The organism is Pseudomonas sp. BN411 (genome assembly GCF_029871235.1).
GTDB lineage: Bacteria > Pseudomonadota > Gammaproteobacteria > Pseudomonadales > Pseudomonadaceae > Metapseudomonas.
Genome location: NZ_SSOM01000074.1, coordinates 1 through 112195, shown reverse-complemented (window position 1 = coordinate 112195; position 112195 = coordinate 1). Strand labels below are relative to the sequence as shown.

Genomic DNA, 112195 nt, shown 5'->3' with positions numbered 1-112195 from the left:
AAGCCCGAACGAAGGCATGGCGGGCGTTACAAAAGGGGACGGAAATGGCCACCTCGCTGCTACCGGAAGAACGCGCACTCACCACCCTGCATACCATCGCCCTGGCCGTGGCGACCCTGGCCAGCAGCGGCATCGACCGCAAGCTGCTCCTGGAAGGCAGCGGCGTGTCCTGCAACGACCTCGACACCCCCGACAAACTGATCACCCACGCCCAGGAGTTGCGCGTCTTCGCCAATGCCCTGGCCAACACCCGCGATCCGGCGCTGGGCTTGTCCCTCGGCCTGCGCATGCACGTGTCCGCCTACGGCATGCTCGGCTACACCATGCTCGCCAGCCGCACCCTGCGCGATGCCCTGACCATCGCACTCGACCGTCCGGCACTGCTGGGCACATATTTCAAGCTGAGCCTGGAAGACGACGGCGAGGAGGCGCACCTCGTCGCAGTGGGCTATCGCTACGCACCGGAGCTGACGGTGTTCAACAGCGAGCTGTGCCTGACCTCGCTGCTCACCGTGCTGCAGGACCTGCTCGGCACCAGCATCCGCCCGCAGCGGGTTTGCCTGTCGTATCGGCCGCCGCTGCATGCCGCCACCTACGAACAGATGCTCGGCTGCCCTGTGGAGTTCGGCGCCTCACGCAATGCGCTGTGCTTCGACGCTGCGCTGCTCGACCGGACGCTGCCGCTGGCCGACCCGGTCACTTGCCATTACGGGCTGCAACAATGCCTGAAGCTCGACGCCCAGCTCGACAGCCGCCATGACGTGCTCGACCAGATTCGCCACCACCTGGCCGGCAACCTGCGCGACGCCTGCGACCTGGACAGCGTGGCGCGCCAGCTGCACCGTTCCGAGCGCACCCTGCGCCGCCACCTCCAGCAGTTGAACACCAGCTTCCAGCGCCTGCTGGACGAGGTGCGCTACGACAAGGCGCGGCAGTTACTGGTGCAGACCGACCTGCCCATCTACCTGATCGCCGAACAGCTCGGCTACAGCGAAACCGCCAGCTTCCGCCATGCCTTCCAGCGCTGGAGCGGACAATCCCCGAGCCTGTATCGGCGCTAGGCCTGCCAGGGGCCATTGTGGGGGCGAATTCATTCGCCAAGCAGACCGCAGGTCTGCCCTGCGACCTCTGGGGCAGCGCCGCCGCCCTTAGCGAATGAATTCGCCCCCACAGGCTCCTTCTCGCCTCTTCGCAACCTGAATCGCCACTCACAACTTGGCCGAAAATATCCCCTTTTGACCTGATCTATCGTTCAGCACCTACTAGGCTGCTGACAGAATCGCGACAAACAAGGGCCGCTTCACCAGCAGAAAAAGAAAAGCCCAATAAGAACAAATCCTTAGAGCTTGTGATCAGCATGACTAGCGCGATCAGCGTCGAACGTGTGTGCATGGAGTTCGGTGATCCGGGGCAGGGCGTGAAGGCCCTCGACGATGTTTCCCTGGAAATCCGCGCCAACGAGTTCTTCACCCTCCTCGGCCCGTCCGGCTGCGGCAAGACCACTCTCTTGCGGCTCATCGCCGGTTTCGAGCAACCCAGCTCCGGCGCCATCCGCCTCTACGGCGAGCCGATGCAGGGCCTCCCGCCCTTCCGCCGACCGGTCAATACCGTTTTCCAGAGCTACGCCCTGTTCCCCCACATGACGGTGGCGCAGAACATCGCCTTCGGCCTGGAAATGCGCGGGCTCTCCCGCAGCGATATCGAGCAGACGGTGCAGCGCATGCTGGACCTGGTGAAGCTTCCAGACGTGGGCAAACGCCGCGCCGACCAGCTTTCCGGCGGCCAGCAGCAGCGCATCGCCCTGGCCCGCGCCCTGGCCAACAAGCCCAAGGTGCTGCTGCTGGACGAATCGCTCTCGGCGCTGGACCAGAAGCTGCGCAAGGACATGCAGATCGAGCTCAAGCGCCTGCAGCACGAGACCGGCATCACCTTCATCTTCGTCACCCACGACCAGGAAGAAGCCCTGACCATGTCCGACCGCATCGCGGTGATGAGCAAGGGCCGCATTCTCCAGGTCGGCACCCCGACGGAAATCTACGAAGCACCGCTGAACCGCACGGTGGCGGACTTCATCGGTGAAACCAACTTCCTCGAAGGCGAAGCGCTGGAACGTGGTGTCCTGCTGCCCGATGGCCAACTGCTCAGCGCCTACAGCCCCCGCCGTGGCGCCGTCACCCTGGCGATCCGCCCGGAGCGCACCTGCCTCGACGAACAGGGCAACCTGGCCGGCGAGATCGAGAACGTGGTCTACGTCGGCACCGACACCGTGTACCACCTCAACATCGCCGGACAGAGCGGCTTCCGCGTACGCCAGCAGAACCGCAACGGCGCACTGAACGCCTACGCGACCGGCGAGAAAGTGCGAGTGCAGGTACCCAGCGAAGCCATCCGGGTGCTGGTCGAATGAGCACCCTGCGCGCCCAGGCGGAACGCCGCCAGTTGCGCCGGCGCCTGGCACTGACCAGCCCGGCAATGATCGCCCTGCTGGTGTTCCTGGTCCTGCCGCTGGGGATCATGTTCCTGGTGTCGATCCTGGCACCCGGCGACTACGGCGGCGTGAAGTGGGACCAGTATTCGCTGGAGGCCTACATCAACTTCCTCTACGAGCGCGATCTGGACGACAGCCTGGTGTTCAACACCGACTACCTGCAGATCTTCCAGCGCTCCTTCTGGCTCTCGGTGCTGACCACCGTCGGCTGCCTGCTGATCGGTTTCCCCACTGCGCTCTACCTGGCGCTGCAGAGCGAGCGCAAGCGCAACCTGCTGCTGTTCCTGGTCACCGTCCCCTTCTGGACCAACCTGCTGGTGCGGGTCTACGCGTGGATCCTGCTGCTGCGCAACGGCGGCCTGGTGGACAGCGGCCTCGGCGTGTTCGGCTTGTCCGACGGTGCGCTCGGCCTGCTCTACACCGACGTCGCGGTGGTGATCGGCCTGCTCTACACCTTCCTGCCGTTCATGGTGCTGCCCATCTACACCAGCCTCGAAAAGCTCGACTGGCGACTGGTAGAAGCCGCCTTCGACCTCGGCGCCAACCGTTTCCAGGCCCTGCGCCGGATCATCGTGCCGCTGGCCATGCCGGGGATCGTCGCCGGCGCGATCCTGGTGTTCATTCCCTCGCTGGGCAACTACATCATTCCCGAGCTGCTGGGGGGCGGTAAGTCGCTGATGATCGGCAACCTGATCCAGCTGCAGTTCGGCGCATCCCACAACTGGCCGCTGGGCGCGGCGCTGTCCTTCGCCCTGCTCGGTTTCGTGCTGCTGGCGATGCTGCTCTACAGCCTGCGCTTCAAGCAAGCCACCGGGGGAGGCCATCCATGAACATGCAGAACCCGCTCTGGCGCTTCACCGGGGTAAGGCCGACCGCCTGGCTGTTCTTCGCCTTCCTCTATGTGCCGATCCTGGTACTGGTGGCGCTGAGCTTCAACGGCGGACAGTCGGCGACCATCTGGGAGAGTTTCAGCCTGAAGTGGTACTCGGTGGTGGCCAACGACCCGGAGATCGTCCGGGCGGCGAAGAACTCGCTGATCGTCGCCACCTTCGCCACCCTGATCGCCACCTCACTGGCCACCCTCGCCGCGCTGGGCATGCGCGGCCGCGCCTTCCGGGGGCAGACGCTGATGAGCGGGGTACTCGGCCTGCCGCTGCTGGTGCCGGAGATCGTCACGGCCGTGGCCACCCTGATGTTCTTCGCCTTCATCGGGCTCAAGCTCTCGCTCTTCACCATCCTCATCGCCCACGTGGTGTTCTGCATCCCCTTCGCCTACCTGCCGATCCGCGCGCGCCTGGAAGGCATGGACCCGCGTCTGGCCGAAGCCGCCGCGGACCTCTACGCCTCGCCCTGGAAAGCCTTCTGGAAGGTGACCTTCCCGCTGCTGATGCCCGGCATCCTTTCCGGCGCGATGCTCGCCTTCATCATTTCCATGGACGACTTCGTCATCACCTACTTCGTCGCCGGGGCGGGAGCCACCACCCTGCCGGTGTACATCTTCAGTTCGATACGGATGGGCATTTCGCCGAAGATCAATGCGATCTCCTCGATCATCCTCGTGATTTCCATAGCTTTCGTTGCATTGTCCTACTACGTCGGGCAGCGCAAGCGCTGACCCGCTTCCGACCAGCAAGGAGCTTGACCATGACCCGTCGTACACCGCTCGCGCTCGCCATACTGCTCGCCTCCGGCCTCGCCGGTTCCGCGCAGGCCGCAGCGACCCTGCACTTCGCCAACTGGTCGGACTACTACCCGCCGGAGCTGCTGCAGAAGTTCGAGAAGGACACGGGCATCAAGGCCACCCTGGACGCCTACGACAGCAACGAAACCCTGCTGGCCAAGCTGAAGGCCGGCGGCGGCGCCTACGACGTGGTGGTCCCGTCCGACAGCTTCATCCAGATCATGGTGCAGGACGGCCTGCTGCAGAAATTCGACAAGAGCAAGCTGACCAACCTGAAGAACCTCAAGACCAACTTCCAGACCCTCGGCTTCGACCCGGGCCACGACTACAGCGTGCCCTACCTCTGGGGCACCACGGGCTACAGCTATGACAGCAAGCAGGTGCCCGGCGGCAAGCTGGATGAGAGCTGGAAGCCCTTCTTCGAGCCGCCGGCCGAGCTGAAGGGCAAGGTCGTGGCGCTGAACTCGATCGAAGACCTGTACATCGCCGCCTCTCACTACCTGTCCATCGACCAGTGCACCGAGGACCCGAAGGACGCGAAGAAGATCCAGGACCTGCTGCTGGCACAGAAACCGCTGCTGGCCATGTACAACAGCGACGGCACCATTGAGCGCATGGCCGCCGGTGAAGTGGCCATGCACATGCAGTGGAACGGCGCCTTCCACCGCGCCCATGCCCAGCGCGACAGCCTGGTGTACGTCTATCCGAAAGAAGGCATCCACGTCTTCATCGACAACCTGGTGATTCCCAAGGACGCGGTGAACGTCGAGGAGGCCCACGCCTTCATCAACTGGATGATGCTGCCGGAGAACATCGCCGCCGCCTCCAACTTCGCCAAGTACAACAACGCCATCGAGGGCTCGGACAAGTTCATGGAGAAGGAACTGTTCGACGACCCGGCCATCAACACCCCGCAGGACAAGCTCGACCGCCTGCGCACCTTCAAGCTCTGCTCGCCCAAGGCCCTGAGCCTGCGCAGCAAGGTGTGGACCAAGCTGAAGAAGTAAGCCGGAAAAACGCCATCCTACGAACGCTTTTTAGTAGGTTGGTCCGAGCGCAGCGAGGCCCAACGTTTTGCCGGTAATTCCGCGTGTTGGGCTTCGCGTAGCTCAGACCAACCTACATCAGTGCGTAGATACAAGGGTGGATGTCGCTTTTCACATCCACCAATGGCGAATCCGAAAGCCATCACCCCGGCCAACCACATTGGCCACTTCGATCCCTTTTTGACCCTTTGCGGGGTTCTGCCCCCGGTATTCCACTGACAGAATCGAAGCGCATGCAACTAGCGGGCGCCCCACAGACGGGTGCCGATCCAACAAGAACAATGGCTAGAGAGATATGAAGATGTCCCGTGCGCTGTCGCTTCACACCGCCCTTCCTCCGTCCCTCCAGCGGACACCCCGTCTCCACCCTTACTGACTGCCCGCGCACAGCCGGATGCGCAACGGACCCGGCCTCGCACGCGCAAGGATGGCTCGCATCGCGACCCAGGCGCCGCCCAGCGGCGCGCAGTAAACCGGAGAGAAGAATAATGTCCACCCCGTCCGCCAGCCTCGACAACAGCGGCAGCCTGCCCAACGAATTCACCCACAGCGCCCAGGGCACGGCCCTGCGCCGGATACTCGGGCTGCCCGCCCTGGTGTTCTTCGGCCTCGTCTACATGGTGCCGCTGACCATCTTCACCACCTACGGCGTGGTCACCGAAATGACCGGCGGCCGTACCGCCCTGGCCTACGTGGTGACCCTGCTGGCGATGATCTTCACCGCCCTGTCGTACAGCTTCATGGTCCGCCGCTACCCCATCGCGGGCTCAGCCTATTCGTACACCAGCCTGAGCTTCGGCCCCGGCGTGGGCTTCCTCGCCGGCTGGTCGCTGCTGCTGGATTACCTGTTCCTGCCGATGATCAACTACCTGGTGATTGGCCTGTTCCTCAACATCGCCTTCCCCGAGGTGCCGGCCTGGGTCTTCGTCGTCAGCACCATCGCCCTGGTGACCGTGCTGAACATCCTCGGCATCAGCTCGGTATCCGGCATGAGCAACCTGATCGTGATCGCGCAGGTGGTCTTCGTCCTGGTGTTCCTGGCGATGGCTGGCCGGAGCCTGTTCGACGCCCCCATCGACTTCACCACGCCCTTCCTCGGCGACGGCACCCAGCCGGGCCTGGCGCCCCTGATGGCCGGCGCGGCGGTGCTCTGCCTGTCGTTCCTCGGCTTCGATGCGGTCTCCACCCTGGCCGAAGAGGCCCACGACCCGAAACGCGACATTCCCCGCGCCATCATCATCACCACCCTCTGCGCCGGCGTGCTGTTCTTCGTCCTGTCGCTGGTGGCTCAACTGGTGTTCCCCGGCAGCGTCTTCCAGGACGTGGATGCCGCCGCCAACGAGGTAATGCTGAAGGCCGGCGGCCAGTTCCTCGCCGCCTTCTTCACCGCCACCTACGTGGCCGGCGCCGCCGGCTCGGCGCTGGCGTCCCAGGCTTCGGTTTCGCGCATCCTCTACAGCATGGGCCGCGACGGAATCCTCCCGCGTCGCCTGTTCGGCACCCTGTCCGAGCGCTTCCACACCCCGACCGTGGCCATCCTCATCGTGTCGCTGGTGTCGCTGCTGGCAGTGGTCATCGACCTTGCCACCCTGGCGTCGATGATCAGCTTCGGTGCGCTAGTCGCGTTCTCCGCAGTGAACCTGGCGGTGATCCGTACCCACCTGTTCGACGGCCGTCCGCGCCAACCGGGTGATCTCGTTCGTTATGGCCTGGTCCCGGCGATCGGTTTTGCCCTGATCGCCTGGCTCTGGACCAGCCTGTCGGGGCTGACCCTGGCCATCGGCCTTGGCTGGTTCGCTATCGGCCTGGCTTACCTGGCGATTCAGACCGGTGGCTTCCGCCGCAAGGCGCCGCAAGTGCAATTCTCTGAATTCGAATGATCCCCAAGACCTGCTAGCCGAAAGGAGACGCTGATGCTGACGATCTATTCCGACGACCACCACCTGCACCACGGCAAGCACGAGCTGATCGGTGGCCAGTTCACCCCCTGCTTCGAGAAACCGAGCCGGGCCGACATGGTGCTGGACCGCGCCAAGGCGGTGAAACTCGGCGCCATCCAGACACCGACCGACTTCGGCCTGTCGCCCATCCTGCGGGTGCACAGCGAAGGCTTCGTGAACTTCCTGAAGAACGCTTGGAGCGACTGGCAGGCCAAGGGCCGCAGCCACGACATGCTGCCCATCGCCTGGCCAACCCGGCGCCTGCGCCAGGTGGAGCCCACCGACATCGACGGACGCCTGGGCTACTACTCCTTCGACGCTGGCGCGCCCATCACCGCCGGCACCTGGCAGGCCATCACCAGCTCGGCCAACGTCGCCCTCAGCGAGCAAGCCGAACTGCGCAAGGGCGCCCGCGGCATCTTCTCCCTGTGCCGCCCACCGGGCCACCACGCCGCCGCCGACTACATGGGCGGCTACTGCTACCTGAACAACGCAGCCATCGCCGTGCAGGCCATGCTGGATGCCGGGGCAAAGCGGGTCGCGGTGCTGGACGTGGACTATCACCACGGCAACGGTACCCAGGACATTTTCTACGACCGCGCCGACGTGCTGTTCACCTCGATCCACGGTGACCCGCGCTTCGAGTATCCCTACTACCTGGGCTTTGCCGACGAGAAAGGCGTGGGTGCAGGGGAAGGCTTCAACTTCAACTACCCGCTGGCTTCGGGCATCGACTGGTCCGTCTGGAGTCTGGCACTCGCCGACGCTTGCCGGCAGATCGCCGCATACGCGCCGGACGCCCTGGTGGTGTCGCTGGGCGTGGATACCTTCAAGGAAGACCCGATTTCGCAGTTCAAGCTGGACAGCCCGGATTACCTGCGCATGGGCGAGATCATCGGCAAGCTCGGCCTGCAGACGCTGTTCGTGATGGAAGGGGGTTATGCGGTGGAGGAGATCGGCATCAACGCGATCAATGTGTTGCAGGGGTTCGATAGCGTGGCGTGAGGTATTCAGGGAAATGGCATTTGTGGGGGCGAATTCATTCGCTATGCAGACCGAAGGTTTGCCCTTCGGATCATTCCGGGGGCAGCTGCGCTGCCCTTAGCGAATGAATTCGCCCCCACAAGGTTTTGTCAGTTCACCCGCTCAACGAACTCCACATCCACCTCGCGGCCCGTCAGGTCGCGATCCACTTCGCCGGTCAGCTTGACGGTGTCTTTCTCGCCGATGGACATCGGCGGCCAGTCTTCGTCGTCGATTTCCACCTTCATGGCGCCGGTAGCGTCCTTGAACTCGTAGATATCGCCCTTGATGCGGCGGACGATCTGTCCCTTCAGTACCACCGGAGCGTCGTCGGCAGCCTCCAGGGCGGCGGCGACGGTGTTGATCTGGGCAGTGGCACCCGGACCGGTGTAGCTGCTGGCCATAACGGCGGTAGAGAACAGCGGAACGGCCAGCAGGGCGAGGTATTTGGCTTTCATGGAAGTGATCCCGTGTGTTTGTAGATGACGGGATCAAGCTAGGGCGACTGGCTGAAACGAGGCTTAAAAGCGCCTTAAGCGAAGCTTAACGGGGACGGACCATTCAGCCCTTGTCGGCGCTGACGACAAGTTCCTTGCGGAACACGTAGAACAGGTTCGGCTCGCTGACGACGTAGATGTCGCCGCTCTCGTCCATGGCCACGCCTTCGGCTCGGGGAATACGGCTGTCCAGTCCGTTCATGCCGCCGAGCAGACTGATGAAGCTGACGGGGTCACCCTGTTCGTTCAGCTCCAGCAACAGGTTGGATTGGGCCGAGAGCACCAGCAGATGGCCGGTGCGCGGGTCGATGCTCAACGCCGACAGGTTGCGCATGCCCAGGCCGTAGCTGGGCAACGGGCGCAGCGCTTCGCCAAGGGTCTCGTTGCCATCGCTGCCGAGGCTGAACAGGGCGACGGGGCCACGCTCCTTGCCGAGGATCAACTGCCCGTTGAGCGGGTCCCAGGCGATGCCTTCGAAGCCCTTGTTGCCCGAGTCCGGGAAGCCCAGATCGAACTCGTTCGTCACGTCGGCGCTCAGTTCGCGGGTTTCCGGGTCCAGCTCGAAGATCGACAGGGTACGACGGCGCTCATCGGTCACCGCCACATGGCCACCTTCCAGCACGGCCACGCCTTCGGGGTTGGAGAAGCCCTTCAGCGGGATCTTGCGCAGCACCTCACCCTCACGGCTCAACTCCACCAGAGTCGGCGATTTGCCGGTCACGGTGAACAGGGTTCCGGTGACGGGGTTGTAGGCCAGATCGGAGGTTTCGTCGTTTTCCAGGCCTGCCAGGGGCTTGCCCTGCAGCACGGCCTTGTAGCCCGGCAGCCAGATGCTGTCGGCCCGCTGCTCGTCGGTCAGCTGCTGCTCGGCCAGCCAGACCAGGGCGCGGTCGTCCCAGTGCATGTAGCGCGTGAGGGCGGTGGCACCAGCGAGGGCGGCGACCAATCCCAACATCAGCCGGCGGCGGCGAATGAACGGCGGGAAACGGAACGTCATCGGGGACTACTCAACGATGGGGTCGGCAAGAGATAGCCATATGCCAGTGAAAGTTCCGTGAAATGGTCTGCCGCCGGTCGGCCCGACTAAAGGACGCGGCTTTCGAAGCTGCTGTGGCCCACCAGCTCCAGCACCAGCGCATCGCCCTGATTCAACGGGCCGACGCCCACCGGAGTGCCGGTGAGGATGACGTCGCCCGGTTGCAGGCTGAAATGACCGGCCATGTGCTGGATCAGCGGCAGGATCGGATTGAGCATGTCGCGGCTGTTGCCGTCCTGGCGGACCTCGCCGTTGATGGTCAGGCGGATGCCGATATCGTCCAGGCCCTCCGGGGCATCGCCCGGCACGAAGGGCGCCAGCACACAGGCGCCGTCGAAGCTCTTGGCGATTTCCCAGGGCAGGCCCTTCTCCTTGAGCTTGGCCTGCACGTCGCGCAGGGTCAGGTCCAGGGCCGGTGCGAAGCCGGAGATGGCGTCGCGCACTTCTTCCGCATCGGGATGGCGGGACAGCGGCTTGCCGATCAGCACGGCGATTTCCGCTTCGTAATGTACTGCGCCACGGTCCTGGGGAATGCTGAAGCCGCCGGCCAGCGGCACCGTGCAGGAGCCCGGCTTGATGAACAGCAGCGGTTCGGTCGGCACGGGGTTGTTCAGTTCCTTGGCGTGCTCGGCGTAATTGCGGCCGACGCAGACCACCTTGCCCAGGGAGAAGTGGATCGGAGTGCCATCGACATACTGGTGCTGGTAGCTCATTTACCGACTCCTGTTGAACGCAACGCTGAAAGCGTCACGAGCGAAGGCCAGGCAAGGCGAGATCAGGCGAGGAAGCGGAGTTTACTGTTGTAAATGAGCATTCCGAGCCTGAGCTCAACGCAGCATGGCCGAGCGCAGTAGCTTTCAGTTGAAAATCTTGCCGGGGTTCATGATGCCGTTGGGATCGAACACCGCCTTGATCGCCTTCATCACGGCGATTTCCGGCTCCGAACGGCTATAGCCGAGGTAATCGCGCTTGGTCATGCCCACGCCGTGCTCGGCGGAGATCGAGCCGTTGTACTTCTGCACGGTCTCGAATACCCACTTGTTCACGGTGGCGCACTTGGCGAAGAACTCGTCCTTGGACAGGTTGTCCGGCTTGAGGATGTTCAGGTGCAGGTTGCCGTCGCCGATATGGCCGAACCAGACCACTTCGAAGTCCGGGTAGTTGGCTTCGACGATGGCGTCGATGTCGTGCAGGAAGGCCGGCACCTTGGAAACGGTGACCGAGATGTCGTTCTTGTACGGGGTCCAGTGAGAGATGGTCTCGGAGATGTACTCACGCAGCTTCCACAGGTTCTGCAGCTGTTGCTCGCTCTGGCTCATCACGCCATCCAGCACCCAGCCCTGCTCGACGCAATGCTCGAAGGTGGCCAGGGCGTCGTTGGCGATTTCTTCACTGGCGGCTTCGAACTCCAGCAGCGCATAGAAGGGGCACTCGGTCTCGAAGGGCGCCGGCACGTCGCCACGGGCCAGGACCTTGGCCATGGCCTTGTCGGAGAAGAACTCGAAGGCGGTGAGGTCCAGCTTGCTCTGGAAGGCGTGGAGCACCGGCATGATGGAATCCAGGTCCGGCGAACCCAGCACCATGGCGGTGAGGTTCTTCGGCGCGCGATCCAGGCGCATGGTGGCTTCCACCACGAAGCCCAGGGTGCCTTCGGCGCCGATGAACAGCTGGCGCATGTCGTAGCCGGTGGCGTTCTTGATCAGGTCCTTGTTCAGTTCCAGCAGGTCGCCAGCGCCGGTGACTACCTTCAGGCCGGCTACCCAGTTACGGGTCATGCCGTAGCGAATCACCTTGATCCCGCCGGCATTGGTGCCGATGTTGCCACCAAGCTGGCTGGAACCGGCGGAAGCGAAGTCCACCGGGTAGTACAGGCCCTTTTCCTCGGCAAAGTTCTGCAGCTGCTCGGTGATCACGCCCGGCTGGCAGACCACGGTGCGGTCGAACTCGTTGAATTCGAGGATCTGATTCATGTAATCGAAGGCGACGACCACTTCGCCGTTAGCCGCCACAGCCGCAGCGGACAGACCGGTACGGCCGCCGGACGGCACCAGCGCGACCTTGTGCTGGTTGGCCCAACGCACGATGGCCTGCACCTGCTCGATGGTCTTGGGGAAGACGATGGCGCTGGGCGCGGGGGCGAAATGCTTGGTCCAGTCCTTGCCGTAAGCGTCCAGGGACGGGGCATCGGTCAATACCTTGCCGGGTTCAACCAGGGTCTTCAGCTCTTCGATCAGGGCAGCGTTGGTCATCAGCGAAACTCTCAAATCATTCATGGTCGCCCTGAGAACGTTTCAGGTCGCAACCGAGCAAGGAAAAAGGAGATCATGCTAGCATACGCACCCCGTGAATCGTGCGCTCCAGCCGATATTCCGGGTAGCAGCCCGCGCTCCCCCACGGCCCGCTTCTGACATTTTTACCGGGATACATAGGTACGCAGATGAGCAAGACCTCTCTCGAAAAGAGCAAGATCAAGTTCCTTCTCCTCGAAGGCGTCCACCAGAACGCCGTGGACACCCTGAAGGCCGCCGGTTACACCAACATCGAGTACCTCAAGGGCGCACTCTCGGGTGACGAACTGAAGGAAAAGATCGCCGACGTGCATTTCATCGGCATTCGCTCGCGCACCCAGCTCACCGATGAGGTGTTCGATTGCGCCAAGAAGCTCATCGCCGTCGGCTGCTTCTGCATCGGCACCAACCAGGTCAACCTGAATGCCGCCCGCGAGCGTGGCATCGCCGTGTTCAACGCCCCTTACTCCAACACCCGTTCGGTCGCCGAGCTGGTGCTGGCCCAGGCCATCCTGTTGCTGCGCGGCATTCCGGAGAAGAACGCCTCCTGCCACCGCGGCGGCTGGATCAAGTCCGCAGCCAACTCCTTCGAAATCCGCGGCAAGAAGCTGGGGATCATCGGCTACGGTTCCATCGGCACCCAGCTCTCCGTGCTGGCCGAGGCCCTGGGCATGCAGGTGTTCTTCTATGACACCGTGACCAAGCTGCCGCTGGGTAACGCCACCCAGGTGGGCAACCTGCACGAGCTGCTGGGCATGTCCGACATCGTCTCCCTGCACGTGCCCGAGCTGCCGTCCACCCAGTGGATGATCGGCGAGAAGGAAATCCGCGCCATCAAGAAGGGCGGCATCCTGATCAACGCCGCCCGTGGCACCGTGGTCGAGCTGGATCACCTGGCCGCCGCCATCAAGGACGAGCACCTGATCGGCGCCGCCATCGACGTGTTCCCGGTCGAACCCAAGTCCAACGACGAAGAGTTCGAGAGCCCGCTGCGTGGCCTGGACCGCGTGATCCTGACCCCGCACATCGGCGGTTCCACCGCCGAGGCCCAGGCCAACATCGGTCTGGAAGTGGCCGAGAAGCTGGTGAAGTACAGCGACAACGGTACCTCGGTATCGTCCGTGAACTTCCCGGAAGTGGCCCTGCCGTCCCACCCGGGCAAGCACCGTCTGCTGCACATCCACGAGAACGTGCCGGGCGTGATGAGCGAGATCAACAAGGTGTTCGCCGACAACGGCATCAACATCTCCGGCCAGTACCTGCAGACCGACGACAAGGTCGGCTACGTGGTGATCGACGTCGATGCCGAGTACTCGGACCTCGCCCTCGAGAAGCTGCAGCACGTGAACGGTACGATCCGCAGCCGCGTCCTCTTCTAAGACAGGGGCTGCTGCGCGTCGGCGATACTGCGTTGGAAAGAGCCTCGGAGATGCTCATTTACAGTCGTAAACTCCGCTCTCCTCGGCCCTTTCCGCCTTGTCTCGCTCTAGCTCGCGAGCCCCTGACGGAAGTGTGCAGGACATGAAAAAGGGAGGCCTCGGCCTCCCTTTTTCGTTCCCAGCGTCTTTACTTCACCGTCACGGTGATGGATTGCGAGATCACCGGCGGCTCAAGCGGTACGTGGTTCTTGTCCCCCACCAGCAGCTGCAGGGTGTGCTTGCCGGGCGGCAGGGTGACCTGGGTTTCGGTCTGGCCCTTGCCGAAGTGGCGGATGCTGTCGGTCATGGGCAGCGGCTTGTCCATCTCCGGCTGTTCGGCGAGGCCGATCAACAGGTGGTGGTGACCGGTTGCGGGCACATCCACGCCAGCCGGCGCGACGCCCATGCCCTTGAGACCGAACTTCACCGTAAAGGTCTGACCAACAGTGGCACCGTTAGCCGGCTCGATGAAGTACACCTGCGCACCTTCAGGTGCCGGGGTACGTGGGACAGCCGCCAGGGTGGCGGTGGCGGCGCCGAGGAGCAGGGCGCCCAGGCTCAGAAAAGACAAAGTCCTCATTACACATCTCCATGTTTTTGTGAGCGAGACACCAGACTCCATGCAACCGAATAGGTTCACTTGCTGTCCGAGCAAGGCGTTGCACCCACGCCAGCCGAAAAAACATAACGAAACGAGGAAGTCCCCCATGCGTCTGCTGTACTGCCTGCCCGCCCTGTTCGCCCTGCTGAGCCCCCTGGCCCAGGCCGAACTGCTCGATGACGTCTGGGAACGCGGCAGCCTGCGCATCGCCCTCGAAGACAACAATCCGCCCTACAGCTACCGCGAAGACGGCAAGCTGACCGGCTTCGGCGTGGAGCTGGGCCGGGCCCTGGCGGCGGAATTGAACGTGGACGCGGAATTCGTGGTAGACGACGACGGCAAGATGCTCGAAGGCCTGCAAAGCGGCCGCTACGACATCGCCCTGGATCAACTCGCAGAATCGGAACAGGGCCAGGCCACCCTGGAATTCAGCGAGCCCTACGTCTTTCCCCTGGCCGAGGCCGAAGGCGACAGTGGCGCGGAACAACCCATGGCGATTCACTTCCAGAAGGGCAACCCGGCATTTCGCGACACCCTCAACCGGGCACTGGTCAAGCTGCGCGGTGAAGGCAAGCTGGGCGAACTCTCGGAGCAGTGGCTGGGCAAGGATCTCAGTCAGCCCGCTGCAACCAGCTCGCGCTGAGACTCAGGCCTCGTCCAGTTCGGCCAGGCGTGCGGCCGCCTCGGCCAGCTCCTCCTCGCTGAACACCTCGACACCGGCGCGGCGCAGGGCCGCGGCGGTCACGCCCTCACCCGCGACGCGAACGCCGCTGAACGTGCCGTCGTAGTTTTCGCGGTTGCCGCAGGATGGACTGCGCGACTTGAGCAGCGCGATGCGGATGCCGTGGGCCGCAACCAGGTCCAGGGCAATGTGCGCCCCGGCAACGAATTCGGCGGTCACGTCCTGGCCATCGTCGGTCAGCACCGGTAATTCACCGTCCAGCACCGCAGCACCGCGTCCGCCGGCAATCTCCGCCGGAGCACGCGGGGTGGGCAGGCCGCCCGCCACTTCCGGACAGAGCGGCACGATGCGCCCCTCCGCCTGCCAACGCTCCAGCAGGCCGAAAGGCCCATGGGCGCCACCGTCGTAACGCACGCGCTGCCCGAGCAGGCAGCGACTGACCAGAATCTTCTGCATCGTCTTCTCCAGAAGGGCGCCTTGATGGTCACCCCGGGTAACACCGGTGGCACCGGCGCGAACCGGGCCCTGATCGAAGGTATTGCCTTGGCCGGGCAACTGCCAAGCCGGTCACAGGGGCAGGCGACGAACTTCCCCATCCTTAGGCGGGAAGCGCCCGGCGCCACTGGCTGCCACCCGCTCGGCGCTCCAGACTCTGCGCGCCAACCGCACAGGAGCGTGCCATGCCCAGAACAACAAAGAACCTTAGCCTTGCCCTGGCCTGTGGCACCGCCCTGCTCAGCGGCACCGGCCAGGCCGCACTCGAATCCCTGGACAACCAGGCCCTCAGCGAGATCAGCGGCCAGGCCGGGATCAACCTGCGCCTGGACGTGATGGCACGCATCGACCGCATCAGCTGGAACGACGACGGCGGCAGCCTGTCGCTGCGCAACGTCCGTATCGACAACGGCTGCCTCAAGCCCGGCGACTGTCCGAACGGCGCCGGCGGCAGCTTCCCCCTTGGGGCGGCACAGCTCGGCCTCACCCTGCCCATCTTCGGCGTCGACCAGCCGACCCTGAAAGTCGATGTGGTGAAGAACGCCGCCGGCACCCAGCAGGTCCGCCTGGAGCTGCCGGACCTCACCACCATCAACGATCAGCTCCAGGGCAGCGGCATCCCCGCCCAGCGCATTCGCGTGCGCGTCGCCGCCGACATGCACATCGGCGAGAGCCGCCTGGGCAGCCTGGAGATTCGCGACATCACCGACCTGCGGGGAAATTTCCGCGTCTGGGGGCACTGAACCCGGCAGGGCTAGAGCGGGCCACCTCGCCGGCGGAACCAGCCGGCGATAGACATGCGTTCGCGGTTCGCCGGCAAGACCTCGTGGGGCAGCTCGGCGGACAGGAACACCACCAGGCTGCCGCCTTCGGGGAGAACGTCCCGCTCGCCCTCGGCCAGGTACAGGCGCAGGGCGCCGCCCTGCTCCGCCTGCCAGTCGGCGTTCAGATATGCCACTACCGACACCGTGCGACGGTCATCGTCACGAAAGCGGTCCAGGTGCTTCTGGTAGAAGGCACCGGGCGGATAGAGGGCGAAGTGGCACTCGAAGTCTTCCAGTCCGAGGTAAAGCTCCAGGTTGAGGCGCAGGCGCAGTTCGTCCATCAGCGCCAGGTAGGCGTCGCTGGCGGCCGACTGGCCAGGCTCCAGCCAGTGGATACGGTCACCCCGCACACCCTCGCGAACCTGCTGTCCCTCGCCACGCCCCACGGATGCCGGCGCAAGGTTCCCGTCGGCGGAGCGCACGCGACACTCTTCGGCGAGGTTGGCGGTCAGTTCGGCGGGAAGTGCCAGGCGCTGATGGGACCAGCCCTGGTTGGCCAGGTCGTCGACGATCAGGGCGGTCAGCGGGGATTCGGGAGATGGAGTCATGATGGCGGCATTCTACCAGCGGCCAGGAAATCGCCTACATGACTTACGGCAGTTTCCGACACCTCGACAATAACGCCCGAGTCCGCTGAGAATAGCCGCACGCTCAACCCCGCACTGCCCGCCCGCCGCCACCGCCTTCCCCGCCGAACCGATGCCGTTAGCGTGGGTCCGATACGAACTGCGGACTGCGTCATCAAGGAGACTCCATGCGCCTGCTCTTCGCCGTCACCCTCCTCCTCTTCGGTTTGCCCGCCCTGGCCGACGACCACACCAATCTCTACCAGGCAGCCGGCTGGCCGGAACAGCGCGCGCACTTCAACGAAGCCCTCACGGCGGCCCAGCAGCGCTACCAGAAAACCCTGCCGCCGGCGGTCTACCAGGCCCTGGTGGACAACAGCAATCGCCGCTTCCAGCCCCAGGCCATCGACCAGCGCGCCCAGGTTGCGCTGCGCCACCAGCTTCAGGACCCGCGTCCGGCACTGACCTTCTTCCAGTCACCGCTGGGCAAGAAGATCATCGCCGCTGAAACCCTTGCCACCCGCCGCGACCAGTTGGCCAAGCACGCCAGCGGACTGCCGCGCATCGAGGCTGAAGCCACCCGACGTCTGCTGATCGGTCACCTGACCCAGGCCTTGCCGGCCCGTGAAGCCGGCGCCGAAGTCAGCCTGGCGCTGGCCGGTGTCGCGGCCGACAGCCTGAGCCAAATGCTGCCCGGCCTGCTCGGCGGCGGCCAGGCACAAGGGATGATCGACGGCCAGCGTCAGCGGCTGATGGAGCAGATCGGCAACGATCTGGATAACACCCTGCTCTACGTCTACCGCGACCTGTCCGATCCGGAACTGGAAGAGTTCGTCACCTTTGCCGAATCCGCGGACGGCAAGGCCTATTACCAGGCCGCCCTGGCCGCCGTGCGCGCAGGCCTCGCCGTGGGCCAGGACGCCTCGGCCCAGCAGGGGCTCTGAACCACCTCGCAGAGTGAGCGCCGCGTAGAGCCTGCGATACCCAGCGAAAGACAGCATGGGTATCGCTCCGCTCGCGGAGCGCCGCCCGACCCATCCTACGTGGCTGCGGCGTCAGCCCAGGCGCTCGCGCAAGAAGCCAAAGTACCGCTCCCGATAGGCCGGCGCCTCGTTCACCAGATGGTGGCCGGCCCCTTCGAGCATCAGCACCTCCGGCTGGTCGAACTTCTCCGCCAGCACCCTGAGGTTGTGCCGCCAGTCCACCGTCATGTCGCCGTCGCCCTGGATCACCAGCGGTCGGCGCGAACTGCGCTGCGCCCGCTCGATGCGCGGCACCCAACGCGCCAGCGCGCCAACCCAGGCGGTGGGCAGGGTCTGCGGCTGCAGCGGGTCCTTGTGGTGGACGAACTCGATGAACTCGGCGTCGCTGGAGTTGACGCTGAAGCGCCGTGGAATGCTTTCGACGAAGTGCCGCATCAACTGGTAGCTGAACTTCGACCAGCCCCAGGCGCGCGGACGCACCAGCGGAGCGAACAGCAGGGTCTCGCCCAGTTCCGGGCGCGGCGTGCCGGTCAGCAGGTAATCCAGCAGGATGGCGCCGCCAGTGCTCTGCCCGGCCAGGTGCCAGGGTTGCGGCAGGTTCAGGGCCGCCGCCTCGCCCAGCAGCGCCAGGAGCGTGGCCTGGTATTCGGCGAAGTCGCCGATGCTGGCCCGCGCGCCACTGGACAGCCCATGGCCGGGCAGGTCACAGGCAATCACCGCGAACCCCATGCCCAGCGCCCACTCCACCAGGTGGCCATAAAGACCCATGTGGTCGTAGTAGCCGTGCAGCATCACCAGGCTTGCGCGCGGTTCGGGGGGCAGCCAGAGCTGGGTGACCAGCGAATACCCGGCCGCCTCGACGCAGCCCAGGCGCGCCTGCACGCCCGGAAGGCGAGAGGCGAAGTCCAGCCGGTAGAACGCGCGATAGCTCTGGCTCTGGCGCAGGTCGGCGGCACCTGCGGCCAAGGGTCGCAACAGCGGACGCAGGAGATCGGGCTGGAACGGGTCTGACATCGGGCTTTCCCTGAATGAAGCAACGCTATCCACAGGACCGCCTGGGGTCCTGGCCGGCTGCCGATATTCTGCTGCCCGGCGCAACGTGGCAAGCTACGCGCCCCCGCACAGGCCCATATCCATGCGTGCATTCAAGCCCAAGACCCTGATCACCAGCCTCGCCCTCCTCGCCTGCGTCGGCGCCATCCTGCTGGCCCTGCGCTGGTACGAGTCGCGCTACGTCCGGCCCTTCAACACCCAGGCAACGGTGTTCTCCGGCGAACAGTTGCGCCTGCCGGCCGAACTCGCCGGGCCGGGGCCGATCCGCCTGGTGCATTTCTGGGACCCGGCGTGCCCCTGCAACGCCGGCAACCAGCAGCACCTGGCCGAACTGATCCAGCGCTTCGCGCCCCAGGGCGTGACCTTCCACGCCTTGCAAAAGCCGGGAAGCAAGGGTCAATTGCCGCCAGGCCTGGAAGCCCTGCAGCCACTGGCCGAGGTGCCGGGAGCCGATCAGTTGCCGGCGGTGCCCGCGGTGGGCATCTGGGACCGCGACGGCCGCCTGGCCTACTTCGGCCCTTATAGCGAGGGCGCGGTGTGCAATTCGGCCAACAGCTTCATCGAACCCATCCTCGAAGCCCTGATCGACAACCGCCCGGTGCGCGCCAGCAGCACCCTGGCAGCTGGCTGCTTCTGCGCCTGGCGCGAGCCGTCCTAGACAGCGTTCAGGCGCGCCCGATAGGCCTCCGGCGGCATGCCGTACCACCGGCGAAAGGCCCGGTAGAACGGCGACAGTTCGGAGAATCCGCAGGTTCGCGCCACCTCGCGCATCGCCATGCCCTCCCGCAGCAACTCCACCGCACGCTGCTGCTGCACCGACTCACGCACCCTGCGCAGGTTGCTGCCCTGCTCCGCCAGGGCGCGCTGCAAGCCGCCCGCGCCAAGGCCCAGCTCCGCCGCGCAGGCTTCCAGCGAGCAGTCCGCCTGGCCGAGGCGAACCCCCAGCAGGTAGCGCAGGCGGTTGAGCAGGTCATTGCCCGCCAGCGCCTCCAGTTGCACCTCGGCGTGGCGCCAGAGCAACTGGTGCAGCTCGGGATTGGCGGTACGCGAGGGGCGTTTCAGCAGGGACGCCGGGAACAACAGCGCGTCGTGCTCGCAGCCGAACTCCGGCAACAGGCCGAACAGCCGCTGATGCTCACTGACCCGCGCCGGCCGGGAATGACGGAACTGCACGCCCTCCAGGCGGAATTCGCCATCGGTGATGAAGCCCAGCAGTTTGACGAACAGCAGCGCCAGGCACTCCATCTGCTGGCGCAGGGACGAGAACCCCAGGTAGTTGAGGTCGATCACCAGCCGGGCCTGCGCGCCTTCGGTCCGTAGCTGGGCAACAAAGCCGCCGGAGAGGATGTGCTGGAAGCGCAGGAAGCTTACCAACGCCTCGTCCAGATCACGGCTGGCCAGCAGCAGGTAGCCCACCACATCGAGCAAGCGCGGCTTCATGACCTCGCCCAGATGCAGTCCGATATCGGGGTCGCCAACCAGTGAGTCGGCGGCCAGCCAGAACTGTGGCGCATCGTCGTGCCGCAGGCGTCCGTCCACCGGAGGCGGCCCCGGGCGACGGTGCTGGTTCACGCCCAGGTAGACCCGCCCCGGATTGAGACCCAGCTCGGCCAGCGCTTCATAGAGCAGGCGACGCAGGGTGGCCGAATGAGTCAGCGGGGCGAAGCTGGAGGCATCGGGGTCAACGGTGGACATGGCGGCTCCTCGAAATTGACCGAAGACTTTCAGCTCGCACGCCTTTGGTCAATGCCCGCCAGGTTCCGCTTGGGGAGAATGCCGCGACCATAACAACAAGGAATTTCGTGCATGAAACGCACCCTGACTGTCCTGGCCGTCGTCATCGCCGCGGCCGCCGGCGGCGCCACCTGGTACAGCGAGAGCAAGAAGCCCGTGCGCGACGGCGAGCTTTCCCTGGCCCATCTCCAGGCCCCAGTGACCGTCGACTACGACGAGCGCGGCGTGCCGCACATCCAGGCCGCCAACGAAACCGACCTGTACCGCGCCCTGGGCTTCGTCCATGCCCAGGACCGCCTGTTCCAGATGGAAATGCTGCGCCGCCTGGCCCGTGGCGAACTGGCCGAAGTCCTCGGCGCCCGCCTGGTGGACACCGACCGCCTGTTCCGCACCCTGGGGATTCGCGCCCACGCCGACGAATACGCCCGCAAGATGGACCAGGACAGCCCGGCGACCAAAGCCCTGCAGGCCTACCTCGACGGCATCAACCAGTACCAGGACAGCCGCCCGGCGCCGGTGGAGTTCGACCTGCTGGGCATCGAGAAACGCCCCTTCACAGTCGCCGACACCCTCTCCGTCGCCGGCTACATGGCCTACAGCTTCGCCGCCGCATTCCGCACCGAACCGGCCATCACCTACGTGCGCGTCGAACTGGGCGCCGATTACCTGAAGGCCTTTGACCTCGACTGGCACCCCGAAGGTGTGATCGGCCAGCCGCTGGCCAAGGGCGATTGGCAGGACCTCAACAGCCTCGCGCATCTCAGCCAGCAAGCCCTGGTCGAAGCCGGCCTGCCGCAATTCGAGGGCAGCAACGCCTGGGCCGTGTCCGGCAGCCGCACCGCCAGCGGCAAGCCGTTGCTGGCCGGCGACCCGCATATCCGCTTCGCCGTGCCGGCGGTGTGGTACGAGGCGCAGCTGAGCTACCCGGGCTTCGAACTCTACGGCCACCACCAGGCCCTGAACCCGGTTGCCTCCCTCGGGCACAACCGCCAGTTCGCCTGGAGCCTGACCATGTTCCAGAACGACGATCTCGACCTGATCGCCGAGAAGAGCAACCCGGACAATCCGAACCAGGTCTGGTACCAGGGCCAATGGGTGAACCTGGAAAGCCGCGAGGAAACCATCCAGGTCAAGGACGGCGAGCCAGTGAAACTGACCCTGCGCCGCTCGCCCCACGGTCCGATCATCAACGACGCGCTCGGCGCGGCGGCCGGCAAGACGCCGATCGCCATGTGGTGGGCCTTCCTGGAAACCGAGAACCCGATCCTCGACGCCTTCTACCAGCTCAACCGCGCCGACAGCCTGGACAAGGCCCGCGCCGCCGCCGAGAAGATCCACTCGCCCGGCCTCAACGTCATCTGGGCCAGCGCCAGCGGTGACATCGGCTGGTGGGCGTCGGCGAAACTGCCGCAACGCCCGGACGGCGTGAATCCATATTTCATCCTCGACGGCAGCACCAGCGAAGCCGACAAGCCCGGTTACCTGCCCTTCAGCGCCAACCCCCACGAGGAAAACCCCGAGCGCGGTTTCATCGTCTCGGCCAACTACCAGCCGCTGTCACCCACGGGCGTCGCCATTCCGGGCTACTACAACCTGCCGGACCGCGGCGTGCGCCTGAACCAGTTGCTGGCCCAGCCTGGCGTGAAATGGGATGTGCAGAACAGCCAGGCGCTGCAGCTGGATACCACCACCGGCTATGGCCCTCGCCTGCTCGCGCCGATCCTCGGTGACCTGCGCTCGGCGGCGGCCAACGACGCCGAGCGAGCCCTGGTGGAGCAACTGGCCGGCTGGACTGGCGACCATCCGCTGGACTCCACCGCGGCCACGCTGTTCAACCAGCTCACCTTCGAACTGGCCAACGCGATGATGCGCGACGAGCTGGGCGATGCCTTCTTCGACAGCCTGCTGCAAACGCGCATCCTCGACTCCGCCCTGCCGCGCCTGACCAATGACCCGGCCTCGCCCTGGTGGGATGTACGCCAGACGCCGCAGAAGGAAGGCCGCGCAGAGGTGGTCAAGGCGGCCTGGCAGGCCAGCCTGGCGCACCTGAAGAAGACCTTCGGCGACGACAGCTCGAAGTGGCAGTGGGGCAATGGCCATACCCTGACCCACAGTCATCCGCTGGGCCAGCAGAAGCCGCTGAATCTGCTGTTCAACGTCGGTCCCTTCGCCGCACCAGGTGGCCACGAAGTGCCCAACAACCTGTCCCACCGCGTCGGCCCGGCACCCTGGGAAGTGTTCCACGGCCCCTCGACACGCCGACTGGTGGACATGGCCGACGCGGAACACGCCCTCGGCATCAACCCGGTAGGCCAGAGCGGCGTGCCCTTCGACCGCCACTACAAGGACCAGGCCGAGGCCTACATACGCGGTGAATACGTGCCGATGCACTTTGCCGAGGATGAGGTGAAGGCGAATAGCCAAGAGACGTTGGTGTTGAAACCGGGCAACTGACGCCCTCTCCCCCGGCCCCTCTCCATGAAGGGAGAGGGGTGACTCAAGACCAGCTGCCCTGCGCGGAATGCCCCCTCTCCCTGAGGGAGGGGGCTGGGGTGAGGGGGAAACCCCACCTCACGACGATGCCCGGACTGAGCGCTGACGCCCTCAAACCCTCCCCAGCGCCTGCGCCAGATCCGCGCGCAGGTCGTCCACGTCCTCCACCCCCACCGACAACCGCACCAGCGAATCGCCGATGCCCAGCTCCGCGCGGATCTCCGCCGGGATGCTGGCGTGGGTCATGATCGCCGGGTGCTCGATCAGGCTTTCCACGCCTCCCAGGCTCTCGGCCAGGGTGAAGATGCGCACCGCCTCAAGGAATCGCCGGGTGCCCGCCAGGTCGGCCCGCAGGTCGAGGGAGATCATGCCGCCGTAACTGTGCATCTGCCGCCGCGCCAACGCGTGCTGCGGATGGGACTGCAGGCCGGGGTAGTAGACCCGCGCCACCTGCGGCTGCTGCTCCAGCCAGAAGGCCAGCTCCAGGGCGTTGTGGCAGTGGCGTTCCATGCGCAGCGCCAGGGTCTTCACCCCGCGCAAGGTGAGAAAGGCGTCGAACGGACCGGCGATGGCGCCCACGGCGTTCTGCAGGAAGCCCAAGCGTTCGCGTAGCGGGTCGCAGCGGCTGTCGGCGGAAACGATGGCGATGCCGCCGATTACATCGGAGTGGCCATTGAGGTACTTGGTGGTGGAGTGCACCACCAGGTCGAAGCCCAGCTCCAGAGGCCGCTGCACCCAGGGGCTGGCGAAGGTGTTGTCCGCCACCAGGATGATGCCCCTCCCCTGGCACAGCTCCACGATGGCTTCCAGGTCGGCCAGACGCAGCAGCGGGTTACTCGGGGTCTCCACCCAGAGCATGCGGGTGTCGTCCTGGATCGCCGCCCGAATCGCGCCGATATCGCTGAAGTCGACGAAGCTGAACCTGTGCCCGGCGCTGACCCGCCGCACCCGTTCGAACAGGCGGAAAGTGCCGCCGTAGAGGTCATTGCTCGCAACGATGTGAGACCCGCTGTCGAGCAGTTCCAGCACCGTGGAAATGGCCGCCAGCCCGGACGCGAAGGCGAAGGCCTGAGCGCCGCCTTCCAGGTCCGCGACGCAGCGTTCCAGCGCCCAGCGTGTAGGGTTGTGGGAACGGCCGTAATCCAGCCCCTTATGCACGCCGGGGCTTTCCTGGGCATAGGTGGAGTTGGCGTAGATCGGCGGCATGATGGCCCCGGTGGAAGGGTCCGGGGCTTGGCCGGCGTGGATGACGCGGGTGGCGAAGGCACGTGGATCGGTGTCGTCCTGCTGGCTCATGCAAGGGTCCTCCGCAGGTGATTGAGCAGGTCGGAGCGGGTAATGAGGCCATGGAATCCGGAAGTGTCGGAGATGATGGCGACCAGGCCACGGTCAAGTTCTTCCTGCAGTTCGGCCAGGCTGGCGTCCGGTGCCAGGGTCTCCAGGCGCGTGGTCATGACGCCCGCCACCGGCTGGCGGAAGTGCGTGGCGTCGGCGTGCACGCCGAGCAGGATGTCCGATTCGTCCACCACGCCCACCAATTGCCCGTCCCGCAGCACCGGCAGTTGCGAAACATCCGCCAGGCGCATGCGCTGGAAGGCCGTGAGCAGGGTGTCGTCCGGCCCCACGCTGATCACCCGACCGTCCTCGTAGCGCCGTGCGATGATGTCGCGCAGGTTGCCGTAGCGCTTGCGCGCCAGCAGGCCCTGGTCGGTCATCCACTGGTCGTTGTAGACCTTCGACAGGTAGCGGGTGCCGGTATCGCAGACGAAGCTGACCACGCGCTTCGCCGTCTTCTGCTCGCGGCAGTAGCGAAGCGCCGCCGCCAGCAAGGTACCCGTGGAGGAGCCGCCGGGGATGCCCTCGGCGCGCAACAGCTCGCGGGCATGGGCGAAGCTCTCCTCGTCGCTGATGGAATAGGCATGGCGCACGCTGGAGAGGTCGGCGATGCCGGGGATGAAGTCTTCACCGATGCCCTCCACCGCCCAGGAGCCGACGGTGCCCAGGGTGCCGCTGCGCACGTACTCGGCCATCACCGAACCCACCGGGTCGGCCAGGACCATTTCCAGATCGGGTTGCACCCGACGGAAGTAACGGGTCAGGCCGGTGAGGGTGCCGGCGGAGCCGACGCCGACGACGATGGCGTCCACGTTCTGCCCGGTCTGCTGCCAGATCTCCGGGCCGGTGGTGCTTTCGTGGGCCAGGGGGTTGGCCGGGTTGTTGAACTGGTCGGCGAAGAAGGCGCCGGGAATCTGCGCCGCCAGGCGGCCGGCCAGGTCCTGGTAGTAATCGGGGTGCCCCTTGCCGACATCGGAGCGGGTGATGTGCACCTCGGCACCCATGGCCTTCAGGTGCAGCACCTTCTCGGTGGACATCTTGTCCGGCACCACCAGCACCACCCGGTAGCCCTTGGCGCGGCCCACCAGGGCCAGGCCCAGGCCGGTGTTGCCGGCGGTCGCCTCGACAATGGTGCCGCCAGGCTTGAGCCGGCCATCACGTTCGGCGCTGTTGATCATGGCAACGCCGATGCGGTCCTTGATCGAGCCACCGGGGTTCTGGGATTCGAGTTTCAAGAACAGGGTGCAGGGGCCGGTATCGAAGCGGGTGACCCGCACCAGCGGGGTATTGCCGATCAGGTCGAGGACTGCGGGACGAACATCTTTGGCACTGTTCATGGCGTCACCTCCTTGCGCGACCAGGCAGGGGGCGAAACAGGCGCCCCACGCTGGAACATAGGCCGCGAGGCGGGGTGCCGCCACGGGTTCCGACGAAGGGGTCAGGCCGAGGGGAAGTGATTCTGTGGGGGCGAATTCATTCGCGAAGGGACGCGCAGCGTCCCCGGCAAGGCTTGTAGGCCGGACCTGGCGGTCCGGTTAGCGAATGAATTCGCCCCCACAAGGAAAAACGCAGGTTCAACGGGCGTTGAGCACCGACACCTGGGTATTCAGGGTCCAGAAGTCGTAGAGCACGCCGATCAGGAAGAAGCCGCCGGTGAGCAGGTAGAGGATGCCGCTGATCCACTTGCCCTGGTACATGCGGTGCACGCCGAACACGCCGAGGAAGGTCAGCAGGATCCAGGCGACGTTGTAGTCGTACTGGCCAGAGTTGAAACGCACGGCAGCCTCGCGGTCCATGGCGGGGATCAGGAACAGGTCGATAATCCAGCCGATGAAGAACAGACCCAGGGTGAAGAACCAGATGGTGCCGGTCACCGGCTTGCCATAGTAGAAGCGGTGGGAACCGAGGAATCCGAAAATCCAGAGCAGGTAGCCGATGACCTTGCTGTGGGTGTCCTGACGGGTGTTCATGCTGCCTCCTGCAGAGATGTGTGAAACGCGGGCATGAAGAAGCCCGCCGAAGCGGGCTTCTTCATTGAGCGAAAGCTTAGCGGAAGCGACGCCCCGGGTCTTCCTCGGACACCTGCAGCGACAGGCCGTCGCTCATGTGCTGCAGGTGCTCGCCATCGGTTTCCGAGCCGAGCTTGATCATCAGGCGCAGGTCGTTGGCCGAGTCGGCGTAGAGCAGGGCGTCTTCGTAGGTGATCTCGCCCTGGGAATAGAGGTTGTAGAGCGCCTGGTCGAAGGTCTGCATGCCGTGCTCGGAAGAGCGCTTCATCAGGGCCTTGAGTTCGTGTACTTCGCCCTTGCGGATCAGGTCGGCAGCCAGCGGGGTGTTGATCAGTACTTCGATCACCGCGCGGCGGCCCTTGCCGTCCGGGGTCGGCACCAGTTGCTGAGCAACGATGGCCTTGAGGTTCAGCGACAGGTCCATCCACACCTGCTGCTGCCGGTCGGCGGGGAAGAAGTTGATGATGCGGTCCAGCGCCTGGTTGGCGTTGTTGGCGTGCAGGGTGGCCAGGCACAGGTGGCCGGTTTCGGCGAAGGCGACGGCGTGGTCCATGGTCTCGCGGGTCCGCACCTCGCCGATCAGGATCACGTCCGGCGCCTGGCGCAGGGTGTTCTTCAGGGCCACTTCGAAGGACTCGGTGTCGATGCCCACTTCACGCTGGGTGACGATGCAGCTCTGGTGCTGGTGGATGAATTCGATCGGGTCTTCGATGGAGATGATGTGGCCGCTGCTGTTCTTGTTGCGGTGGCCGATCATCGCTGCCAGCGAGGTGGACTTACCGGTACCGGTGGCGCCAACGAAGAGCACCAGGCCGCGCTTGGTCAGCGACAGTTTCTTGAGGATTTCCGGCAGTTTCAGCTCATCGATGGTGGGGATGGTGGTCTCGATGCGGCGCAGCACCATGCCCACCAGGTTGCGCTGGTAGAAGGCGCTGACGCGGAAACGCCCGATGCCCCGCGCGCTGATGGCGAAGTTGCATTCGTGGTGCTCGGCGAAGTCGCGGCGCTGCTGCTCGTTCATCACGCCCAGCACGGTTTCCCGCGTCATTTCCGGCGACATGGGGTTCTTGGTCACCGGCATGATCTTGCCGTTGACCTTCATCGACGGCGGCACACCCGCCGTGATGAAGAGGTCGGAACCGCCTTTTTCCACCATCAGGCGCATCAGTTTCTCGAATTCCATGGCGTTCTCGCTGTTCGATGCCGGCGCCGGTCAGGCGGGTCAGAAGTTTTCCGGGCTCTTGGCCTTTTCCCGCGCGCTCTCGCGGCTCACCAGGCCCTTGGCGACCAGGCCCTTGAGGCACATGTCGAGGGTCTGCATGCCGAGCGAGCCGCCGGTCTGGATGGCGGAGTACATCTGCGCCACCTTGTCTTCGCGGATCAGGTTACGGATGGCCGGGGTGCCGATCATGATCTCGTGGGCCGCCACCCGGCCGCCGCCGATCTTCTTCAGCAGGGTCTGGGAGATCACCGACTGGAGAGATTCGGAGAGCATGGAGCGAACCATGGACTTTTCCTCGGCGGGGAACACGTCGACCACGCGGTCGATGGTCTTGGCCGCGGAGGTGGTGTGCAGGGTGCCGAATACCAGGTGACCGGTTTCCGCGGCGGTCAGCGCCAGACGGATGGTTTCCAGGTCGCGCATCTCACCCACCAGGATGATGTCCGGGTCTTCACGCAGCGCCGAACGCAGGGCTTCGTTGAAGCCGAGGGTGTCGCGGTGCACTTCCCGCTGGTTGATCAGGCACTTCTTCGACTCGTGGACGAATTCGATCGGGTCTTCCACGGTGAGGATGTGGTGGTACTTGGTGCTGTTCAGGTAGTCGAGCATGGCCGCCAGGGTGGTGGACTTGCCCGAACCGGTGGGGCCGGTGACCAGCACCAGGCCGCGCGGAACGTCGGAAATCTTCTTGAAGATTTCGCCCATTCCCAGGTCTTCCATGCTCAGGACCTTGGAGGGAATGGTACGGAACACGGCGCCGGCGCCGCGGTTCTGGTTGAAGGCGTTGACCCGAAAACGCGCGACGCCAGGGACTTCGAAGGAGAAGTCGGTCTCGAGGAATTCCTCGAAATCCTTGCGTTGCTTGTCGTTCATGATGTCGTAGATCAGCGCGTGGACCTGCTTGTGGTCCAGGGCCGGCAGGTTGATCCGGCGCACGTCGCCATCGACGCGAATCATAGGTGGCAGGCCGGCCGAGAGATGCAGGTCCGAAGCGCCCTGCTTGGCGCTGAAGGCAAGCAGCTCAGTAATATCCATGGGGCTCCCCAATTCGAAGCAAACGGTTTGCAGACTGCTGAATGATCACCGCGCCGTGCCTAAGGCCGTCGATACCGACCTGCCCGGCCGTCGCTCGCTACATTTTTCAGCGGCAGTTAGAATGCCGCAGACCCCACTCAGGCCGGGCTGTAGAGCGCAGGTAATGTCCACGATAGCAGACAATATTGCAAAGGTTCGCGCGCGTATCCGTGAGGCGGCGCAAGCCTCAGGGCGAGAATTTTCCAGTATCGGCCTGCTGGCCGTGAGCAAGACCAAACCCGCAGTCGCGATCCGCGATGCGTTCGCCGCAGGAATCGTCGATTTCGGCGAGAACTACCTGCAGGAAGCACTGGCCAAGCAGGTCGAGCTCACTGATCTGGCGCTGACCTGGCATTTCATCGGTCCGATCCAGTCGAACAAGACCAAATCCATTGCCGAACATTTCCACTGGGTGCACTCGGTGGACCGCCTGAAAATCGCCGAGCGCCTTTCAGCCCAACGCCCCGCGCACCTGCCACCGCTGAACATCTGCCTGCAGGTGAACGTCAGCGGTGAAGACAGCAAGTCCGGCTGCACCCCCGATGATCTGCCGGCCCTGGCCGCTGCCGTGGCCGATCTGCCGAACCTGCGCCTGCGCGGCCTGATGGCGATTCCCGAACCCACCGAAGACCCGGCGGAGCAGCATGCCGCCTTCGCCCGCCTGCGCCAGTTGCAGGAGGCGCTGAACCCCTCGTTGGACACTCTGTCCATGGGCATGAGCCATGACCTGGAAGCGGCCATCGCCGAAGGCGCCACCTGGGTGCGCATTGGCACTGCGCTATTCGGCGCCCGCGACTACGGCCAGCCCTCGCACTAATTAAGGAAGCATTCATGAGCACTCCCCGCATTGCATTCATTGGCGCCGGCAACATGGCCGCCAGCCTGATCGGCGGCCTGCGCGCCCAGGGCGTCGCCGCCGACCACATCCGTGCCAGCGATCCCGGCGCCGAGCAGCGCGCGAAGATCAGCGCCGAGCACGGTATCGAAGTGGTGGAAAGCAACGCCGACGCCGTGCAAGGCGCCGACGTAGTGGTCCTGGCGACCAAGCCGCAAGTGATGAAGGCGGTCTGCCAGGCCCTGGCTCCCAGCCTGAAGGATGGCCAACTGGTGGTTTCCATTGCCGCCGGCATCACCTGCGCCAGCCTGGCTGCCTGGCTCGGCCCGCGCCCGATCGTGCGCTGCATGCCCAACACCCCGGCGCTTGTGGGCCTGGGCGCGAGCGGCCTGTACGCCAACACCGAAGTCAGCGCCGCCCAGCGCAAGCAGGCCGAGCATCTGCTGGCCGCCGTCGGTATCGCCCTCTGGCTGGAGGAGGAACGACTGATCGACGCCGTGACCGCCGTATCCGGCAGCGGCCCGGCCTATTTCTTCCTGCTGATGGAGGCCATGACCGCCGCCGGCGAGAAACTCGGCCTACCGCGCGCCACCGCCGAACAACTGACCCTGCAGACCGCCCTGGGCGCCGCGCGCATGGCGGTTTCCAGCGACGTCGACGCCGCCGAGCTGCGCCGCCGCGTCACCTCGCCCAACGGCACCACCGAAGCGGCGATCAAAACTTTCCAGGCCGGCGGCTTCGAAGCCCTGGTGCAACAGGCCCTGAACGCCGCCGACCGGCGTTCGGCCGAGCTGGCCGAACAACTGGGCCAATAAGGAGCTTTCGATGACCGGACTCAACACCGCAGCCATCTATGTGATCCAGACCCTCGGCAGTCTCTACCTGCTGATCGTCCTGCTGCGCTTCATCCTGCAACTGGTGCGCGCCGACTTCTACAACCCGCTGAGCCAGTTCGTGGTGCGTGCCACCAAGCCGCTGCTCAATCCGCTGCGCAAGATCATCCCCGGCTTCGGCGGCCTGGACCTCGCTTCCCTGGTCCTGGCCATCCTCGTCCAGCTGCTGCTGATGATCGTCACCCTGACCCTGATGGGCTACGGCGTCGGCGGCTATCTGCTGCAACTGCTGATCTGGTCGATCATCGGCGTCACCTCGCTGTTCCTGAAGGTGTTCTTCTTCGCCCTGATCATCAGCGTGATCCTCTCCTGGGTCGCCCCGGGCAGCTACAACCCCGGCGCACAGCTGGTGAACCAGATCTGCGAGCCGCTGCTGATGCCGTTTCGCAAGCTGCTGCCGAACCTTGGCGGTCTGGATATTTCGCCGATCTTCGCCTTCATTGCACTGAAACTGCTGGATATGCTGGTGATCGGCAACCTGGCCGCCATGACTGGCATGCCGCAGATCCTCAGCCCGTTCCTCTGATGAGCTGGTACCGCTGGGCAGGCGAGGACCTGATCCTCGACTGCCATCTGCAGCCCAAGGCGAGCCGTGACGAGTTCGCCGGGCTGCACGGCGAAAGGCTGAAGATCCGCCTCACCGCGCCGCCGGTGGAAGGCAAGGCGAATGCCCACCTGATGGCTTTCCTGGCGGAGGCCTTCGGGGTCGCCAAGAGCCAGGTGAGCCTGGAAAGCGGCGAACTGAACCGCCAGAAGCGGGTGCGAATCCAGCGTCCGCGTACCCTCCCCGACCTGCCGGGCCTGACCGCTCGGCAGTCCTGACCGACCTTAAGGCGGGCGTGGCGAGCCGGCCAATTGACGCCCATCCCTCAAGGCGCATAATGCCCAGCAATGACTGGCTGGCACTCTGCCTTAACCCCGCCCCGGAGCAAGCTTTCGGATGTCGCGGTATGACTGCCCGCGTCGGCATTTCGATTCGAAAATCGTCTGTTCCCCGTACGCAGGAAGCGTGATCCCGAGGAGAGCCTGAATGAGCATGGAGCGTCTCAGTCAGCAAGTCGACGCCTACGTAGCCTGGAAGCGAGAGCTACTGCGGGAGATCACCCGCTATAGAAGCTGGCTGGAACACAACCGGCTCAACTCTGATGCGCTCTCCGCCAAGCTGGAACGGGCCCAGCGCCTGCTCCGCACTGATCACATCACCCTGGCCTTCGTCGGCGAGTTCTCCCGCGGCAAGACCGAGCTGATCAACTGCCTGTTCTTCTCCGAATTCGGCCAGCGCATGCTGCCGTCTCAGGCCGGGCGCACCACCATGTGCCCCACCGAGCTGTTCTACGACCCGCGCTCCGAGCGTTCCTACATCCGCCTGCTGCCCATCGAATCGCGCATGGCGGAGGCCAGCGTGGCCCAGTTCAAGCGCGCGCCGCGGCATTGGGTGAACATCCCACTGGACCCGAGCGACCCGGACAACATGATCCAGGCCTTCACCCAGGTGGCGCGGACCAAGCCGATGCCAGTGGAGCAGGCTATCCAACTCGGATTCCACCCGGACATGCTCGACTCCACCGGCCGTCCCGGCGAGGTCCTGGTGCCGGCCTGGCGCCATGCCATGGTCAACTTCGACCACCCGCTGCTGCGTCAGGGCCTGCGCATCCTCGACACCCCCGGCCTGAACGCCCTCGGCAGCGAGCCCGAGCTCACCCTGTCGATGCTGCCGGCCGCCCAGGCCATTGTCTTCCTGCTCTCGGCCGATAGCGGCGTCACCGCCAGCGATATGAGCGTCTGGCAGCAGCACATCCGCCAGCTTGACGAAGACACCCAGGCCCACCTGTTCGCCGTGCTGAACAAGGTCGACGTGCTGTGGGATGACCTGGCCGGCGAGAATTTCGTGCAGAACGCCATTCGCCGCATCCAGGAAACCACCGCCCGCCAGCTCGGCATCCGCAGTGACGAAGTGCTGCCGCTTTCGGCCAAGCAGGCACTGCTGGCCAAGGTGCGCAAGGACGACGAACTGCTTGCCCGCAGCCAGATCGGCGCGCTGGAAGAATTGCTCTGCGAGCGCATCGTCACGCAGAAGGAACGCCTGATCGAAGACCACGTGGCGCATCAGATGATGACGCTGCTGCAGAACAGCCTGCACGTGCTCAACCTTCGCCTGGACAAGGTCCGCGAGCAGCAGTCGATGCTCGACAGCCACCAGCAGGACAACGGCCAGATGCTCTTCGAGCTGACCGCGCGGACCAAGGAAGACCACGCCCAGCACCATCGCCGCCTGCTCGGCCTGAAAACCAATCAGCGCCTGCTCAAGCGCCAGGGCGACGTCCTGCGCAATGCCGCGCGCACCGAGCGCCTGGACGAACACTTGGCACGCCTGCGCCGCGAACTCACTGCCAGTTGGACCACGGTCGGCATCAACCAGGGCATCGTGCATTTCTTCCATTCGGTACAGCACGACCTGCACAGCCTGGAACACGAGGCCGAAATGGCCAACAAGATGGTCGCGGCCATCTACCGTCGGCACAACGAGGAGAACCCGCTGAATGGGGTCGATGCGCCGCAGTTCAATGTGCAGCGCTATCTCCGCGAGCTCCGCCAGCTGCGCGCCAAGGCCGACCAGTTCCGCCTGCATCCCAAGACCCTGCTGACCGAGCAGCGCCAGCTCGGCAAACGCTTCTTCGACACCCTGGTGCAGGAAGTCATCGGCATGCACCAACGCCTGCGCCTGGAAGTCGCGCAATGGGCCGGCGATGCCCTGATGCCGCTGATGCAGCACACCCTGGAGCACAAGCAGCTGCTGGAAACCCACATGCTGCGGCTGAAGGCCCTGGCCCAGGAAACCCAGCTCACCCGCCAGCGCGGCCAGCAATTGCAGCGCTACACCGAGGAACTGGAGCAGCAGATCGCCGAAGCCAACGAGATGCTGCGCACCTTCCGCCGCCCTTCGCCCATGCAGCGCATGAACAAGGTCGTCAACCTGCCGGTGGCATCGCGCAAGCAGCGCGGTGGCTAGCCCGCCTGAACGCCCGCAGCACCTGATTATTCAACGTCTTAGCCGCCGCCCCCCGCGCTTGCCGCTGGGGGCGGCGCTCTTTAGACTGGCGCCCTTCCCAGATTGAGAGCAGGGTCGCGATGCCCACCGCCATTCCCGCCGATTCCGTCGGCCTGGTCAGCCCCCGGGTACAGCGCTTCAGCGAGCCGCTGGCACTGGCCTGTGGCCGCAGCCTGACCGACTACGAGCTGGTCTATGAAACCTACGGCGAACTGAATGCAGACCGCAGCAACGCGGTGCTGATCTGCCATGCGCTGTCCGGCCACCACCACGCCGCCGGCTATCACAGCATGGACGACCGCAAGCCGGGCTGGTGGGACAGCTGCATCGGCCCGGGCAAGCCCATCGACACCCTGAAGTTCTTCGTCGTCAGCCTGAACAACCTCGGTGGCTGCAACGGTTCGACCGGCCCTTCCAGCATCAACCCGGCCACCGGCACGCCATTCGGTGCCGACTTCCCGGTGATGACGGTGGAAGACTGGGTCAACAGCCAGGCGCGCCTGGCGGATGTCCTCGGCATCCAGCAGTGGGCCGCCGTGATCGGTGGCAGCCTCGGCGGCATGCAGGCCATGCAATGGACCATCAGCTACCCCGACCGCGTGCGTCACTGCCTGGCCATCGCTTCGGCACCCAAGCTCTCGGCACAGAACATCGCCTTCAACGAGGTGGCTCGCCAGGCCATTCTCACCGACCCGGATTTCCACGGCGGCCACTTCCAGGACCAGGGCGTGATCCCCAAGCGCGGCCTGATGCTGGCGCGCATGGTGGGGCACATCACCTACCTGTCGGACGACGCCATGGGCGAGAAATTCGGCCGCGGGCTGAAGAGCGAGAAGCTCAACTACGACTTCCACAGCGTGGAATTCCAGGTGGAAAGCTACCTGCGCTACCAGGGCGAGGAGTTCTCCGGGCGCTTCGACGCCAACACCTACCTGCTGATGACCAAGGCGCTGGACTACTTCGACCCGGCGGCCGCCCATGACGGCGACCTGGCCCGGACCTTGTCGGTGGCCAAGGCGGACTTCTGCGTGATGTCCTTCACCACCGACTGGCGCTTCTCCCCGGCCCGCTCGCGGGAAATCGTCGACGCCCTGACCGCCGCGCGCAAGAACGTCAGCTACCTGGAGATCGATGCGCCCCAGGGCCACGATGCCTTCCTCATGCCGATCCCGCGCTACCTCCAGGCCTTCAGCAGCTACATGAACAGGATTGCGGTGTAACCCATGCGTGCCGACCTAGACATCATCCAGGACTGGATTCCCGCCGGCAGCCGTGTACTCGACCTCGGCTGCGGCCGTGGCGAACTGCTGGCCTGGCTGCGCGACAACAAGCAAGTCACCGGTTATGGCCTGGAATTCGACCCCGAGAACATCGCCCACTGCATCGACCGTGGCGTGAACGTGATCGAGCAGGACCTGGACAAGGGCCTGGGCAACTTCGCCAGCAACAGCTTCGACGTGGTGGTGATGACCCAGGCGCTGCAGGCGGTTCACTACCCCGATCGCATCCTCCAGGAAATGCTGCGGGTCGGCCGCGAATGCATCATCACCTTCCCCAACTTCGGCCACTGGCGTTGCCGCTGGTACCTGGCGCGCTACGGACGCATGCCGGTGTCGGAGTTCCTGCCCTACACCTGGTACAACACGCCGAACATCCACTTCTGCACCTTCAAGGATTTCGAGGCGCTGTGCCACGAAATGCAGGTGAAAGTGCTCGACCGCCTGGCGGTGGACCATGAGCATCGGCACAACCTGCCCAGCCGGGTTTGGCCTAATCTGTTGGGTGAGATCGGCATCTATCGCGTCAGCGGTCCGAGCCTTGCGGACCACCGCATCGCGATCTGAATAGAAGGAGGCACACCATGCGTCGTCTAGCCCTGTTCCTTTTCGCCCTTTGCCTGGCGCTGCCGGCAGCTGCCGAGCGCAAGCAGACCTTCGGCGACCTGGACGTGCACTACAACGCGTTCAACTCCAGTTTCCTGCAGCCGGACATCGCCGCCGCCGTCGGCCTGACCCGCAGCAAGACGCAAGGCGTGGTCAACGTCGCCGTGCTCAAGGCCGGCAAGGCCAGTACCGCCCAGGTCAGCGGCCAGGTGAAGAACCTGCTCGGCCAGGTCACGCCGCTGCAGTTCAAGCAGATCAGTGAAGGCGAGGCCATCTACTACCTGGCGCAGTTCCCCTTCAACGAGCGTGAAATGCTCAATTTCACCCTCAACGTGCAACGCGGAGATGAAGCGCCCCACAGCTTCAGCTTCGACCAGGAATTCTTCCCCGACGAATGATGCCCTTCAAAGAACTGGTGCTGGCCAGCCATAACGCCGGCAAACTCAAGGAACTCCAGGCCATGCTCGGTGACAGCGTGAAAGTGCGCTCCATCGCCGAGTTCAGCGACATCGAGCCTGAAGAAACCGGCCTGACCTTCGTCGAGAACGCCATCCTCAAGGCCCGCAACGCGGCCCGCCTGTCCGGCCTGCCGGCGCTGGCCGACGACTCCGGCCTGGCGGTGGACTTCCTCGGCGGCGCCCCTGGCATCTATTCGGCGCGCTACGCCGACGGCAAGGGCGATGCGGCGAACAATGCCAAGCTGCTGGACGTCCTGCGCGACGTTCCCGAGGCCGAGCGTGGCGCGCAGTTCATCTGCAGCCTGGCGCTGATGCGGCATGCCGACGATCCGCTGCCTATTCTCTGCGAAGGCAGCTGGCGCGGCCGCATCCTGTTCGAAGCCCGTGGCGAGCACGGCTTCGGCTACGACCCGCTGTTCTGGGTCGAGGAATGCAACAGCTCCGCTGCGGAGCTCTCCCCCACCGACAAGAACCAGCTCAGCCACCGCGCCCGCGCCATGGCCCTGCTCAAGCAGCGGCTGGGGATATGAAAGTCCCAGGCACGCACCCGGAGGCCGGGGCCGCAGGCTTCCAGCTTCCGCCCCTGGCACTCTACGTCCATATTCCCTGGTGCGTGCGCAAGTGCCCCTACTGCGACTTCAACTCCCACGCTGCCGGCTCGGAGCTGCCTGAAGAAGCCTATATCGACGCGCTGCTGGATGATCTCGAGCAGGACCTCGGCCATGTCCATGGCCGTGAGCTGACGTCGATCTTCTTCGGCGGCGGCACCCCCAGCCTGTTCAGCGCCAACGCCATCGGCCGGTTGCTGGATGGCGTGGAGCAACGGATACCCTTCGCCCGCGATATCGAGATCACCCTCGAAGCCAACCCCGGCACTTTCGAGCAGGCCAAGTTCGCCGCCTACCGCCAGCTCGGCATCAATCGCCTGTCCATCGGCGTGCAGAGCTTCCAGGAGGCCAAGCTCAAGGCCCTAGGGCGCATCCACGACGGTGACGAAGCGGTGCGTGCCGCCGACATGGCGCGCAAGGCCGGCTTCGACAACTTCAACCTGGACCTGATGCACGGCCTGCCGGACCAGTCCCTCGAAGACGCCCTGGAAGACCTGCAAACCGCCATCGCCCAGGGGCCGACGCACCTCTCCTGGTACCAGCTGACCATGGAGCCGAACACGGTGTTCTGGAACCAGCCACCGGAACTGCCCGAAGACGACATCCTCTGGGACATCCAGGAAGCCGGCCAGGCCCTGCTGGCCGAACAGGGCTACGCGCAGTACGAAGTGTCCGCCTACGCCCGAGACGGCCTGCGCGCGCGGCACAACCTCAACTACTGGACCTTCGGCGACTTCCTCGGCATCGGCGCTGGCGCCCACGCCAAGCTGAGCAGCCCGGAGGGCCGCATCATCCGCAGCTGGAAGACCCGCCTGCCGAAGGACTACCTGGACCCGGCTAAACGCTTCCTGGCCGGCGAGCGCCACCTCGACCAGAACGAGCTGCCCTTCGAATTCCTCATGAACGTGCTGCGCCTCACGGACGGCGTGCCCGCAGCGTTGTTCACTCAGCGCACCGGCATGCCGCTGGCCGACCTGGCAGCGGCGCGCACCGAAGCCGAGGCCCGTGGCCTGTTGCTGAAAGACCCGGAGCGGCTAGTGGCCACCCCCGAAGGTCAGTTGTTCCTCAACGACCTGCTGCAGCACTTCCTGCCTTGACGGGCGCACCACGGATTTGGAATCGTCTGCCCCCGAACCATTTCGCCAAGGATTCTCTGGATGGAAGTCGTACTGGACCTGATCGCCACCCTCTCGCGCTGGAGCCGCGGCCACCTGCATGACATCGCCCTGGCCATCATGGCCACCGTCCTGGTGCTGTTCGGCCCCGCCCTGAACGCCTGGGTGCAGCAGCGCATCGGCAGCCTCAACTTCCTCTTCCGCACCCTGCTCTTCGTGCTGCTCTGCGCGGTGGGCTACGGCCTGGCGATGATCTACCTGACGCCCTGGCTGGCCAAAGGACTGGGCTACTTCAACAACTACACCTTGGCGCCCGTCCTGCTACTAGTCTTCTTCGTGATCGGTGTGATCGCCGATCGCAACTAGGATCGGCGGCTCCCGGCCGCCACCGCCGGGAGCACGCCCATGAAACCGATCAAGCACCTCTACCTGCACTTCCAGGACGGCCAGCGCCTGGCCCTGCGTTTTCCCCAGCAAACCGCCGACCCGGTCGAAGTGGCCAGGGGGTTGCGCCGCCAACTGGAGTCCCCTTTTCTCAGCATCGAGGTGGATGGCGACCTGCTGCTGATTCCACGGGAAAGCATCAAGTACATGCAGATCAGCCCCGCACCCCCGGCCCTGCCGGATGCGACGTTGACTGGGGCGGAGCTGATCAATTAGCGGCGCCTTACGGATGGGTCGAGCACGCTTCGCCGCTCGGGGTCTGGAAAGACTCCGCTGGTGGATGTGAAAGGCGACATCCACCCTACACACCGGTCGAGTCCGTGCCTCGCTCTGTAGGGGCGAATTCATTCGCCAAGGGTCGCGCAGCGGCCCCGTAGGGTGGAAATCGCTCTTCATTTCCACCATCGGCGTTCGTCGGGGGCCCACTGGTGGATGAAAAAAACGTCATCCACCCTACGAACTACCCCTTGTGTGAGCGAATTCATTCGCGATTGAAATCGCTCAGGGCTGTTGCGCCTGGAAGACGCCCATTAAAAAGCCGCCCCGAGGGGCGGCTGGGATGGCCAGGCAGGCCGGAATCAGTTGCCTTCGCGTCGCAGCGCCTGGGGCGTGAAGTCCCTCGGGCTGAGCACGGCCTTGAAGTCATACATGGGTTCGTTGTTATCGAGCCCGTCGACGAAGTAACGATCACCCACGAAATCGTAGATGGTTTCCAGCGTACTGCCGAACATGGGGACATCGTAGTAGCTGATCGGATGGCTTTCCTGCATTCCGATCAGGCCACCGTCCTTGTCATAGAGATCGACGGCGAGGATCTGCCAGCTGTCCTCATCCAGATAGAAGCGACGCTTGGCGTAGGGATGGCTGAAACCCTTGCGCAAGGTCGCTTCCACCACCCAGACGCGATGCTGCTCGTAGCGCAGCAGGTCGGGGTTCACGTAGCTGGTCTTGAGGATCTGCTGGTAGGGAATGCCCTCCTGGTGCACCCCATAGCTGTTGTAGGGCACCAGCATTTCCTGCTTGCCCAGCAACTGCCACTCGTAGCGGTCCGGCGCACCGTTGTAGGAGTCCACCACGTCGGCGGTGGCCAGGCCGTTGGTATCGGGCTGCAGGGTGTCGTAGGCCAGCATCGGCAGGCGGCGGACGCGACGCTCGCCACGGTTGAAACGCCAGGCCTTGCGGATCGACAGCACCTGGTCGAGGGTTTCCTGCACCACCAGGGCCGAACCGGACAGCTTGGCCGGCGCAACGACGCGGTACTTGTAGAAGAACAGGGTGTTCTCCAGGTTGCCCGGCGTCATGCCGTCGCGACCGTAGACGAAGTAGATGTCCCGCTCCAGTTTCAGCAGGTTGTAGCTGCCGTTGGCGAGGACCGCCGCCTGGTTGGTGGTGAAGTGAACCTGCTCGCCGCGATAGCGCAGGATGTGGTTCCAGATGGCTTCCAGCCCGTTGGCCGGGATCGGGAATGGCACGCCCGCGGCCACGCCTTCCACACCGTTGCCGCCGGCGATCAGCGAGCCGTTTTCGGCATTGAAGCGGGTGGCATCGTAGATGCGCTGCGGTGCGGCAGCACTGCGGTGGGTCGGGAAGACCCGTAGCTTGTACTCCGGGTGCTCCTGCAGCAGGGCCTTGTGCCCCGGCGTCAGCAACTGCTCGTACTGGCCGAGGTTCTTGCCATCGATGACGAAGCGCGGGGCTTCGCCGGCGTAGGGATCAGGGTGATGCATGCCCGGCTCGTAGCCGGCAGGCGGGGTGGCGAGGCCACCATCCCAGACAGGGATGGTGCCGGCGGCATTGCCGGCGCGTTCGCCCCCCATGGGGGTGAGGTCCTGCCCGAGACGGGCGGCCTGGGTAGCGTCGACCTTGGCCTGGGCTTGCAGGGCGCAGCCGGCCAGGAGCAGATATCCGAATGTTCTCAACAACACAGCCTTCTCCTCACGACGCAGTGGCAGCCACGTCGCTCTTATTCTTATGCCGCCCGCTCAGTGCACAGGCGTTGCTATCGTCGGATCAGGTGAGGTGCCGGGTGGTCCCGGTCTAGTCAGGTGTACCGGTGCGCCGCTGGGCGGCGCACGGTCAATCGATGCGCTGGAACTTGAGGTCCCAGACGCCGTGGCCGAGGCGTTCGCCGCGACGCTCGAACTTGGTTATCGGACGCTCTTCCGGGCGCGGCACGTAGCGACCGTCTTCGGCCAGGTTGCGGTAGCCCGGCGCGACATTCATCACTTCCAGCATGTGCTCGGCGTAGTGCTCCCAGTCCGTGGCCATGTGCAGCACACCACCGACCTGGAGCTTCTGCCGCACCAGCTCGGCGAAGGCCGGCTGGACGATGCGCCGCTTGTGGTGGCGGGACTTGTGCCAGGGATCGGGGAAAAACAGCAGGACGCGGTCCAGGCTGCCATCGGCGACGCAGTCGCGCAGCACTTCCAGAGCATCGCAGCTGTACACGCGGATGTTGGAAAGGCCCTGGGTCATGGCGCCATTGAGCAGGGCACCAACGCCGGGACGGTGCACTTCGACACCGATGAAGTCCTGCTCCGGCGCGGCCGCGGCCATCTCCAGGGTGGCGTGGCCCATACCGAAGCCGATCTCGAAGGTACGCGGCGCACTGCGACCGAACAGGGCATCGAAGTCCTGCGGGCCGTCGGCCAGCTCCAGGCCAAACTTCGGCCAGCCCTGGTCGAGGCCGCGCTGCTGGCCTTCGGTCATGCGCCCGGCACGCATCACGAAACTCTTGATGGTGCGATGGTGGCGCGTTTCGTCGGCTTCAGCCGGCGAGCCCTGTTCTTCAATCATGTTGCAAAAACCTGTTGGTAAAAACTTACAGAACCCATTCACGATCTTTTCGATCGTGATCGTTCTCAGCGGATCAGACCATCCAGCGGCGAGGATGCGCTGGCGTAGAGCTTGCGCGGCATACGCCCGGCCAGGTAGGCGAGGCGGCCGGCGACGATGGCGTGTTTCATGGCCTCGGCCATCATTACCGGGTTCTGCGCGTGGGCGATGGCGGTGTTCATCAACACGGCCTCGCAGCCTAGCTCCATGGCGATGGTGGCGTCGGAGGCGGTGCCCACACCGGCATCCACCAGCACCGGAACCTTGGCTTCTTCGAGGATGATGCGCAGGTTCCAGGGGTTGCAGATGCCCATGCCCGAGCCGATCAGGCCAGCCAGGGGCATCACGGCGATGCAGCCGATTTCTGCCAGTTGGCGGGCGATGATGGGGTCGTCGCTGGTGTAGACCATCACGTCGAAGCCGTCCTTGACCAGTTGCTCGGCGGCCTTGATGGTTTCGACGACGTTGGGGAAGAGGGTCTTCTGGTCCGCCAGCACTTCCAGCTTGACCAGGTTGTGACCATCCAGCAGCTCGCGGGCGAGGCGGCAGGTGCGCACGGCCTCTTCGGCGTTATAGCAGCCGGCGGTGTTCGGCAGGATGGTGTACTTGTCCGGGGAGATCACGTCCAGCAGGTTCGGCTCACCCGGGTTCTGGCCGATGTTGGTGCGGCGCACTGCGACGGTGACGATCTCGGCGCCGGAAGCCTCGATAGCCACGCGGGTTTCTTCGAGGTCCTTGTACTTGCCAGTGCCCACCAACAGACGCGACTGATAGGTGCGGCCCGCGAGGGTGAAGGGCTTGTCGATCGGCGTTTGGCTCATGCTGGACTCCTGGCGGGCAGAGGAAATTGCTTGATACGCGGAACAGGTGCTGCGGATGGGGCGACTGGGCAGGTTCGAAACCCGCGCTACTAGCCGCCGCCTATGGCGTGGACCACCTCGACGCGGTCGCCTTCGCGCAGGGCGGTGGCGGCGTGCTGGCTGCGCGGCACGATATCGAGATTGAGCTCGACCGCGACGCGGCGGCCGGCCAGGTCCAGGCGGGAAAGGAGGTCCGCGACGGTGTGGCCATCGGGAAGCTCTAAGGATTCGCCGTTCAACTGAATGCGCATGACGGATCAGTCACAACTGGAAAAGGGGACGGCATTCTAGCCCGATAGCCTCGCGGCACCAAGGCAAAAGGGCGCCATTCGTCCCGCAATTTGACGCCACGGTCAAGTTAGCGCGGAACGGTATTCCAGGCGGCCAGTCCCAGGCACAGCCAGCCGGCGAGGAACGCCAGGCCGCCGAAGGGAGTGATGATGCCGAGCTTGCCGATGCCGCTGAGGGTCAGCAGGTAGAGACTCCCGGAGAACAGCAGGATACCGAGGACGAAGAAGCCGCCCGCCAGGTTCACCAGCCTCCCGGGAATGTGGAGCGCCAACAGAGCCACGCCGAACAGGGCCAGGGCATGGATGAGCTGGTAGTGCGTGCCGGTCTGGAACACGGCCAGGTACTCGGGCGACAGCTTGCTCTTCAGGCCGTGGGCGGCAAAGGCGCCAAGGGCCACCCCGGTGAAACCGGCGAATGCGGACAACAACAGGAAAAGGCGCGCCATGGGGACTCCAGACAGAAGACGGACGGCCGCTATAATGGCGCGCAAATTTCCCCGGGCCAACCCAGCATGTTCCGCACCATTCGCCGCCGCCTGTTCAAACTGCTGCTCTGGTTCGCGGCGGCGTCCGTATTGCTGGTGATTCTGTTCCGCTGGGTGCCGACGCCGGGCTCGATGGTCATGGTGGAACGCAAGATCGAGTCATGGATCGACGGCAAGCCCATCGACATCAAGCGCGACTGGGTGTCCTGGGATGAGCTGCCGGATGACCTGAAGATCGCGGTGATCGCCGCCGAAGACCAGAAGTTTGCCGAACACTGGGGCTTTGACATCCCCGCGATCCGCAAGGCCATAGCACACAACGAGCGCGGCGGCTCGATCCGTGGCGCCAGCACCCTGAGCCAGCAGGTAGCGAAGAATCTGTTCCTCTGGTCCGGCCGCAACTGGGTCCGCAAGGGGCTGGAAGTCTGGTTCACCGGCCTGATCGAGCTGTTCTGGCCCAAGCACCGCATCCTTGAGGTCTACCTGAACAGCGTCGAGTGGGGTAATGGCGTGTTTGGCGCCGACGCAGCAGCGCGCCAACACTTCGGCGTGCCGGCCGCGCGACTGTCACGTCAGCAGGCGGCCCTGCTGGCGGCGGTGCTGCCCAACCCGCGCAAATGGAGCCCTTCGCGTCCCAGTGGTTACGTCGCGACTCGCGCCGGCTGGATTCGCCGGCAAATGAGCCAGCTCGGCGGCAGCAGCTACCTGCAACAGCTCTGACCGTAGGAGCCAGCTTGCTGGCGAAGAAACGTGCCGCCCCACTTCGCGAGCAAGCTCGCTCCTACAGGGCCGCGGCCCTGCCCTCCACCGTTCAGTGCTTCATTGCCTCGCGGGGCACCAGGTGCAGGAGCTGTATCTTGCCTTCCAACAGGTGCGCGCTCAGCCCCTGCTGGGGGTAGATCCACGCCTCGCCCTCACCGGTACGCAGACGCAGACGAGGCGGCCCGATGCTCGTAGCCAGGCGTGCGGCCGACACTTCTCCCATGGGCACCATGTTCAGCACCGCCACCCGATGCCCTGACAATTGATCGAGCATCTCGCCACTCAGCGGCTGCTCGTCGGTGCCCTTGCCCAAGGCCTTGGACAGGCTGTCACGCTCGCCATCGCTTAGCTCCAGCTCGGCCTCCAGGCGCCAGGTACCTTCGTCCCGCTCCTGTTCCGAGCGATAAATCAGGCGCGGTCCTTCCGCACGCGGCTGCAACCAGAGCTCACCGGGCGCCAACTCGGCCAATTTCTCCAGGGGCAGGTCACCGTCGGCCATGGGCACGATCACCGACTCCTGCCAATCCACCAGCCAGGGCAGCGGCTCCGCGCGATCGGACTGCTTGCTCATCCACAGCGCCAGGGAAAAGAACAGCACGGCGACCGAGGCGAACAGCAGCCAGTGGCTGGTACGCAGGGACGGCATGGGCATGGCGGTTTTCTCCAGACAGAAAAAAGCCGCACCAAAGTGCGGCTTTTCCGGGTTTCAGCATCACGCCTGAATGAAGCCCTTGAGCTTGTTCATGGCGTTCTTCTCCAGCTGGCGAATACGCTCGGCGGAGACGTTGTACTTGGCCGCCAGGTCGTGCAGCGTCGCCTTCTCCTCGGCCAGCCAGCGCTGGTAGAGAATGTCGCGACTGCGGTCATCCAGGCCGCCCAGCGCTTCGTGCAGATTGGCGGTGGAGCTGTCGCTCCAGTCCGCCTCCTCGAGCTGACGCGCCGGGTCGTAGCGGTGGTCTTCCAGATAATGTGCCGGAGCCTGGAAGGCCGTATCGTCGTCGGCATCCGCCGCCGGATCGAACGCCATGTCGTGGCCAGTCAGCCGGCTTTCCATCTCGCGCACTTCGTGGGGTTCAACACCGAGGGTGTTGGCCACTGCATGCACTTCGTCGTTGTTCAGCCAGGTCAGACGCTTCTTCTGGCTGCGCAGGTTGAAGAACAGCTTGCGCTGCGCCTTGGTGGTGGCGACCTTGACGATTCGCCAGTTGCGCAGGATGAATTCATGGATCTCGGCCTTGATCCAATGCACAGCGAAGGACACCAGGCGCACACCCATCTCAGGGTTGAAGCGCTTGACGGCCTTCATCAGGCCGACGTTGCCTTCCTGGATCAAGTCGGCCTGGGCCAGACCGTAGCCGGAGTAACTCTTGGCGATGTGCACGACGAAGCGCAGGTGCGCCAACACCATTTGCCGTGCCGCTTCCAGATCTTGTTCGTAGAAGAGGCGTTCGGCCAGTTCGCGCTCCTGCTCGACAGTCAGCAGCGGGATGCCGTTGACCGCATGCACGTATGCCTCCAGGTTCGCACCGGGGGCAAGGGCATATACAGGTTGCAGGGAAGTGGTCATGCGAATCCTCCGATTCACTAAAGCTCGCGCAGTGTAGCACTGGCCTATATGACTGCAAGGGGGTGTAAAAGTTTCCTTACACCCCTCGCAGCACCCGCGAAAAACGATGGATTCTAACGCGGCGCCAGCTCACTGAGATGACGGGCGACGGCCAGCCAGGCGCCAATGTAGCCCAGCAGGACGGCGCCCAGAAGCAGGGATAGACCATCGGCTAATGGCACGCCCGCCAGGGCGAAATCACTGCCGTAGAGGCCGGCCAGACGCACCACGGCGTCGTTCAGCCAGTCCAGGCCGTAGGCCAGCACCAGCCAGGCCAGCAGGCCGGCGCCGGTGCCATAGAGTGCGCCCATATAAAGGAAAGGACGGCGCACGTAGCTATCGGTCCCGCCCACCAGCTTGATTACTTCGATCTCGGTGCGACGGTTCTCGATATGCAGACGAATGGTATTACCGATCACCAGCAGCAGCGCCAGGATCAGCAGAACCGCCAGGCCGAAGACGAAACGCTCGCCCAGCTTGAGGATGGCCGACAGTCGCTCGACCCAGACCAGGTCCAGTTGCGCCTGCTCGATACCCGGCATTTCGGAGAGACGCTGGCGCAGCGCTTCCAGTCCCGCCTTGTCGACTTCCTTGGGCGTTACCAGGACCACGCCCGGCAGCGGGTTCTGGGGCAGTTCCTTGAGCGCTTCCCCAAGGCCTGACTGCTGTTGCAGTTCGGCCAGGGCCTGCTCGCGGCTGATCCACTCTGCCTCGGCGACGTCGGGCATGCCGGCGATCTCGTCGCGCAGTTTCTGCCCCTGGGATTCGCTGGCGTCCATCTTCATGAACAGGGAAATCTGTGCCGCGCGCTGCCAGGAACCGCCCAGACGCTCGACGTTGCTGAGCAGCAGGGACAGGCCCATGGGCAGGCTGAGGGCGATGGCCATCACCAGGCAGGTGAAGAAGCTGCCAACGGGCTGGCGGCCCAGGCGGCGCAGGCTGTCCACCAGACTGGCGCGATGGCTTTCCAGCCAGGCGTGCAGCAGGGTGCGGAAATCCGGGCCGTCGTCACCCTTCTCCGGCGACTCGACGTGGCGGGGCGAAGCCCCCACACGCTCGGCGGGCTTCGGCGGCGGCATCTGTTTGGCGCTCATCAGACAGCCTCCCCATCACCGATCAAGCGACCGCGTTGCAGGGTGAGCAGGCGATGGCGCATGCGCGCGATCAGCGCCAGGTCGTGGCTGGCGATCAGCACTGTGGTGCCCAAGCGATTGATGTCCTCGAATACGCCCATGATCTCGGCGGCCAGGCGCGGGTCCAGGTTACCGGTGGGTTCGTCCGCCAGCAGCAGGGCCGGGCGATGAACCACGGCGCGGGCGATGCCGACGCGCTGCTGTTGGCCGGTGGACAGGTCGGCCGGGTAGAGCTCGGCCTTGTCCGCCAGGGAAACCCGCTCCAGCGCCACGCTCACGCGCTTGGCGATCTCCGCCTTGGACAGGCCATGGATCTGCAGCGGCAAGGCGACGTTGTCGAACACGCTGCGGTCGAACAGCAGCTGGTGATTCTGGAACACCACGCCGATCTGGCGACGCAGGAAAGGGATCTGCGAATTGGTGATCGTCGAGAGGTCCTGCCCGGCCAGTAGCAGCTTGCCGGTGGTAGGACGCTCCATCGCCAGCAGCAGGCGCAACAGGGTGCTCTTGCCGGCACCGGAGTGGCCGGTGACGAAGAGGAACTCGCCGCGGCGTACGCGGAAGCTCAGTTCGTGCAGGCCGACATGGCCGTTTGGATAGCGCTTGCCGACCTGCTCGAATCGAATCATGCGGACTCCCGCTCAGCGAAGAGGGCCTTCACGAAGGCGTCGGCTTCGAAGGTACGCAAATCGTCGATGCCTTCACCCACACCTATGTAGCGGATCGGCAGGCTGAACTGCTTGGCCAGGGCGAAGATCACCCCGCCCTTGGCGGTGCCGTCCAGTTTGGTCAGCGCCAGGCCGGACAGGTTGACCGCCTGGTGGAACTGCTTGGCCTGGTTGATGGCGTTCTGACCGGTGCCGGCATCCAGCACCAGCAGCACTTCGTGGGGAGCGGTCTCGTCCAGTTTGCCGATCACGCGGCGAACCTTCTTCAGCTCCTCCATAAGGTTGTCCTTGGTGTGCAGTCGGCCGGCGGTGTCGGCGATCAGCACGTCGACGCCACGGGCCTTGGCGGCCTGCACGGCATCGAAGATCACGGAAGCGGAGTCGGCGCCGGTGTGCTGCGCGATCACGGCGATGTTGTTGCGCTCGCCCCAGATCTGCAGCTGCTCCACGGCGGCTGCACGGAAGGTGTCGCCGGCAGCGAGCATGACCTTCTTGCCATCGAGCTGCAGCTTCTTGGCCAGCTTGCCGATGGTGGTGGTCTTGCCGACGCCGTTCACGCCGACCACGAGGATCACGTAGGGCGCGTGGCCGTTGTCGATCTTCAGCGGCTGCTCGACCGGACGCAGCAGCGCGGCCAGTTCGTCCTGCAGTGCCTTGTACAGGGCATCGGCGTCGGCGAGCTGTTTGCGTGCGACCTTCTGGGTCAGGCTCTGGACGATGGCGCTGGTGGCTTCCACGCCGACATCGGCGGTCAGCAGGCGGGTTTCGATTTCATCCAGCAGGTCGTCGTCGATGGCCTTGCGCCCGAGGAACAGGCTGGCCATTCCCTCGCCGAGACTGGCACTGGTCTTGGACAGGCCCTGCTTGAGGCGAGCAAAGAAACCGGCCTTGGCTGGTTCCGGCTGGGCGACGGGGGCCGGTGTGGGCTCGGATACGGGTTCGGCGACAGGTGCGGCAACAGGAACGGGGGCGGCCACCGGAGCAGGCTGCTCGGCGACAGGTGCAGGTGCAGGTGCAGGTGCAGGTGCAGGTGCAGGTGCAGGTGCAGGTGCAGGTGCAACAGGCTCGGCGACTACCGGCGCCTCGGCAATGACTGGTGCGGGTGCCGGGGCCTCTGCCACAACCGGAGCAGGAACAGGAGCGGGAACAGGCGTTTCGACTGGCGCAGGAGCAATCTCGGGCACCGGGGCCTGCTCGACCACTGGCGCGGCTACAGGCTGGGCAGCCGGAACGGATTCGGGAGCGGGCGCAGGTGCGGCCGGGGCATCAGCCTCGACAGGGGCCACCGTCTCCGCCGGAGCGGCGGGAGTGGCTTCCTGGGGCTTCTTGCGCAGCCAGCCGAACAAGGATTTCTTTTCCCCGGCCTGGGCCGGAGCCTTCTTGTCGTCGTTGGAACCAAACATGAGTCGAATGCATCTCAAGGGAGCGGCCGTGCTGGCTCTATGCCGGCCAGCTTCGCCGCCCCGGGAAGTCGGGTAGCCCCGGACCATTATCTGGTCCGGAGCCCCCTAAGAACCGTGCGTGCGACTTTCGCCGCACACGGCTCAAGCCTACATGAAGTCAAGAAGCTCGACCGGTGACGCACGGAGTGTTGCGCGCGACTTTACCACTATAAGCCGCTGTAGAGCAGAGTTACCTCTTGTCGCCGACTGTGGATCAGCGAGTGACAGTTGGGGTGTAGGAGTACGCGGTTGCTCAGTCTGTCCGAGCCGCCGTCCACTCGTCGGATGACGTGGTGGTCGTGCCAGCCGGTTTCCTTGCTAACCGCATGACCGCATAGGGCGCAAACCCCACGCTGTCTCCGGAAGAGCCTGAGGATTTGCCCCCGGTACTGCAGCTTGTGCTGCATCCGTTGGACTCTCAGATCCTCCCATTTCAGCTCCTGTTTCGCGTCGTAAGGCTGGTAAGCCAGCGGTAGACGTTTTCCCCTTTTGATTTCCACCTTTGCCAGCAAAAACAACCGCCGGCAGCCGGATTTTCCTTTGTCACTTTTATAGGGATGCGCGAACACCCATCTTCGACCGCCTATGTAGTGGAAGTACTTCTTCCTAATCCATTTGGCGGACTTATTAGGGTGCCTGCGCTTCGCCCACCTCCAGACTCGCCAGTGGATCATGTGGTCTAGCGTGTTGAAGGTACGTTTCGCCACTACCTGGGAGTGGTATTGCGACCACCCTTTCAGTACCGGGTTCAGTTGGCCGATTAAGGCGTCCTGCGTCAGTGCCCCGCTGTTTCTTACTATCTCGCTCACTTTTCGGTAAAACGCCGAGACGTTCTTCCTAGAGGGCTTGATAAGCAGCTTGGTCTTCCGTCTGGGCGATTTCGGCACGTATTTCCTGAAGTTCCACCCTAGGAAGTCGAATCCGTCCAGGATGTGCGTGATGTGCGTTTTCTCCCTGGAAAGCTCAACCCCTCGAACAGCTAGGAATTGTTCTACCCAAGGCCGAACCTCGTCCTGCAGTAGCTCTTTCGAGTCAGCTGCGATGACAAAGTCGTCCGCATACCTCACTACCTGAACCTTCGTCTTCTCGGCCTTTTTGACCCCAAGCTTCCGTGCCAAGTGGCGTTTCAGCTGGATTTCCAGGCCGTTCAGAGTGACGTTCGCCAGACAGGGGGAGATGATCCCACCTTGTGGCGTCCCGGCTTCCGTGGCTGCGAATTGTCTCCGGTCAACCACCCCGGCCCTCAACCATTTCCTGAGCATCATCTTGTCCATGGGGACGTTTTTGATGAGCCAGTCGTGGTTGATGTTGTCGAAGAACCCTTTGATGTCCCCTTCCATCACCCAGGTCGGAGCGACCGGCGTGGACAACAGATGGAAGAGTTCCACCATTGCGTCGGTAGTTGCCCGATCTGGCCTGAAGCCATAACTCCTCGGGTCGCTGGTGCTTTCGACGACGGGTTCTAGGGCAAGTAGATACAGCGCTTGCATGGCACGATCCAACATGGTCGGGATGCCTAGCGGTCGCTTTTCCGCCTTGCCGGGTTTGGGAATCCACACCCGCCGGAGCGGTTGGGCCCTGTATCCCCTTTTCTTGGACAGACTTATCACAGCCCGTAGCTTGGCGCTGGGCGTTGCCCATGTTGCTCCATCTACGCCCGGAGTCTTGCGACCCCGGTTCTCCGTGACTCGTCGCACGGCTAAACAGCGGCCATGAAACGAGTGGGTCAGTAACCGTTGCAGGCGTTTAACCCTGCGCCAGTTACCCGCCCCAGTTGCCTGCGCGATCTTCAGCTGCGTTTTCCGAACGGAGATTTGGATTTCGGCCCAGTCGAGACTGTGCCATTCCTCTCCCCCGTCGAAGGACGCAGACTTCGCCGGTGTTGCTGGCGTCGTTTTCATACTGTCCTCCTGTTGGTAATGAGACCTTCAGGACGGACTGCCCCCTAGGGGACGGTTCGCCCCTAGGGTCGTTGTTACGCTGGAATCAGCGGTTGATATCGCACCTGTAGACCAGGTGCACGTCAGCCAGGGTTGCCCCTGCCGGCGATGTTTCAGCCGATATGTCCCCCATTACGGGCGACCATTCGCTTCTTGCACCCTCCTATTCCCCACACCCATCAGCTTCCCTTGCGGGCAGCCTGCCGCCGTTGTTGCTGGTTAGGCGAGTGGTCGGGATTGCCACGTTCCCCGGATCGCATCAATTCCCCGTTTAGGCTCCGTCTTTCCTCCGATAGTCCGGTGGTACCGCAGCGCATCGTCCTACTGCGCTGACCGACTACGATGCCGTTTTGGCCGGGGCCTAATTACCGTTGGCCCAAGGATACTGACGAAGGTTCTGTCGACGATTCACATGTGTTAGCCATGCGGGTTTGGTCACTAGCCTCTAGAAAGCCGGGTAATTCAGCAATCATTGCGCTTCCCGTTACCGGGGTGCGGTTCCCTCGAAAGGGAGAGACATTGTCGATCGGGCTTCACACCCCGAGGTTGGCCCCCGGCGCATGCCGATCCAGTGAACTGATGGGTACACATCAGGCTCGGTACTCCCTGGGCCAGCGGAGTTGAGCAATGCGGTCCGGAGCTCACGCTCCGTGCTTGGACTTGGTGCCTCTAACGTCTCACGACGATAGCGACGGTCACGTTAATCCAGAGGCCTTTATAGGTGGGAGCAGCCCCTAAGGGCCGTTTAACACCCTTGGGGCATGAAATAACTTGAAACAATTCCCACGACAGGAATTGCCTTTATGATGCGCCTAACCGAACGAATTTCAACCATTAGAGGTCGTATTCGAGGCGTAGCTTCCCCGGGAACGGGGATTTACCACACCCCCGCAAGCGGGTCGATTTGAGCTGGTCAAACCAGGCACAAGTGCTTTATTTAGACTCTAGCCCCTTGATATCAAAGGACTTGGTGTCAGGGAGAAAGCTCTCCGACCAAGCACGACACGATCATACGTGTCGCACAGGATGGGGTATCCTAGCACCTCTTCGCCCGCAGGCGGTACGACCGCCGGGGCCGTCCGACAGGTCAAGAACATTGATGAAAGCCACTGCCCGACAAGCCGCCGGCTTGCTGTTTTGCGCTCTCTGTCTGCCCACTCTGGCCCTCGCTGCAGACAACCAACCCACCCACGAGTTCACCCTGGACAACGGCCTGAAGGTCGTGGTCCGTGAGGACCACCGCGCGCCCGTGGTGGTCTCTCAGCTCTGGTACAAGGTCGGCTCGAGCTACGAGACCTCCGGCCAGACCGGTCTCTCCCACGCCCTCGAACACATGATGTTCAAGGGCAGCCGCAAGCTCGGCCCCGGCGAAGCCTCGCGCATCCTGCGGGAGCTCGGCGCCGAAGAGAACGCCTTCACCAGCGACGACTACACCGCCTATTACCAGGTGCTGGCCCGCGACCGCCTGGGCGTGGCCTTCGAACTGGAAGCCGACCGCCTCGCCAGCCTCAAGCTGCCGCCGGAAGAGTTCTCCCGCGAGATAGAGGTGATCAAGGAGGAGCGCCGCCTACGTACCGACGACAAGCCCACCGCCAAGGCGTTCGAGCGCTTCAAGGCGATGGCTTATCCGGCCAGCGGCTATCACATCCCCACCATCGGCTGGATGGCCGACCTCAACCGCATGAAGGTCGAGGAGCTGCGCCACTGGTACGAATCCTGGTATGTGCCGAACAACGCCACCCTGGTGGTGGTGGGCGACGTCACCCCGGACGAGGTCAAGGGTCTGGCCGAGCGCTATTTCGCTGCCATTCCGAAGCGTGAAGTGCCGCCTGCGAAGAAGCCCCTCGAGCTGGCCACCCCCGGCGAGCGTCGCCTCACCCTGCACGTGCGCACTCAGCTGCCGAGCCTGCTGATGGGCTTCAACGTACCGGGGCTGGCCACCGCCAAGGACGCGCGCCAGGTCCACGCACTGCGCCTGATTTCCACCCTGCTCGACGGCGGCTACAGCGCTCGCCTGTCCAGCCGGCTGGAACGCGGCGAGGAGCTCGTCAGCGGCGCCTCCGCCTGGTACGACGGCTTCCCCCGTGGCGACAGCCTGTTTGTCATCAGCGCCACGCCCAACGTGCAGAAAGGCAAGACCCTGGAGCAGACCGAGGCCGGCATCTGGCGCCAGCTGGAAGACCTGAAGAACACCCCACCGAGCGCCGATGAGCTCAAGCGCGTACGCGCCCAAGCCATTGCCGACCTCGTCTATCAGCGCGACTCCATCACCAGCCAGGCCACCACCATCGGCCAGCTGGAAACCGTCGGCCTGTCCTGGAAATTGATGGACCAGGACCTCGCGGCCCTCGAAGCCGTGACGCCTGCCGACATCCAGGCCGCCGCCAAGACCTTCTTCACCCGCGACCGCCTGAGCGTCGCCCACATCCTGCCCGAGGAGGCCCGCAATGAGTGAGCGCAACGGCCTGCGTTATGGCCTGCTCGGCCTGGCCCTGATCACCCTGCTCGGCGTGCTGGCCTTCATCGTCAATCGCCCGGCGACCACTGCCACCGCTGAAACCGCCACCCCCGCGCCGGCCCAGGGACTGCAATCCCTGGCGGAACTGGGCGGCAAGGCACCCAGCCGTCGCACGCTGGACATCCAGAGCTGGAAAACCGCCGAAGGCGCCAAGGTACTGTTCGTCGCCGCTCCCGAGCTGCCGATGTTCGACCTGCGCCTGACCTTCGCCGCCGGCAGCAGCCAGGACGGCGATATCCCCGGCCTGGCGACCATGACCAACGCCATGCTCAACGAGGGTGTGGCCGGCAAGGACGTCACCGCCATCGCCGAAGGCTTCGAGGGTCTGGGCGCGGATTTCGGCAACGGCGCCTACCGTGACATGGCCGTGGCCAGCCTGCGCAGCCTCACCGCCCCTGAGCAGCGCCAGCCGGCCCTGGACCTGTTCACCCAGGTGATCGGTGCGCCGACCTTCCCCGAAGACTCCCTGGCGCGGATCAAGAACCAGATGCTCGCCGGTTTCGAGTACCAGAAGCAGAACCCCGGCAAACTCGCTGGCCTGGAACTCTTCGACAAGCTCTACGGCCAGCACCCCTATGCCCACCCGAGTGAAGGCGACGAGAAATCCGTCCCCGGTATCACCGTCGCCCAGATGCGTGCCTTCCACCAGAAGGCCTACGCCGCCGGCAACGTGGTGATCGCCCTGGTCGGCGACCTGTCCCGTGCCGACGCCGAAGCCATCGCCAACCAGGTTTCCAAAGCCCTGCCCAAGGGGCCGGCGCTGGCCAAACTGCCTGAACCGCAAGCACCGAAACCCGGCCTCAACCATATCGAGTTCCCGTCCAAGCAGACCCACCTGATGCTGGCCCAGCTCGGCATCGACCGGAATGACCCGGACTACGCCGCGCTCTATCTGGGCAACCAGATTCTCGGCGGTGGCGGCTTTGGCACCCGGCTGATGGAAGAAGTACGCGAGAAGCGCGGCCTGACCTATGGCGTCAGCTCGGGCTTCACCGCCATGCAGGTGCGCGGCCCGTTCATGATCGGTCTGCAGACCCGCGCGGAGATGAGCCAGGGCACGCTCAAGCTGATTCAGGACATCGTCCGTCAGTACCTGGCCGAAGGCCCCACCCAGAAGGAGCTGGACGATGCCAAGCGTGAGCTGGCCGGCAGCTTCCCGCTGTCCACCGCAAGCAACGCCGACATCGTCGGCCAACTGGGCGCCATCGGTTTCTACGACCTGCCGCTGACCTACCTGGAAGACTTCATGGCCAAGGTCCAGGCGCTGGATGTGGCCCAGGTGAAAGCCGCCATGGCCAAACACCTGTCCCCCGACCAGTTCGTCATCGTCACCGCCGGCCCGACGGTCACCCAGAAGGAGCTGCCGCCTCCCACCGACAAACCCGCCGAAATGCCCAGCGGCGTACCGGAGCACTAATGCGCAAGCCAAACGCAAAACCCGCCAGGCCGAATCACGGTGGCCAGGGCCAGCTACGCATCATCGGGGGCGAATGGCGCTCGCGGCGCTTCGCCTTCCCCGACGGTCCCGGCCTGCGCCCCACGCCGGACCGCGTGCGTGAAACGCTGTTCAACTGGCTTGCACCCTATATGGAAGGCGCGCGGGTCCTGGACCCCTTCGCCGGTAGCGGTGCCCTCTATCTGGAAGCGCTGTCCCGTGGTGCCGCCGAGGCGCTGGCGCTGGACCTGAACCCCGACTCGGTCGCCGCCTTGCGCGGCCATCTGGATACGTTGCGCTGCGGCAGGGGCCAACTGCTGCAAAGCGACGCCCTGCGCTACTTGGACACCCAGGCCCCGAGCGCTTTCGACGTCGTATTCCTCGATCCGCCCTTCAACCAGGGCCTGCTGCAGCCCGTTTGCGACCTCCTGGAGAATCGCGGCTGGCTCGCCCCCCGCGCCTGGGTCTATACCGAAAGCGAGAACGCTCCCTCCACGCTCGGTCTACCGGGTAACTGGCGCCTGCACCGCGAGAAGAAAGCCGGGCAGGTGTACTACGCCCTGTGGCAGCGTGCCGCCGGGGACACTCCCGCAGCCTGACCGACGGCCACGCCGATGAACTCGTTCCACTCGCCGGTAACCACCCGCACCAGCTTCCAGCCGGCCTGGTGGTTGCCCGGCCCGCACCTGCAGACCCTCTGGTCGCCCTTCTGCCGCACGCCGCCGCCACTCCATCGGCAGCGTGAGCGGCTATGGCTGGAGGACGGCGATTTCCTCGACCTGGACTGGCATGGCCCACACGAGGCCGACGCACCCCTGACGCTGGTTCTGCACGGCCTGACCGGTTCTTCCACCTCGCTCTATGTCCTCGGTCTGCAGCAGGAACTGGCCACTCGCGGCTGGGCCAGCGTGGCCATCAACTGGCGCGGCTGCTCGGGCGAACCCAATTTGCTGCCGCGGGGCTACCACTCGGGCGTCAGCGAAGACCTTGCAGCCACCATCCGCCACCTGCGCGCCAGCCGCCCGCTGGCACCGCTCTACGCAGTGGGCTACTCGCTGGGCGGCAATGTGCTGCTCAAGCACCTGGGAGAAACTAGCGAAGACTGCGGCCTGCAAGGCGCCGTGGCGGTCTCGGTGCCCTATCGCCTGGACCAGTGCGCCGACCGCATCGCCCTCGGCTTCTCCAAGGTCTACCAGGCGCACTTCATGCGCGAAATGGTGGCCTACGTGAAGCAAAAGCAGCGCCTGTTCGCTCACCACGGGCAGACGGAGCACCTCTCCACCCTGGAACGCCTCGGTTCGCTGGAAGGCATGCATACCTTCTGGGACTTCGACGGCCGCATCACCGCGCCATTGCACGGATTCGACGACGCCCACGACTACTACCGCCGTGCCTCCAGCCGCTACTACCTGGGCGGCATCCGCATCCCTACCCTGCTGATCCAGTCGGCCGACGACCCATTCGTGTTCCGCCACAGCCTGCCGGAAGCCCACGAGCTCTCGGCTACCACGCGCATGGAACTGCACCCCCGAGGCGGTCATGTGGGCTTTGTCGAAGGATCACCGCGCAAACCCGCCTATTACCTGGAACGGCGGATTCCGGACTGGCTAACGAGTCAGACGCCAGTGCGCTGAACGCTGGGGCTCAGCTATCGCTGGCCCAACTATCGAGCCAGCGCCAGCGATGGGGGAAGCGCGCCTTCAGACCCAGGCGGTCCACACGCCAGAACGCTGGCCACTCACCTTTTACCCGCGCCAGCAAGCGCAGGTTGCGGCTCGGGGCACTGAATGCCTCGCGCAGCTCCACCGGCACAGGCGCGGCGTCCTCCACCATGCGCACCACCTCGGCAGGCAGCCAGGTGCCGTCCGGTAGGCGCAGCCGGAAGGGCTGGCCTGGAGAGGCATAGGCGGCGTCCCGCGGGTCGAGATAGACCCACAGTTCGGCGTCGCCCAGACGCTGCAGGCGCATCAGCGGCGTCCCGGGGCCGACGTTTTCGCCCTCATCCACCAGCACCTCGCTGATCACCCCGGACTCGCCGGCCTTCAGCTCCAGCCCATGCAAACGTGCTTGCAGCCAATCGCTTTCCAGTCGGCGTTGACGCTCCAGAGTGTCGTCCACCGGTTGCGACTCTCGCCGCTCGAATTGCACCAGGTCACGCTGGCGCCTGTCCCGCTCGTCCTGGGCCTGCTGCACCTCACCGCGGGTCGCAGCACCAGCGGCGAGCAGCCCGCGCAAGCGTCCCAGGCGGCTCTCCGCGCTGGCCAGCAGGCGTTCCAGGGCCTGACGCTCCTGCTCCGGCAAGGGCCGATTCCCGGCAGGCCGCCGCGCCTGGGCGGCGGGGTCTCCGAGCAGGGCAAGGCGAGCACGCCACTCGGGGTTATCCATCTTCACCAGCAACTGGCCGGCCTCGACCCGGTCGCCAGGCCTGGCCAGCACGCGCTCCACCTGTCCAGCCTCCCGCGCCCGCAGCTCGGTGGACGGCAGATGCAGCTGCACCGGCGCCTCGATCAGCCAGAGGCCGAGGAATTCGCGCCCGACCAGGAACAACAGCGGACTGGTGACCGCGAGCAGGATCAGGTACCAGCGCAGCTTGAAGGCCAGGCGCTTACCGGGCGCGTAGAGCACCTTGAGCCCCTGATCCTGGGTGGGCTGCTGTTCCTTGGGGCTGGAGAATCGAATCTTCATGGCCTGACTCAACGGGGAAAATGGGTCCAATCCTGCCAGTCGACGCCGGTGATACCGGCGGGCTGCAGGCGCGTGCGCCAACGCTCGAGCTGTTCCCGCAACTGCGTGCGCGATGCCCCGGCCCAGGATTCCTCAGCCGGTAGCTGGGGCTCGACACTCTGGGCCAGACGGAAGCGCAGCGCCGGCCAGCGCCGGGCGATGGATTCCGCCACTTCGGCGCTTCGGGCGGGATTGCGCGTGTAGATCATCAGGTCGACCTGCCGCACGCCGCGCTTCGGCAGGGCACAGGGCACGCAGGTCGCACCGGCAACTGGCTCGGCGAACCAGCGGGGATGACTGGACAGCTCCAGCGGCCAGGACACGACCGCGGACACGGCGCCCAGGGTGTCCAGCCAGTCCTGCAAGCGGCGGTCGGGCACCGGCCAGCCGAGTTGCTCCACCTCAAGATCCAGGTGCAAGGCATCGAACGGCAGCCCCTTGAGCTTGCCGAGCAGATCCAGCAAACCCTGGCGCCCAGCGGGTTCCAGCCAGGCCGGATCCCCCAGCAGCAAGGCCACCTGCAAGCCTTGGGCGTGGGCGCCATCAAGGGTGTCCTGCAGTTGCTTGCGCAGGGCCGGGATGTCGGCCACCTGCCCACCATCGAGCCCCAGGTACAGCCGCGTCATGCCGGCGCGGCGCAGTTCGCGCAGTTCCGCGTGACGAGTCGCGGGATTCAGCAATGCCCCGCTTTTCCACAGGTAAACGCCCTGGCTCCAGCCCGTCGAGCCGACGCCCTTCGGCGCCGCCCCAACCACGCCCAGGGCCGGCCAGTCGAGACGCTGCGGCCCCAGCAGGCCGGCCAGGGCCTGGTCATCGTCGACGAATAGACGCAGGGCCGCTTCACGCAGCCAGGCAGCGTGCCAGGCGGCAATCAGGCGCAATCCGCTGTTGTAGCGCTCCAGCTCCACAGCCAGCTCCTCGGCCGGGCTCTCGGAAACCGAGCTCTCGACGCGCAGCCGCTGCTCCCGCAGGGCCTGGTCTGAAACGGCTAGCTGCTCGCGCTCTCGATCCAGGTCCAGCGCTGCCTGGCGTTGTGCCTGCAGGGTTTGCCCAAGGGACTGGAGCAGTTGCTGGCGCTCGGCCTCCAGCTGCGCCAGGGCGGCTTGATGGCGCGCCTCACCTTCTCGATTGCGCGCCCGGCCGTAGTTCATCAGGTCGAAGGGCGCGGACAGACTGAGGGCAGCCACCAGCCCGTCGCCGCTCTTGCTGGCACCGCTGCGTGACTCGTAGCTCTGCGCAACGCTGAAGCTTGAGTCGACGCTCTCGTACCAGGGCGATTGCCGATTGCGCTCGGCGTGGCGCAGTTCGTCCTGTCTCTCTTGCAGGCGCGGGTGACCCTCCAGGGCCTGACGCCAATTGGACAACGGCAGCACTTGCGTTGACAGCGATTCCGCTTCGGCCTGCTGACCAGGGCCAATCTCCATACCCGCCAACCCGGCCAGGCTGGCGCGGGTGTCCTCCACCAGGAGCGCGCTCTGCCGGCAACGCTGCTGGAGACCCTGCCATTGGCCGTCCAGCAACCGCGCCTGCGAAGGCAGCAGCCAGCCGCCCTGTTGACGCCGGGCCAGGCGTTCGCGAGCCGTCTGGGATGCGGGCAGCAGCCCCTTGCACCAGCGCTCTTCCTGCTCGGCGCGCCACCAGTTGGCGTAGGCACTGCGTAAGGCCAGCCGTTGCTCCGCCAGGCGCAACAGGCGCTGCGCCTGCTGCCGCTGCTGCTCAAGCTCCACCGCCGATACGGCCTGCACTTGTCGACGCAGGCTGCCGAGCAGCGGGTGGCGCAGGCCGAGGGCCAGGTCACGCCCGTAATAGTCGTCACGCAGGTCTTCGGTCACCAGTTCGTGGTAGTGCCCGGTACTGCCGGAGCCGAACCACTGCCAGCCCGCCTCGGCTTCGCGCTGTTCCTTGAGTGCATCCAGCGCCCGCAGCTCGGCCGCCTTGGCCTGCAGCGCGGCCCCGTCTTCGGCGCGGTCCAGCACCTGGGCCAACGACAGCACGTCGGCCCGGACCATGCCGGCGGCCAGCAGCAGTGCGCAGAAAAGTAATGGACGAATCATGAACTCAGAACCTCTTGGCCCTGCGCAGCACCCACCAGGGCGCCATGCTGGTCTCCTCATGGCCGCGACGCAGGGCCTCGTTGAGCATGGCCACCGCGCTCCACATGCGCATGACCAGCATGAACAGCGGGAAGACGAAGACCACAGGGAACAATCGCAGGTCCATGCGCGGCCGCTCGGACACCAGGGCCAGCATGGCCACATAGAGCAACAGCGTCATGCCCAGATAGACCAGGTAAATGAGGGCGGCCAGGGCCAGGAAGCGCGGCCAGGGCAGCACCAGGGGCCCGGCCAGGCAGTAGCCGGCGATGATGAAAGGCAGTACCAGCTGGAAGAAAAAGCCGGTGATCAGGGTCATCAGGAAGTTCGGCCAGCCCAGCAGTCGCGGATTGAAGCTGTGGCGGTGCTTGCGGATGTAGAGGAAGTACAGGTCACCGTCCCAGCGCAGGCGCTGCTTGAGGAACTGCAGGAAGGTCACGGGCGCGTCGGTATGGCCGATGGCGCCTGGCTCGAAAGGAATGCGCAGGGGCCTGCGGCCGAAGTAGTTCTTGATCCGCAGGGTAATGTCGAGGTCTTCCGCGGTATGGGTGTCCCAGCCGCCGATCTTGTCGAGGAAACTGCGGCGAAACGCGCCGAACGCGCCGGATACGTTATTCACCAGGTTCCATTCGCTGAGGCCGATCTTGGCCATGTGGATCGACAGCTGATACTCCAGCGCCTGCATGGCGGTGGTGAGCGAAGCCCGGGCGTTGCGCACGCGCAGGCTTCCTGCCACGGCCGGGACGTCCGGGTCGGCGAAATGACGGACCATCTGGCTGACCATGTCGTTGTCGAAGGAGGTGTCGCCATCCAGGGCCATCACCACTTCGCCGGTGCAGTGCGCCAGGCCCGCGTTCAGGGAGGAGACCCGGCCACCGCGCTGCCACTTGGCGATGGGTCGCAACAGGCGTCGCGGATAGAGCCGCGGATCGACGCGAAAGTCCCGCACGGCCTGCATGGTGGGCTGGTTCACGGCCGCTCCGTCCACCACCGGAATCATCTCGATGTAGCCGGGGTAGGTCTGCTCGCACAGGCTGCGCAGGGTCGTCTGGACGTCCCGACCCTCGCTGTAGCAAGTGATGATGCAGGACACGCGCGGCCGATAGGTGCTCTGCTGGGGCAACTCGAACGGCTTGCGGACGAACCAGCGCAGGACGCCGATCAGCACCAGCAGGTTGAGCGGCAGCTCCAGCAGCAGGAAGGCCGGCAGCAACATGAAGGCACCCTGCAGAATGCCATCGCTCCTGGCGAACTCGCCGAGGAGCAGCAGCCACTGCTCGACAAAAGCTTCCATGCTCAGCCCAACTGTCCGCCCAGACGCGCCAGCAGCAGCGCCGCGTCTTCCTGGTCCTGCTGATCATCGGGAGCCGTGAAGACGGCCAACCGCACCTCGATGGGCGTCACCTGTCCGGCGGTCAGGCGTTCCGCGCCCTTGACCAGACGCTTGCGCACCACCTCCATGCCGGTGACATCCGTGTGCGGCATCAGCAGCCAGAGCACCTCCTCGCTCAGCCGGCAACAACGATCGGTTTCCCGCACGGCTTCCTGCAGGCGCTCCACCAGCCCGTCCACCAGCGCGTGGCCGCGCATCTCACCGAGTTGGGAGAGGGTTTCCAACAGGTTGACGAAACGCAGACCGAGTAGAGAGAAGGCCGGGTCCCGGTGCCGTCGCGTCAGTTGCAGCTGCCAGTTCAGCAGATCGAGGAAGGCCTGGCGTGGCAACAAGTTGAGGCTGCCGAAGCGCTCGATGTTCGTCACCCCGGCGCCGAAGCCTTCCCGGCACCTCAAGCGCCCGGCCTCGGCCAGGCGGAAGTGGCGTATTTCGCGCACGCGCAGTTTGTCGGGCGCGTGGGATTGGCCGCAGTCCAGGCAGCGCGCATCCACGGCGGCATCGACGAAAAAGGCCTGGCAGCTGCGGCAGCGGTAGTTCTCCAGCGGGCGGTCGTAGTCGCTGCCAATATGGCGAAGACGGGTCAGGCAGTTCGGGCAGAGCAGTACGCCTTCCTTGAGGAAGTGTTCCTGGGGGCCGACGTGCCCGCAGGTGAAGCAATGCAGCGAAGGCTGGCGACCGATGTCCAGGGCCTGGCACTCGGGGCAGACATCCACGTAATTGAGGCGGCCCGAACCACAGCTGGTGCACAAGCGCAGCCGGTCCTGCAGTTCACCCTCTTCCAGCCAGCCCTGCTGGCTCATCAGCTGTAGCCAGGAGAATTGATTGATGGTCTCTTCGTTGCCGAGGGCTTCCAGCAGCGGATAGCGGTAGTGCTGGGGTACGCCGGCATCACGCACTGCAAGGACTTCACCACGTGAGCGCAGCCAGAGCCACGCCATCACCCGTTCCTCGAAGCGTTCCGGGGCGGCTCCGCGATTGAAAAGGCCAAAGCGCTCGCGCCACAGGCGCCAGAGGGGCGTGATCGCACCAGGGTCGGCCGGCGGCGGGCCGTCGCCCAGGGCAATGCACCAGGGATCCTGGTCCTGGCAGCAGTAGATCAGACTGAAGCGATAGCGGGGATCGAGGCGCAGACTCCGTAAGACCGGGCCCGCCTGTGCGCCCGGCAGGTCGACCAACAGCACATCGGCTTCGGAATCGGCCTGCAGGCTCGCAAGATCGTTGTAGCGTTCCAGCTCAATGCCGGGGAATCGATACGGACCAGCGCCAAGTAACGCAATCCTGGGTGTGGTTCTGGACATGGATAAAACTCAAGCATTCCTTGGCTCAATCTTCTCACTATAGACGCGCCGCTTCGCCTTAACACGCGTCAATGTTTCCTCGATCAGCTCGGTACCACCTGCTCCAGCGGCACGTAGAGCTTCTCGTACAGCGCCTTGACCGCTGGCTGTGCTTCGGGCGCGAGGTAACCACCTTCCAGCGCCAGCACCTGGTAGATGCCTCGGCGCAGCAGTTCCTGGCTGAGGTCGGCGGCATCGCCTCGGGTGGTGCAGAGGAAGCGCACCCAGGAGGTGACGATGATCCAGCTGTTGAGGGTCAGGGCTTCGACCTGGGCAGGGCTCATCAGCAGGATGCCGGCGCTGACGAAGCCGCGATAAATGGCCTGGGCGTGGTCCAGGCAGCGCTGGGCGAAGAGCCGGTAGCGCGCGGCGAGCTCCACATCGGATTCCAGCAGGTGCTCCAGGTCACGATGCAGGAAGCGGAAGTCCCACATGGCCGCCAGCAGGGACTCCAGATAGAAGGTCTTGTCCTCCACCGTCACCTCGCGCCCCTCCGGCAGGCGCAGGAAGCTGTCCACCCGCACCTCGTAGAGGCCGAACAGCTCGGCGATGATTTCCTGCTTGTTGCGGAAGTGGTAGTACAGATTGCCCGGCGACATGCCCAGGTGCGCGGCGATGTGGTTGGTGGTGACATTGCGCTCGCCCTGGATGTTGAACAGCGCGAGGCTCTCCAGAACGATGCGGTCGCGGGTCTTGGGTCTTGGTGCCATCGGGCGGTGGTTCCTGCAATCGGTAGGCGCGGCGAGCGGTAAAGGTACACCGCGCGGCGTTCGGGAAACACCCGGTGTTACCGGCAGCCGCCCCGTCCAGCATTTCGTTGGGCTGCCGCCGAACGAGCCGGCGAGCAAGCTATTTGACAGATTAGAGCAATTGCTCTAAAAAACCAGCGACACCAAAACAACAGAGCCACGTCGCGTCCGCTCGGCGGATTCGAACGACGCTCCCGGAGCCGCCGAGGAACCGCGCCATGGTCGCCGACATCGCCTACCTGCAACAGAGCCAGCAGCAGATCAGCCAGCTGGAAACCCTCTTCCAGCGCCAGCGCGAGGCCTTTCGCGCCAACCCCATGCCCAGCGCCGAGCAGCGCATCCAGTGGCTGAAGTCCCTCCGCGAGCTGCTGTTCACTGAGCAGGAGGCGCTGATCGCGGCCATCTCCCAGGACTTCAGCAATCGCTCTGCCGACGAGACCCGACTCGCCGAGATCATGCCCAGCCTCCACGGCATCCACTATTCCGCCAAGCGCCTGAAGAAATGGATGAAGCCGTCCCGCCGCCGCGTCGGCCTGGCCTTCCAGCCGGCCTCGGCCAAGGTGGTGTACCAGCCGCTGGGCGTGGTCGGTGTGATCGTGCCGTGGAACTACCCGCTGTTCCTGGCCATCGGCCCGCTGGTGGGCGCCCTGGCCGCGGGCAACCGGGTGATGATCAAGATGAGCGAGTCCACCCCGGCCACCTCGCAACTGGTGAAAGACCTGCTGGCGCGGATCTTCCCCGAAGACCTGGTGGCCGTAGCCCTGGGCGAAGCCGAGGTGGGCGTGGCCTTCTCCCGCCTGCCCTTCGACCACCTGCTGTTCACCGGTGCCACCAGCATCGGCAAGCACGTGATGCGCGCCGCCGCCGAGAACCTGACCCCGGTGACCCTGGAACTGGGCGGTAAGTCGCCGGCCATCGTTTCCGCCGACGTGCCCCTGGCCGACGCTGCCGAGCGCATCGCCTTCGGCAAGACCATGAACGCCGGCCAGACCTGCGTGGCTCCGGACTACGTCCTGGTGCCGGAAGACCGTGTCGACGGATTCGTCGAAGCGTATCGCCAGGCCGTGAAGGGTTTCTACCCGCAGCTGACCGACAACCCCGACTACACCGCCATCATCAACGAGCGCCAGCTGGGCCGCCTGAAAGGCTACCTGGCCGACGCCGAAGCCAAGGGCGCACGCCTGGTGCCGCTGTTCCCCGAAGCCCAGGGCCGCCGCCTGCCGCACACCCTGGTGCTGAATGCCACCGATGACATGAAACTGATGCAGGACGAAATCTTCGGCCCCCTGCTGCCGGTGGTTCCCTATCGCAACATCGACGATGCCTTCAGCTACATCAACGACCGCCCACGTCCGCTGGCGCTCTACTATTTCGGCTACGGCCGGGGCGAGCAGCAACGCGTCCTCAACGAAACCCATTCCGGCGGCGTATGCCTGAACGACACCCTGCTGCACGTGGCCCAGGACGACATGCCCTTCGGCGGTATCGGCCCATCCGGCATGGGCCATTACCACGGCCACGAAGGCTTCCTAACCTTCAGCAAGGCCAAGGGCGTGTTCATCAAGCAGCGCTTCAATGCCGCGAAACTGATCTACCCGCCCTATGGCAAGGCCATCCAGAAACTGATTTTCAAACTCTTCGTCCGCTGAACCGGGCCTTCGCAGGCAGATAACAAGAATGAGCGAAACCACCCTCGACGTGCCGGGACTCTCCCGGCGCAATCTGCTCAAGGTCGGCCTGTTCGGCTCGGCCTTCCTCGCCACTGCCGGCGTGACCGCCAGCCTCACCGGCTGCTCGGCCAGCGTTCCAGCTAGCGGCTTCGCGGTGTTGCGCCAGTCCGACATGCCCTTCCTCCGGGCCTTGGTGCCCGTGATGCTGGAAGGCGCCGTAGCCGCCGGGAAGATGGCCGCAGCCGTGGACGGCACCCTGCAGAGCCTGGACTACGCCCTGCATCGCCTGTCGCCGGAAATGCTCAAGTTGACCCTGCAGCTGTTCGACGTGCTCGCCCTGCCGATCACCCGTGGGCCGCTGACCGGCATCTGGGGCAGCTGGGACAAGGCCGGCGCCCAGGACATCCGCGAATTCCTCTCGCGCTGGGAACACAGCTCCATCGGCCTCTTGAAGATGGGCCACGCCTCCCTGCTGCAACTGGTGATGATGGCCTGGTATGGCCGCCCGGAATCCTGGGCACATTGCGGCTACCCCGGCCCACCCACCGTTTGACGGCGCCCGTGTGCTTCATCGAATAACGACAAGAATTCGCCCGAGACCCTGAAATGCCTGTACCCGATCTGTTCGCCGAAGGCCTGGCCCGCGGCTGGAAAACCCACAACGGCTCGCGCCTTGAAAAGGACCTGACCCTGGAAGCCGACGTCGCCATCGTCGGCAGTGGCGCCGGCGGCGGCACCACGGCGGAAATCCTCAGTGCGGCGGGCTTCAAGGTGCTGCTGATCGAGGAAGGCCCGCTGAAGACCAGCTCCGACTTCAAGATGCAGGAGGCCGAGGCCTACCCGAGCCTGTACCAGGAAGGCATCGGCCGCATGACCAAGGACGGCGCCATCACCATCCTCCAGGGCCGCGCGGTCGGAGGAACCACCCTGGTGAACTGGACCTCCAGCTTCCGCACCCCGGACCCCACGCTTGAACACTGGGCCCGCGAGCACGGCGTGAAGGGCTTGTCGGTCGCCGAGATGGCCCCCTGGTTCGAGAAGATGGAGCAACGCCTGGGCGTTGCCCCCTGGGCGATTCCGCCGAACCCCAACAACGATGTGATCCGCCTTGGCTGCGAAAAACTCGGGCTGCACTGGAAGGTCATCCCGCGCAACGTGCGTGGCTGCTGGAACCTGGGTTACTGCGGCATGGGCTGCCCGACCAACGCCAAGCAGTCGATGCTGGTCACCACCATTCCCGCCACCCTGGAAAAGGGCGGCGAGCTGCTTTACCTCGCCCGCGCGGACAAGCTGCTGTTCGAGGGCGACAAGGTCAGCGGCCTCGAATGCCTCGGCCTGGACGAGCGCTGCGTGGCGCCCAACGGCCGCAAGATCACCGTCAAGGCGCGCCACTACGTGCTGTCCGGCGGCGGTATCAACACCCCTGCCCTGCTGATGCGTTCCGACGCACCGGACCCGCACAGCCGCGCCGGCAAGCGCACCTTCCTGCACGTAGTGAACTTCTCCGCCGCACAGTTCGACCGCCTGATCAACCCCTTCTACGGCGCGCCGCAGTCGATCTATTCCGACCATTTCCAGTGGGACGACGGCGCCACCGGGCGCATGTCCTACAAGCTGGAAGTTCCGCCGCTGCAACCCTCGCTCACCTCCACGCTGCTGGGCCGCTTCGGTGTCGACAACGCCCTGCGCATGGAACAGCTGCCGCACACCAACGTGATGCTGGCGCTGATGCGCGACGGCTTCCATCCGGACAGCGCCGAAGGCACCGTGGAGCTGCGCGGCGACGGCAGTCCGGTGCTCGACTACCACATGACCGACTACACCTGGGACGGCATCCGCCGGGCCTACCACGTCATGGCCGAGATCCAGTTCGCCGCCGGCGCCCGCGCCGTGCTGCCGATGCACAGCGACGCCGACTACGTGAAGACCCTGGATGAAGCCCGCAAGCTGATCGACGGCCTGCCGATGGAGCTCTACCGCGCCCGCCTGGGCAGTGCCCACGTGATGGGCGGCTGCGCCATGGGCGAGGACCCGAAACTGGCGGTGACCGACAGCCTTGGCCGCCACCACCAGTTGGCTAACCTCTCCATTCACGACGGTTCGCTGTTCCCCACCAGCATCGGCGCCAACCCGCAGCTCTCGGTCTACGGCCTCACGGCCAAGCTGGCCACGGGCCTCGCCGAGCGACTGGGCAAGGCGTGACGAGCGGCGCGCGTCAAGGAGGAGGTCCATGGACAAGCTCATCTCCGCGCTGCTGATCGTCGCCGGCATCATTCACTTGCTGCCGGTCAGCGGCCTGCTCGGCGCTGAACGGCTGGCGACGCTCTACGGCCTGTCGTTCAGCGAACCCAACCTGCTGCTCCTGATGCGCCATCGCGCGGTGCTCTTCGGCCTGCTCGGCGCGCTGCTGGTCTGGGCCGCCTTTCGTCCGGCCCTGCAACCTGCGGCCATGCTGGGCGGACTGGTGAGCGTGCTGTCCTTCCTGCTGCTGGCCTGGATCACGCCCGGCTACAACGCCGCGCTGCGCAAGGTGGTAATCGCCGACTGGGTGGCGCTGGCCTGCCTGGCGCTGGCCGTCGTGCTCTGGCTGCTGCGCCGACCGGCGTCGGCAGGATGAGCGCACTTCTTGGCCGCAGGGATTCGCTGCGCTACCATCCGATTCCCTTTCGGTCCCCTGCCAGGACGTCGCGATGAACCGAGTGTTGTATCCGGGCACTTTCGACCCCATCACCAAGGGTCACGGCGATCTGATCGAACGCGCTTCGCGCCTGTTCGATACCGTGATCATCGCCGTTGCCGCGAGCCCGAAGAAGAATCCGCTGTTCAGCCTGGAGCAGCGTGTGGAGCTGGCGCGAGAAGTCACCAAACACCTGCCGAACGTCGAGGTGGTGGGCTTCTCCACCCTGCTGGCGCACTTCGTCAAGGAACAGAATGCCAATGTGTTCCTTCGCGGCCTGCGCGCCGTGTCGGACTTCGAGTATGAATTCCAGCTGGCCAACATGAACCGCCAACTGGCGCCGGACGTGGAGAGCATGTTCCTCACCCCGTCGGAGAAGTACTCCTTCATCTCCTCGACCCTGGTACGCGAAATAGCGGCCCTGGGCGGCGACATCAGCAAGTTCGTGCATCCCGCTGTGGCTGCCGCACTAGCTGAACGCTTCAAGCGCTAACGACAGCCCCTCCGCGATCGACGCGTGCGTCGATCGCGGCATTCCGGCACAATTCCGCTAATTTCTGTTCAAGGCCGCCGCTGTCTGGCGACGGCAGGAGTTGTTCCCATGTCCCTCAAGATCACCGACGACTGCATCAACTGCGACGTCTGCGAACCCGAGTGCCCCAACGGCGCGATTTCCCAGGGCGAGGAAATCTACGTGATCGATCCCAACCTGTGCACGGAATGCGTTGGCCACTACGACGAGCCCCAGTGCCAGCAGGTCTGCCCCGTCGATTGCATTCCCCTCGACGAAACCCATGTCGAAAGCAAGGATGAGCTGATGCAGAAGTACCTGAAGCTCACCGGCAAGGCCTGACCCGTGGGCCGCCCGGTACGCGGCGCCTACCGCGGCGCGCTGCTCGCCACGCTGCTTCTGCTCGCGGGCGCCGTGCAGGCTGCCCAGCCGGGCCGCGCAGCAGTCGCCACGCCCCACCCATCGGCCACCGTGGCCGGCCTGGAAACCCTGGCCCAGGGCGGTAACGCCTTCGACGCCGCCGTGGCCATCAGCGCCGCCCTTGCCGTTGCCGAGCCTTATGGGTCCGGCCTGGGCGGCGGCGGCTTCTTCCTGCTCCGCCAGGCTGGCGAGAAGCCTGTCTACCGCTTCCTCGACGCCCGTGAACGTGCGCCGCTGGCCGCCCATGCGCGTCTCTATGTGCGCGACGGCAAGGCCGACCCGGCCCTTTCCCTGGAAGGCCCCCTGGCCGCCGCCATCCCCGGCCTGCCGGCAGCACTGGCGGATCTCGCCAGCCGCTATGGCCGACTGCCGCTGGCCGACAGCCTGACCCCGGCGATCCGCCTGGCCCGCGACGGTATTTCGGTGGATCGCATCTACCGTGAGCGCGCCTCCTGGCGCCTGTCGTCGATGCGCGACGACCGCGAGACCGCCCGCCTCTTCCTCGACCACAAGGGCGAGGTGCCGGAAGAGTTCAGCCTGCTGCGCCAGCCGGAGCTGGCCAACACCCTGGAACGCATGGCCCGCTACGGCAAGTCCGGTTTCTACAGCGGCCCCACTGCGGAAAAACTGGTTGAGGGCGTCAATGCCGCCGGTGGCATCTGGAGCCTGCGCGACCTGGCCGACTACAAGACCGTGGAACGCCAGCCGATCCGTTTCCCCCTCGCCGATGGCCGCGAGCTGATCGGCGCCCCGCCGCCCTCGGCCGGCGGCATTGCCCTGGCCCAGAGCCTGGCGATGCTGCAGGAGCTGCCTTGGCGCAAGGCCGACCGCGTGCAGCGCACCCACTACGTGGTGGAAGTGCTGCGCCGCGCCTATCGCGACCGTGGCCTGCTGGGCGATCCGGATTTCGTCGCAAATCCCCAGGCCAAACTGCTCGACGCCGACTACCTGAAGAAACTTGCCTCCGGCATCGACGGCCGTCGCGCCACGCCGAGCAGCAGCCTGCCGCCGTCGCCGCCCCTGCACGAAGGCGAACACACCACCCATTTCGTAGTGATCGACAAGGACGGCAACGCCGTGGCGGCCACCCTGTCCATCAACCTGCCCTTCGGCGCCGCCTTCACCGTGCCCGGCACCGGCGTCCTGCTGAACGACGAGATGGACGACTTCGCCGCCAACCCTGAAGGCGCGAATGCCTACGGCCTCGCCGCCAGCCAGGCCAACGCGGTGGGCTCGGGCAAGCGCCCGCTGTCGTCGATGAGCCCTACCTTCATCGAGAGCGAGCAGGAATTCACCGCCTTCGGCACTCCGGGCGGCAGCCGGATTCCCAGCATGGTGCTGCTCTCGGTGCTGGAGTACCTGGATGGTCAGCCGGTGAGCCGCTGGCCTGCCGTGGCGCGCTACCACCACCAGTTCCTGCCAGACCAGATCGAGCACGAGCCGGGCGCATTCAGCAGCAGCGAAAGCGCGGAGCTGCAGGCGCGCGGCTACAGCCTCAAGCCACTGTCACGCAATTACGGCAACCAGCAGGTGCTGTTCTGGAACAAGGCCAAGGGCAGCCTCGAAGCCGCCAGCGACCCGCGCGGTCTAGGCCTATCCGAAATCCTCGAAATCGAGAAGTTGCGGTAGGTTGGTCCGAGCCTGCGAGGCCCAACACGCAATGCCGAACCCTGGCAACGTTGAGCTTCGCTGCGCTCTGACGGAACGCCGCCCGCACCAGCCTACAGTGATCCGCCTCCAGACATCGCGCAGCGCGCCCTACAACCGCTCGCCTTCCAGCACGATCAGCGACTCTTCGTCCTGCTCCAGCCGCCGCAACTCGCGGAACAGCAACTCCCCCTCACCCAGCATCAGCACGTTGCGCAGGCTCTGGAAGATCCGGCTGGCGTAGCCCAGGTCGTTCATCAGCGAGCTGGTCTGCAGGCCATCCAGTTCAGTGCTGCGTACAGAATTGAACAGGCGGGTGCGGAAGGTGCCGTCGAAGGCCGCCGCCTTCTCGTCCAGCCAGCGCAGGCGCTCGTTCCAGGCCTCTTCCGGGAGTTCGGAGCGGCCCAGCTCACGCAGTTCGTGGAGCATCGCCAGCAGATGACGGCGCAGGTCCACGTAGGCCTCGCGGATGGGTGACGGCTCTTCGGCCAGGTAGCGCCCGAGGTTCTTCTGCAGGTGCTTGGCATCCTTCACCGCATCCACCAGTTGCAGCGCGGCCAGTTGGCAACTGACCCAGAACTGCTGGTGCGCCTCGTCCAGCGGCAGGTCGAGCCGCCCCATGAAGCTCAGCAGATCGCCGTACACCCCCTTGATATGCCGCTGGTAGAGCGCTTCGGCATCCAGGTGATAGCGCTCCGGCCGTGCGTGCAGCAGTCGCTCGTCACCCTGGGCGCTGGCCAACTGGTCCACCGGCAGGTAGAGCGCATGGCAGATCACCTCCATACTCAGCCGGCCAAGGTGATGCAGCTCGCGCACCACGGCGCTGGCCGCGGCGTCCGCCGAATCCAGGGCGCGCTCGCTGAGGTAGCGCGCCTGGGTGCGCTGGGGTTCTTCCTGTCCGGCGGCCAGCTCGGTGATCAGTACCTGGGGCTCTTCGCGCTCCGGCAGCCAGCGCACCAGCCACTGGGCAAGGCGCTCCTGCAGCGGCCAGAACAGCAGCACGCCCATGGCGTTGATCAGGCTGTGGAACATGGCCAGCTGGATCAGTTCGTTCTCGCCCAGGCCGGTGAGGGTGGCCAGGCGATCGACCAGCCAGCTCAGCGGCTCCAGCAGGATGAAGGCCAGGGTGCAGGTGACCACGTTGAACAGCACGTGGGCCAGGGCCAGGCGCTGACCGCTACGGTTACCGCCGAGGGAACCGACGAAGGCGGTGGTTACGCTGCTGCCGACATTGGAACCAATGGCGATGGCGAAGCCCTGGGCCAGGTCCAGCTGCCCGCCGGCCAGCGCCGCCAGGGTCAGCATCAGGGTGGCGTGGCTGGACTGCAGCACCACCGTGACCAGCAGGCCAATCAGCGCGAACAGCAGACTGCCCATCAGCCCGTCAGCCTGGTACGCGGTGAGGTCGAGGCCGTCGCCAAAACTGGCGAAGCCGTCCTTGATCTGATCGATACCCAGGAAGATGAAGGCGATGCCGAGGACGATGCGCCCGGCGGCCTTGCTCTTCTCACCCAGGAAGCCACCGAGCACGCCGAACACCAGCAGCGGCAGGGCCAGCGGGCTGAGGCTGAGATTCTGCCCGGCCAGCGCCAGCAGCCAGATGCCGCTGGTGGCGCCCAGGTTGGCGCCGAAGAGGATGGCGATGCCGCCGGCCAGCTGGATCAGCCCAGCACTGATAAAGGCGATGGTGAGCAGGGAAACCAGCGTGCTGGACTGCAGCAGCAAGGTGCCGCCGATGCCGAACATCAGCCCCTTGAAGGAGGTGGCCGTGCTGCGCGCCAGCAACTGCTCCAGCTTGCCGCCGGCGAGCTGGCGGAGTCCTTCCTCCAGGCACTGCATGCCGAACAGGAACAGCGCGAGCCCCGCGCACAGTTCGAGCCAACCGGAACTGAACCAGAAGCTCAAGGCCAGTCCGACGGTGGCCAGGATCAGCAGAACAATGCGGGAGTAGTGCTTCACGGGCGGTATTCCTTCACCAGACAAGGCCCCAGCTATTAACCGATGCGATGGCCGGAGGGCAACCCGCGCGCGCCCCGGAAACGCCGACGGCCCCGATAAGGGGCCGTCGCGATGGAGCCGCAGGAAGGGATCAGTCTTGCCTGTAACCGCTCATGGTGCAGCCCAGGCAGCGCACGAAGGCTTCCCTGCCCGGCTCCACAACCAGCGCATTGGCGGCATCCTCGACATTACCGCCCAGAGCGGAGAACGGCAGGCTGACGATGAACAAGCCTGCGCCGATCACCGTGGCGCCGATCAGCAGCGGGCGGGCGATCAGGATGTCGCCGGCCATGCTGTAGCCGCTGGGGGCGTTGGCGGTATACATCGGGTCGCCGCTGACATTTTCCTGTACCACTTCCGCATTAGCCGGCAGCGCCAGCAGGCCAGTGGTCAGCGCCAGGACAGCAGCGGTTGTGCGGAGCAGGTTCATACGGGCGATCCTTCAGATAGTGGTGTACGAAAAACTATAACAGCGCATGGCACATCGGCAGCGTGACGGCCTTCAATCGCCATTGAAAGCGTAGTCGGGTTTTTTCGGTACGTAGGGCCGGTAGAAGGCCAGCAGCTGCTGCAGGTCGGCCTGCTCGTCGCCAGTGGTGTAGAACGGCTGGCCGATCACCACCCGGCGGTTGACGTAATCCAGGGCCGCTGGGACCACTGGCACGTCGGCGCCACGGGCGATGTGGTAGAAGCCCATCTTCCAGCGCTCCACCCGCTTGCGGGTGCCTTCGGGCGAGATGATCAGCATGAACTCGCGGCTCTGGCGGAATTGCTCCACTGCCTGCTCCACCATGTTCAACTTGAGGTGGCGGTAGATCGGCACCCCGCCCCAGCGCTTCAACAGACGGCCGAAGGGCCGGCGGAACAGCGTGTGCTTGGCGAACCAGTGGCCATTCAGGCGCAGGACGAACTTCACCGCGAGGAAGATCACGAAGTCCCAGTTGGAGGTGTGATGGGCGCCAATCACCACAAACTTGTCGAGGGGCGGCATGCGTCCCTCGATACGCCAGCCCATCAGGCGCAGCATGCCGTGGCCGATCGCCTCGGCAAATGGATTGGGGGGCAGGTAGTTACCGTACATAGGACAGACTTCTTTCTTGTTCTAGGGATGCTCGGCGCCGAGTCTGGCGACCCGGCGAAGGATCAGCGTTGGCAGCGCGGACAATAGACGCTGGCGCGTTGGCCGAGACGGATTTCCCGCAGGGTCGAACCGCACTGCTTGCAGAACGCGCCAGCGCGGCCGTAGACCCAGAGTTCCTGCTGGAAGTAACCGGGCTTGCCGTCACCACCGACGAAGTCGCGCAGGGTGGTGCCGCCGCATTCGATGGCCTGGGCGAGGATGCGTTTGATCTCCTCGGCCAGCTTCAGGTAGCGCGCACGGGAAATGGAGCCGGCCTCGCGGCGCGGGTCGATGCCAGCGGCGAACAGCGCTTCGCTGGCGTAGATGTTGCCGACGCCCACCACCACGGCGTTGTCCATGATGAAGGGCTTCACCGCCATGCTGCGGCTGCGGGAGAGCTGGAACAGGCGCTCGCCGTCGAACAGGTCGGTCAGCGGCTCGGGCCCCAGGTGACGCAGCAGCTCGTGGTTCAGCGGATCATCGCTCCACAGCAGGGCGCCGAAACGGCGCGGATCGGTGTAGCGCAGGGCCATCCCCGATTCCAGCTCGATATCCACATGCTCGTGCTTGGCCACGGCCAGCCCCGCCTCCACCAGGCGCAGGCTGCCAGACATGCCGAGGTGGCTGATCAGCGTGCCGGCCTCGGCCTGCAGCAACAGGTACTTGGCGCGGCGTTCCACGTGCAGGATGCGCTGGCCGGACAGGCGCACGTCCAGGTCCTCGGGAATCGGCCAGCGCAGGCGGCGTTCACGCACGATCACCCGGCTGACGCGCTGGCCTTCGAGGAAGGGCGCGATGCCGCGGCGGGTGGTTTCGACTTCAGGTAATTCAGGCATCGGTTTCTCGGTACTCAGCTCGCGCCAAGTTCGCGAATGCTTTCCTTGAGGTTCTCGAAGTCGTACTCCGAGAGCCCCACGTAGTCCAGTACCTGACCACGGATGCTCATCCACTCGTAGTCCTCGGCCTGGTTGCCCAGCACCAGGTGCGAAGCGCAGATGTGCTCGGCCATCTTGAGTATCGCCAACAGCGTCTTGAGCTGGGCATCACGGCCGGAGTCGTCACTGAAGATGGACGAGGCGTTGTGGTGGTTGGCGATGGCCTCGCAGAGATGCTCCGGCAGGCGCCAGGAGCGCGCGGTGAAGTAGCCGACCACCGCATGGTTGGTGTTCAGCAGGCGGTTCTCGGTGTCCACCACGCGGCGTTCCGGGCCGGCGCTGGCGTAGGCCTCTTCCAGCACCGTCATGTAGTCGGGGAAGCGCTTGAGCATCAACGGGATGCCGCAATTGTGGAACAGGCCAAGGGCGTAGGCCTCGTCGGCGGACTGGTAGCCGATGCGCTTGGCCAGGGTCAGGCAGGTCATGGCCACGTCCTGGGCGGTGTCCCAGAAGCGGTTCAGGGTGACGATGGTCTCGTCGCTCATCTCACCCTTGATCGACTGCGCGTTGATCAGGTTGATCACCGTGTTGCAGCCCAGCAGGTTCACCGCCTGCTGGATCGAGGCGATGCGGTTGGTCAGGCCGAAGAACGGCGAATTGACGATCTTCAGCAACGCACCGGACAGGCCCGGGTCCTGGCTGATCAGGCGGGCGATGGACTTCAGGTCGGGGCTGGGCATGACCTGCTCCATTTGCAGGTCGACCATGATCTGCGGCTGCGGCGGCACACTGATGCCCTGCAGGACCTGACGGATCTGATCTGCGGAAAGTTCTTGAGCCATGGGGGACGAGTGGGAAGTTTGACCGAATCGACAGTCTACCCGGTTGCATCAACCCGTTGCTCGGGATTTCCGGCCATTTTCCGACTGTCGTACCAAGTGGCCGCCAGCGCCGCCGGGTGGCCTCCGGAGCAGGTATTGCCTGGGGTATAATCCCCGCCTTTTTTCCGGAGAGCGACACATGTCCCTGCCCAGCCTGCGCCTCAAAGCCAATGCCGATCGACGCCTGCGCGCCGGCCACCTGTGGGTCTACAGCAACGAAGTGGACGTGGTCGCCACCCCGCTGAACCTCTTCCAGCCCGGTGACCAGGCCATTCTCGAAGCCGCCGGCGGCAAGCCGTTGGGCGTGGTCGCCCTCTCCCCGAACAACCTGATCTGCGCGCGCCTGGTGTCCCGTGACATCAAGCACACCCTGGATAAATCCCTGCTGGTGCACCGCATCAACGTCGCCCTGAGCCTGCGCGAGCGTCTGTTCGACAAGCCCTTCTACCGCCTGGTCTACGGCGACTCCGACCTGCTGCCGGGCCTGGTGGTGGACCGCTTCGGCGACCACCTGGTGGTGCAACTGGCCTCCGCTGCCATGGAACGCAACAAGGACGCCGTTCTCGACGCCCTGGTGCAAGTGCTCAAACCCCGTGGCGTGCTCTGGAAGAACGACTCCAGCGCCCGTGATGCCGAAGGCCTGGAGCGCTACGTGGACACCGCATTCGGCGTGGTGCCGGAATGGGTCGCCCTGGAAGAGAACGGCGTGAAGTTCGAAGCTCCGGTCATGGAAGGCCAGAAGACCGGCTGGTTCTACGACCACCGCATGAACCGCGCGCGCCTGGCGCCCTACGTGAAGGGCAAGCGCGTGCTCGACCTGTTCAGCTACATCGGTGGCTGGGGTGTGCAGGCCGCGGCCTTCGGTGCCAGTGAAGTGTTCTGCGTCGACGCCTCCGGCTTCGCCCTGGACGGCGTGGAGCGCAACGCCACCCTTAACGGCGTGGCCGAGCAGGTCACCTGTGTGGAAGGCGATGTCTTCGAAGCCCTGAAAGAGCTGAAAGCCGCTGAAGAACGCTTCGACGTGGTGGTCGCCGACCCGCCGGCCTTCATCAAGCGCAAGAAGGACCTGAAGAACGGCGAAGCCGCCTACCGCCGCCTGAACGAGCAGGCCATGCGCCTCTTGAACAAGGACGGCATCCTGGTCAGCGCCTCCTGCTCCATGCACCTCCCGGAGGACGACCTGCAGAACATCCTGCTCAATAGCGCCCGCCACCTGGACCGCAACATCATCCTGCTGGAGCGCGGCGGCCAGGGCCCGGACCACCCGGTGCACCCGGCCATCAGCGAAACCCGCTACATCAAGAGCCTGACCTGCCGCCTGCTGCCCAACAGCTAAGCGCGCACCCCGTACTGCGACATCCGGGCCGGCCCCAGCGCCGGCCCGACCGCCAGCCTTTCCCTGCCGGCCAGGCCCGGCGTAGAATCGGGCGATTCCTCGCCAACCATCCTCCGGCGGGCCAGTGAGCCCCGGCCGAGCGAGCGGTGACCCCGCCCCGCCTTCCGGCCACCACCGACCGAACAGCCATCTGCTGTTTGCATCCGGTATGTTGCGCGCTCACGATGAGACTCTTATCGATACCTGATTAGCCGCAGGAAACCGTCATGCCCGATTACCGCTCGAAAACCTCCACCCACGGTCGCAACATGGCCGGCGCCCGTGCCCTGTGGCGCGCCACCGGGATGAAGGACGAGGACTTCAAGAAGCCGATCATCGCCATCGCCAACTCCTTCACCCAGTTCGTGCCCGGCCACGTGCACCTGAAGGACCTGGGCCAGTTGGTCGCCCGCGAGATCGAGAAGCACGGCGGCGTGGCCAAGGAATTCAACACCATCGCCGTGGACGACGGCATCGCCATGGGCCACGACGGCATGCTCTATTCCCTGCCGAGCCGCGAGATCATCGCCGACTCCGTGGAATACATGGTCAACGCCCACTGCGCCGACGCCATCGTCTGCATCTCCAACTGCGACAAGATCACCCCCGGCATGCTGATGGCCGCCCTGCGGCTGAACATCCCGGTGGTCTTCGTCTCCGGTGGCCCGATGGAAGCCGGCAAGACCAAGCTGGCGAACCACGGCCTGGACCTGGTCGACGCCATGGTGGTTGCCGCCGACGACTCCTGCTCCGACGAAAAAGTCGCCGAGTACGAGCGCAGCGCCTGCCCAACCTGCGGTTCCTGCTCCGGCATGTTCACCGCCAACTCGATGAACTGCCTGACCGAAGCCCTCGGCCTGGCGCTGCCGGGCAACGGCTCCACCCTGGCCACCCACAGCGACCGCGAGCAGCTGTTCCTGCGCGCCGGCCGCCTAGCCGTCGAGCTGTGCCAGCGCTACTACGGCGAAGGCGACGAGTCCGTGCTGCCGCGCAACGTCGCCAGCTTCAAGGCCTTCGAGAACGCCATGACCCTGGACATCGCCATGGGCGGCTCCACCAACACCATCCTGCACCTGCTGGCCGCCGCCCAGGAGGCGGAGATCGACTTCGACCTGCGCGACATCGATCGCCTGTCGCGCAAAGTGCCGCAGCTGTGCAAGGTGGCGCCGAACATCCAGAAGTACCACATGGAAGACGTGCACCGCGCCGGCGGCATCTTCAGCATCCTCGGCGAACTGGCCCGTGGTGGCCTGCTGCACACCGACGTGCCCACCGTGCACAGCCCGAGCATGGCGGACGCCATCGCCCAGTGGGACATCACCCAGACCAATGACGAAGCCGTCCACACCTTCTTCAAGGCGGGCCCGGCCGGCATCCCCACCCAGGTTGCGTTCAGCCAATCCACGCGCTGGGACACCCTCGACGACGACCGCGCCGAAGGCTGCATCCGCAGTGTCGAGCACGCCTACTCGCAGGAAGGTGGCCTGGCCGTGCTTTACGGCAACATCGCCCTCGATGGCTGCGTGGTGAAGACCGCGGGCGTGGATGAGTCCATCCACGTGTTCGAAGGCACCGCGAAGATCTTCGAAAGCCAGGACAGCGCCGTGAAAGGCATCCTCGCCGACGAAGTGAAGGCCGGCGACATCGTGATCATCCGCTACGAAGGCCCGAAAGGCGGCCCGGGCATGCAGGAAATGCTGTACCCGACCAGCTACCTGAAGTCCAAGGGCCTGGGCAAGCAGTGCGCCCTGCTCACCGACGGCCGCTTCTCCGGCGGCACCTCGGGCCTGTCCATCGGCCACGCCTCGCCGGAAGCCGCTGCTGGTGGCGCCATCGGCCTGGTGGAGGACGGCGACCGGATCCACATCGACATCCACAACCGCACCATCCAGCTTCTGGTCAGCGATGAAGAGCTGTCCCACCGCCGCCATGTGCAGGACAAGAAGGGCTGGAAACCGGCCGCGCCGCGCGCGCGCAAGGTGACCACCGCGCTCAAGGCCTACGCCCTGCTCGCCACCAGCGCCGACAAGGGCGCGGTGCGCAACAAGGCGATGCTGGACCACCTGTAAGCTCCGGCAACACTAAAGCCCGGCAAGTGCCGGGCTTTTTTGCTTCTTGTGGGGGCGATTTCAATCGCTGGGCGGACCAAAGGCCCGCCTGTCGTCCCATTGGGGCAGCTGCGCCGCCCTTTGCGAATGAATTCGCCCCTACAGAGTTCAGCCCCGCCATCAAACCTGACCATTCAGGTAGAATCGCCGCTTTTTGCGGTCGATCGCCATGACTTCACTGGAAAAGCCCCCTGTCCCCGAGGCTCGAAACGAGCTGCTCTACGGCCTGGAAGACAAGCCGCGCCCGCTGGCCGCCCTGCTGGCTGCGCTACAGCACCTGCTGGCCATCATCGTCCCCATCGTCACCCCCGGCCTGCTGATCTGCCAGGCGCTGGGCGTGTCGGCCCGGGATACCAACCTGATCGTCTCCATGTCCCTGGTGGTCTCCGGCATCGCCACCTACGTGCAATGCAAGCGCTTCGGGCCGTTCGGCGCCGGGCTGCTGATCGTGCAGGGCACCAGCTTCAACTTCGTCGGCCCGCTGATCGCCGGCGGCGCGCTGATGGTCAAGCAGGGCACGCCGGTGGAAGCGGTGATGGCGGCCATCTTCGGCGTGGTGATGGCCGGCGCTTTTGTCGAGATGGGCATCTCCCGCGTGCTGCCCTTCGTCAAACGGCTGATCAATCCGCTGGTGACCGGCATCGTGGTGCTGATGATCGGCCTGACCCTGATCAAGGTCGGCCTGATCAGCATGGGTGGCGGCTTCGGCGCCATGGCCAACGGAACCTTCGCCAACGGTGAGAACCTGCTGCTGTCCGGCACCGTGCTGGGTGTGATCCTGCTGCTCAACCGCATCCCGCTGGTGTGGATGCGCAGCTGCGCCATCGTCATCGCACTGCTCGCAGGCTACGCCCTGGCCGCGTGGCTCGGCCGGCTCGACTTCAGCGGCCTGCACGACGCGCCACTGGTGCAGGTGCCGGTTCCGCTGCACTTCGGTCTGGGCTTCTCCTGGTCGCTGTTCGTGCCGATGCTGGTGATCTACCTGGTCACTTCGCTCGAAGCCATCGGCGACGTCACCGCCACCAGCAAGGTCTCGCGCCAGCCGGTGGAAGGCCCGCTGTGGATGCAACGCATCAAGGGCGGCGTACTCGTGAATGGCGCCAACTCCTTGTTGGCCGGCCTGTTCAACACCTTCCCAAGTTCGGTCTTCGCGCAGAACAACGGCGTGATCCAGCTGACCGGCATCGCCAGCCGCCACATCGGCCTGTGGATCGCCCTGATGCTGGTGCTGCTGGGCCTGTTCCCGGCGGTAGCCGGCGTGCTGCAGGCCATTCCCGAACCGGTGCTGGGCGGAGCCGCCATGGTGATGTTCGGCGCAGTCGCAGCCTCGGGCATCAATATCCTCGCCGGCACCACCCTTGACCGCCGCGCGCTGCTGATCATCGCCGTATCGCTGGCCCTGGGCCTGGGCGTATCGCAGGTGCCGGAATTCCTCGCCCACATGCCGGCCGCCCTGCGCAACATCCTCGAATCCGGCGTCGCCACCGGCGGCCTCTGCGCCCTGCTGCTCAACTGGTTCCTGCCGGAATCCCGCTAAGTGGCAGAATGGGTCCCATCACACGATGGGGCCCAGCCATGACCTCCCTCCGTATCGGCCTGATCTCAGACACCCACGGCCTTCTCCGGCCCCAGGCCCTCGCGGCGCTACAAGGCTGCGACCGCATCCTCCATGCCGGCGACATCGGCAAACCCGAAATCCTCGACGCCCTGCGCCAACTGGCGCCGCTGACGGCTGTGCGCGGCAATAACGACGTGGACACCTGGGCCGACGCGGTACGCGAGGTCGAAGAACTCTGGCTGGGAGAGACCGGGATCTACCTGGTGCACGACCAGGCGGACATCCCTGCTGATTTGAAGGCGCGCGGATTCAGCGTCGTGGTCACGGGGCATTCCCACAAGCCGCTGGTTACCGAGCGCGCCGGCCTGGTGCACGTGAACCCGGGCAGTGCCGGACCGCGGCGCTTCAAGCTGCCGGTGTCGGTGGGGTTTCTGCTGATAGAGAAAGGTGAAGTGCGGGCGGAGTTGCGAGAGCTACAGATCTGACGGACCAGTCGCCACTGTAGGTTGTGGCTTCGCGTCGCGAAGCCACAACCTACCAATCTGGATTGGTCTGGGACTTCCTCAGCGCTTTTCCCACACCTCGAAGGCGTAGGCCGGCGTGTCCGTCGTCGCCTCGTGCTCGATGCTGGAGGCCAGACGCCAATCCTGCTGCGACACTTCAGGGAAGAACGCATCGCCTTCCGGAGCCAGCTCCACGCGGGTCAGGTAGAGACGGTCGGCCTGGGCAAGGCCCTGGGCATAGAGCTGGGCGCCGCCGATCAGCATCAGCTCCTCGGCTTCTTCTTCGCGCGCCCAGGCATCGGCGCGCTCGATGGCGGCTTCCAGGCTGGGGAAGACTTCCGCGCCTTCCAGCACCAACCCCTCCTGGCGACTGACCACCAGATTGAGCCGGCCCGGCAGCGGACGACCCAGGGAGTCCCAGGTCTTGCGGCCCATGATGATCGGCTTGCCGAGGGTCATGGCCTTGAAGTGCTTGAGATCCGTCGGCAGGTGCCAGGGCAGTTGGTTGTCGCGACCGATCACGCGGTTCTGTGCGAGAGCGGCGATCAGGCAGAGGGGCAGGGTCTTTTTCATGGCGGCGAGAATACCGGCTGCCGCCCACGAGAGAAAGCCAACGGAGGATTGGCACCAGGCTCACAACGGTTTCGGCATGGCCTATGCATACCCTCGAAACCATGGCCAGATGGATACATGCCATTCGTCGTCAATCATTTTTCTGACCACATGGTCAAGTGACGTATCTTCGATTTTCGGAGAATTTATCGGAAATTAAGCGAGAAATAGGCGATGAATAGGCGAAATAGCGCATCGCAAAAATTGTATACAAAGCACTAGTCAATGGACCGAATTATTGTCTACAGTTGCCGGCACAATAACAAAACCGAGAGCCCACCATGACAGTCCCAACCGCAAGTCCGTCTCCGGTGCAACGCCCGGAAGACGAAAACCTCGGCATTGGAGCCAACCTCGCCTACGGTCTGCAGCATGTGCTGACCATGTATGGCGGAATTGTCGCGGTACCCCTGATCATCGGCCAGGCTGCCGGGCTATCGCCCGCAGACATCGGCCTGTTGATCGCAGCCTCACTGTTCGCCGGTGGCCTGGCCACCCTGCTGCAAACCATCGGTCTCCCCTTCTTCGGCTGTCAGCTGCCCCTGGTGCAAGGCGTGTCCTTCGCCGGCGTGGCAACCATGATCGCCATCATCGGCAGTAACGGCGCCGGCGGCATTCCAGCCGTACTCGGCGCGGTAATCGCCGCCTCACTGATCGGCCTGCTGATCACCCCGATATTCTCGCGGATCACCAAGTTCTTCCCGCCGCTCGTGACCGGCATCGTGATCACCACCATCGGCCTCACCCTGATGCCCGTTGCGGCACGCTGGGCGATGGGCGGCAACAGCCAGTCGCCGGAGTTCGGCAGCGTGGCCAACGTCAGCCTGGCCGCCTTCACCCTCGGCACCGTGCTGCTGCTGAGCAAGCTGGGCAGCGCCAGCATCTCGCGCCTGTCGATCCTCCTGGCGATGGTGATCGGCACCGTGGCTGCGGTGTTCTTCGGCATGGCGGACTTCTCCAAGGTGCTCGAAGGCCCGCTGGTGGCCCTGCCCACTCCGCTGCATTTCGGCATGCCGGAATTCCACATCGCGGCGATCCTGTCGATGCTGATCGTGATCATCGTGACCCTGGTGGAAACCTCGGCGGACATCCTCGCCGTCGGTGAAATCATCGGCACCAAGGTGGACTCCAAGCGCCTCGGCAACGGTCTGCGTGCCGACATGATTTCCAGCTCCGTGGCTCCGCTGTTCGGTTCCTTCACCCAGAGCGCCTTCGCCCAGAACGTCGGCCTGGTGGCCGTGACCGGCGTGAAGAGCCGCTATGTGGTGGCCACCGCCGGCCTGATCCTGGTGACCCTCGGCCTGCTGCCGGTGATGGGTCGCCTGATCGCCGCGGTCCCCACCTCGGTACTGGGTGGCGCCGGCGTGGTGCTGTTCGGCACCGTGGCCGCCTCCGGCATCCGCACCCTGGCGCAAGTCGACTACCGCAACAACATGAACCTGATCATCGTCGCCACCTCCATCGGCTTCGGCATGATCCCGATCGCGGCGCCGACCTTCTACCACCACTTCCCCGCCTGGTTCGAAACCATCTTCCACTCCGGCATCAGCTCGGCGGCGATCATGGCCATCCTGCTGAACCTGATCTTCAACCACCTGAAGGCCGGCAACTCGGACCAGCAGTCGGTGTTCGTCGCCGCCAGCGAGCGCACCCTGCGCTACCAGGACATCGCCGCCCTGAACGAGGGCGACTATTTCCGCGACGGCAAGCTGTACGACTGCGACGGCAACGAAGTGAAAGTGGTGTCCGAACATGACGACCACCACGACGCGCCATCAACACCCCGGGTGAAGGTGGCGGCCAGCTCCCACAGCCACTGACAGATGAAGGCCGGCGCCCAGCGCCGGCCTTCTCTTTTGATGATGGTCCCGCCTCGAGCGGTTATTCTCAGAGCTCACCCTTGGCCAAGAAGCCCTTCGTGAGCGAACCCAATCCAGCCGCCCTCCCTCCCCTTTCCTCCCTCGACCAGCTGTGGCTGACCGAGGCCATCCGCCTGCGCGAAGAACACGCCGGCCCCCTCGACGACGCCGAAGCCAACCGCCGCGCCAATGCCGCCGGCGGCGACCTGGCGCAGCGCATCCAGGCTCGTGCCCTCTGGCTGGCCCAGCGCGACGGACAGCTGCAGGCCCTGCAGCACTGGCGCCAGGGCGCGCGGCTCGCCGGCCTGCTGCTGATGGTGCTGGCACTGGTCAGTGGCTCCGGGCTCGCCATTGCGGCGCTGGGTAACGGCGAGCGCCCGGTCAACCTGATCTGGGCCCTGGGCAGCCTGCTCGGGCTGCACCTGTTGATGTTGCTGGGCTGGGCCCTGACGTTCTGCCTCGGCAGTAGCGCCAGCGTGCTCGGGCGGATCTGGCTGTGGCTCAGCGGCAAACTGGCCCGCGATGCCCAGGCCGCGCACCTGGCACCCGCCCTGCTCCTGCTGCTCCAACGCCAGGGCCTGACCCGCTGGGGCCTGGGCGCACTGGTCCATGGCGCTTGGCTGCTGACCCTGGGTAGCGCGCTGGTGATCCTCCTGCTGTTGCTCGCCACCCGCCGCTACGGCTTCGTCTGGGAAACCACCATCCTCGGCAGCGAAACCTTCGTCGTCCTCATCCGGGCCCTGGGCGCCCTGCCCAGCGTGCTTGGCTTCAGCCTGCCGGATGCCGAGACCATCCGCGCCAGCAGCAACGTGCTGGCAGAAGAAGGCGCGCGCCAGGCGTGGTCCGGCTGGCTGCTCGGGGTCACCTTCACCTACGGTCTGCTACCGCGACTGTTGCTGGGGCTGTTCTGCTTCTGGCGCTGGTCACAAGGCCGCGCGCGCCTTCGGCTGGACCTCGGCCTGCCCGGCTACGGCTTGCTGCGCGAACGCCTGCAACCAGCGAGCGAACGCCTGGGTGTCTGCGACGCCGCCCCGGCCGAACTGGTCGAACCTCAATCCGGCAACCTGGACGGCGCCAGCCAGGGCGCCCTGCTGGTGGCCATTGAACTGGACGACCGCCGCCCCTGGCCGCCCGCGCTGCCCAAGGGCGTCGGCGATGCCGGCGTGCTCGACAGCCGCGAGCAGCGCCAGCGCCTGCTGGATCAACTCAGCCGCTTTCCCCCGGAGCGCCTGGCGGTAGCCTGCGACCCTCGCCGCTCGCCGGACCGCGGAACCCTGGCGCTGATCGGAGAGCTGGCCCGCAGCGCCGCCAGAACCCGCGTCTGGCTGCTGCCCCCGCCCTCCGGCGAATCCCTCGATAGCCAACGCCTGGAAGACTGGCATCAGGCCCTCGACCGCCTGGCCCTGCCCCACGCCCAGGGCGCTCCCATGACCTGGTTGGAGACCGGCCATGACTAAGCCGTTGAAGCTGGCCGTGGTCGGCCATACCAACGTCGGCAAGACCTCCCTGCTACGCACCCTGCTGCGCGACCGTGCCTTCGGCGAGGTATCCCACCGCCCCAGCACCACCCGCCATGTGGAAGGCGCGCGGCTGTCGGTGGACGGCCAGCCGCTGCTGGAGCTCTACGACACGCCCGGCCTGGAAGACGCCATCGCATTGCTAGATCACCTGGAGCGACTGGACCGCCCCGGCGAACGCCTCGACGGCCCCGCGCGCCTGGCCCGTTTTCTCGACGGCAGCGAGGCGCGCCAGCGCTTCGAGCAGGAGGCCAAGGTATTGCGCCAGTTGCTGGCCTCCGATGCCGGGCTCTACGTGATCGATGCCCGCGAACCGGTCCTGGCCAAGTACCGCGACGAGCTGGCGGTGTTGGCCATGTGTGGCCGGCCCCTACTGCCGGTGCTGAACTTCGTCGCCAGCGAAAACCACCGTGAGGCCGATTGGCGCGAGGCACTGGCCCGCCTGGGCCTACATGCACTGGTGCGCTTCGACAGCGTGGCGCCACCGCTGGACGGCGAGCAGCGCCTCTACGACAGCCTGGCACTGCTGCTGGAGCGCGCCCGTCCGCAGTTGCAGCGGTTGGTGGACGATCATCAGGCGCAAAGGCGCCTGCGTCTGGACGCCGGGAGCCGCCTGATTGCCGAACTGCTGCTGGACGTGGCCGCCTGCCGGCGCAGCGTACCCGCCCAAGAGGCCGCCGTGCTGGCTGCCACCGAGACCCTGCGCCAGCAGGTGCGCCAGCGCGAGCAGCGCTGCGTGGAAGCCCTGCTGCGGCTCTACGCCTTCGGCCAGGCGGATGCTTCTGCCAGCGACCTGCCGCTGCTGGGCGGGCGCTGGGGCGATGACCTGTTCAATCCGGAAACCCTCAAGCAACTGGGCGTACGCCTGGGTGGCGGCATGGCGGCGGGCGCGGCGGCCGGCGCTGGCGTCGACCTGCTGGTGGGCGGCGTCACCCTCGGTGCCGCAGCGGCCCTTGGCGCCATCGCCGGTGGCGCCTGGCAGACCTTCGGCCACTACGGCGAGCGTCTGCTGGGCAAGATCAAGGGGCAGCGCGAGCTGACCGTGGACGATGCCATCCTGCGCCTGCTGGCCCTGCGTCAGCGCCAATTGCTGCAGGCGCTGGACGCTCGCGGCCACGCCGCCTTCGAGGCGGTACGCATCGATACGCCGGAAGAGAAGCAGTGGCGAGAGGGCAAGTTGCCTGCCGTACTGGCCAAGGCCAGAGCCCACCCGGAATGGTCGTCGCTGAATCCCGATGCGGAACTGGAACAGGCCGAACGCCAGGGGCAGGTAGCGACCCTGGCCACTGGCCTGATGCCCTGACGACATACAGGCGCAAGGACTTACCGAAAACCGTCCGCTCCCGTAGGATTGGCCCGCCGCTCCAACAGGGCCGACCGTCTGAATGCACGGCGCCGGCAAGGGGCCAGATTCCCGCCCCAGCGCGCCCGACACAAAAACAAGAACCGGGAGAGATGGATGATGCGCAAGTTGTTGATGCTGTTCTGCCTGCTGAGCCCGTTGGCCTGGGGTAGTGAGCAGGATGCCCGGCACCTGGGGGAGCTGAGCAGCCATAGCCGCCTGCTCTGCGCCAGTGCCATGGTCTACTTCAATCCAGAGGAGCGCGAGCCCGACCCCCGCGCCCTGAAGGCGACCTTCTACCACCTCAACACTCTGAACCGGATCATCGTCCAGCTCGGCAATCCGGAATCGCTGCAGCGTCCAGCGCGGGCCATGGAAAAGCTGTTCAATGCACTCGACGGCCTGCCACGCGATCAGGCGTCCCGCTTCCCGGAACTCGTAGGCCAGTTGCTGGAGCAGGAGCGGAGCCTGGAGCAAGCCGCCCAAACGCTCTCCGCAAGCACGAAGCAGGACCCGGCCGCCGATCCTGGAGCGCCGTTCAACGCCCAGAGCCAGGCGCTGGCCAGCGTGCTGCTGGACTATCAGCTCCGCGCCTATCCCTTGCCCAACAAGCTGGATTTCGCCCTGCCCGAAGCACAGGCGGCCGGCCTGGATGCCGACATCGAACAGCGCTTCGACCAGTTGCTCACGGGCCATCCGGAACACGCCGAGGTGCTGGGCAAGGCCCGGACCAACTACCGCTTCGTACGCGCCCAGCTACAACAAGGCGGCGGCCGCACCCACGGAGGCGCCGAGTTCTATCTCAGTCGAGCGGCCGACGACCTCGACGAACTGGCCGCCACCCTGAACTAACCAGCGACCTGCACCAATCGGGCTGCCGCCGGAGTGTTCCCGACGCAGCTCGGGGCCCTGGATCAGCGGCCGCCGGCTTCGATCAGGATGCGATCAGCGGCGCACTCGCTGCGATCCCGTGCGTGGCTGGCGGCGAACTGGCCATCGACCACGCCCACCAGGTTGTCGGCCTGCTTCAGTTCGCGGGGCAGCGAGACGCGGATTTCCTGCAGGTACTTGCCGCTACAAATCAGCAGGAAGTTGTTCTGCGCATCACGACTGCCGAAATCCTCTTCCACCTTCTGGTAGAACGCCCGCCTGGAAATGGCGCCGCCGATATTGGCCACGATGTACTGCCCGGCCTTCGACTCGTCCAACTGCCGCACCAGATCCACCGCGCGGCGGAAGTAGGCATCGTCGTCCATCTGAGTCTGGCAGACGCCGTGCTTGTCCCACTGGTAACGGCCGAAGCTGGTGCCGTAGCGGAAGTTCGGCATCCACGGACGGACATAGGCCAGGGTTTCGGCACTGAGCTTCAGTCCCGGTCCATCGCAATGCCCGTAGCTCTTGCCGCAGGACTGGCGATTCGGCCAGAGGCCATGCAGCGTCAGGTGGGAAATCTGAAGCTCGCCCGACTCCAGGCCCTCGCATTCGGGCTTCGCGCCTTTATATGAGGCGTGTTCGCAAAAGCCCGGCTGCCAGGTGGCGGCCAGCACGTAGCCGTCGTGCTGGTCCGGTTGGCTGCAGATATCGCCAGTGTCCGCAGGCTGGGCTGACTTTGCAGTATTGAACGCCAATCCCTCGACCGTCCCGCATCCGGCGGATACCCAACGCAGCGGCGTCGCGCTGCTGGGCATGCGGACGCGCAGCCAGTCGTAGTCGCGCTTGTTCACCTCCACCACTTCGTAGCGCTGCCCCGGCTGGACTTCGAGTCCGTCGGGATTGCTCTGCTTGCGAATGGACTGGAAAGCCTCGCAACGCTGGCTGGCGACGAAACTGCCCTGGGCGGGCTCGGCCCAGGCGGCGAAGGACGGCCAGAGGCCGAAAAGCCCCGTGAGCAGGGCTGCAAGCGGGGCTTTCATGGTGACTCCTGTCAGGGAATGGCCGGGGCTGGAGGCGCCCCGGCGCGGCAGGTCAGACGGCGACCGGGGCCTTGATGTGCGGGTGCGACTGGTAGCCCACCAGCTCGAAGTCTTCGAACGTGAAGGCGAACAGGTCCTTCACTTGCGGGTTGAGCTTCATGGTCGGCAGCGGCAGCGGCTCGCGGGTAAGCTGCAGGTCGGTCTGCTCGATATGGTTGGCGTAAAGGTGGCAATCGCCGCCGGTCCAGATGAACTCGCCGGGCTCCAGGTCGCAGACCTGGGCGACCATCAGGGTCAGCAGGGCGTAGCTGGCGATGTTGAAGGGCACGCCGAGGAAGATGTCGGCCGAACGCTGGTACAGCTGGCAGCTCAGCTTGCCGTCCGCCACATAGAACTGGAACAGCGCGTGGCACGGCGGCAGGGCCATCTCGTCCACCAGGGCCGGGTTCCAGGCGGAGACGATCAGCCGGCGCGAGTCCGGGTTCTTCTTGATCATCTCCACGACCTTGGTGATCTGGTCGATGGACTCGCCATTGGGCGCCGGCCAGGAGCGCCACTGGTAGCCGTAGACCGGCCCGAGGTTGCCCTCTTCGTCAGCCCATTCGTCCCAGATGGAGACGCCGTTGTCCTTCAGGTACTTGATGTTGGTGTCGCCCTGGAGGAACCACAGCAGCTCATGGACGATGGATTTCAGGTGGCACTTCTTGGTGGTCACCATGGGGAAGCCGTCGGCCAGGTCGAAGCGCATCTGGTGGCCGAATACGCTGTAGGTGCCGGTACCGGTGCGGTCGCTCTTGAAGGTGCCGGTCTCGCGCACGCGGCGCATCAGGTCGAGATACTGTTTCATCAGGCGACTCCTTGGGCGGACTGGCGGCGGTGGGCCCATATGATCAGGAAGATGCCGCCGATGATCATCGGCAGGCAGAGAATCTGACCCATGGTCAGCCAGCCGAAGGCCAGGTAACCGAGCTGGGCGTCAGGGACTCGGACGAACTCCACCGTGAAGCGGAAGATGCCGTAAAACAGCGCGAACATGCCGGAAACGGCCATGGTCGGGCGCGGTTTGCGCGAGTAGAACCAGAGGATGGCGAACAGTGCCACGCCTTCCAGGGCGAACTGGTAAAGCTGCGACGGGTGACGCGGCAGCTGGGCCGGATCGGTGGGGAAGATCATCGCCCAGGGCAGGTCGGTGGCCTTGCCCCAGAGCTCGGCGTTGATGAAATTGCCGATGCGGCCGGCGCCCAGGCCAATCGGCACCAGGGGGGCGATGAAGTCCATCAGTTGGAAGAAGCTCTTGTTGTTGCGCTTGCCGAACCAGAGGGTGGCCAGCATCACGCCGATCAGGCCGCCGTGGAAGGACATGCCGCCCTTCCAGACTTCGAAGATCAGCAGCGGATTGGCGATGTACGCCGACAGATCGTAGAACAAGACGTAACCAAGACGACCGCCGGCGATGACGCCGAGGGCGACCCAGAACACCAGGTCGGAGAGTTTTTCCTTGGTCCAGGTCGGGTCGAAGGCGTTCAGCCGGCGCGAAGCCAGCCACCAGGCGCCACCGATGCCGATGAGGTACATCAGGCCGTACCAGTGGATCTTGAGAGGACCGATAGCCAGGGCTACCGGGTCGATCTGGGGATAAGCCAGCATTACAGCTCCTTAGATCAGGAAGTTCAGGCCCACTGACAACAGCAGCAGGGCGAACAGGCGCTTCAGCAGGCGCGGCGACAACCGATGGGCCAGGCGCGCACCGAAACGGGCGAACAACATGCTGGTGGCGGCAATGCCGACCAGCGCCGGAAGGTAGATGAACCCGATGCTGTAGGGCGGCAGGCCGGGGTTGTTCCAGCCCAGCGCCATGAAGGACAGCGCACTGGCCGCGGCGATCGGCAGCCCGCAGGCGGCCGACGTGGCGACGGCCTGCTGGATGGGGACGCTGCGCCAGGTCAGGAAAGGCACGGTCAGCGAACCGCCACCGATGCCGAAGATGGCCGAGGCCCAGCCGATCACCCCGCCCGCCAGGGTCAGCCCGGGCTTGCCCGGAACCTCGCGACTGGCCTTGGGCTTCAGGTCCAGGCCCATCTGTATCGCTACCAGTATGGCGAATACGCCGATGATCTTCTGCAGCATCGGCCCCTGAATGGCCGCAGCCGTCATGGAACCGAAGCCGGCGCCGATGAGGATACCGACGGCCATCCAGACGAAGACGGGCCAGCGCACCGCACCTTTGCGATGATGCTCGCGCACCGAATTGATCGAGGTGAAGATGATGGTGGCCAGGGAAGTTCCCACTGCCAGGTGAGTGAGGATGCCTGGATCGAACCCCTGGGCGGTGAAGCTGAACACCAGCACCGGCACGATGATCATGCCGCCGCCGACGCCAAACAGCCCGGCCAGCACTCCCGCGCAGGCGCCGAGCACCAGGTAGAGCACGAATTCCATGGACACCCCCGAAAACAAAGCGGCATGTTAACGGAAGGCCGATTCACGCTCCACCCGAGGGATGTGGAGTCCTGACGGACGCAGCCGATAACCCGGAAGAAAACTTTTGCCGCTGATGTAGTTTTCCTACCGACTGCTACACTCCGGCTCATAACAAGGAGACGACTCCATGTGCCTGATCGTATTCGCATGGCGCCCCGGACACGAAGTCCCGCTGGTGCTCGCTGCTAACCGCGATGAATTCTACGCACGTCCCACCCTCCCCATGGCGAAATGGGAAGACGCACCCGGCGTAATTGCCGGACGCGATCTGGAAGCCGGAGGTACCTGGCTCGGCGCCGGGCCCAAGGGCCGATTCGCCGCCCTCACCAATATCCGAGACCCCCGAACGCCCCCGGTCGGCCGCACCCGTGGCGAGCTCTGCGTGCAGTTCCTGCGTGGAACCATGGGGCCGGGCGAGTTCCTCGAAGATGCGCTGCGCCGGGCCGGTGATTATTCGGGCTTCAACCTGGTGGTGGGCGACGACCGCGAACTGTGGTTCCTCAACCCCCGCACTGGCGGACCGATCAACCTTCAGCCGGGTATCTATGGCGTGTCCAACGCCGACCTGGATACACCCTGGCCCAAGGTCGAGCGCGGCAAGGCAGCCATCGCCGAATGCCTGGAACCGGCGTCCACCGACGCCCTGCTCAATCTGCTGCATGACCCGGAGGTTGCGCCGGACCACATCCTCCCGGACACCGGCGTGGGGCTGAACACCGAGCGCATGCTCTCCAGCGTGTTCATCGCCACCCGCACCTACGGCACCCGCGCCAGCTCGGCGCTGGTCGTCCGCGCTGACGGCAGCCGCGAGCTGGTGGAGCGCAGCTACGGCCCCTATGGCGCCAAGCTGGGGGATGTGCGCATGGAGCTGAAGGACTGATTGTCCAGGGTGGGCGAATTCCTTCGCCCACACCCGCTCCTACTGAATAAACGCTTCGCAGAGACGACAAAGGCCACCCGACGGTGGCCTTTGTCTTTTGCAGCGCTGGATCAGGCAGCCTGGGTGGAGGCCGGCTTCCAGCTGGAGGAAGCGGCTTCCTCGGCCATGGTTTCCATCGCCTGCTGGATGGCCCGCTTGCGGCGCTCCTCGGCCTGGCGAGAGAAGAACCAGGCGAAGAAGGTGAACAGCGAGACGGTCAGCAGGATCAGGCTGGCCACGGCGTTGATCTCCGGCTTCACGCCCAGACGCACGGCGGAGAAGACTTCCATCGGCAGGGTAGTGGAACCGGGACCGGACACGAAGCTCGCCAGCACCAGGTCGTCCAGGGACAGGGCGAAGGACATCATGCCGCCTGCCGCCAGGGACGGCGCGATCATCGGGATGGTGATCAGGATGAACACCTTCCACGGACGCGCGCCCAGGTCCATGGCCGCTTCTTCGATGGACAGGTCCAGTTCACGCAGGCGCGCCGACACTACGATGGCCACATAGGCCGAGCAGAAGGTGGTGTGGGCGATCCAGATGGTGACGATGCCACGCTCCTGGGGCCAGCCGATCAGTTGCGCCATGGCCACGAAGAGCAGCAGCAGCGACAGACCGGTGATCACCTCCGGCATAACCAGCGGCGCGGTGACCATGCCACCGAACATGGTGCGGCCACGGAAGCGCGGGATGCGGGTCAGCACGAAGGCGGCCAGCGTACCCAGGGCAACGGCAGCGATCGCGGTGTAAAGGGCGATCTCCAGGGAACGGCCCACCGAGTTCATCAGTTGGGTGTTGTCCAGGAGGCCCACGTACCACTTCACCGACCAGCCGCCCCAGACGGTCACCAGCTTGGAGGCGTTGAAGGAGTAAATGACCAGGATGATCATCGGCAGGTAGATGAACAGCAGACCTACCCACAGCATCACGGTGGAGAAACTGAAGCGCTTCATACCTTGCCCTCCAGTTCTTTGGCCTGGTTACGGTTGAACAGGATGATTGGGACGATCAGGATCGCCAGCATCACCACCGCCAGGGCGGATGCCACCGGCCAGTCGCGGTTGTTGAAGAACTCCTGCCACAGCACCTTGCCGATCATCAGGGTCTCCGGGCCGCCGAGCAGTTCAGGGATCACGAACTCGCCCACAACCGGGATGAACACCAGCATGGAGCCGGCGATGATGCCGTTCTTCGACAGCGGCACGGTGATTTTCCAGAAGCTGTTGAAGGTGCTCGAACCGAGGTCCGACGCAGCCTCCAGCAGACTCGGGTCATGCTTCACCAGGTTGGCGTAGAGCGGCAGGATCATGAACGGCAGGTACGAATAGACAACGCCGATGTAGACCGCCAGGTTGGTGTTGAGGATCTGCAGCGGCTCGTCGATCAGCCCCATGCCCATCAGCGCACTGTTGAGCAGGCCGTTGTTGCTGAGGATGCCCATCCAGGCATAGACGCGGATCAGGATCGCCGTCCAGGTCGGCATCATGATCAGCAGCAGCAGCACGGTCTGCGCTTCCTTGCTGGCACGGGCGATGGCGTAGGCCATCGGATAACCGATCAGCAGGCACATCAGGGTGCTGAAGAAGGCGATCTTCAGCGAGCCCAGATAGGCCGCCAGGTACAGGTCGTCCTCGTTGAGTATCAGGTAGTTACCCAGGTTGAGGATGAGTTGCAGCTGGTTGTCCGCCCAGGTGTATATCTCCGTGTACGGCGGGATCGCCACGTCGGCTTCGGCAAAGCTGATCTTCAGCACGATGGCGAAGGGCAGCATGAAGAACAGGAACAGCCAGAAGAACGGTATCCCGATGACGAGATGCCGGCCGGTCGGCAGCAGGTTACTCAGTTTGGGAATTCTCATGACCGCAGTACCACGCCGCTGTCGTCTTCCCACCAGACGAACACTTCGTCATCCCAGGTCGGACGCGTGCCACGGCGCTCGGCGTTGGCGACGAAGGACTGGACGATGGAGCCGTTTGGCAGCTTGACGTAGAACACCGAGTGACCGCCCAGGTAGGCGATGTCGTGGATCCGACCGCGCGACCAGTTGTACTCGCAGGTGGGCTGCTCGGTGGTCACCAGCAGCTTCTCCGGACGCAGGGCGTAGGTGATGCGCTTGTCCTGCAGGGAGGTGGTCACGCCGTGGCCGACGTAGATCGGGCGCTCCAGTTGCGGGCAGGCGATCAGCGCATGGGCCTCGTAGTCTTCCACCACTTCGCCGTCGAAGATGTTGACGTTGCCGATGAACTCGCACACCAGGCGGCTGATGGGGGTCTCGTAGATGTCCACAGGGCTACCGATCTGTTCGATGCAGCCCAGGTGCATGATGGCGATGCGCTGGGCCATGGTCATGGCCTCTTCCTGGTCGTGGGTCACCATCACGCAGGTCACGCCCACGCGCTCGATGATCTCCACCAGTTCCAGTTGCATCTGCGAGCGCAGCTTCTTGTCCAGGGCGCCCATGGGTTCGTCGAGCAGCAGCAGCTTCGGACGCTTGGCCAGCGAGCGGGCCAGGGCCACGCGCTGGCGCTGGCCGCCGGACAGCTGGTGCGGCTTGCGCTTGGCGTACTGGGTCATCTGCACGAGCTTGAGCATCTCGTTGACGCGCGCATCGATCTCGGCAGCCGGAAGCCTGTCCTGTTTAAGTCCGAAGGCGATGTTCTGCGCAACAGTCATATGCGGGAAGAGCGCATAGGACTGGAACATCATGTTGATCGGGCGCTCGTAGGGTGGCATGTCGGTAATGTCCACGCCGTCGAGCATGATGCGCCCTTCGGTCGGCCGTTCGAAGCCGGCGAGCATGCGCAGGAGAGTTGATTTACCCGAACCGGAGCCGCCGAGCAGGGCGAAGATCTCACCCTTGTTGATGGTCAGCGAAACATCGTCCACCGCCACCGTCTCGTCGAACTTCTTGGTCACCCGGTCGATCTTTACCAGCACCTCTTTGGGTTGCTGGCTGCCCTCAAGGGCTTTCTTGTAGGCACCGGAGGCTATTGCCATTACCACACTCCCAGAATTTTCTACCCGACCACCGCGGCCGGGCGCGTTTATACAGCAGGGGCACGAGACAGGCATCCTGCCTGGCTCGGCCGGGACGTTACCGGCGGCTCCGCCACACCACGGGCCACCGGCTTTGCATTACTTGCCCGACTTGACCTTGGTCCAGCTGCGGGTCATCAGCCGCTGGACTTTCGGCGGCAATTCCGCCGACACATACAGCTTGTCCAGCACCGCTTGTGGCGGGTAGACGGACTCATCGGTGCGTACTTCCTGATTCATGAGCTCCCCAGCCTTCAGGTTGGGGTTGGCGTAGCCGACGTAATCGCTGACCTTGGCGATCACCTCGGGCTTGAGCAGATAGTTGATGAAGGCATGGGCTTGCTTGGCATTCGCCGCGTCGGCCGGAACGGCCAGCATGTCGAACCAGAGGTTGCCGCCCTCTTTCGGGATTGCGTAGGCGATCTCGACACCCTTGCCGGCTTCCTCGGCACGCGCGGCGGCCTGGAAGATGTCACCGGAGAAACCGGCGGCGACGCAGATGTCGCCATTGGCCAGGTCGCCGATGTACTTGGAAGAGTGGAAATAGGTGACGTAGGGGCGTACCGCCATCAGCTTCTCCTCGGCCTTCTTGTAGTCGTCCGGGTTGGTGCTGTTGGGGTCCAGGCCCATGTAATTGAGCACGGCGGGAATCATTTCATCCGCCGAGTCGAGGAAAGCCACGCCGCACTGGCTGAGCTTCTTGATGTTCTCGGGTTCGAAGATGGCCGACCAGGAGTCGATATGGTCGACGCCGAGCACAGCCTTGACCTTCTCCACGTTGTAACCGATGCCGTTGGTGCCCCAGAGGTAGGGAACGGCGTACTCATTGCCCGGGTCGTTGCGCTGGAGCTGCTTGAGCAGGTTGGGGTCCAGGTTCTGCCAGTTGGGCAGCTGGCTGCGGTCGAGTTTCTGGAACGCGCCCGCCTTGATCTGTTTGCCGAGGAAGTGGTTGGACGGCACGACCACGTCGTAACCGGTACGGCCCGCCAGCAACTTGCCTTCCAGGGTTTCGTTGGAGTCGAAGACGTCGTACACCGGCTTGATGCCGGTTTCCTTCTGGAAATCCGCCAGGGTGGTCTCGCCGATGTAGTCCGACCAGTTATAGATATGCACCGTCTGATCAGCCTGGGCCTGGGAAACCAGGGTCAGGGTTGCTGCTGCAGTGATCATCATCTTGCGGATGGGGAAGTGCACAGGTTCGTCCTCTTCTGTTATCCGGCGGTGCCGGAAGAAGCCCGGGTCATTCCAGCAACCAGGGCCAGTCAACTCGTGGTATCGCGCGGGGTGGTCCGGGCACCGGCGGGGATCTCCCCGCCGGGCACGGGAGCCGTGCTTACTTGCCCGACTTGATGGTGGTCCAGGTACGGGTCATGGCGCGCTGTACCTTGGCCGGCAGGTCCGGGAAGGCATAGAGCTTGGCCATGGTGTCCGCCGTCGGGTAGATGCCCGGGTCCTTGCGGATCGCCTCGTCAACCAGCGCAGTGGCAGCGGCGTTGCCGTTGGGGAACTGCACTTCGTTGGTGATCTCCGCCATGATTTCCGGCTTCATCAGGAAGTTCATGAAGGCATAGGCTGCATCCGGGTTGGCGGCATCGGCCGGGATCGCGACCATGTCGAAGAAGGTGCCAGCGCCTTCCTTCGGAATGTTGTAAGCGACCTTCACACCACCCTTGGCCTCTTCGGCGCGGGACTTGGCCTGGTACACGTCACCCGAGTAGCCCACCGCCACGCAGAGGTTGCCGTTGGCGAGGTCCGAGATGTACTTGGAGGAGTGGAAGTAGGTGATGTGCGGACGGATCTTGAGGAACAGCGCCTCGGCTTCCTTCAGCTGTTTGGGATCCTGGCTCAGCGGATCGTGGCCCAGGTACTTCAGGGCGATCGGCAGGATCTCGGTCGGCGAGTCGAGGAAGGAAACGCCGCAGGACTTCAGCTTCTCGATGTTCTCCGGCTTGAACAGCAGGTCCCAGGAATCCACCGGAGCGTTGTCGCCCAGGACGGCCTTGACCTTGTCCGGGTTGTAGCCGATGCCGATGGAGCCCCACATGTAGGGGAAGGCGTACTGGTTGCCCGGATCGGAAACTTCGACGGTCTTCAGCAGGTTGGTGTCCAGGTTCTTCCAGTTCGGCAGCTTGGACTTGTCCAGCGGCTGATAGACCTTGGCCTTGATCTGCTTGGCCAGGAAGTTGTTGGACGGCACAACGATGTCGTAACCGGACTTGCCGGCCAGGAGCTTGGCTTCGAGGGTTTCGTTGGAGTCGAAGACGTCGTAGACGACCTTGATGCCGGTTTCCTTGGTGAACTTCTCGACCGTATCCGGCGCGATGTAGTCCGACCAGTTGTAAACGTGCAGTACTTTGTCGTCAGCCTGGGCCATGCCGGCCACGGCACCCGCCAGGGTCATGGCGAGCAGGGTCTTGCCGAAGGTTTTGATCATGCGGGTAGCTCCATTATTGTTGAAGTGTCCGAGTGGCGTCGTACCGAATACGCCACCACTCGGTGAGCCTGGCCAACGCACCGGCGAAGTCTGGCAAGTTAGAGGGCTTGCTTACAACAGGCGGCATCTCCAAATGCCACCATCAAGCCCTCTTTTTCTTAGCCTTTTACTTCAGCCAGGGTGAGGTCCAGGCACTTGCGTGCCTTGGTCACCAGTTCGTCGACTTCGTCTTTGCTGATCACCAGCGGCGGCGAGATGATCATGGTGTCACCCACCGCGCGCATGATCAGGCCGTTACGGAAGCAGTGCTCGCGGCACAGCATCCCTACACCACCGGCGAAACGCTCACGGGTCTGCTTGTTCTTGACCAGTTCCAGCGCCGCCACCATGCCGACACCGCGCGCCTCGCCAACCAACGGGTGGTCGGCCAGCTCCTGCCAGCGCTGCTGCAAATACGGTGCCGTTTCAGCCTTCACTTTCTCGACGATCTTCTCTTCGCGCAGGATGCGGATGTTCTCCAACGCCACCGCTGCCGCTACCGGATGACCAGAGTAGGTGAAGCCGTGGTAGAACTCCCCACCCTCATTCAGGGTATGGACGATCTCGTCGCGGACAATCACGCCGCCCATGGGGATGTAACCGGAGGTCAGGCCCTTGGCGATCGGCATCAGGTCCGGGGCGTTGCCGTAGTACTGGCTACCGAACCATTCGCCGGTACGGCCGAAGCCGCAGATCACTTCGTCGGCGATGAACAGGATGTCGTACTTGGCGAGGACTTCGCGGATCTTCGGCCAGTAGGTTTCCGGCGGAACGATCACGCCACCCGCACCCTGGATGGGCTCGGCGATGAAGGCAGCAACCTTGTCCTCGCCCACTTCGAGAATCTTCTTCTCCAGCTGCTCGGCCGCCCAGACGCCGAACTCGGCCGGAGCCATGTCGCCGCCCTCGCCGAACCAGTAGGGCTGGGCAATGTGTTCGATGCCGGGAATCGGCAGGTCACCCTGCTCATGCAGGGCCTTCATGCCGCCGAGACTGACACCGGCCACGGTCGAGCCGTGGTAGCCGTTCCAGCGGCCGATGATGACTTTCTTCTGCGGCTGGCCTTTGATCGCCCAGTAGTGGCGGACCATGCGCAGCACGGTGTCGTTGGCTTCCGAGCCCGAACCGGTGAAGAACACGTGGTTCATGCCTTCCGGTGCGATCTCGGCAATTGCCTTGGAGAGTTCCACCGCCGGCGGATGCGCGGTCTGGAAGAACAGGTTGTAGAAGGGCAGTTCACGCATCTGCCGGGTCGCCGCCTGGACCAGCTCCTCGCGGCCGTAGCCGACGTTGACGCACCACAGGCCGGCCATGCCATCGAGGATCTTGTTGCCTTCGCTATCCCAGATGTACACGCCTTCGGCCTTGGTGATGATCCGCGCACCCTTGGCGTTCAGCGCCTTGTAGTCGGTGAACGGCGGCAGATGGTGGTCACGACCGAGCGCTTGCCATTCAAGGGTCTTGGGGTTGGTCACTTGGCTATTCATTTCATTACCTCAGTAAACACGTATCTGGAGGGCCGGCCGAGGCGGCCGGCCTCCGTTCCGGATTAGACGGAGAGCAGCAGGAACTCACGCTCCCAGGAACTGATCACCCGCTTGAAGTTCTCGTGCTCGGCGCGCTTGACCGCCACGTAGGCCGTCACGAACTTGTCGCCCAGGTATTTCTCGATGTCGCGGCAGGCTTCCATCCGCTCCAGCGCTGCCTCGATGGTCAGCGGCAGGCGCAGGTTGCGGCGCTCGTAGCCACGGCCCTTGACCGGCGCGCTCGGTTTCACGCCTTCCACCATGCCGATGTAGCCGCACAGCAGGCTCGCGGCGATGGCCAGGTAAGGGTTGGCGTCGGCGCCAGCCAGACGGTTCTCCACACGGCGGTTCTGCGGACCGGCATCCGGTACGCGCAGGCCCACGGTGCGGTTCTCCTCGCCCCACTCGACGTTCACCGGCGCGGAGGTGTCCGGCAGGAAGCGGCGGAAGGAGTTCACGTTGGGTGCGAACAGTGGCAGCACTTCGGGGATGTACTTCTGCAGGCCGCCGATGTGGTGCAGGAACAGCTCGCTCATGGAACCGTCATCGTTGGAGAAGATGTTCTTCCCGGTATTGATGTCGATCACGCTCTGGTGCAGGTGCATGGCGCTGCCCGGCTCGTCGGTGATCGGCTTGGCCATGAAGGTCGCCGCCACGTTGTGCTTGAGCGCTGCCTCGCGCATGGTGCGCTTGAACACCAGGATCTGGTCCGCCAGCTCCAGGGCGTCGCCGTGACGGAAGTTGATTTCCATCTGCGCCGGACCTTCCTCGTGGATCAGGGTGTCGAGGTCCAGGTCCTGCATCTCGCACCAGTCGTACATATCCTCGAACAGCGGGTCGAATTCGTTCGCCGCATCGATGGAGAAGGACTGGCGACCGGTTTCCGGGCGGCCCGAGCGGCCCAGCGGGGCCTGCAGAGGGAAGTCCGGGTCGTCGCAACGCTTGGTCAGGTAGAACTCCATCTCCGGGGCGACGATGGGTTTCCAGCCTTTATCTGCGTACAGCTTGAGCACCTTCTTCAGGAGGTTGCGGGGCGACAGCTCGATGGGGTTGCCCTGCTTGTCGAAGGTGTCGTGGATCACCATGGCGGTGGGCTCGATGGCCCAGGGCACCAGGTACACGGCGTTCTGGTCCGGGCGGCAGAACATGTCGATGTCCGCCGGGTCGAGCAGCTCGTAATAGATGTCGTCCTCAACATAGTCGCCGGTTACGGTTTGCAGCAGCACGCTCTCGGGGAGGCGCATGCCCTTCTCGTCCAGGAACTTGTTGGTCGGCGAAATCTTACCGCGAGCAATGCCGGTAAGATCGCTGATCATGCATTCAACTTCGGTGATTTTGCGTTCTTTCAGCCAGCCTGTCAGCTGGTCGAGCTTGGTAGTCATAAAGACCTCAGGGTTGAGAGCTTCGCTAAGAGGCTTCTGCAGTTTCGTGCCGGACGCACCCATCGAGGCACCGGCCGCGCGATCAGTACAGTCCCAACTACGCGACACGGCAACTTCGCCGGTTTCCTGAAGAGTTCTCCCGCTCAGCGTTTCCCCGCCTTCTCCCTGCAAGCCTCACCAAAGGCCTGGAAGATGGCGAGATAGTTCGGGTTGGTCTGCACTTGCCACTCGGGATGCCATTGCACCCCCAAGGCAAAGCTCCTGGCGCCTTCGACCGAAAAGGCCTCGACCAACCCATCAGGCGCCAGAGCCTCTACACGCAGGCCCGGCGCCAGACGTTCAACGCCCTGGCCATGAATGGAGTTGACTTGAATCTCGGACGGCAAGCCGATGCCGTCGAGTACGCCGCCCGGCTGCACCTTCAATGCATGACGGGGAGCGTATTGCACCTCGCGCGGCTCATTGGCCGGCTCGCGGTGGTCCATGAATCCTTCTACTTCATGCACGCGCTGGTGCAGAGTGCCCCCGAGGGCGACGTTCATTTCCTGGAAGCCCCGGCAAATGCCCAGAACAGGGACACCGGCTTCAATGGCGGCGCGGACAAGGGGCAGAGTGGTGCGATCCCGGGCGGGATCGTGACGGGTGCCGGGCTCGGATGCGGTGCCTTCATATTGATGGGGCTCCACATTGGAAGGGGAGCCGGTAAGGAGTAGACCGTCCAGGCCGGACAGCAGAGTCGCCTGGTCCATCAGTTCAGCGAGGGCTGGAATCACCAGCGGAATTCCACCGGCTCCGACCGCTACCGCACGCAGATACTTGTCACCAGCTATATGATAAGTCTGAGGACCGATCTCTCTGGTGCAAGCGGATACGCCTATCAACGGCAGGCGAGACATGAGACACCCGTTTTATTTGTCTGTTATGGGTTTCGACCGAGCTTAGCGTTGTTCATTTTTTTACACAATAGGGCTGTAAAAAATTGAACACGCCCCGCTGAGCACCACGCCTGACAAGGTTCGGAGAGAGGTTCGGGCGCCCCGAAACGCCCAAAAACTGGCCATCGAGCCCGTTTTTGGGGCAAAATAGGGCTCGCTTGACATCAAGGGGTGATTCGGATTGACTCACACCTTAGATAGAGCGTGATTGATATTTTTAACAAAAAAGGTGTTGCATCATGTCGGTACCCCCGCGTGCCGTTCAGCTTCAAGAAGCGAACGAATTCCTTAAGGAACATCCTGAGGTCCAGTTCGTCGACCTGTTGATTGCAGATATGAATGGAGTGGTGCGAGGCAAGCGAATCGAGCGCGCCAGCCTGACCAAAGTCTACGAGAAAGGCATCAACCTCCCCGCTTCGATCTTCGCTCTCGATATCAACGGTTCCACCGTCGAAAGCACCGGCCTCGGCCTGGACATCGGCGACGCAGACCGCATCTGCTATCCCATTCCCAGCACCCTCAGCGACGAACCCTGGCAAAAGCGCCCGACCGCGCAGCTGCTGATGACCATGCATGAGGTCGAAGGCGACGGCGAACCCTTCTTCGCCGACCCGCGCGAGGTCCTGCGTCGTGTGGTGGAAAAATTCGATGATCTCGGCCTGACCATCTGCGCCGCGTTCGAGCTGGAGTTCTACCTGATCGACCAGGAGAACATAAACGGCCGTCCGCAGCCGCCGCGTTCGCCCATTTCCGGCAAGCGCCCGCAGTCCACCCAGGTGTACCTGATCGACGATCTGGACGAATACGCCGACTGCCTGCAGGACATCCTCGAAGGCGCCAAGGTCCAGGGCATCCCGGCCGACGCCATCGTCAAGGAAAGCGCCCCGGCCCAGTTCGAAGTCAACATGCACCACGTCGAAGACGCCCTGAAGGCGTGCGACTACGCGGTACTGCTCAAGCGTCTGATCAAGAACATCGCCTACGACCATGAAATGGACACCACCTTCATGGCCAAGCCCTACCCGGGCCAGGCGGGCAACGGCCTGCACGTGCACATCTCGCTGATCGACAAGAAGACCGGCAAGAACATCTTCGCTTCCGATGATCCCGAGCAGAACGCCGCTTTGCGTCACGCAGTCGGCGGTGTGCTCGAGACCATGCCCGCGTCCATGGGCTTCCTGTGCCCGAACGTGAACTCCTACCGCCGTTTCGGCGCGCAGTTCTACGTGCCGAACGCGCCGAGCTGGGGCCTGGACAACCGCACCGTGGCCGTTCGCGTGCCCACTGGCAGCGCGGATGCCGTGCGCATCGAGCACCGCGTGGCCGGCGCCGACGCCAACCCTTATCTGATGATGTCGGCCATCCTGGCGGGTATCCACCACGGCCTGACCAACAAGATCGAGCCGAGCACGCCTATCGAAGGCAACTCCTACGAACAGCTGGAGCAAAGCCTGCCGAACAACCTGCGCGATGCCCTGCGCGAGCTGGACGACAGCGAAGTCCTGGCCAAGTACATCAGCCCGGATTACATCGACATCTTTGTTGCCTGTAAGGAAAGCGAGCTGGAGGAGTTCGAACACTCCATCTCCGACCTCGAGTACAACTGGTACCTGCATACCGTGTAAGCGAGTCCAGAACGCCGGCCCCCGGGCCGGCGTTGTCGCATCTGTACCCTTGCAACACCCCGGCGCAGCGGGCGACTCCGGCTGGCGGCGCCTTGCAGCACCCGAACGCCAAGAAAACCAGAACCCGCATGCTCTATCAGGGAGGACGTCATGCCCCGCTTGCTCGCCCCGCTGTTGCTCGCATTGCTCCCCGCACTGGCCCAGGCCGAAGACCTGATCCGCGTCTACAACTGGAACGATTACATCGCCCCGGAGGTGCTGGAGGAATTCCAGAAGGAAACCGGCATCAAGGTCGATTACCGCACCTTCAGCAGCGCCGAAGAGCTGGACAAGGCGCTGGCCGGCGGCGAGCCCATCGATGTCGCCGTGCCTTCCCATAACGACCTGCCGCGCCTGATCAAGGAAGGCCGCCTGCAGCCGCTGGACTTCTCCCTCCTGCCCAATCGCCAACACCTGGACAAGCAGCTGCTGAGCAAGCTGGCCGCCATGGACCCGAACAACCAGCACGCCGTGCCCTACCTCTGGGGCGCCGTCGGCCTGGCGGTGAACACACCCCAGGCGGAAATGGCCTTCGGCGGGCCCCTGCCCCACAGCTGGAGCCTGCTGTTCGAGGCCGACCAGAGCGCGCGTCTCGGCCAGTGCGGCATCAGCCTGCTGGACGCCCCCGACGAAACCCTCGCCGTGCTGCTCAACTACCAGGGCCGCAACCTCTCCCGCAGCGCGCCGAGCCGGCTCAAGCGCAGCGCCGAAACCCTCGCCGCCCTGCGCCCGAACCTGCGCTATGTCGACAGCGAGCGCTACATAGCCGATCTCAACGCCGGCAAACTGTGCGTCGCCATGGCCTGGGTCGGCGATGCCCTGAACGCCGCTGCGGCCGGTCAGCCGGTGAGTTTCATGGTCCCGAACGAAGGCTCGGTGGTGTTCATCGACAACCTGTCGATTCCCACCAGCGCCAAACGGGCCGACCTGGCACACCAGTTCATCGACTTCATGCTGCGTCCGCAAGTAGCGGCGAAGGTCACCAGCGCGACCCTCTACCCCAGCGGCAATGCCGACGCCCGTCAGTATCTGGATGCAGGCCTGCGCGACCAGCCCGGCCTCTACCCGGACAAGGAAACCAAGCGGCGCCTGTTCCCAGTCGAGCCTGTGCCGGAGAAGCTCAGCGCGACCCGCGATGAGGTATGGGCCGCCTTCCGCGAAGGCCAGTAGGGTCATCGTCTTGTAGGAGCTAGCTTGCTAGCGAAAAGGAGCCATTCGCCGGCAAGCCAGCTCCTACGGGCAGCGAATTCATTCCCCTCTCCGCAAGCGGGAGAGGGGGCCATTCATACGCTCTCTTGCCCCTGAACCATCGCCTGGCGTCCAATAGCGGCTCTTCGGAAAGGAGCCTCCCATGTCGCGCACCGCCACCGCCCGCAAACCGCGCGCCAGCAGTCAGCTGCGCATCGCCGGGATTCTCGACGCCGCCCGCGCCCTCCTGGCAGAGCAGGGCGTGGCCAACCTGTCGATCTACAGCGTCGCCGAGCGTGCGGAGATGCCGCCCTCTTCCGTCTATCACTTCTTCTCCAGCGTGCCGGCGATACTCGAAGCCCTCACCGCCGACGTCCACGCGGCCTTCCGCGCCTGCCTCCAGCAGCCCATCGAGCACGACAGCCTGCGCCACTGGCAGGACCTCTCGCGCCTGGTGGAAGAGCGCATGCTGTCGATCTACGCAGCCGACACCGCCGCGCGCCAGTTGATCCTCGCCCAACACGGCCTCACCGAAGTCACCCAGGCCGACCGCCAGCACGACATCGAGCTGGGCCGGCTGATGCTCGCCCTGTTCGAACGCCACTTCGAGCTGCCGGCACTGCCTGAGGATGTCGACGTCTTCGCCCTGGCCATGGAACTGGGCGACCGCGTCTACGCTCGCTCCGTGCAGCTGCACGGCGAAATCACTCCGCGCCTGGCCGAGGAAGGCATGCGGGTGTTCGATGCCTACCTCGGCCTCTACCTGCCACCCTTCCTGCCAAAACGGGCCACGGCTCGGGAAATCTGAGCCGACAAATCCCGATATTTATCGGCAAATAAATCAGAAAACGCGTCTCGATAGAAAAATCACGCTTCCAAAGCAGATTTTTATCGACTATAAAGTCGCCATCCGCACGGCGGCCCACACCCCGCCGGCACGGAAAAGCCCCAATTACCGATAGATATCCGGTAATGGGTTCAAAAACGTTCCGACGAGGTGTCCCCATGTCCCGCATCGTTACTGTCGCCGCCACCCAGATGGCCTGTTCCTGGAATCGCGGCGCGAATATCGCCAACGCCGAGAAGCTGGTCCGCCAGGCTGCCGCCAAGGGCGCGCAGATCATCCTGATCCAGGAGCTCTTCGAGACTCCCTACTTCTGCCAGAAGCCGAACCCGGACTACCTGCAGCTGGCCACTCCGACCGAGACCAACGAAGCCATCGCGCATTTCCAGAACGTCGCGAAGGAACTCCAGGTCGTGCTGCCCATCAGCTACTTCGAGCAGGCCGGCCGCGCGCGTTTCAACAGCATCGCCATCATCGATGCCGACGGCTCCAACCTGGGCGTCTACCGCAAGAGCCACATCCCGGACGGCCCCGGCTACCACGAGAAGTACTACTTCAACCCGGGCGACACCGGCTTCAAGGTGTGGAACACCCGCTACGCCAAGATCGGCGTGGGTATCTGCTGGGACCAGTGGTTCCCGGAAGCCGCGCGCAGCATGGCGCTGCTGGGTGCCGAGATTCTCTTCTACCCGACTGCCATCGGCAGCGAGCCGCACGACGCCAACATTACTTCCCGTGACCACTGGCAGCGCGTGCAGCAAGGCCACGCCGGCGCCAACCTGATGCCGCTGGTAGCGTCCAACCGCATCGGCAAGGAAGAGCAGGACGGCTACGACATCACCTTCTACGGCTCCTCCTTCATCGCCGACCAGTTCGGCAAGAAAGTCGAGGAACTGAACGAGACCGAGGAAGGCATCCTGGTGCACAGCTTCGACCTGGACAAACTCGAGCACGTGCGCAGTGCCTGGGGTGTGTTCCGCGACCGTCGCCCGAACCTATACTCCCCGATCAAGACCCTGGACGGCTCCCTCGAGTCCTGACAGTTAAAACAGGGGCCAGCCTGATGGCGATGCACTGTTCGCCATCAGGCTGGCCCCTGCCCCATTCCATACCGATGGTGGATCGATGAACACTCTGAACAGCCTCCCCCGCGACGACGGCTTCCGCATGCCGGCTGAATGGGAACCCCATACCCGCACCTGGATGGTCTGGCCCGAGCGCCCCGACAACTGGCGCCTGGGCGGCAAACCCGCGCAAGCGGCCTTCGCCGCTGTGGCCAAGGCCATCGCCCGCTTCGAGCCGGTGACCGTCTGCGTCTCCGCCGGGCAGTACGAAAACGCCCGCGCGCGCCTCGACGAGCCGAACATCCGCGTGGTGGAAATCTCCAACGACGACGCCTGGGTGCGTGACACCGGCCCGACCTTCGTGGTCAACGACCAGGGCGAAGTGCGCGGCGTGGACTGGACCTTCAACGCCTGGGGCGGCTTCGACGGCGGCCTCTACTTCCCCTGGAACCGCGACGACCAGGTGGCGCGCAAAGTGCTCGAAATCGAAGGCTGCAAGCGCTACCGCACCGAAGGCTTCGTGCTGGAGGGCGGCTCCATCCACGTGGATGGCGAAGGCACCCTGATCACCACCGAGGAATGCCTGCTGAACCGCAACCGCAACCCGCACCTCTCCCGCGAAGAGATCGAGGCGGTGCTGCGCGAGCAACTGGCGGTGGAAACCGTGATCTGGCTGCCGGACGGCCTGTACAACGACGAAACCGACGGCCATGTGGATAACTTCTGCTGCTACGTGCGCCCGGGCGAAGTGCTGCTGGCCTGGACCGATGACCCGCAGGACCCGAACTTCCCGCGCTGCCAGGCGGCGATGAAGGTGCTGGAAAGCGCCCGCGACGCCAAGGGCCGCCAGCTGGTGGTGCACAAGATGCCGATTCCCGGCCCGATCTACGCCACCGAGGAAGAGTGCGCCGGCGTGGACCTGGTGGAAGGCACCCAGGATCGCGATCCGTCCATCCGCCTGGCCGGCTCCTACGTGAACTTCCTGATCGTCAACGGCGGCATCGTCGCGCCCAAGTTCGACGACGCGAAGGACGCCACGGCCGAAGCCATCCTCAAGCGCGCCTTCCCGCAGCACGAAGTGGTGATGGTGCCGGGCCGCGAGATTCTGCTCGGCGGCGGCAACATCCACTGCATCACCCAGCAGCAGCCGGCGCCGCAGAAGCGCTGAGTGAAGCTGGAATGAACAATCCCCCGCACTTGCGGGGGTTTGTTTTTGGAGCGGCACGAAACTGCAGGGGACCTTGCTCTTGTGGGGGCGAAAAGTCCTGTAGGGGCGAATTCATTCGCCAAGGGCAGCGCAGCTGCCCCCCTGGTGGCTTTGCAGGGCAGACCTTCGGCCTGCTTGGCGAATGAATTCGCCCCTACAACATCGATTTGCCCCCACACTCGCCCATCACAGCTTCGCGATCGACACCTCGGTGGATTTCACGAAGGCGATCACTTCCGAACCGATACCCAGCTCCAGCTCGCGCACGGAGCGGGTGGTGATCACGGAGGTGACGATGCCGGCGGCGGTCTGCACGTCAATCTCGGAAAGCACCGGGCCTTCGATGATTTCCTTGATGGTGCCCTTGAACTGGTTGCGGACGTTGATGGCTTTGATAGTCATGGCGTTGATTCCTTTGCTCGGGAGATTGGGGTTTGGGTCAAAGCGCCCAACGCAATTGCGTGGGCAGAGGGGAAACAGGTTCGGGTTCCGGTGGGGCCGGCGGCAGCGCCAGCACCCGGTCCAGCACGTCGGCTTCCAGCGCGGCCAGGCGCGCCGAACCGCGGGCACGGGGGCGATGCAGTTCAACGGTGAGATCGAGGCCGATGGCGCCGTCCTCGATCAGGATCACCCGGTCGGCAACGGCCACCGCCTCGTTCACATCGTGGGTCACCAGCAGAACGGTGAAACCGTGTTGTTGCCAGAGACGCTCGATTAGTTGCTGCATTTCGATGCGGGTCAGCGCATCCAGCGCGCCCAGCGGCTCGTCCAGCAGCAGCAGGCGCGGCTGGTGGATCAGCGCGCGGGCCAGGGCTACACGCTGCTTCTGTCCGCCGGAAAGCGCTGCCGGCCACTCCTGTGCACGGTCGGCCAAGCCAACCGCTTCGAGGGCTTCCAGGGCACGCGGACGCCAGTTGCCGGAGAGGCCGAGACCGACGTTGTCGATCACCCGCTTCCAGGGCAACAAGCGCGAATCCTGGAACATCAGGCGAGTGTCCTCGCGAGCGTCTTCCAGCGGCGCCGAACCGGCCAGCAGTTCGCCACGGGAAGGCTGATCCAGCCCGGCCAACAGCCGCAGCAGGGTGCTCTTGCCGCAGCCACTGCGACCGACCACGGCGACGAACTGACCGGCCGGAATCAGCAGGTCGATGCCCTTGAGCACTTCGCGCTCGCCGAAGGCCTTGCCGATGCCACGCAGCGCCAGCGGAATGCCGCGCTTGAGGCGTTGAGGCGCATGCAGAGCGGTCATGCGGCACCTCCCTTGGCCTGGTAGGCCGGATGCCAGCGCAGCCAGACGCGTTCCAGCCCACGGGCGGCGACGTCAGCCAGCTTGCCGAGCACCGCGTAGAGCAGGATCGCCAGCACCACCACATCGGTCTGCAGGAATTCACGGGCGTTCATCGCCAGGTAGCCAATGCCGGAGCTGGCGGAAATGGTCTCGGCGACGATCAGCGTCAGCCACATGAAGCCGAGGGCGAAGCGCACGCCCACCAGGATCGAAGGCAGCGCGCCGGGCAGGATCACCTGGCGGAACAGGGCAAAGCCGGACAGACCATAGCTGCGCGCCATTTCCACCAGCGCCGGGTCGACGTTGCGGATGCCGTGGTAGGTGTTGAGGTAGATGGGGAACAGAGTGCCGAGGGCGACCAGGAAAATCTTCGCCGACTCATCGATGCCGAACCACAGGATCACCAGCGGAATAAGCGCCAGGTGCGGCACGTTGCGGATCATCTGCACCGAGCTGTCCAGCAGGCGCTCGCCCCACTTCGACAGGCCGGTGATGAAGCCCAGCAGCAGGCCAAGGCCGCCACCGATGGTGAAGCCGATGCCTGCACGCCAGCCGCTGATGGCCAGGTGAGTCCAGATCTCGCCACTGGACAGCAGGTCCCAGCCCGCCGCCAGCACCGCACTCGGCGCGGGCAGGATGCGGGTGGAGAGCAGGCCGGTTTCCACCGCGACCTGCCAGATCGCCAACAGCACCACGGGCAGCGCCCAGGGCGCCAGGCGCAGGAGTAAGGATTCGAATTTCATCCCCGCGCCCTCAGCTCTGCGACGCCAGCTTGGCTTCGGGCAGCGCTTCGTTGGCGACCATCTCGCCGAACGGGCTGACGAAGCCCAGGCCGTCATTGGTGCGCGGACGGGCCACATCGAGATGGGGGAACAGCAGTTCGGCGACGCGATAGGACTCTTCCAGGTGCGGATAGCCGGAGAAGATGAAGGTGTCGATGCCGAGGTCGGCGTATTCCTTCACCCGCTCGGCCACGGTCGGGCCATCGCCCACCAGCGCCGTACCGGCACCACCGCGCACCAGGCCGACGCCGGCCCAGAGGTTGGGGCTGACTTCCAGCTTGTCGCGGCGACCGTTGTGCAGTGCGGCCATGCGCTGCTGGCCCACCGAATCGAAACGGGCGAAGGCAGCCTGCGCCTTGGCGATGGTGGCATCGTCCAGATTCTCGATCAGGCGGTCGGCGGCGGCCCAGGCGGCTTCGTTGGTCTCGCGCACGATCACGTGCAGGCGGATACCGAAGCGCACCGTGCGACCTTGTTTGGCGGCCTTGGCGCGCACCTGCTCGATCTTCTCCTTCACCGCCGCCGGCGGCTCGCCCCAGGTCAGGTACAGCTCCACCTGTTCGGCCGCGAGGTCCTGGGCCGCTTCGGAGGAACCACCGAAGTACAGCGGCGGACGCGGCTGCTGCAGCGGCGGGTAGAACAATTTGGCGCCCTTCACCTGGATGTGCTTGCCGTCGTAGTCGACGGTTTCGCCCTCCAGTACGCGGCGCCAGATGCGGGTGAACTCCCTTGATGCTTCGTAACGTTCTTCATGGTTCAGGTGCAGGCCATCGGCGGCCAGTTCGTCCGGGTCGCCGCCGGTGACCAGGTTGAACAGCGCGCGGCCACCGGACAGTCGATCCAGGGTCGCTGCCTGGCGCGCGGCCACGGTCGGCGAAATGATTCCGGGGCGCAGGGCAACGAGGAATTTCAGGCGCTGGGTCACGGGAATCAGCGAAGCCGCCACCAGCCAGGAGTCCTCGCAGGAACGCCCGGTAGGGATCAGTACGCCGCCGAAACCGAGGCGGTCGGCCGCCTGCGCGATCTGTTGCAGGTAGCCGTGGTCGACGGCACGGGCGCCTTCGGATGTGCCGAGGTAGTGGCCGTCGCCGTGGGTTGGCAGGAACCAGAAGATGTTCAAGCTCATGGAGTGGTCTCCTTTCAAATTTCTACTCCCCTCTCCCTTTGGGGCGAAGAGGAACGCTTTGGAAGCACCGCTTCCAGTGACGATGAGCGCCTGAACGCTACGCGTTCAGGCCGGGGCGCGGAGCGGGGCCGGGGGTGAGGGAGCGCCGGCTGGGCTCGATCTCACCCAGTGCTTCGGAATTACTGCTGCGCGACCTTGGCCGGCGGCGTCCAGATCACATCGGCGATGCTGAGTTTTTTCGGAATCAGCTTCAGGCCGGTGAAGGTGTCGGCGATCTTCTGCTGCGCGGCCACCACCTCGGGGCTGAGCGGCTGAGCGCCGTAGCCTTGGCGTTTCACCGCGATGGAAGTGATCTCCTTGGACAGGCCCAGCAGCGGCGCGACCTGTTCGGTGACCTTGTCCGGATCGGCCTTGGAGTCCTCGCCCACGGCGCGCACTTCCTCGATCAGGGTGCTGACCACCTGCGGGTGCTTCTGGGCGTAGGTGCGGGTCGCCAGGTAGAACTGGTGGTTATCCACAAGCCCTTCGCCATTGCGCAGGGTGCGGGCTTCCAGTTGCTTCTCGGCGGCGGCCTGGAAGGGGTCCCAGATCACCCAGGCATCCACGCTGCCGCGCTCGAAGGCGGCACGAGCGTCAGCCGGAGGCAGGTAGACGGGCTGGATGTCGCTGTACTTCAGGCCGGCCTCTTCCAGGGCGCGCACCAGCAGGTAGTGGACGTTGGAGCCCTTGTTCAGGGCGACCTTCTTGCCGGCCAGTTCCTTCACCGACTGGATGGGCGAACCCTTTTGCACCAGGATCGCTTCGCTCTGCGGGGCCGGCGGCTCATAGGCCACGTAGAGCAGGTCCGCGCCAGCGGCCTGGGCGAACACTGGCGGGGTTTCGCCGGTCACGCCGAAATCGATGGAGCCGACGTTCAAGCCTTCCAGCAGCTGCGGGCCACCGGGGAACTCGGTCCACTTCACTTCGATGCCCTGGTCAGCCAGGCGCTTCTCCAGCGTGCCCTTGGCCTTGAGCAGCACCAGGGTGCCGTACTTCTGGTAGCCGATCCGCAGGGTTTCGGCCTGTGCTTGCGTGATGGCGCCGAAAGCCAGGGCAGCCGCGAACAGGGCAGCCAGGCTCCGACGCAAAGTGATGGTGCGCATGGCGCTCTCCTCATGACTTTGCTTGTGGTGTCGTTGCCTGCTTCCCGTTGGCGGGTGAGTAAGGCGGGGGTCGTTCAGTGCGCGCGAGGCGCCGGATGAATCAGCGGTTGGGTTGCGGGGTCAGGCGCAGGTACGGCCGGACCGCCTTGTAGCCACGCGGGAAGCGCTGGCGAATCTCGTCTTCATCCTTGAGCGAGGGGACGATCACCACGTCGTCGCCGTCCTGCCAGTTGGCGGGGGTGGCAACCTTGTGGTTGTCGGTCAGCTGCAGGGAATCGATCACCCGCAGGATTTCGTTGAAGTTGCGCCCGGTGCTGGCCGGGTAGGTGATGATCAGGCGCACCTTCTTGTTCGGGTCGATGATGAACAGCGAACGCACGGTGAGCGTGTCGTTGGCGTTCGGGTGGATCAGGTCGTACAGGTCGGACACCTGGCGGTCGGCGTCAGCGATGATCGGGAAGTTCACCAGGGTGCCCTGGGTGTCGTTGATGTCATCGATCCAGCGGTGATGGGAATCCACCGGGTCCACGGACAGCGCGATCACCTTCACGCCGCGAGCGGCGAACTGATCCTTCAGCTTGGCGGTGAACCCGAGCTCGGTGGTGCACACCGGGGTGAAGTCTGCCGGGTGCGAGAACAGCACGCCCCAGCTGCTGCCCAGCCACTCGTGGAAACGGATGCGGCCTTCGCTGGAGTCCTGTTCGAAGTCGGGGGCGATGTCGCCGAGGCGGATGCTCATGGTGTTGCTCCTGTATCTGGATGTCGTTCCGTGGGGCTCACTATGGGCAGTTGCATTGAAAATTAAAAAGAATAAATAACAATTTATTTATTACTTTATGAACTATTGATTTGCAGTCGTAAAAAAGCCGGGAAGGCCTCTGGAATGAGGCTCCCGGCTAGTTCATACCCGATAGAACCGTAGGTTGCGGCTGAGCTATGCGAAGCCCAACACGCGGAGTCGCGACCCACCTCGTTGGGCTTCGCTGCGCTCTGCCCAACCTACAAAAGCCCCTCTCCCTGGCACTTCCCTGTGGGGGCGAATTCATTCGCCAAGGGCGGCGCAGCGGCCCCGTAGGTTGGTCCGAGCCTGCGAGGCCCAACGCGGCCGGTCACAGGCGCCGCAACGTTGGGTTTCGCTGCGCTCTACACCAACCTACGCAAGCTGTGGAGCGATCGTAGGGTGGGCTTCAGCCCACCACCGTCCTTACAGCAGCGTCAGGGTGTAGCTGAGGATCAGGCGGTTCTCGTCCTGGTCGCGGGCGGCGTCGCTGCGCAGGGCGGCATTCCGCCAGGACAGGCCGAGACCCTTCAGCGGGCCGTCCTGCAGCACGTAGTCGAGACGGAAGTCGCGCTCCCACTCGCCCTGGTCGCTGCCCTGGGTCTCGATGTTGCTGCCCTTCAGGTAGGTGCCCACCGCCTTCAGCCCCGGCACGCCGAGCTTGGCGAAGTCGTAGGCGTATTCGGCCACCCAGGTGCGCTCGCCGGCGCTGAGGAACTTGCCGATCTGGCGGTCGGTGATCAGGTAGGCGGTGGCGCCGTCGCCCTGGTTGAGGAAGGGGAAGGCGCTGTCGCCGGACACCTGCTGGTAGCCCAGGCTGGCCGCGTGGCCGCCGAGGGTGTAGGTGAACAGGGCGCTCCAGGTGCGGTTGTCCACCTCGTAGCGGTCCGGGTCGTTGGTCGCCCAGTTGCCCGCACTGCGGAAGCCTTCGCGGCGGCCGGCGGCGCTGGCGTTCTTGCCGTCGGAATCGCTGTAGAAGTAGCGCAGGTCGGACTTCAGCGCGCCCACCGGCAGCGCCCAGTTGTGGGTCAGGCCGACGAAGTGCTGCTGATAGAAGTCTTCCAGGTTGCCGTAGTAGTACTGCGCGACCAGGTTGTCGCTGACCTTGTAGTCGCCACCGGCGAAGTAGAACTTGTTGACGAACTGGCCGGTGCGGGCGTTGTTGGCGCCGGCGATCGACAGGCCGCGGGCGTCGCTGGAGTTACGCCCCTTGGCGTGTTCCAGCTGGCCGCCGATCAGGGTCAGGCCGGCGATCTCGCTGGAGGTCACCTGGCCGCCCTCGAAGGTCTGCGGCAGCAGGCGGCCGTCGTTGTAGGTCACCACCGGCAGCTTCGGCAGCAGGGTGCCGAGGCGCGCTTCGGTCTTGGAGAAGCGCACCTTGCCGGTCACGCCCAGGCTGCCGAAATCGTCCTTGGCGCGGCCGTCGTTGTCGGTGGGGAACACGGTGCCGCCGTAGTTGGCGCTGGTCGGGTTGTAGTGGCGGCCCTTGCCGGAATCCAGCTTCACGCCCAACAGGCCGAGGGCATCGACGCCCACGCCGACGGTGCCTTCGGTGTAGCCGGAGGCGTAGTTGAACAGGAAGCCCTGGCCCCACTCTTCCTGCTTGGACGGCGCGGCGGTGCCTTCGCGGTTGTCCGAGTTGATGTAGAAGTTGCGCAGGGTCAGGCTGGCCTTGCTGTCTTCGATGAAACCGCCGGCGGCGGCCTGCTGGGCCAGCACGCCGAGGGC

General features: G+C 64.8%; 106 protein-coding genes. 51 read left to right on the top strand and 55 right to left on the bottom strand.

The annotated features are described in order from the left end of the window. Positions 1 to 44 precede the first annotated feature (44 nt). The 7 genes from E8F06_RS21450 (at position 45) to E8F06_RS21420 (ending at position 8160) form a co-directional block, all read left to right on the top strand. Positions 45 to 1061 (top strand): AraC family transcriptional regulator, encoded by a 1017-nt coding sequence (locus E8F06_RS21450; RefSeq protein ID WP_280370816.1) that lies wholly within the window; start codon positions 45 to 47, stop codon positions 1059 to 1061. A gap of 296 nt (positions 1062 to 1357) precedes the next feature. After that, positions 1358 to 2407, top strand: a complete 1050-nt coding sequence (locus tag E8F06_RS21445) for an ABC transporter ATP-binding protein (protein WP_280370814.1) — start codon at positions 1358 to 1360, stop codon at positions 2405 to 2407. Beyond that, a complete protein-coding gene (locus E8F06_RS21440; protein ID WP_280370812.1) occupies positions 2404 to 3318 on the top strand; it encodes an ABC transporter permease in 915 nt (304 codons plus the stop codon). Before E8F06_RS21445 ends, E8F06_RS21440 begins: the two co-directional genes overlap by 4 nt. Further along, positions 3315 to 4103, top strand: a complete 789-nt coding sequence (locus E8F06_RS21435; protein WP_190833262.1) for an ABC transporter permease — start codon at positions 3315 to 3317, stop codon at positions 4101 to 4103. Before E8F06_RS21440 ends, E8F06_RS21435 begins: the two co-directional genes overlap by 4 nt. A 29-nt stretch (positions 4104 to 4132) precedes the next feature. After that, positions 4133 to 5176, top strand: a complete 1044-nt coding sequence (locus E8F06_RS21430) for an extracellular solute-binding protein (RefSeq protein WP_280370809.1) — start codon at positions 4133 to 4135, stop codon at positions 5174 to 5176. A gap of 527 nt (positions 5177 to 5703) precedes the next feature. Then, the gene (locus E8F06_RS21425) at positions 5704 to 7095 is read left to right on the top strand and encodes an APC family permease (protein WP_280370807.1); all 1392 of its coding nucleotides are present in this window, start codon (positions 5704 to 5706) and stop codon (positions 7093 to 7095) included. A 33-nt stretch (positions 7096 to 7128) separates the two neighbouring features. Next, positions 7129 to 8160 (top strand): histone deacetylase family protein, encoded by a 1032-nt coding sequence (locus tag E8F06_RS21420; protein ID WP_280370805.1) that lies wholly within the window; start codon positions 7129 to 7131, stop codon positions 8158 to 8160. A 128-nt stretch (positions 8161 to 8288) separates the two neighbouring features. On the opposite strand, the gene E8F06_RS21415 is transcribed toward E8F06_RS21420, so the two are convergent. The 4 genes from E8F06_RS21415 to E8F06_RS21400 all read right to left on the bottom strand — a co-directional run bounded on the left by E8F06_RS21415 (position 8289) and on the right by E8F06_RS21400 (position 11960). Further along, complete coding sequence (locus E8F06_RS21415) at positions 8289 to 8636, bottom strand: NirD/YgiW/YdeI family stress tolerance protein (RefSeq protein ID WP_280370803.1); 348 nt, start codon at positions 8634 to 8636, stop codon at positions 8289 to 8291. A gap of 103 nt (positions 8637 to 8739) precedes the next feature. Beyond that, the gene (locus E8F06_RS21410; RefSeq protein ID WP_280370999.1) at positions 8740 to 9630 is read right to left on the bottom strand and encodes an SdiA-regulated domain-containing protein; all 891 of its coding nucleotides are present in this window, start codon (positions 9628 to 9630) and stop codon (positions 8740 to 8742) included. A 128-nt stretch (positions 9631 to 9758) separates the two neighbouring features. Then, complete coding sequence (locus E8F06_RS21405; RefSeq protein ID WP_280370802.1) at positions 9759 to 10424, bottom strand: fumarylacetoacetate hydrolase family protein; 666 nt, start codon at positions 10422 to 10424, stop codon at positions 9759 to 9761. Positions 10425 to 10568: 144 nt separating this feature from the next. Beyond that, positions 10569 to 11960 carry an FAD-binding oxidoreductase gene (locus E8F06_RS21400; RefSeq protein WP_151131327.1) on the bottom strand — a complete coding sequence of 464 codons (1392 nt, stop codon included), beginning with the start codon at positions 11958 to 11960 and terminating at the stop codon, positions 10569 to 10571. Positions 11961 to 12148: 188 nt separating this feature from the next. On the opposite strand from E8F06_RS21400, the gene serA reads away from it, so the two are divergent. Further along, a complete protein-coding gene (gene serA / locus E8F06_RS21395) occupies positions 12149 to 13378 on the top strand; it encodes a phosphoglycerate dehydrogenase (protein ID WP_280370800.1) in 1230 nt (409 codons plus the stop codon). 187 nt (positions 13379 to 13565) lie between these two features. Here serA and E8F06_RS21390 read toward each other — a convergent pair whose 3' ends face one another. After that, on the bottom strand, positions 13566 to 13997 hold the full coding sequence (locus E8F06_RS21390) for a DUF4399 domain-containing protein (protein ID WP_280370798.1): 432 nt from the start codon (positions 13995 to 13997) through the stop codon (positions 13566 to 13568). A gap of 127 nt (positions 13998 to 14124) precedes the next feature. Here E8F06_RS21390 and E8F06_RS21385 point away from each other — a divergent pair, with 127 nt between their 5' ends. After that, positions 14125 to 14661 (top strand): transporter substrate-binding domain-containing protein, encoded by a 537-nt coding sequence (locus E8F06_RS21385; RefSeq protein WP_280370796.1) that lies wholly within the window; start codon positions 14125 to 14127, stop codon positions 14659 to 14661. Between the two features lie 3 nt (positions 14662 to 14664). Here the strand turns inward: E8F06_RS21385 and E8F06_RS21380 are convergent, their stop codons facing one another. Then, positions 14665 to 15156 carry a DUF523 domain-containing protein gene (locus E8F06_RS21380; RefSeq protein WP_280370794.1) on the bottom strand — a complete coding sequence of 164 codons (492 nt, stop codon included), beginning with the start codon at positions 15154 to 15156 and terminating at the stop codon, positions 14665 to 14667. Between the two features lie 224 nt (positions 15157 to 15380). On the opposite strand from E8F06_RS21380, the gene E8F06_RS21375 reads away from it, so the two are divergent. Continuing rightward, on the top strand, positions 15381 to 15938 hold the full coding sequence (locus tag E8F06_RS21375) for a DUF6160 family protein (RefSeq protein WP_280370792.1): 558 nt from the start codon (positions 15381 to 15383) through the stop codon (positions 15936 to 15938). An 11-nt stretch (positions 15939 to 15949) separates the two neighbouring features. Here the strand turns inward: E8F06_RS21375 and E8F06_RS21370 are convergent, their stop codons facing one another. Beyond that, the gene (locus E8F06_RS21370) at positions 15950 to 16567 is read right to left on the bottom strand and encodes a 2OG-Fe(II) oxygenase (RefSeq protein WP_280370790.1); all 618 of its coding nucleotides are present in this window, start codon (positions 16565 to 16567) and stop codon (positions 15950 to 15952) included. A gap of 206 nt (positions 16568 to 16773) precedes the next feature. Between E8F06_RS21370 and E8F06_RS21365 the strand changes: the two genes are divergently transcribed. After that, a complete protein-coding gene (locus E8F06_RS21365; RefSeq protein ID WP_280370788.1) occupies positions 16774 to 17529 on the top strand; it encodes a hypothetical protein in 756 nt (251 codons plus the stop codon). A gap of 111 nt (positions 17530 to 17640) precedes the next feature. On the opposite strand, the gene E8F06_RS21360 is transcribed toward E8F06_RS21365, so the two are convergent. Further along, entirely contained in the window at positions 17641 to 18582 is a 942-nt protein-coding gene (locus E8F06_RS21360; RefSeq protein WP_280370786.1) for an alpha/beta hydrolase, read from the bottom strand. A 121-nt stretch (positions 18583 to 18703) separates the two neighbouring features. Here E8F06_RS21360 and E8F06_RS21355 point away from each other — a divergent pair, with 121 nt between their 5' ends. Then, on the top strand, positions 18704 to 19279 hold the full coding sequence (locus E8F06_RS21355; RefSeq protein ID WP_280370785.1) for a DUF6436 domain-containing protein: 576 nt from the start codon (positions 18704 to 18706) through the stop codon (positions 19277 to 19279). Here E8F06_RS21355 and E8F06_RS21350 read toward each other — a convergent pair. Continuing rightward, a complete protein-coding gene (locus tag E8F06_RS21350) occupies positions 19276 to 20316 on the bottom strand; it encodes an AraC family transcriptional regulator (protein ID WP_280370783.1) in 1041 nt (346 codons plus the stop codon). The genes E8F06_RS21355 and E8F06_RS21350 overlap by 4 nt on opposite strands. A gap of 111 nt (positions 20317 to 20427) precedes the next feature. Between E8F06_RS21350 and E8F06_RS21345 the strand changes: the two genes are divergently transcribed. Then, on the top strand, positions 20428 to 22809 hold the full coding sequence (locus E8F06_RS21345; RefSeq protein ID WP_280370781.1) for a penicillin acylase family protein: 2382 nt from the start codon (positions 20428 to 20430) through the stop codon (positions 22807 to 22809). 150 nt (positions 22810 to 22959) lie between these two features. Here E8F06_RS21345 and E8F06_RS21340 read toward each other — a convergent pair whose 3' ends face one another. From E8F06_RS21340 to pilT, 5 genes are all read right to left on the bottom strand, one after another. Beyond that, a complete protein-coding gene (locus E8F06_RS21340) occupies positions 22960 to 24144 on the bottom strand; it encodes a PLP-dependent aspartate aminotransferase family protein (protein WP_280370779.1) in 1185 nt (394 codons plus the stop codon). After that, on the bottom strand, positions 24141 to 25520 hold the full coding sequence (locus tag E8F06_RS21335; RefSeq protein ID WP_280370778.1) for a pyridoxal-phosphate dependent enzyme: 1380 nt from the start codon (positions 25518 to 25520) through the stop codon (positions 24141 to 24143). Before E8F06_RS21335 ends, E8F06_RS21340 begins: the two co-directional genes overlap by 4 nt. Before the next feature lie 237 nt (positions 25521 to 25757). Beyond that, positions 25758 to 26153 carry a TM2 domain-containing protein gene (locus E8F06_RS21330; RefSeq protein WP_280370775.1) on the bottom strand — a complete coding sequence of 132 codons (396 nt, stop codon included), beginning with the start codon at positions 26151 to 26153 and terminating at the stop codon, positions 25758 to 25760. A gap of 76 nt (positions 26154 to 26229) precedes the next feature. Continuing rightward, positions 26230 to 27375: a PilT/PilU family type 4a pilus ATPase gene (locus E8F06_RS21325; protein ID WP_280370774.1), complete on the bottom strand. Its 1146-nt coding sequence runs from the start codon at positions 27373 to 27375 to the stop codon at positions 26230 to 26232. 39 nt (positions 27376 to 27414) lie between these two features. Next, positions 27415 to 28449: a type IV pilus twitching motility protein PilT gene (pilT, locus tag E8F06_RS21320; RefSeq protein WP_028629028.1), complete on the bottom strand. Its 1035-nt coding sequence runs from the start codon at positions 28447 to 28449 to the stop codon at positions 27415 to 27417. 163 nt (positions 28450 to 28612) lie between these two features. Here pilT and E8F06_RS21315 point away from each other — a divergent pair, with 163 nt between their 5' ends. The 12 genes from E8F06_RS21315 (at position 28613) to E8F06_RS21260 (ending at position 37989) form a co-directional block, all read left to right on the top strand. Continuing rightward, the gene (locus E8F06_RS21315) at positions 28613 to 29305 is read left to right on the top strand and encodes a YggS family pyridoxal phosphate-dependent enzyme (protein ID WP_280370772.1); all 693 of its coding nucleotides are present in this window, start codon (positions 28613 to 28615) and stop codon (positions 29303 to 29305) included. A gap of 14 nt (positions 29306 to 29319) precedes the next feature. Further along, positions 29320 to 30138, top strand: coding sequence for a pyrroline-5-carboxylate reductase (gene proC / locus E8F06_RS21310; protein WP_280370770.1), 819 nt, complete (start codon positions 29320 to 29322; stop codon positions 30136 to 30138). 10 nt (positions 30139 to 30148) lie between these two features. Continuing rightward, positions 30149 to 30742: a YggT family protein gene (locus E8F06_RS21305; RefSeq protein ID WP_044871035.1), complete on the top strand. Its 594-nt coding sequence runs from the start codon at positions 30149 to 30151 to the stop codon at positions 30740 to 30742. Next, positions 30742 to 31038 carry a DUF167 domain-containing protein gene (locus E8F06_RS21300; protein ID WP_280370768.1) on the top strand — a complete coding sequence of 99 codons (297 nt, stop codon included), beginning with the start codon at positions 30742 to 30744 and terminating at the stop codon, positions 31036 to 31038. The genes E8F06_RS21305 and E8F06_RS21300 overlap by 1 nt, the downstream gene beginning before the upstream one ends. 208 nt (positions 31039 to 31246) lie before the next feature. Beyond that, entirely contained in the window at positions 31247 to 33226 is a 1980-nt protein-coding gene (locus tag E8F06_RS21295) for a dynamin-like GTPase family protein (protein WP_280370766.1), read from the top strand. 119 nt (positions 33227 to 33345) lie between these two features. Beyond that, entirely contained in the window at positions 33346 to 34485 is a 1140-nt protein-coding gene (locus E8F06_RS21290; RefSeq protein WP_190833220.1) for a homoserine O-acetyltransferase, read from the top strand. A 3-nt stretch (positions 34486 to 34488) separates the two neighbouring features. Beyond that, on the top strand, positions 34489 to 35109 hold the full coding sequence (metW, locus tag E8F06_RS21285) for a methionine biosynthesis protein MetW (protein WP_280370764.1): 621 nt from the start codon (positions 34489 to 34491) through the stop codon (positions 35107 to 35109). A 17-nt stretch (positions 35110 to 35126) separates the two neighbouring features. Next, positions 35127 to 35546 (top strand): DUF4426 domain-containing protein, encoded by a 420-nt coding sequence (locus E8F06_RS21280; protein WP_190833218.1) that lies wholly within the window; start codon positions 35127 to 35129, stop codon positions 35544 to 35546. Beyond that, positions 35543 to 36136 carry an RdgB/HAM1 family non-canonical purine NTP pyrophosphatase gene (gene rdgB, locus E8F06_RS21275; protein WP_151131304.1) on the top strand — a complete coding sequence of 198 codons (594 nt, stop codon included), beginning with the start codon at positions 35543 to 35545 and terminating at the stop codon, positions 36134 to 36136. Before E8F06_RS21280 ends, rdgB begins: the two co-directional genes overlap by 4 nt. Next, positions 36133 to 37311: a radical SAM family heme chaperone HemW gene (gene hemW, locus E8F06_RS21270; protein WP_280370761.1), complete on the top strand. Its 1179-nt coding sequence runs from the start codon at positions 36133 to 36135 to the stop codon at positions 37309 to 37311. The genes rdgB and hemW overlap by 4 nt, the downstream gene beginning before the upstream one ends. A 60-nt stretch (positions 37312 to 37371) precedes the next feature. Then, entirely contained in the window at positions 37372 to 37695 is a 324-nt protein-coding gene (locus E8F06_RS21265; protein ID WP_120653596.1) for a DUF3392 domain-containing protein, read from the top strand. Positions 37696 to 37734: 39 nt separating this feature from the next. Further along, complete coding sequence (locus tag E8F06_RS21260; RefSeq protein ID WP_179058531.1) at positions 37735 to 37989, top strand: hypothetical protein; 255 nt, start codon at positions 37735 to 37737, stop codon at positions 37987 to 37989. 362 nt (positions 37990 to 38351) lie between these two features. Here the strand turns inward: E8F06_RS21260 and E8F06_RS21255 are convergent, their stop codons facing one another. From E8F06_RS21255 to E8F06_RS21235, 5 genes are all read right to left on the bottom strand, one after another. Continuing rightward, entirely contained in the window at positions 38352 to 39695 is a 1344-nt protein-coding gene (locus E8F06_RS21255; protein ID WP_280370760.1) for a DUF1329 domain-containing protein, read from the bottom strand. Positions 39696 to 39849: 154 nt separating this feature from the next. Beyond that, positions 39850 to 40569, bottom strand: coding sequence for a tRNA (guanosine(46)-N7)-methyltransferase TrmB (gene trmB, locus E8F06_RS21250; RefSeq protein ID WP_280370758.1), 720 nt, complete (start codon positions 40567 to 40569; stop codon positions 39850 to 39852). A gap of 65 nt (positions 40570 to 40634) precedes the next feature. Continuing rightward, a complete protein-coding gene (locus E8F06_RS21245) occupies positions 40635 to 41429 on the bottom strand; it encodes a thiazole synthase (RefSeq protein WP_271471873.1) in 795 nt (264 codons plus the stop codon). 89 nt (positions 41430 to 41518) lie between these two features. Continuing rightward, positions 41519 to 41719 (bottom strand): sulfur carrier protein ThiS, encoded by a 201-nt coding sequence (gene thiS, locus E8F06_RS21240; protein ID WP_280370754.1) that lies wholly within the window; start codon positions 41717 to 41719, stop codon positions 41519 to 41521. Positions 41720 to 41826: 107 nt separating this feature from the next. Further along, positions 41827 to 42204, bottom strand: coding sequence for a DUF423 domain-containing protein (locus tag E8F06_RS21235; RefSeq protein ID WP_280370751.1), 378 nt, complete (start codon positions 42202 to 42204; stop codon positions 41827 to 41829). A gap of 66 nt (positions 42205 to 42270) precedes the next feature. Between E8F06_RS21235 and mtgA the strand changes: the two genes are divergently transcribed. Further along, on the top strand, positions 42271 to 42963 hold the full coding sequence (gene mtgA, locus E8F06_RS21230) for a monofunctional biosynthetic peptidoglycan transglycosylase (protein WP_280370749.1): 693 nt from the start codon (positions 42271 to 42273) through the stop codon (positions 42961 to 42963). Positions 42964 to 43054: 91 nt separating this feature from the next. On the opposite strand, the gene E8F06_RS21225 is transcribed toward mtgA, so the two are convergent. The 6 genes from E8F06_RS21225 to ltrA all read right to left on the bottom strand — a co-directional run bounded on the left by E8F06_RS21225 (position 43055) and on the right by ltrA (position 49755). Beyond that, positions 43055 to 43657: a hypothetical protein gene (locus tag E8F06_RS21225; protein WP_280370748.1), complete on the bottom strand. Its 603-nt coding sequence runs from the start codon at positions 43655 to 43657 to the stop codon at positions 43055 to 43057. A gap of 60 nt (positions 43658 to 43717) precedes the next feature. After that, positions 43718 to 44572: an RNA polymerase sigma factor RpoH gene (rpoH, locus tag E8F06_RS21220; protein ID WP_280370746.1), complete on the bottom strand. Its 855-nt coding sequence runs from the start codon at positions 44570 to 44572 to the stop codon at positions 43718 to 43720. Between the two features lie 113 nt (positions 44573 to 44685). Then, positions 44686 to 45705 (bottom strand): permease-like cell division protein FtsX, encoded by a 1020-nt coding sequence (ftsX, locus tag E8F06_RS21215; RefSeq protein WP_151131294.1) that lies wholly within the window; start codon positions 45703 to 45705, stop codon positions 44686 to 44688. After that, a complete protein-coding gene (gene ftsE, locus E8F06_RS21210) occupies positions 45705 to 46373 on the bottom strand; it encodes a cell division ATP-binding protein FtsE (RefSeq protein WP_069081568.1) in 669 nt (222 codons plus the stop codon). Before ftsE ends, ftsX begins: the two co-directional genes overlap by 1 nt. Then, entirely contained in the window at positions 46370 to 47815 is a 1446-nt protein-coding gene (ftsY, locus tag E8F06_RS21205) for a signal recognition particle-docking protein FtsY (protein WP_280370744.1), read from the bottom strand. The genes ftsE and ftsY overlap by 4 nt, the downstream gene beginning before the upstream one ends. A 206-nt stretch (positions 47816 to 48021) precedes the next feature. Continuing rightward, entirely contained in the window at positions 48022 to 49755 is a 1734-nt protein-coding gene (ltrA, locus tag E8F06_RS21200; RefSeq protein ID WP_280370742.1) for a group II intron reverse transcriptase/maturase, read from the bottom strand. A gap of 1138 nt (positions 49756 to 50893) precedes the next feature. Between ltrA and E8F06_RS21195 the strand changes: the two genes are divergently transcribed. From E8F06_RS21195 to E8F06_RS21180, 4 genes are read left to right on the top strand one after another with little or no spacing between them, the layout of a single operon-like run. Then, positions 50894 to 52249, top strand: a complete 1356-nt coding sequence (locus E8F06_RS21195; RefSeq protein ID WP_280370740.1) for a pitrilysin family protein — start codon at positions 50894 to 50896, stop codon at positions 52247 to 52249. Continuing rightward, positions 52242 to 53729 carry a pitrilysin family protein gene (locus E8F06_RS21190; RefSeq protein WP_280370738.1) on the top strand — a complete coding sequence of 496 codons (1488 nt, stop codon included), beginning with the start codon at positions 52242 to 52244 and terminating at the stop codon, positions 53727 to 53729. The genes E8F06_RS21195 and E8F06_RS21190 overlap by 8 nt, the downstream gene beginning before the upstream one ends. Then, positions 53729 to 54346, top strand: a complete 618-nt coding sequence (rsmD, locus tag E8F06_RS21185) for a 16S rRNA (guanine(966)-N(2))-methyltransferase RsmD (RefSeq protein ID WP_280370736.1) — start codon at positions 53729 to 53731, stop codon at positions 54344 to 54346. Before E8F06_RS21190 ends, rsmD begins: the two co-directional genes overlap by 1 nt. 15 nt (positions 54347 to 54361) lie before the next feature. After that, complete coding sequence (locus E8F06_RS21180; RefSeq protein ID WP_280370734.1) at positions 54362 to 55381, top strand: hydrolase; 1020 nt, start codon at positions 54362 to 54364, stop codon at positions 55379 to 55381. Between the two features lie 10 nt (positions 55382 to 55391). On the opposite strand, the gene E8F06_RS21175 is transcribed toward E8F06_RS21180, so the two are convergent. From E8F06_RS21175 to E8F06_RS21155, 5 genes are all read right to left on the bottom strand, one after another. Further along, on the bottom strand, positions 55392 to 56432 hold the full coding sequence (locus E8F06_RS21175) for an HlyD family efflux transporter periplasmic adaptor subunit (protein ID WP_280370732.1): 1041 nt from the start codon (positions 56430 to 56432) through the stop codon (positions 55392 to 55394). A gap of 8 nt (positions 56433 to 56440) precedes the next feature. Next, positions 56441 to 58525, bottom strand: a complete 2085-nt coding sequence (locus E8F06_RS21170; protein WP_280370729.1) for a TolC family protein — start codon at positions 58523 to 58525, stop codon at positions 56441 to 56443. A 4-nt stretch (positions 58526 to 58529) separates the two neighbouring features. Continuing rightward, on the bottom strand, positions 58530 to 59858 hold the full coding sequence (locus E8F06_RS21165) for a glycosyltransferase (RefSeq protein ID WP_280370728.1): 1329 nt from the start codon (positions 59856 to 59858) through the stop codon (positions 58530 to 58532). A gap of 2 nt (positions 59859 to 59860) precedes the next feature. Then, positions 59861 to 61255 (bottom strand): diguanylate cyclase, encoded by a 1395-nt coding sequence (locus E8F06_RS21160; RefSeq protein WP_280370726.1) that lies wholly within the window; start codon positions 61253 to 61255, stop codon positions 59861 to 59863. Positions 61256 to 61338: 83 nt separating this feature from the next. Continuing rightward, positions 61339 to 62004, bottom strand: a complete 666-nt coding sequence (locus E8F06_RS21155) for a TetR/AcrR family transcriptional regulator (protein ID WP_280370724.1) — start codon at positions 62002 to 62004, stop codon at positions 61339 to 61341. 257 nt (positions 62005 to 62261) lie between these two features. On the opposite strand from E8F06_RS21155, the gene E8F06_RS21150 reads away from it, so the two are divergent. The 7 genes from E8F06_RS21150 (at position 62262) to ggt (ending at position 68950) form a co-directional block, all read left to right on the top strand. Next, positions 62262 to 63692: a coniferyl aldehyde dehydrogenase gene (locus E8F06_RS21150; RefSeq protein WP_280370722.1), complete on the top strand. Its 1431-nt coding sequence runs from the start codon at positions 62262 to 62264 to the stop codon at positions 63690 to 63692. 28 nt (positions 63693 to 63720) lie between these two features. Beyond that, positions 63721 to 64266: a twin-arginine translocation pathway signal protein gene (locus E8F06_RS21145; RefSeq protein WP_280370720.1), complete on the top strand. Its 546-nt coding sequence runs from the start codon at positions 63721 to 63723 to the stop codon at positions 64264 to 64266. A 53-nt stretch (positions 64267 to 64319) separates the two neighbouring features. Further along, a complete protein-coding gene (locus tag E8F06_RS21140; RefSeq protein ID WP_280370718.1) occupies positions 64320 to 65915 on the top strand; it encodes a GMC family oxidoreductase in 1596 nt (531 codons plus the stop codon). Positions 65916 to 65943: 28 nt separating this feature from the next. Further along, on the top strand, positions 65944 to 66330 hold the full coding sequence (locus E8F06_RS21135) for a phosphopantetheine adenylyltransferase (protein WP_280370716.1): 387 nt from the start codon (positions 65944 to 65946) through the stop codon (positions 66328 to 66330). Between the two features lie 73 nt (positions 66331 to 66403). Then, the gene (gene coaD, locus E8F06_RS21130; protein ID WP_151131280.1) at positions 66404 to 66883 is read left to right on the top strand and encodes a pantetheine-phosphate adenylyltransferase; all 480 of its coding nucleotides are present in this window, start codon (positions 66404 to 66406) and stop codon (positions 66881 to 66883) included. A 108-nt stretch (positions 66884 to 66991) separates the two neighbouring features. Further along, entirely contained in the window at positions 66992 to 67243 is a 252-nt protein-coding gene (locus tag E8F06_RS21125) for a YfhL family 4Fe-4S dicluster ferredoxin (RefSeq protein WP_028629061.1), read from the top strand. Between the two features lie 39 nt (positions 67244 to 67282). Next, positions 67283 to 68950, top strand: a complete 1668-nt coding sequence (gene ggt, locus E8F06_RS21120) for a gamma-glutamyltransferase (RefSeq protein WP_280370997.1) — start codon at positions 67283 to 67285, stop codon at positions 68948 to 68950. Between the two features lie 129 nt (positions 68951 to 69079). Here ggt and E8F06_RS21115 read toward each other — a convergent pair whose 3' ends face one another. The 5 genes from E8F06_RS21115 to E8F06_RS21095 all read right to left on the bottom strand — a co-directional run bounded on the left by E8F06_RS21115 (position 69080) and on the right by E8F06_RS21095 (position 73749). After that, entirely contained in the window at positions 69080 to 70927 is a 1848-nt protein-coding gene (locus E8F06_RS21115; protein ID WP_280370714.1) for a Na/Pi symporter, read from the bottom strand. A 130-nt stretch (positions 70928 to 71057) separates the two neighbouring features. Then, positions 71058 to 71396, bottom strand: coding sequence for a multidrug transporter (locus tag E8F06_RS21110; protein ID WP_280370712.1), 339 nt, complete (start codon positions 71394 to 71396; stop codon positions 71058 to 71060). 72 nt (positions 71397 to 71468) lie between these two features. Beyond that, on the bottom strand, positions 71469 to 72047 hold the full coding sequence (locus E8F06_RS21105; RefSeq protein ID WP_280370710.1) for a lysophospholipid acyltransferase family protein: 579 nt from the start codon (positions 72045 to 72047) through the stop codon (positions 71469 to 71471). Between the two features lie 62 nt (positions 72048 to 72109). Beyond that, positions 72110 to 72922 carry a bifunctional DNA-formamidopyrimidine glycosylase/DNA-(apurinic or apyrimidinic site) lyase gene (gene mutM / locus E8F06_RS21100; protein WP_280370708.1) on the bottom strand — a complete coding sequence of 271 codons (813 nt, stop codon included), beginning with the start codon at positions 72920 to 72922 and terminating at the stop codon, positions 72110 to 72112. Between the two features lie 14 nt (positions 72923 to 72936). Continuing rightward, the gene (locus tag E8F06_RS21095; protein ID WP_280370995.1) at positions 72937 to 73749 is read right to left on the bottom strand and encodes an HDOD domain-containing protein; all 813 of its coding nucleotides are present in this window, start codon (positions 73747 to 73749) and stop codon (positions 72937 to 72939) included. 232 nt (positions 73750 to 73981) lie between these two features. On the opposite strand from E8F06_RS21095, the gene E8F06_RS21090 reads away from it, so the two are divergent. From E8F06_RS21090 to E8F06_RS21075, 4 genes are all read left to right on the top strand, one after another. Continuing rightward, a complete protein-coding gene (locus E8F06_RS21090; protein WP_280370706.1) occupies positions 73982 to 75178 on the top strand; it encodes a class I SAM-dependent rRNA methyltransferase in 1197 nt (398 codons plus the stop codon). A 266-nt stretch (positions 75179 to 75444) separates the two neighbouring features. Further along, the gene (gene ilvD / locus E8F06_RS21085) at positions 75445 to 77286 is read left to right on the top strand and encodes a dihydroxy-acid dehydratase (protein WP_280370704.1); all 1842 of its coding nucleotides are present in this window, start codon (positions 75445 to 75447) and stop codon (positions 77284 to 77286) included. A gap of 208 nt (positions 77287 to 77494) precedes the next feature. Continuing rightward, positions 77495 to 78862 (top strand): nucleobase:cation symporter-2 family protein, encoded by a 1368-nt coding sequence (locus E8F06_RS21080; protein WP_280348567.1) that lies wholly within the window; start codon positions 77495 to 77497, stop codon positions 78860 to 78862. Positions 78863 to 78900: 38 nt separating this feature from the next. Then, the gene (locus tag E8F06_RS21075; protein ID WP_280370702.1) at positions 78901 to 79368 is read left to right on the top strand and encodes a metallophosphoesterase family protein; all 468 of its coding nucleotides are present in this window, start codon (positions 78901 to 78903) and stop codon (positions 79366 to 79368) included. A 78-nt stretch (positions 79369 to 79446) separates the two neighbouring features. Here the strand turns inward: E8F06_RS21075 and E8F06_RS21070 are convergent, their stop codons facing one another. Further along, entirely contained in the window at positions 79447 to 79959 is a 513-nt protein-coding gene (locus E8F06_RS21070) for a dihydrofolate reductase (protein WP_280370700.1), read from the bottom strand. Between the two features lie 320 nt (positions 79960 to 80279). Here E8F06_RS21070 and E8F06_RS21065 point away from each other — a divergent pair, with 320 nt between their 5' ends. From E8F06_RS21065 to E8F06_RS21050, 4 genes are all read left to right on the top strand, one after another. Next, on the top strand, positions 80280 to 81818 hold the full coding sequence (locus tag E8F06_RS21065; protein WP_280370699.1) for a nucleobase:cation symporter-2 family protein: 1539 nt from the start codon (positions 80280 to 80282) through the stop codon (positions 81816 to 81818). A 98-nt stretch (positions 81819 to 81916) separates the two neighbouring features. Then, positions 81917 to 83314 carry a DUF2868 domain-containing protein gene (locus E8F06_RS21060; RefSeq protein ID WP_280370697.1) on the top strand — a complete coding sequence of 466 codons (1398 nt, stop codon included), beginning with the start codon at positions 81917 to 81919 and terminating at the stop codon, positions 83312 to 83314. Then, positions 83307 to 84677: a GTPase/DUF3482 domain-containing protein gene (locus tag E8F06_RS21055; protein WP_280370695.1), complete on the top strand. Its 1371-nt coding sequence runs from the start codon at positions 83307 to 83309 to the stop codon at positions 84675 to 84677. The genes E8F06_RS21060 and E8F06_RS21055 overlap by 8 nt, the downstream gene beginning before the upstream one ends. Positions 84678 to 84833: 156 nt before the next feature. Then, a complete protein-coding gene (locus tag E8F06_RS21050; RefSeq protein WP_280370693.1) occupies positions 84834 to 85568 on the top strand; it encodes a hypothetical protein in 735 nt (244 codons plus the stop codon). 62 nt (positions 85569 to 85630) lie between these two features. On the opposite strand, the gene E8F06_RS21045 is transcribed toward E8F06_RS21050, so the two are convergent. Genes E8F06_RS21045 through E8F06_RS21030 form a run of 4 tightly spaced genes read right to left on the bottom strand, consistent with a single transcriptional unit; the run spans position 85631 to position 89068 of the window. Then, on the bottom strand, positions 85631 to 86629 hold the full coding sequence (locus E8F06_RS21045) for a ribonuclease T(2) (RefSeq protein ID WP_280370691.1): 999 nt from the start codon (positions 86627 to 86629) through the stop codon (positions 85631 to 85633). A 52-nt stretch (positions 86630 to 86681) separates the two neighbouring features. Beyond that, positions 86682 to 87476 carry a thymidylate synthase gene (locus E8F06_RS21040; RefSeq protein ID WP_280370690.1) on the bottom strand — a complete coding sequence of 265 codons (795 nt, stop codon included), beginning with the start codon at positions 87474 to 87476 and terminating at the stop codon, positions 86682 to 86684. Then, positions 87476 to 88276, bottom strand: a complete 801-nt coding sequence (lgt, locus tag E8F06_RS21035; protein WP_280370688.1) for a prolipoprotein diacylglyceryl transferase — start codon at positions 88274 to 88276, stop codon at positions 87476 to 87478. Before lgt ends, E8F06_RS21040 begins: the two co-directional genes overlap by 1 nt. 9 nt (positions 88277 to 88285) lie before the next feature. Beyond that, positions 88286 to 89068 (bottom strand): sulfite exporter TauE/SafE family protein, encoded by a 783-nt coding sequence (locus E8F06_RS21030; RefSeq protein WP_280370686.1) that lies wholly within the window; start codon positions 89066 to 89068, stop codon positions 88286 to 88288. A gap of 169 nt (positions 89069 to 89237) precedes the next feature. On the opposite strand from E8F06_RS21030, the gene E8F06_RS21025 reads away from it, so the two are divergent. Next, positions 89238 to 89990 (top strand): NRDE family protein, encoded by a 753-nt coding sequence (locus E8F06_RS21025; protein ID WP_280370684.1) that lies wholly within the window; start codon positions 89238 to 89240, stop codon positions 89988 to 89990. Between the two features lie 110 nt (positions 89991 to 90100). Here the strand turns inward: E8F06_RS21025 and E8F06_RS21020 are convergent, their stop codons facing one another. The 8 genes from E8F06_RS21020 to E8F06_RS20985 all read right to left on the bottom strand — a co-directional run bounded on the left by E8F06_RS21020 (position 90101) and on the right by E8F06_RS20985 (position 99345). Next, positions 90101 to 90985 carry an ABC transporter permease subunit gene (locus tag E8F06_RS21020; RefSeq protein WP_190833120.1) on the bottom strand — a complete coding sequence of 295 codons (885 nt, stop codon included), beginning with the start codon at positions 90983 to 90985 and terminating at the stop codon, positions 90101 to 90103. Beyond that, the gene (locus E8F06_RS21015; protein ID WP_280370993.1) at positions 90982 to 91863 is read right to left on the bottom strand and encodes an ABC transporter permease subunit; all 882 of its coding nucleotides are present in this window, start codon (positions 91861 to 91863) and stop codon (positions 90982 to 90984) included. Before E8F06_RS21015 ends, E8F06_RS21020 begins: the two co-directional genes overlap by 4 nt. A 23-nt stretch (positions 91864 to 91886) precedes the next feature. Continuing rightward, positions 91887 to 93029, bottom strand: a complete 1143-nt coding sequence (gene potA / locus E8F06_RS21010) for a polyamine ABC transporter ATP-binding protein (RefSeq protein ID WP_280370681.1) — start codon at positions 93027 to 93029, stop codon at positions 91887 to 91889. 138 nt (positions 93030 to 93167) lie between these two features. Continuing rightward, positions 93168 to 94241 carry a polyamine ABC transporter substrate-binding protein gene (locus E8F06_RS21005; RefSeq protein WP_280370991.1) on the bottom strand — a complete coding sequence of 358 codons (1074 nt, stop codon included), beginning with the start codon at positions 94239 to 94241 and terminating at the stop codon, positions 93168 to 93170. Between the two features lie 160 nt (positions 94242 to 94401). Then, positions 94402 to 95502, bottom strand: coding sequence for a polyamine ABC transporter substrate-binding protein (locus tag E8F06_RS21000; protein ID WP_280370679.1), 1101 nt, complete (start codon positions 95500 to 95502; stop codon positions 94402 to 94404). A 158-nt stretch (positions 95503 to 95660) separates the two neighbouring features. Continuing rightward, a complete protein-coding gene (locus E8F06_RS20995; protein WP_190833114.1) occupies positions 95661 to 97028 on the bottom strand; it encodes an aspartate aminotransferase family protein in 1368 nt (455 codons plus the stop codon). Between the two features lie 62 nt (positions 97029 to 97090). Next, a complete protein-coding gene (locus E8F06_RS20990) occupies positions 97091 to 98449 on the bottom strand; it encodes a glutamine synthetase family protein (RefSeq protein WP_280370676.1) in 1359 nt (452 codons plus the stop codon). Positions 98450 to 98592: 143 nt separating this feature from the next. Continuing rightward, positions 98593 to 99345, bottom strand: a complete 753-nt coding sequence (locus E8F06_RS20985) for a gamma-glutamyl-gamma-aminobutyrate hydrolase family protein (protein WP_280370674.1) — start codon at positions 99343 to 99345, stop codon at positions 98593 to 98595. 278 nt (positions 99346 to 99623) lie between these two features. Between E8F06_RS20985 and E8F06_RS20980 the strand changes: the two genes are divergently transcribed. The 5 genes from E8F06_RS20980 (at position 99624) to aguA (ending at position 105312) form a co-directional block, all read left to right on the top strand. After that, positions 99624 to 101009 carry a glutamine synthetase family protein gene (locus E8F06_RS20980; protein ID WP_280370672.1) on the top strand — a complete coding sequence of 462 codons (1386 nt, stop codon included), beginning with the start codon at positions 99624 to 99626 and terminating at the stop codon, positions 101007 to 101009. 150 nt (positions 101010 to 101159) lie between these two features. Then, positions 101160 to 102218, top strand: a complete 1059-nt coding sequence (locus tag E8F06_RS20975; RefSeq protein ID WP_280370670.1) for a polyamine ABC transporter substrate-binding protein — start codon at positions 101160 to 101162, stop codon at positions 102216 to 102218. 181 nt (positions 102219 to 102399) lie between these two features. Further along, positions 102400 to 103044 (top strand): TetR/AcrR family transcriptional regulator, encoded by a 645-nt coding sequence (locus E8F06_RS20970; RefSeq protein WP_280370668.1) that lies wholly within the window; start codon positions 102400 to 102402, stop codon positions 103042 to 103044. Positions 103045 to 103241: 197 nt separating this feature from the next. Further along, complete coding sequence (gene aguB, locus E8F06_RS20965) at positions 103242 to 104120, top strand: N-carbamoylputrescine amidase (protein WP_280370666.1); 879 nt, start codon at positions 103242 to 103244, stop codon at positions 104118 to 104120. Positions 104121 to 104205: 85 nt separating this feature from the next. Then, a complete protein-coding gene (aguA, locus tag E8F06_RS20960; RefSeq protein ID WP_280370664.1) occupies positions 104206 to 105312 on the top strand; it encodes an agmatine deiminase in 1107 nt (368 codons plus the stop codon). 225 nt (positions 105313 to 105537) lie between these two features. Here aguA and E8F06_RS20955 read toward each other — a convergent pair whose 3' ends face one another. From E8F06_RS20955 to E8F06_RS20925, 7 genes are all read right to left on the bottom strand, one after another. After that, positions 105538 to 105753, bottom strand: coding sequence for a molybdopterin-binding protein (locus E8F06_RS20955; protein ID WP_003455791.1), 216 nt, complete (start codon positions 105751 to 105753; stop codon positions 105538 to 105540). Between the two features lie 37 nt (positions 105754 to 105790). Beyond that, positions 105791 to 106600: an aliphatic sulfonates ABC transporter ATP-binding protein gene (ssuB, locus tag E8F06_RS20950; protein WP_280370662.1), complete on the bottom strand. Its 810-nt coding sequence runs from the start codon at positions 106598 to 106600 to the stop codon at positions 105791 to 105793. Continuing rightward, positions 106597 to 107382 carry an aliphatic sulfonate ABC transporter permease SsuC gene (gene ssuC, locus E8F06_RS20945; RefSeq protein WP_280370660.1) on the bottom strand — a complete coding sequence of 262 codons (786 nt, stop codon included), beginning with the start codon at positions 107380 to 107382 and terminating at the stop codon, positions 106597 to 106599. The genes ssuB and ssuC overlap by 4 nt, the downstream gene beginning before the upstream one ends. A gap of 10 nt (positions 107383 to 107392) precedes the next feature. Beyond that, positions 107393 to 108547, bottom strand: coding sequence for an FMNH2-dependent alkanesulfonate monooxygenase (ssuD, locus tag E8F06_RS20940; protein WP_280370658.1), 1155 nt, complete (start codon positions 108545 to 108547; stop codon positions 107393 to 107395). Positions 108548 to 108726: 179 nt separating this feature from the next. Next, positions 108727 to 109689 carry a sulfonate ABC transporter substrate-binding protein gene (locus E8F06_RS20935; RefSeq protein ID WP_280370656.1) on the bottom strand — a complete coding sequence of 321 codons (963 nt, stop codon included), beginning with the start codon at positions 109687 to 109689 and terminating at the stop codon, positions 108727 to 108729. Positions 109690 to 109789: 100 nt separating this feature from the next. Beyond that, entirely contained in the window at positions 109790 to 110428 is a 639-nt protein-coding gene (locus E8F06_RS20930) for a peroxiredoxin (RefSeq protein ID WP_190833097.1), read from the bottom strand. A gap of 465 nt (positions 110429 to 110893) precedes the next feature. Beyond that, positions 110894 to 112195 (bottom strand): OprD family porin (locus E8F06_RS20925; RefSeq protein ID WP_280370653.1); only part of this gene is annotated, 1302 nt, incomplete at its 5' end.

Excerpts from the sequence above, each read along its gene's own strand:
- E8F06_RS21450 (WP_280370816.1), top strand. The coding sequence starts at position 45 with ATGGCCACCTCGCTGCTACCGGAAGAACGCGCACTCACCACCCTGCAT.
- E8F06_RS21445 (WP_280370814.1), top strand. The coding sequence starts at position 1,358 with ATGACTAGCGCGATCAGCGTCGAACGTGTGTGCATGGAGTTCGGTGAT.
- E8F06_RS21440 (WP_280370812.1), top strand. The coding sequence starts at position 2,404 with ATGAGCACCCTGCGCGCCCAGGCGGAACGCCGCCAGTTGCGCCGGCGC.
- E8F06_RS21435 (WP_190833262.1), top strand. The coding sequence starts at position 3,315 with ATGAACATGCAGAACCCGCTCTGGCGCTTCACCGGGGTAAGGCCGACC.
- E8F06_RS21430 (WP_280370809.1), top strand. The coding sequence starts at position 4,133 with ATGACCCGTCGTACACCGCTCGCGCTCGCCATACTGCTCGCCTCCGGC.
- E8F06_RS21425 (WP_280370807.1), top strand. The coding sequence starts at position 5,704 with ATGTCCACCCCGTCCGCCAGCCTCGACAACAGCGGCAGCCTGCCCAAC.
- E8F06_RS21420 (WP_280370805.1), top strand. The coding sequence starts at position 7,129 with ATGCTGACGATCTATTCCGACGACCACCACCTGCACCACGGCAAGCAC.
- E8F06_RS21415 (WP_280370803.1), bottom strand. The coding sequence starts at position 8,636 with ATGAAAGCCAAATACCTCGCCCTGCTGGCCGTTCCGCTGTTCTCTACC.
- E8F06_RS21410 (WP_280370999.1), bottom strand. The coding sequence starts at position 9,630 with ATGTTGGGATTGGTCGCCGCCCTCGCTGGTGCCACCGCCCTCACGCGC.
- E8F06_RS21405 (WP_280370802.1), bottom strand. The coding sequence starts at position 10,424 with ATGAGCTACCAGCACCAGTATGTCGATGGCACTCCGATCCACTTCTCC.
- E8F06_RS21400 (WP_151131327.1), bottom strand. The coding sequence starts at position 11,960 with ATGACCAACGCTGCCCTGATCGAAGAGCTGAAGACCCTGGTTGAACCC.
- serA (WP_280370800.1), top strand. The coding sequence starts at position 12,149 with ATGAGCAAGACCTCTCTCGAAAAGAGCAAGATCAAGTTCCTTCTCCTC.
- E8F06_RS21390 (WP_280370798.1), bottom strand. The coding sequence starts at position 13,997 with ATGAGGACTTTGTCTTTTCTGAGCCTGGGCGCCCTGCTCCTCGGCGCC.
- E8F06_RS21385 (WP_280370796.1), top strand. The coding sequence starts at position 14,125 with ATGCGTCTGCTGTACTGCCTGCCCGCCCTGTTCGCCCTGCTGAGCCCC.
- E8F06_RS21380 (WP_280370794.1), bottom strand. The coding sequence starts at position 15,156 with ATGCAGAAGATTCTGGTCAGTCGCTGCCTGCTCGGGCAGCGCGTGCGT.
- E8F06_RS21375 (WP_280370792.1), top strand. The coding sequence starts at position 15,381 with ATGCCCAGAACAACAAAGAACCTTAGCCTTGCCCTGGCCTGTGGCACC.
- E8F06_RS21370 (WP_280370790.1), bottom strand. The coding sequence starts at position 16,567 with ATGACTCCATCTCCCGAATCCCCGCTGACCGCCCTGATCGTCGACGAC.
- E8F06_RS21365 (WP_280370788.1), top strand. The coding sequence starts at position 16,774 with ATGCGCCTGCTCTTCGCCGTCACCCTCCTCCTCTTCGGTTTGCCCGCC.
- E8F06_RS21360 (WP_280370786.1), bottom strand. The coding sequence starts at position 18,582 with ATGTCAGACCCGTTCCAGCCCGATCTCCTGCGTCCGCTGTTGCGACCC.
- E8F06_RS21355 (WP_280370785.1), top strand. The coding sequence starts at position 18,704 with ATGCGTGCATTCAAGCCCAAGACCCTGATCACCAGCCTCGCCCTCCTC.
- E8F06_RS21350 (WP_280370783.1), bottom strand. The coding sequence starts at position 20,316 with ATGTCCACCGTTGACCCCGATGCCTCCAGCTTCGCCCCGCTGACTCAT.
- E8F06_RS21345 (WP_280370781.1), top strand. The coding sequence starts at position 20,428 with ATGAAACGCACCCTGACTGTCCTGGCCGTCGTCATCGCCGCGGCCGCC.
- E8F06_RS21340 (WP_280370779.1), bottom strand. The coding sequence starts at position 24,144 with ATGAGCCAGCAGGACGACACCGATCCACGTGCCTTCGCCACCCGCGTC.
- E8F06_RS21335 (WP_280370778.1), bottom strand. The coding sequence starts at position 25,520 with ATGAACAGTGCCAAAGATGTTCGTCCCGCAGTCCTCGACCTGATCGGC.
- E8F06_RS21330 (WP_280370775.1), bottom strand. The coding sequence starts at position 26,153 with ATGAACACCCGTCAGGACACCCACAGCAAGGTCATCGGCTACCTGCTC.
- E8F06_RS21325 (WP_280370774.1), bottom strand. The coding sequence starts at position 27,375 with ATGGAATTCGAGAAACTGATGCGCCTGATGGTGGAAAAAGGCGGTTCC.
- pilT (WP_028629028.1), bottom strand. The coding sequence starts at position 28,449 with ATGGATATTACTGAGCTGCTTGCCTTCAGCGCCAAGCAGGGCGCTTCG.
- E8F06_RS21315 (WP_280370772.1), top strand. The coding sequence starts at position 28,613 with ATGTCCACGATAGCAGACAATATTGCAAAGGTTCGCGCGCGTATCCGT.
- proC (WP_280370770.1), top strand. The coding sequence starts at position 29,320 with ATGAGCACTCCCCGCATTGCATTCATTGGCGCCGGCAACATGGCCGCC.
- E8F06_RS21305 (WP_044871035.1), top strand. The coding sequence starts at position 30,149 with ATGACCGGACTCAACACCGCAGCCATCTATGTGATCCAGACCCTCGGC.
- E8F06_RS21300 (WP_280370768.1), top strand. The coding sequence starts at position 30,742 with ATGAGCTGGTACCGCTGGGCAGGCGAGGACCTGATCCTCGACTGCCAT.
- E8F06_RS21295 (WP_280370766.1), top strand. The coding sequence starts at position 31,247 with ATGAGCATGGAGCGTCTCAGTCAGCAAGTCGACGCCTACGTAGCCTGG.
- E8F06_RS21290 (WP_190833220.1), top strand. The coding sequence starts at position 33,346 with ATGCCCACCGCCATTCCCGCCGATTCCGTCGGCCTGGTCAGCCCCCGG.
- metW (WP_280370764.1), top strand. The coding sequence starts at position 34,489 with ATGCGTGCCGACCTAGACATCATCCAGGACTGGATTCCCGCCGGCAGC.
- E8F06_RS21280 (WP_190833218.1), top strand. The coding sequence starts at position 35,127 with ATGCGTCGTCTAGCCCTGTTCCTTTTCGCCCTTTGCCTGGCGCTGCCG.
- rdgB (WP_151131304.1), top strand. The coding sequence starts at position 35,543 with ATGATGCCCTTCAAAGAACTGGTGCTGGCCAGCCATAACGCCGGCAAA.
- hemW (WP_280370761.1), top strand. The coding sequence starts at position 36,133 with ATGAAAGTCCCAGGCACGCACCCGGAGGCCGGGGCCGCAGGCTTCCAG.
- E8F06_RS21265 (WP_120653596.1), top strand. The coding sequence starts at position 37,372 with ATGGAAGTCGTACTGGACCTGATCGCCACCCTCTCGCGCTGGAGCCGC.
- E8F06_RS21260 (WP_179058531.1), top strand. The coding sequence starts at position 37,735 with ATGAAACCGATCAAGCACCTCTACCTGCACTTCCAGGACGGCCAGCGC.
- trmB (WP_280370758.1), bottom strand. The coding sequence starts at position 40,569 with ATGATTGAAGAACAGGGCTCGCCGGCTGAAGCCGACGAAACGCGCCAC.
- E8F06_RS21245 (WP_271471873.1), bottom strand. The coding sequence starts at position 41,429 with ATGAGCCAAACGCCGATCGACAAGCCCTTCACCCTCGCGGGCCGCACC.
- thiS (WP_280370754.1), bottom strand. The coding sequence starts at position 41,719 with ATGCGCATTCAGTTGAACGGCGAATCCTTAGAGCTTCCCGATGGCCAC.
- E8F06_RS21235 (WP_280370751.1), bottom strand. The coding sequence starts at position 42,204 with ATGGCGCGCCTTTTCCTGTTGTTGTCCGCATTCGCCGGTTTCACCGGG.
- mtgA (WP_280370749.1), top strand. The coding sequence starts at position 42,271 with ATGTTCCGCACCATTCGCCGCCGCCTGTTCAAACTGCTGCTCTGGTTC.
- E8F06_RS21225 (WP_280370748.1), bottom strand. The coding sequence starts at position 43,657 with ATGCCCATGCCGTCCCTGCGTACCAGCCACTGGCTGCTGTTCGCCTCG.
- rpoH (WP_280370746.1), bottom strand. The coding sequence starts at position 44,572 with ATGACCACTTCCCTGCAACCTGTATATGCCCTTGCCCCCGGTGCGAAC.
- ftsX (WP_151131294.1), bottom strand. The coding sequence starts at position 45,705 with ATGAGCGCCAAACAGATGCCGCCGCCGAAGCCCGCCGAGCGTGTGGGG.
- ftsE (WP_069081568.1), bottom strand. The coding sequence starts at position 46,373 with ATGATTCGATTCGAGCAGGTCGGCAAGCGCTATCCAAACGGCCATGTC.
- ftsY (WP_280370744.1), bottom strand. The coding sequence starts at position 47,815 with ATGTTTGGTTCCAACGACGACAAGAAGGCTCCGGCCCAGGCCGGGGAA.
- ltrA (WP_280370742.1), bottom strand. The coding sequence starts at position 49,755 with ATGAAAACGACGCCAGCAACACCGGCGAAGTCTGCGTCCTTCGACGGG.
- E8F06_RS21195 (WP_280370740.1), top strand. The coding sequence starts at position 50,894 with ATGAAAGCCACTGCCCGACAAGCCGCCGGCTTGCTGTTTTGCGCTCTC.
- E8F06_RS21190 (WP_280370738.1), top strand. The coding sequence starts at position 52,242 with ATGAGTGAGCGCAACGGCCTGCGTTATGGCCTGCTCGGCCTGGCCCTG.
- rsmD (WP_280370736.1), top strand. The coding sequence starts at position 53,729 with ATGCGCAAGCCAAACGCAAAACCCGCCAGGCCGAATCACGGTGGCCAG.
- E8F06_RS21180 (WP_280370734.1), top strand. The coding sequence starts at position 54,362 with ATGAACTCGTTCCACTCGCCGGTAACCACCCGCACCAGCTTCCAGCCG.
- E8F06_RS21175 (WP_280370732.1), bottom strand. The coding sequence starts at position 56,432 with ATGAAGATTCGATTCTCCAGCCCCAAGGAACAGCAGCCCACCCAGGAT.
- E8F06_RS21170 (WP_280370729.1), bottom strand. The coding sequence starts at position 58,525 with ATGATTCGTCCATTACTTTTCTGCGCACTGCTGCTGGCCGCCGGCATG.
- E8F06_RS21165 (WP_280370728.1), bottom strand. The coding sequence starts at position 59,858 with ATGGAAGCTTTTGTCGAGCAGTGGCTGCTGCTCCTCGGCGAGTTCGCC.
- E8F06_RS21160 (WP_280370726.1), bottom strand. The coding sequence starts at position 61,255 with ATGTCCAGAACCACACCCAGGATTGCGTTACTTGGCGCTGGTCCGTAT.
- E8F06_RS21155 (WP_280370724.1), bottom strand. The coding sequence starts at position 62,004 with ATGGCACCAAGACCCAAGACCCGCGACCGCATCGTTCTGGAGAGCCTC.
- E8F06_RS21150 (WP_280370722.1), top strand. The coding sequence starts at position 62,262 with ATGGTCGCCGACATCGCCTACCTGCAACAGAGCCAGCAGCAGATCAGC.
- E8F06_RS21145 (WP_280370720.1), top strand. The coding sequence starts at position 63,721 with ATGAGCGAAACCACCCTCGACGTGCCGGGACTCTCCCGGCGCAATCTG.
- E8F06_RS21140 (WP_280370718.1), top strand. The coding sequence starts at position 64,320 with ATGCCTGTACCCGATCTGTTCGCCGAAGGCCTGGCCCGCGGCTGGAAA.
- E8F06_RS21135 (WP_280370716.1), top strand. The coding sequence starts at position 65,944 with ATGGACAAGCTCATCTCCGCGCTGCTGATCGTCGCCGGCATCATTCAC.
- coaD (WP_151131280.1), top strand. The coding sequence starts at position 66,404 with ATGAACCGAGTGTTGTATCCGGGCACTTTCGACCCCATCACCAAGGGT.
- E8F06_RS21125 (WP_028629061.1), top strand. The coding sequence starts at position 66,992 with ATGTCCCTCAAGATCACCGACGACTGCATCAACTGCGACGTCTGCGAA.
- E8F06_RS21110 (WP_280370712.1), bottom strand. The coding sequence starts at position 71,396 with ATGAACCTGCTCCGCACAACCGCTGCTGTCCTGGCGCTGACCACTGGC.
- E8F06_RS21105 (WP_280370710.1), bottom strand. The coding sequence starts at position 72,047 with ATGTACGGTAACTACCTGCCCCCCAATCCATTTGCCGAGGCGATCGGC.
- mutM (WP_280370708.1), bottom strand. The coding sequence starts at position 72,922 with ATGCCTGAATTACCTGAAGTCGAAACCACCCGCCGCGGCATCGCGCCC.
- E8F06_RS21090 (WP_280370706.1), top strand. The coding sequence starts at position 73,982 with ATGTCCCTGCCCAGCCTGCGCCTCAAAGCCAATGCCGATCGACGCCTG.
- ilvD (WP_280370704.1), top strand. The coding sequence starts at position 75,445 with ATGCCCGATTACCGCTCGAAAACCTCCACCCACGGTCGCAACATGGCC.
- E8F06_RS21080 (WP_280348567.1), top strand. The coding sequence starts at position 77,495 with ATGACTTCACTGGAAAAGCCCCCTGTCCCCGAGGCTCGAAACGAGCTG.
- E8F06_RS21075 (WP_280370702.1), top strand. The coding sequence starts at position 78,901 with ATGACCTCCCTCCGTATCGGCCTGATCTCAGACACCCACGGCCTTCTC.
- E8F06_RS21070 (WP_280370700.1), bottom strand. The coding sequence starts at position 79,959 with ATGAAAAAGACCCTGCCCCTCTGCCTGATCGCCGCTCTCGCACAGAAC.
- E8F06_RS21065 (WP_280370699.1), top strand. The coding sequence starts at position 80,280 with ATGACAGTCCCAACCGCAAGTCCGTCTCCGGTGCAACGCCCGGAAGAC.
- E8F06_RS21055 (WP_280370695.1), top strand. The coding sequence starts at position 83,307 with ATGACTAAGCCGTTGAAGCTGGCCGTGGTCGGCCATACCAACGTCGGC.
- E8F06_RS21050 (WP_280370693.1), top strand. The coding sequence starts at position 84,834 with ATGATGCGCAAGTTGTTGATGCTGTTCTGCCTGCTGAGCCCGTTGGCC.
- E8F06_RS21045 (WP_280370691.1), bottom strand. The coding sequence starts at position 86,629 with ATGAAAGCCCCGCTTGCAGCCCTGCTCACGGGGCTTTTCGGCCTCTGG.
- E8F06_RS21040 (WP_280370690.1), bottom strand. The coding sequence starts at position 87,476 with ATGAAACAGTATCTCGACCTGATGCGCCGCGTGCGCGAGACCGGCACC.
- lgt (WP_280370688.1), bottom strand. The coding sequence starts at position 88,276 with ATGCTGGCTTATCCCCAGATCGACCCGGTAGCCCTGGCTATCGGTCCT.
- E8F06_RS21030 (WP_280370686.1), bottom strand. The coding sequence starts at position 89,068 with ATGGAATTCGTGCTCTACCTGGTGCTCGGCGCCTGCGCGGGAGTGCTG.
- E8F06_RS21025 (WP_280370684.1), top strand. The coding sequence starts at position 89,238 with ATGTGCCTGATCGTATTCGCATGGCGCCCCGGACACGAAGTCCCGCTG.
- E8F06_RS21020 (WP_190833120.1), bottom strand. The coding sequence starts at position 90,985 with ATGAAGCGCTTCAGTTTCTCCACCGTGATGCTGTGGGTAGGTCTGCTG.
- potA (WP_280370681.1), bottom strand. The coding sequence starts at position 93,029 with ATGGCAATAGCCTCCGGTGCCTACAAGAAAGCCCTTGAGGGCAGCCAG.
- E8F06_RS21005 (WP_280370991.1), bottom strand. The coding sequence starts at position 94,241 with ATGATGATCACTGCAGCAGCAACCCTGACCCTGGTTTCCCAGGCCCAG.
- E8F06_RS21000 (WP_280370679.1), bottom strand. The coding sequence starts at position 95,502 with ATGATCAAAACCTTCGGCAAGACCCTGCTCGCCATGACCCTGGCGGGT.
- E8F06_RS20995 (WP_190833114.1), bottom strand. The coding sequence starts at position 97,028 with ATGAATAGCCAAGTGACCAACCCCAAGACCCTTGAATGGCAAGCGCTC.
- E8F06_RS20990 (WP_280370676.1), bottom strand. The coding sequence starts at position 98,449 with ATGACTACCAAGCTCGACCAGCTGACAGGCTGGCTGAAAGAACGCAAA.
- E8F06_RS20985 (WP_280370674.1), bottom strand. The coding sequence starts at position 99,345 with ATGTCTCGCCTGCCGTTGATAGGCGTATCCGCTTGCACCAGAGAGATC.
- E8F06_RS20980 (WP_280370672.1), top strand. The coding sequence starts at position 99,624 with ATGTCGGTACCCCCGCGTGCCGTTCAGCTTCAAGAAGCGAACGAATTC.
- E8F06_RS20975 (WP_280370670.1), top strand. The coding sequence starts at position 101,160 with ATGCCCCGCTTGCTCGCCCCGCTGTTGCTCGCATTGCTCCCCGCACTG.
- E8F06_RS20970 (WP_280370668.1), top strand. The coding sequence starts at position 102,400 with ATGTCGCGCACCGCCACCGCCCGCAAACCGCGCGCCAGCAGTCAGCTG.
- aguB (WP_280370666.1), top strand. The coding sequence starts at position 103,242 with ATGTCCCGCATCGTTACTGTCGCCGCCACCCAGATGGCCTGTTCCTGG.
- aguA (WP_280370664.1), top strand. The coding sequence starts at position 104,206 with ATGAACACTCTGAACAGCCTCCCCCGCGACGACGGCTTCCGCATGCCG.
- E8F06_RS20955 (WP_003455791.1), bottom strand. The coding sequence starts at position 105,753 with ATGACTATCAAAGCCATCAACGTCCGCAACCAGTTCAAGGGCACCATC.
- ssuB (WP_280370662.1), bottom strand. The coding sequence starts at position 106,600 with ATGACCGCTCTGCATGCGCCTCAACGCCTCAAGCGCGGCATTCCGCTG.
- ssuC (WP_280370660.1), bottom strand. The coding sequence starts at position 107,382 with ATGAAATTCGAATCCTTACTCCTGCGCCTGGCGCCCTGGGCGCTGCCC.
- ssuD (WP_280370658.1), bottom strand. The coding sequence starts at position 108,547 with ATGAGCTTGAACATCTTCTGGTTCCTGCCAACCCACGGCGACGGCCAC.
- E8F06_RS20935 (WP_280370656.1), bottom strand. The coding sequence starts at position 109,689 with ATGCGCACCATCACTTTGCGTCGGAGCCTGGCTGCCCTGTTCGCGGCT.
- E8F06_RS20930 (WP_190833097.1), bottom strand. The coding sequence starts at position 110,428 with ATGAGCATCCGCCTCGGCGACATCGCCCCCGACTTCGAACAGGACTCC.